The sequence below is a fragment of the Spongiactinospora sp. TRM90649 genome, from assembly GCF_029382225.1.
Taxonomy (GTDB): Bacteria; Actinomycetota; Actinomycetes; order Streptosporangiales; family Streptosporangiaceae; genus Spongiactinospora.
In genome coordinates this window covers 1-100,347 of sequence record NZ_JARLTC010000043.1, presented here as the reverse complement: position 1 = coordinate 100,347, position 100,347 = coordinate 1, and the positions used below count along the sequence as shown (strand labels likewise).

Genomic DNA, 100,347 nt, shown 5'->3' with positions numbered 1-100,347 from the left:
GAGCGGACGACGGGATTCGAACCCGCGACCCTCACCTTGGCAAGGTGATGCTCTACCAGCTGAGCCACGTCCGCGTGGGCTTCTCCCCGGCCATCGGCCGGGGCGGCGCCACGGGAAGAACTCTAGCGAATCATGGGCGAGTACCCAAACCGGCGGGGACACTTCGACGGCCGCCGAATGATACGTGGGTTACGTTCTGTCGCATGGACGCCGAACCTTTCGCGAAAGACGCCGACATCGCCACTGTCGCCGGACTGATGGCGGACCCCACGCGGGCGGCGATGCTGACCACGCTGCTGGACGGGCGGGCGCTGGCGGCCGGTGAGCTGGCCAGGGTGGCCGGGGTGAGCCCGCAGACGGCGAGCGCGCACCTGGGGCGGCTGCTGGACGGCGGGCTGGTGGCGGTGGTGAGCCAGGGCAGGCACCGCTACTACCGGCTGGCCGGGCCGCCGGTGGCCGAGGCGCTGGAGGTGCTGGCGAGGATCAGCCCGCGGCCCGCCGTCCGGTCGCTGAAGGCGGCCCGACAGGCGCGGCTGCTGCGCGAGGCGCGCACGTGTTACGACCACCTGGCCGGGCAGGCGGGGGTGGAACTGCTGGACCGGCTGATCGCCGCGGGCTGCCTGGCGGCGGGCGACGACGGGTACGAGGTGCCTGAGAAGGGGGAGGCGGTCCTGCGCGGGCTGGGGGTGGAGGTCGGCGAGGTGCGGCGGACGCGCCGCCGGTTCGCGCCCGAGTGCCTGGACTGGACCGAACGGCGCCCGCATCTCGGCGGCGCGCTCGGAGCGGCGCTGACCGGCCGGCTGATCGAGTGCGGCTGGTTCGAGCGCGGGCGAATGCGCAGGGCGCTGCGGGTGACGGAGGAGGGACGGCTGGGCTTGAAGGCGCTGATGTAAAGCGGCCTGTAAGGGGCTAACATGCCATACGCAAGTTACATGGCATTCCATTGCGAGAGAGTGACGTTCACATGAACGAGGTCGTGAACGGCGAGGCCGTCGCCGTCGGTCCCGGACCGCTGGGGATCGCGGACGTCGTCCGGGTGGCGAGGCACGGCGTGGCCGTGCGGCTCACCGACGACGCCGTGGCGGCGATGGCCGCCTCCAGGTCCAGGGTGGAGGAACTGGCCGAGAGCCCCACCCCCGCCTACGGCGTCTCCACCGGCTTCGGCGCGCTGGCCACCCGGCACATCGCCCCCGAGATGCGGGCCAGGCTGCAGCGCTCGCTGATCCGCTCCCACGCCGCGGGCTCGGGCCCGCAGGTGGAGATCGAGGTCGTGCGCGCCATGATGCTGCTGCGGCTGAGCACGCTCGCCACCGGCCACACCGGTGTGCGCCCGGGCACGGCCGCGACGCTCGCGGGCATGCTCAACGCGAAGATCACCCCGGTCGTGCACGAGTACGGCAGCCTGGGCTGCTCGGGCGACCTGGCGCCGCTGTCCCACGTCGCGCTGGCGATGATGGGCGAGGGGACGGTGACCGACGCCGCCGGCCGTACGACGCCCGCCGCCGAGGCGCTCAAGCAGGCCGGGATCGAGCCGGTCGAGCCGGTCGCCAAGGAGGGCCTGGCCCTGATCAACGGCACCGACGGCATGCTCGGCATGCTGTCGCTCGCCATCGAGGACCTCTCGCTGCTGCTCACCACCGCCGACCTCGCCGCCGCGATGAGCGTGGAGGGGCTGCTCGGCACCGACTACGTCTTCGCCGCCGACCTGCAGGAACTGCGCCCCCATCCGGGGCAGGCGGTGGCCGCCGCCAACATGCGGGCGCTGCTCGCCGGTTCCGGGATCATGGCGGGGCACCGCGACGGCTCGTGCACGCGCGTCCAGGACGCCTACTCGCTGCGCTGCGCGCCGCAGGTCGCCGGGGCGGCCAGGGACACTCTGACGCACGCCGTCATGGTCGCCTCCCGCGAACTGGCCTCCGCGATCGACAATCCGGTGGTGCTCGCAGACGGCAGGGTCGAGTCCAACGGCAACTTCCACGGCGCGCCGCTCGGCTACGTGCTGGACTTCCTGGCCATCCCGGTGGCGGACGTCGCCTCGATGTCCGAGCGCCGCACCGACCGCTTCCTGGACGTCGCCCGCAGCCACGGCCTGCCCGCCTTCCTGGCGGGCGACCCGGGCGTCGACTCCGGCCACATGATCGCCCAGTACACGCAGGCGGCGGTCGTGTCCGAGCTGAAGCGGCTGGCCGTGCCCGCGAGCGTGGACTCCATCCCCAGCTCGGCCATGCAGGAGGACCACGTCTCCATGGGCTGGTCGGCGGCGCGCAAGCTGCGCCGCGCGGTGGACGGCCTGACCCGTGTGCTGGCGGTGGAGATCCTCACCGCCGCGCGCGGGCTCGACCTGCGCCGCCCCGCCGAGCCCGCCCCCGCGACCGGCGCGGTCCTGGCGGCGCTGCGTCAGGAGGTTCCCGGCCCCGGCCCTGACAGGTTCATGGCGCCGGAGATCGAGGCCGTGGTCCGGATGATCGGCGACCGTACTCTGCTCACCGCCGCCGAGTCCGTCACGGGGCCGCTCGGGTAGCCGTCGCCGGGGCGCCCGGCCCGCCGTTCCGGGGATCGCCGCCACGACGTCCACCTCGACCAGCAGCCCGGGCTGGAAGAGGCGGGTCACCTCCACGGTCGTGCTGGCCGGGGGCCGCCCGGTGATGTCCCGGGCGTAGCCGGGCAGCAGGTCCATGTCGGTGAGGTACGTGCGGATGTGCGTGATGTTCGACACGGACGCCCTCCGGCTGCTCGACGCCGTCGCCCGCACCGGCTCCTTCACCGCCGCCGCCGACCGCCTCGGCTACACATAGTCGGCGTGCGGCTCACCGCGGCGGGGGAGACGCTGCGCCGGCACGCGGTCGCCGCCCTGGAACGGCTCGACCGCGCGGGCGAGGAACCGGCCGGGATCCACCGGGGCAGCGGCGGACGGCTGCGGGTGGGGGCGTTCGCCAGCTCCCACGCGGTCCTGCCGCGCCGGGCGGCGCTCCCGACCGCGACGGCGCTGCTGGGCCACCTCCGCGAGGCGGCGGCTTTGGCGGGACAATAGTGCTGTGCAACATGCTTTTGCCCATGTAGGTGGATATCTAGCGACACGACTGCGGGACGTCACCACCGACCTGGCCGCGCTCGACGGCGAGGGCTGGTGGGCGGTCGTGGTCACCTACGAGGGCAAGGTGACCTGTGCCCGCTTCGACGACGTACGCCCCGCCCCGCCGCTCGCCCGGATGGCCGCCGGGGCGGCGCCATGGCGCGGGCCGTCCCCCGCTTCCTGGACCGGTTCGCTCGATCAGGTGGCCTATGAGGCGGGCGTGGAGACCATCCGCTCGCACATCGAGCGCGGCGAGGTCTACCAGGCCAACCTGTGCCGGGTGCTGACCGCGCCGCTGCCCGGGCCGGAGCCCGACCCGCTGACGCTCGCCGTACGGCTGGCCGAGGGCAACCCCGCCGCCCACGCCGCCGCGATCGGCCTGCGCGGCCTCGGCGTCGTCTCGGCCTCCCCCGAGCTGTACCTGTCGAGGGACGGCGACGTCATCGAGTCGCGCCCGATCAAGGGAACCGGGCTCTCGGCGGAGGACCTGCTGGAGAAGGACTACGCCGAGAACGTGATGATCGTCGATCTGGTCCGGAACGACCTGGGGCGGGTGGCCGAGGTCGGTTCGGTGAGCGTTCCCGAGCTGTGCGCCGTGGAGGCGTACCCCGGCATGGTCCACCTGGTCTCGACCGTGCGCGCCCGGCTCGCCCCCGGCGCCGGATGGCCTGAACTCTTCGCTGCTACCTTTCCTCCTGGTTCGGTCACTGGTGCACCGAAATCCTCCGCACTGAGGATCATCAATGCGCTCGAACCGGAGCCACGGGGGCCGTACTGTGGTGCCGTGGGCTGGGTGGACGCCGACCGGCGCCGGGCGGCGCTGGCCGTGGGCATCCGCACCTTCTGGTTCGAGCACGACCTGATCCGTTTCGGCACCGGAGCGGGCATCACCTGGGGTTCCGACGCTCGGAGGGAATGGCGGGAGACCGAGCTCAAGGCGTCCAGGCTCATCACCCTGGCATCGCACACCCCAACAGGAGGACGCTCATGAAAACACCCGTCTGGGTCAACGGGGAGCTGCTCGACCCGGCGCAGGCGACGGTCTCGGTGTTCGACCACGGACTGATGGTCGGCGACGGTGTGTTCGAGACGATCAAGATCGTGCACGGCCGCTCGTTCGCGCTCACCAGGCACCTGGACCGGCTCGCGCTGTCCGCGCGGCGCGTCGATCTCCCCGAGCCCGACACCGAGGCCATCGCCGAGGGCGTGCGGGCGTGCCTGGCCGAGGCGCCGCAGTGGCCGCTCGGCCGGATCCGCGTCACCTACACCAGCGGCGCGGGCCCGCTCGGCTCCGACCGGGGCGACGAGGGCGTCACCACCGTGGTGATCGTCAGCGAGCAGAAGCCCTTCCCGGCCACCGCCGACGTCGCCGTCGTGCCCTGGCCGCGCAACGAGCGCGGCGCGCTGTCCGGCGTGAAGACCACCTCGTACGGCGACAACGTCAAGGCCCTGGCCCACGCCAAGGCCCGGGGCGGCGGCGAGGCGATCTTCGGCAACCTCGCAGGGAACCTGTGCGAGGGCACCGGCAGCAACGTCTTCGTCGTGACCGGCGGGCGCCTGATCACCCCCACCCTCGACTCGGGCTGCCTGGCGGGCGTGACGCGGGCCCTGGTGCTGGCCTGGTGCGGGGGAGACGAGGCCGACGTGCCGCTGTCCGCGCTGGGCGAGGCCGACGAGGCGTTCCTCACCTCCACCACCCGCGACGTGCAGCCGATCCGGCTCGTGGACGGCGTCGCGCTGCCCGCCGCCCCCGGCCCCGTCACCACCAAGGCCATGCGGGTCTTCGCCGAGCGCTCCGCCGCCGACCTCGACCCGTGATCAATTCCCGTAGGCCCGCTGCGTCTGCACGTTGAACTCCTCCATGGTCACCTGCTTGGCCGGGTCGGTGAGCGGATCCTCGATCGCGATCACGTCCAGCCCCTTGGTGATGTCGCTGGAGTAGATGTAGCCGTTGTAGTAGTAGGCCGACCAGGAGCCGCCGAGCGAGGCCTCGGGGTCGCCCAGCGGGCCTCGCTCGAAGAACCCGATCTCCCTGGGCGCGTCGGAGTCGGTGAAGTCCCAGATCGACACGCCGCCCTGGTACCACGCCTGCACCATGAGGTCCTTGCCCTTGACCGGGATCAGCGAGCCGTTGTGCGCCACGCAGTTCTCGGACTCGCCCTGCTCGCGGGGCATCTTGAAGTAGGAGCGGAGCGTGAGCCGGCCGTCCTTCAGGTCGTAGATCGCGTTCGCGCCCGACTTGGCGGGGGTCTTCCGGTCGCAGGTCGGGCTGCCGCCGCCGCCCAGCTCGTCGGTGAACACCACCTTGCCGGCGTCGTCGTTGAAGGTCGCCGAGTGCCAGATGGAGAAGTTCTCCTCGTCGCTGATCTGCTGGAGCACCTTGGGCCTGACCGGGTCGGAGATGTCGAGGAGCACGCCGTCGCCGAAGCAGGCCGCCGCCGCGAGCTTCTTCTCCGGGTAGGCGGTGATGTCGTGACATCCGCCGATGCCCATGTCGCCGTCGCTCTGCTTGCCATTCTCGAACACCGTCGGCTCGGCCACGACCTTGGCGTCGCCGGGCCGGTCCAGCGGCACCTCGACGATCGAGACCGTGTTGTGCGGGGGACGGCAGGTCTTGGAGTCCGGGATCGGCCCGGGGGAGGACGCGTAGAGGTAGAGCGACTCGCGGTCGTCGGACGGGATCATCGTGTGCGTGTGCGAGCCGCACGAGGTGGCGACCGACGAGACGTAGCGGGGCTTGGCCTTGTCGGTGATGTCGAAGATCCTGATGCCCTCCCAGCCGCCGGTGGTGGGGTCGTCGGCGGGCGTGCTCACGCAGGTCTCGTCCGAGCGGGGATCGTCGACCGACAGGAACAGCAGGTTCCCGCTCACGGAGATGTCGTTCTGCCCGCCGGGGCAGAGCACCCGGCTGATCGTGACCGGCTTCTTGGGGTCGCTGATGTCGTGGACGGTGAAGCCGTCGTAGTTCCCGACGAACGCGTAGTCGCCCTGGAACGCCAGGTCGGTTCCCCAGGACTCCTTGCCGTCGAACGGCTTCTCCAGCGGGACGTTCGTCACCAGCTTGACGTTGTCGCTGCTCCTGATCTCATCGCTGGTCGGCGACGGGCTCGGCGTGCCGTCGGACGGCACCGACAGCGGGGAGACGATCGGATCGCCCGCGGGGCCCGGATCGCCCGCGCAGGCCGTCGCCAGTATCAGGGTGGTCAACGCCGCAGCCGTCCAGCCGATCGATCGCCTGATCACTGTCTCCCCATCCGAAGTGCTGGTGATGAATGTGCCCCAGTATGGAAGCTATGTCGGGGAGATGGGGAACGTGGAGGCTCTGGGGCACGGTTGTGCTGGCAACGGCAGTCGCCGGTGGCATGGCCGGGTGCTCTGGTGACATCGGCGGCTCCGGCACCCAGGGGCCGGCCGCGCTCACGGCGGGGTCCGGGGCTCCGGTGATCGTTCCCGGTGAGCCCGGGGGCGCGGGCCGTACGGCGGCGCCCGGCGAACGCCTTGGCGAGCCCGAATCGCGGACCTCCGCCGCCGATGTCTCCTTCGCCGAGTCGATGATCCCGCACCACCGGCAGGCCCTGGAGATGGCCGCGCTCGTTCCGGAACGCTCCGCGGGCGGCCGGATTCCGGCCCTCGCCGAACGGATCACCGCCGCCCAGGGGCCGGAGATGGCGGCGATGTCCGAATGGCTGACGAGCAAGGGACGCCCCGTGCCGGGCGGTCACGATCACGTCGAGGGCGCGTACGGCATGGCCACGCTCGACCAGATGAACCGGCTGCGGGCCGCCAGGGGCGCGGAGTTCGATCGGCTCTTCCTGCGTTTGATGATCGCCCATCACCAGGGCGCACTGACGATGGCGCACGACGAAGTGCGCCGCGGCACCGACCGGCGCATGCGGCTGGTCGCCCGCGACGTCGTCTCCGGCCAGAGCATCGAGATCGGCCGGATGCGCGGCCTGCTCACCGCGCTCGACTCCTGACAGGGGGGCGGCCGGTCAGGAGCTCCACAGCATGTTGCTCAGCTCCGAGTCGAGATCCATGAAGTCCGTCTCACGACCGGCGGGGACCAGCTCGTAGGTACGGTGCAGGAACTCGGTAAGCGGCGCCAGCGGCACCTCGAAGAGAGCCTGACCGAAAGGGGAGGTCAGGCTGATGTGCAGGGTGCGCTCGCCGTCCGAGCGCGCGGGCCAGACTTGGACGTCGCCGTCACCGACGCGCCGTACGATGCCCACGGTCAGCAACTCGCGGGCGAAGATCCACTCGACCGGTTCGTCGTTCCCCACATGGAAGGCCATCCGGATCGCATACGGGTCTTCGGCCGTGTAGCTGAGTCCAGCGAGCAGGGGGACGGTGGTACGGTCGGGGACCACAAGCCGAAGGCCCAGCTCGGCGGAGACGGTGGTGCTGTTCATCGTCAGCCAAACCTTTACGTCGTCGGGTCCCCTCATCGGGGCTTTCACTGCTCTGACGGGCTTCGTCGCGAGCTATGACGCGGAACGAAGAAACCTGTAGAAAAGATTCCGCCTCCAGGCCCTTCTGTAACGCACATCACAGCCCGACATTTGGGCGCCTACCTGGTCAAACATCGACATCAGGCCCATGTTTACAAGGGTTTTGCGTGTCGCTGCGGTCCAGTGGCCCCGCCTAGCGGGACCTCTCCGACGAAAGCCCCTGCTCCGTTCGTATCGTGTCACTGTAGGTCAGCCTGATGCTATGCCACCGACCCCTCCTCACGCGCCCGATCCGGGACCATTCCCCCAACCCACCTCAGCCCCTGATCACCTCCACGATCTCGCCGCCCCCCTCCAGTAGGGGACGCCCGCGCCCGATCCGGCCTGGGCACCGCCGTCGCGGCGGGCAGGATCCGGTGTGCCGTCTGCGAATGAAATCTTGTGGGCACACATGATCTGTGTCACCCTTCCGCATGTGACCACGCAGAATTCGGCGCCGAACTCCGCCGCCCACACCCCCCTCCGCCGGTTCCGCGTCCCGGACGGCCTCTGGGAGGCCTACGGAAGCGTCTGCGCCCGGCTCGACACCGACCGCTCCGCCGACCTCCTCGCCCACATCGCGGCCGTCATCCAGGCGTACGGCGACGACGGCGAACTCGCCGCGCTGGAGCGGGCGCGGGCCGAACTCGCCGAACGCCGCTCCCGCCGGGGAGGCCGCCCCCGCAAGACCCCAGGGCCCGAGTAGCCGCGTCGGGTCACCTGCCCTTCGCGCGGCGCTTCAGCGTCCGGTCGTAGTCCTGGAACCGGGCCTTGGAGATCACGCTCCGGTCCGGGGCGCGCAGCACGATCCCCTCGTTCAGCCCGGGCTCGCCCGAGGTGGCCACCCGCGTGCCCCGATAGGTCTCCATGAAGGCGCGCATGCCCTCGATGTCGGAGGGCAGGTCGCCGCCGTCGATCTCGAACAGGCGCGGGGTGAGCGCCGGCCCGCCGCGGGCCGCCAGATCGCCGAGCACCGGCTCGGCGGCGAACTCCTGCCCGCCGTCGTGCCTCCACGAGGCGATGCGCTCGATCTCCCACGACAGCATCTCCTCCGGGATCGACGCCACGTCGAACAGCCGGACCGCCGCCTCGCCTGAGCCGTACTGCTTCCAGGCCGGAAGCTGCCTGGAGCCGTACACCTCCAGATACAGCACCAGGATCTCCCCGGATCCCTCCGCCCGCGTCGCCGACACCTTCTCCGCGACCTCGCGAAGCGGGTCCACGATGCCGAGCGCCGGATTGTGCACCAGTCACCCCGCGCGGTGAGCAGGTCCTCGCGGGACCCGATCAGCCACATGCCGTCCGGCGGCAGGATGACCCTGCCGTTGGTGCCGTCGACCTTCTCGGTCCCCAGGACCGTCCCCGCGTAGACGGTGGGCTCTTCGAGCAGACCGCCGTCATGCAGGACGCCCTCGACCTCTACGCCGAGTCGCCGCACGTCACCCACCCGTTCCACCCGCTCTCCCCGCCCCCGCTGCGATCCCGCGAAGAAGAACTCCGCACCCACTTCGGAATCGGCACCCCGCCGCAGGCCCGCAAGGGCGACGAGCTCGACTTCGAGTCGAGGACTGTCTGCGACTCCAGCAAGGGGCACGGATTCACGATGGACGCGAACGTGGTCGGCGGCGCCCACCACGTCTGGATCGATCTGTACGCCGACGATCTCTGGCAGGGCGGGCGTTACCGCACCCGGACATGGTGCGGCTAGCCCGGGTGCCGCTCCGGCGTCCATGAGGACCAAGCGTGGGCGGCTCGAAATGATCATGAACCCGTAGTGCACGGGCCTGGGGAAAGCAGAAAGCCCCGGAAGTTGATCTCTTCCGGGGCTCTTGATCAGGGTGGGCGATACTGGGATCGAACCAGTGGCCTCTTCGGTGTGAACGAAGCGCTCTCCCCCTGAGCTAATCGCCCGGTGGTGTGGCTCCCTCTCGGGGCCGACGGGAAAACCATACCGCAATCGCGGGGTGGTCGCGAAGCGACGTCCTGCCGCCGGCGGGTGGGGTGGCCGGGTTCTCGGCCGCTTGGCGGGGCGATCGGTGGGTGGGTTCGGGGGGAGACGCCGTCCGTCGGGGCGCGCGCGGTGAGGCTGAGAGTGGCCAAGCGGGTGCCTCCGGGGGCGTCAGGTGGGGGTGGGGGCGGCCGGGAGAAGTGTGGGTCGTAGGTCGCTTGGGGCGTGTGGGCGCGTTTTCGGGGTGGCGGATTACTGGGTGAGGCCATGGGGGGCTTTGTCGGTTTTGTTTGCCCCGGGGAGGCGAAGTCGCTTTTTCGTGACTCCGAAGGGGTGCGTCGGTTCGCTCGGCTGTGGGGTGTGGGCCGGCGCCGTTGGTGCAGGTCATCGGTGGTGTGGGCGGGTGGACTGGCCGGAATTCGGCGGAGTGGGAAATAGCTCCCACTCGGAAACGTCCGTTCGACCATCCGAAAAGCTGACAGATCATCAATTCCGGTTGATCTTTTTGGTGTTTCGGCAGTTGACAGACCCTTGTGACGAGTGTGTCCAGATCGTGTCCGAAGTTTGTCCAGAGCGGTTGTAACGCTCTTTCCGTCGGTCCGGCAGCACCGGCCGGAGCCGGCATAACCCCTCGAACACCTGGAGGATTCCATGAGGATGAAGAACAAGATCCTCGGGGCCGTCGCGGCGCTGCCGCTCGCCGGAGTGGCGCTGTTCGGCGCCGCCGCGTCGGCGTCCGCCGAGAGTGCTCCGCCCTGTCCCGTCGGATACGTCTGCGTGGAGCTGTCCACGTCGGCCATCGACTACATTCCGCAGGGTGCGACCAGGACCTACAGCCCGAGCGTGGTCATGCTGTCGGCGATCAACGCCACCAACCTCGACTACTGCGTGACCGGTAACCCCAGCTTCGCGCTGCAGTCCTTCTGGTCGCGTACCGCTACGCAGACCATCAGCTCCGTGGCGCCGGGCTCCGTCTGCGCCTCGTGATTCTCTGAACATATCTTCCCGTAGCGATCGGTCTTTCGCCGGGAAACGACGGCCCGCCTCCCCGATGGGAGGCGGGCCGTCTTCTCATGTCGACAAGTCGCGGTCAGCAGGTGGAGAGCATGCCGGACAGGGCGGCCTTCTCCGCGCTGTCGGTGCTCAGCCCCCAGTACCACTTGACCTGGATCCAGGCGCGGGCGTAGCGGCAGCGCTCGGCCGTCCTGGGCGGCTGCCAGGTGCTCGGGTCCTGGTCGGACTTGGCCTGGTTGACGTTGTCCGTCACCGCCCAGAGCTGCGGCCCGCCGAGGTCGTTGGCGAAGCTCTGACGCCGGGAGGTGGACCAGGACCAGGCGCCTGAGGACCAGGCCTCGGCCAGCGGCACCATGTGGTCGATGTCGACGTCACTGGCGGCGGTCCAGGTGGCTCCGTCGTAGGGCGAGTACCAACTGCCGGAGACCGCGGCGCAGGAGGAGTTGACCACGACGCCCGTGCCGTCCCGCTTCAGCACCTGCTCCCTGGTGTTGCAGGCTCCCGAGACGGTCGTCCAGTGCGGGAAGAGGTCGCGGTCGTAGGTGCTGTGGTGGGACTCCGCGGCCACCGTCAGGGCGGCCAGCCGGTCGGCCGCGGTGGCGGCCGACGGGATGTTCGGCGGGATCGCCGCCGCGGGCGCGGCGGTCAGGGTGATGGTGGCGATCGCTGCGGCTGCGGCGGTGACGGCGGAGGCGAGTCGGCGCACGACGTGCCCTTCCGACCGTGTCCTCGGTCAGAACCGGTGTCCTGATCGGGGGAGCGAGGACGAGCGGTCATAAAGGACAGTTGCACTCCAGTCCGGATTTTGCATGAAGCGACGGTTAATCCAGGTGGTAGTCGTGGAGATGCCGGCTCGGAGCCATATCGGATGCGAACGTATTAGGCCATTGGTCTTGCCGGATCGCATTTCCCGACATAACGTCCTAAAGACGCCCCGGCGAGGAGCGCCTCCGCACTGAACGCAGGGCGGGGGCGTGGCGTCGCCTCGGTACCCACTCGTTGCCCACTCCTTGCCCGCTCCTCGTGGACTCTTCGGACGCGATCCACGCCGTGCCGATCTGGCCGGGATTCGATCGGCTCCCCGATTTCGGGGGTTCCCAAGGCGGCCGTTGACACGCGTGGCCGAGCATCAACAGGCCGGGGGCGTTCCGCCCCCAGGAGGTGTCCTTCGACCTGGCCGCTCACCGCGCTTACCCGGATGTCGGCCCGCGCCGGAAGCCCCAGGCCGGACGTTCACCCCCGACTCCGCATGCGTGCAGGTCGTACCGGCGCCGGCGTTCAGGAGGGCGGTTCGGTCCGGCCGAGGGCGTCGCGGACGGCCTGCTCGGTGCGGCCGACCACGGCCGAGCCGTCGTCCGCCGTGATGATCGGCCGCTGGATCAGGACGGGGTGGGCGGCCAGCGCCTCGATCCAGCGGACCCGGTCCTCGGTGTCGCGCGGCCAGTCGGCCATGCCCAGTTCGGCGGCGACGGCCTCGCCCGTCCTGGTGATGTCCCACGGTTCGAGACCGAGCCTGGCCAGGAGGTCGCCGATCTCCGCCGCCGACGGCGGATCGTCCAGGTAACGGCGCACGGTGTAGCCCGCGCCCTCCGCGTCGAGGACGGATAGCGCCGAACGGCACTTGGAACAGCTCGGGTTGATCCAGATCTCCATCCCCCGATGGTCCCAGACCGGCCTTCAGAACCCGGTGAAGCCGGTCTACCGTGGGGAGTCCAGAATTGTCATGACCGCTGTGACTTTGTGCCCTTCTGGAGGCCATTCGTGGGTAGCGCTGCGTGGGACCGGGCGGTCGGCGATGACAAGTTCCGTGGCACCCTTCGCAGGCACGCCGCCGGGGTCGTGGTGGTCACCGCGGAGGCGGAGGGATCGCGCGCCGGGATCACAGTGACCTCGTTCACCTCGGCCAGCCTGCGCCCGCCCCTGGTGTCCTTCTATCTCGACCGGGAGTCGGGCAGCGCGCCCTGGCTCGGCGCGGCCGGGCACTTCGCGGTCAACATCCTGTCCGGCGACCAGCGGGAGCTGGCGGACCGGTTCGCCCGCAAGGGCGTCGACCGGTTCGCCGAGCCGACCCGCTGGCACCACGGGCCGTTCGGCGTCCCGGTGCTCGACGGCGTGTGCGCGAACCTCGTCTGCTCCGCCCACACGGTGGCGGCGATCGGGGACCACCTGCTGGTGGTCGGCCTGGTGGTGGAGGTGCTGCTCGGCCCGGGGAGACGTCCGCTGCTGTACCACTCGGGGCGTTTCGGGGGCTTCGACCCGCAGGCGGCGGCGGACGCCCGCCTCTAGTCGTCCGCGCGGCCGTGCCCCAGACCGTGCCCCAGACCGTGCCCCAGACCGTGCCTCAGACCAGGCCCTAGACCAGGTCGCGCACCGCGCTGGAGGGTGACGAGCGCGGGGACCGCGCGCAGCACCGCCTCGCGCTGCTCGGGCGGCAGGCCGGACAGCGCCTGCCGCGTCAGGCTGCCCGGGACTCGTCGATGAGTCGGGCGTTGCGGACCGCCCGCGGCGTGGGCAGGGCGCGGGTGGCGCGCCGGTCGGAGGGGTCGGATTCGCGGACTACCAGGTCGGCGGCGGCCAGATGCCGCAGCGCGGTGCTGACATTGCTCGGCTTGACCTTCAGCTCGGCGGCGAGCCCCCCGGGCTCAGCCCCGGCCGGGCGACGACGAGCCGGATGATGTCGGCCTCGGTCTCCGGCAGGGGATCGACGCCGGAGATCCGCCTGCTCGCGCGCACGAGGTCGCGGTTGAGGTCACGCAGGGCGGACCCGAGCTGCATCAATGCGGTATTTGTGTCCACATATTACCTGGGCCAGGCGCTGGCCCGTGGCGTTCGCCTTCGGCGGCCTGATGGCCTACATCTCCGCCTCGCCCTTCGTGCTGCAGGACGTGCTCGGCCTGTCCACCACCGCCTACACCGTCGTGTTCGCGGTCAACTCGCTCGGCATGATCTCGGTCGGCCTGCTCAGTGCGCGCCTGGTCGGCCGCCTGCGGCCGCGGACGCCGATGACGATCGGGCAGTGCGCGGCGCTGGGGATGTCCGCGGTGCTGCTGGTGGTGGTCGCGCTCGGCGCGCCCGCCGTCGTCGCGCTGCCCGTGCTCTTCCAGTGGGGAGACGGCCGCGCCGAGCGCGAACTGCAACGCGCCCATCCCGGCCGCCGCCGTGCCCGAGGCCCAGGGCACGCGCCCGATGGCCGGCGCCGAGCCGTTGCCCATGACGAGAGGCGTCGCGCCGACCGCCAGGACGCCCGCCTGACCGCCATCACCTCGTGGCCGATCCCGGATCTTCCCATGACCGGAATCGGGACATCCCCTATCCCGAGGGGATGCGAGATGACCGACACGCCGCGCACGACGGTGGGGGCGCCGGCCGGTGCCGGTACGCGGGCGCCGATGTCCGTGCTGGTCCTGGCCGTGGGCACGTTCGCGGTGGGCACGGGGGTGTTCGCCGTCGCGGGGTTCCTGCCCGCGATGGCCGCCTCGCTCGGGGTGAGCGAGGCGGCGGCCGGGCAGTCGGTGACCGTGTTCGCGCTGGCGTACGCGGCGCTGGCCCCGGTGCTCGCGACGATGACGGCCCGGATGCCGCGCCGGGCGCTGCTGGTCGGCGGGCTGTGCGTGCTCGCCGTGGCCGACCTGGGATCGGCCCTCGCCCCCGGCCTTCCCGCGCTGACCGCCACCCGGGTGCTCGCCGCGGCCGGGGCCGCCGCCTTCATCCCCACGGCGGGGGCGGCGGGGGCTGAGCTGGCCGGTCCGGAGTTCCGGGGCCGGGCGCTGGCGTTCGTGGTCGGCGGGCTGACCGCCGCGGCCGCCCTGGGGGTGCCGCTGGGCGCCTTGATCGGCCACCTGGCGAACTGGCGGGCCGTGCTCGCCGCCGTCGCGGGGCTGTGCCTGGCCGTCGCGGGAGGCGTCAGGGTGAGCCTGCCCCCGTTGCCGGGCGCCGGACGGGTGCCGCTGCGCGAGCGGATGGGCGTCCTGCGCCGCCCCGGCGTGCTCACCGTGCTGCCGCTCACCGTGCTCGGCATGACCGCGGCCTACACCGCGTACGCCTACAGCGTGCCCGCGCTGGCCGCGATGGGCGTGACCGGCACGGCCGCGGTGTGGATGCTCGCGGTCTACGGCGTGGGCGCGGTGCTGGGCATCCTGGGCTCCGGCCACGGCACGGACCGCCGGGGGCCGGTGAGCGTCCTGGGCGTGGTCTACCCGGCCATGGCGCTGGCGTTCGCGCTCTCCCACCTGCTGGCGGCCGGCGGCGGCGCGCCCGCCCCGGCCGTGGCCGCGCTCGTCTTCCTGTGGGGCGCCGCCTCGTGGGCGCAGACGCCTCCGCAGCAGCACCGGCTCATCGGCGCGGCGCCGGACGAGGTGCCCCTGGTCGTCTCGGTGAACTCCTCGGCGATCTACGTGGGCATCGCGCTGGGCACGGCCCTGGGCGGCGCGGCCCTCACCGCGAGCGCGGCCGCGATGTACGGCGCGGGGACGGTGACCGCCCTGCTCGCGTGGATCTACCTGATCGTGACCACGAGACGGCGCCGCGCTTCCGGCAATATGGATATGTGACTCAGACGATAGACCTGGGTGCCGCGTTCGAATCGCTCGTCGATCTCGTCGCGGACGGCGGGGTGGTGGTCCTCAGCGGAGCCGGGCTTTCCACGGAATCCGGCATTCCCGACTATCGAGGCGAGACAGGCCGCCGACGGCGGACCGAGCCGATGACCTACCAGGCGTTCCTGGGCAGCGCCGCCGCCCGCCGTCGCTACTGGGCGCGCAGCCACCTGGGCTGGCGGCACATCGCCCGCGCCGCCCCCAACGCGGGCCACCGCGCGGTGGCCGAACTCCAGCGACTCGGCCTGCTGGGCGGCGTCATCACGCAGAACGTGGACGGCCTGCACCAGGCCGCCGGCGCGCGCGGCGTGGTGGAACTGCACGGCGCCCTCGACCGGGTGCGCTGCCTGGGCTGCGGGCTGCGCAGCCCCCGGACCCTGCTGCACGAGCGGCTCAGCGCCGCCAACCCCGGCTGGGGCGCCGCGGTGGACCAGATCAACCCCGACGGCGACGCCGTGATCGCCGACGCCGTGATCGAGGCGTTCACCGTCGTGGACTGCCACGGCTGCGGCGGCGTGCTCAAGCCCGACGTGGTGTTCTTCGGCGAGAACGTGCCCAGGCCCCGCGTAGAGGAGTGCTTCACGATGACCGAGCGCGCCGGGTCGCTGATCGTCCTGGGATCGTCCCTGACCGTGATGTCCGGCTACCGCTTCGTGCGCCGCGCCAGGGAGCACGGCATACCGGTGGCGATCGTCAACCAGGGCCCCACCCGGGCCGACGCCGAGGCCATGGTGGTCCTGGACGCCCCGCTCGGCGCCACCCTGACCGCGCTCGTCGCCGGGGTCGGCACGGCGTTCTGACGCTACGCAGCCGATCGTTATCGGAGCGTATCCATCCCAGGGTGTATCAACCCTCGCGGCCGGTCCTCTGTCCAGTCGAACCGGTTCCGTGAGGAAGGAAGCCCGAGATGGAATCGATCGACGTCCAGGCCGCCGCGCGCGCACTGCTCGCCCGCAGCCTCGGCACCGATGGCGTGCGCGTGGTCGCAGAGGAGAGCGACCGGGTGGCGGGCGGGGCCGTCCACCGCTACTGGGGGGCCGCGGAGGGGCGGCCGAACGAGGTCCACCAGGTCGTCGTCGGGGACGACGGCGAGGAGGCGGCGCTCGCGGAGCTGGAGGGGGCGGCCGGTCGGGCGCTCTTCACACCCGAGGTCACCGCCGCCGCACGCGTCGCCTTGGAACGCTCCAGCCCCGTCATCGTCGACCCGGCGTCCAATGACCTCGTGCTGCGCGAGTGCGCCCGCCTCGACGAGCGCGTGACCGTGACGATCCCGGTGTCCGGCGTGAAGCCGAAGGCCGACGTCTACCTGCTGGCCGACACCACCGGCAGCATGAGCCCGGCGCTCACCGCGGTGCAGGCGGGGATCGACTCGATTCTCACGGCACTCGACCCCACCGTCTTCGACGTCGCGTTCGGCGTGGGCAACTACCGCGACTTCCCCGTGGAGGGCTCGGGGGGCTACGCCTTCCAGCACCAGCTCGCCCCCGGCACCGACACGGTGAGCGTGCGCAACGCCGTGCTCACCTGGTCGGCGGTGGGCGGCGGCGACGGATCCGAGGCGCAGCTCTTCGCCCTGGAGAACATCGCCAAGGATCCGGCGACCGGCTGGCGGCCCGACGCCCGGCGGATCATCGCCTGGTTCGGCGACGCCCCCGGCCACGACCCGGTGTGCGCGGCGATCTCCGGCGCGGGCGCCGACGTGACCGAGGGCACCGCCACCGACGCGCTGCGGGCGGCGGGCGTCACCGTCGTCGCGGTCAGCACGATCACCGGGTTCTACCCGGCGGGCCTCGACGACGACCCGGTGCGCGACGCCGGCGATTACACGGTGTGCACGATCGGCGGCACCTCCGGTCAGGCCACCCGCATCACCGGCGCGACCGGGGGCACCCACGTCATCGGCGCCGCCGCCGACATCCTCGCGACCCTGATCGCCCTGATCAAGGACGCGGTGACGGTGACCGGCAACGTGCGGCTCGTGCCCAGCGCGTCCATCGCCGGGTTCGTCGCCGGGATCGCGCCCGCCGGGGGCTACGGCCCGCTGCGCGGCGACACCGAGCACCACCTCGCCTTCGACGTCTCCTGGACCGGCACCGTGGAGTGCGCGGAGGACCCGCAGGTCTTCTCCGGCTCGCTCGACGTCGTCGCCGACGGGGCCGTGGTCGGCGGCAAGCCGGTGCGGATCACCGTGCCCGCCTGCGAGTACCACCACGTCGTCGAGGTCTTGTGCGGCACGCGCAAGCCGGTCGGCGAGCGGGAGTGCTCGACGGTCGCGGCCGGGCGCTACGCGACCGCGGTGACCATCTACAACCCGGGCCCGTGCCCGGTGCTGGTGGAGAAGCGGTTCGCGCCGGTCCTGCTGAACGGCAAGCCGGTCGGGCGGGAGCCCAAGACCGTCGAGGCCAAGCCGTTCGCGCGGATCCGGCTCCAGCCGGGCGAGGCCACCATGGACGACTGCTGCGCCCTCGGCGAGGCGGTCCGCCTGGACCACGCCACGCCCACGCTGGGAGTGCTCGACCTGGTGTCGGACCGCCCGCTCGTCGTGACCGGCGTCTACACCGCCGGCGGCGTCAAAGAGCAGACCGGCGTCCCCGCCGTCCACACCCGCGCGGTAGAACCCCGCAGGGCGTGACGGCACGGGCGCGGCGTCCCGTACGGCGGGGCGCCGCGCCCGGCGCGGATCACCCGGACGACGACGCCGGGGCGAAGGTCTGGTCGGCGCCGATGGCCAGGAACGCCACGGCGGTGGCCCACGCCGCGACGTGATCCGACATCGACCGCTGCGCGCAGGCCAGCGCGGTGGCCGCGGAGAGCCCCTGGATGAGCAGCCGGTGGAAGGCGGTCATCAGGGGGCCGGTCAGCGCGTCCTGGATGGCGATCACCGGGGCGACGACCTGGCGCGTGCCCTGCGCGAGCAGGGTCGCGCCCAGGCCGAGCACCTCGTCGCCCGGGCGGACGGCGGAGCGTCCCGCGTCGCAGGCCGCCAGCACCACGATCTGTGGCGCGGACGCCAGCCCCTGCAGGTCGAAGGCGGTCAGCGGCCCGTCGTGCAGGCGAATCGCGGAGAACAGCGGGTTGGTGGGGTGCACGCGGCCGTGCGCGGCCAGGTGCGCCAGGGCCGAGCCGTTCAGCGCCGACGTGACCGCCTCTGCCGTGGCCTCGGCCCCGACCAGCGGCGCCGTGTCGTGCAGCGCGGCCACGCTCCGCGCCTCGCGCAGCGCCTCCGGCAGGCCCGGCCCGGCGGCGGCGAGGACGTGGCCGGGCGAGCGGGGCGACACCAGCCCGGCGTGCCACAGGGCCAGAGAGGGCGCGACGGTCACCGGACGCCCCGCGCACGACGGCAGCACCGCCCACGGCAGGAACTGCAGCGCGCCGGTCGGCGCCAGCACCAGCGGCCGGTCGCGGATCTCCGCGCGCACCGGCCCGAAGAGGAAGTCGTCGATGCGGGCGGCGATGTCACGGAGCATGGCCAGCCCCGCCTCCCGGCTCGGGGCGGGGGTCTCGGGGCGGGCCAGGCGGCGCAGCGTGAACGGGATGTGGGCCAGCAGGTTCGGCAGCGGCGCGGAGGGCCCGAGCGTGGTCAGCCGCAGGCGGCCCTCGACCAGGGTGAGCACGTGCAGCGTGCCGTCCAGATGCACGAACTCCAGCAGCGCGGCGGGGCCCTGCGCCTTCGCCAGCTCCTCCACCCCCACCTGGGGGATCATCAGCACGTCACGGCCCGGCGGGTGGGCGCGGCAGTAGTCGCGGATCTCCCGCTCCAGGGCGACCTGGCGGTGCAACAGGCGGGCGGGCGCGGACCGCTCCCCGGCGGACTCCTCGATCTCGGCCACGGTGACGCGCAGCCGGGCCAGCATCGCCGCGAGCCTCGGATCGGACGGCGGGCGCACCGGCCGCGCCAGCAGGCTCGTCGCCCGGCCCTGCTCGGCCCACGACAGCACCTGGGCGGGACGCCCCCGCTCCATCGCCAGCCGCAGTCCCAGCTCGGCCAGATCCACCCGGTGCGCCGCCGCGTGCGCGCGCAGGTCGGTCGCCCCCCAGGTGGACTGGTGCTCGATCAGGATCCGCATCGCGTGCCCCGCCGCCGCGAGCGCCCCGCGCCCGCCGGGACGCGAGCGCCTGATCAGCGCCTCGGCGTGCCAGCCCATCGCGCGCAGGTTGACGGGCCCGCGCCGCCGCGCCACACTGACCAGGCTCAACTGCTCGCAGGCCCGCTGCACCCGCCCGTGCCGCAGGGCCAGATCGGCCGCCGCCAGCCGCGCCTCCAGCGCCTCCGCGGGCCACCCCGCCCGGCACAACTCGTCGGCGGCCTGCTCCAGCCGCCGCCCATCGGCCCGGTCGCGCCGGACGTCCCGGTTCTCGTCCAGGCGGGAGCGCAGGGCCACGTATCTGGCCAGGGCCGCCCACTCGGGACGCTGCTGGCGGGTGAACTCGCGCAGCGCCGTCCCGGCCTGCTCGTGGGCCCCGGCCGCGTCGCCGTCCAGAGCGCGGGCCCGCGCGAGCAGCAGCCGGGCCTCGGGCAGCCCGATCCCGCGCCGTTCCTCCTGGAAGGCCCGCACCGCCGCCTCGGCCGCCTCCCTTGCCTCGGCGATCAGATGGACCGAGAGCAGCAGCTCGCCCCGGTCCAGCAGTAGCCAGGCGACTTCGGAGCGCAGGTCGCGCAGCGTGGCCTCGGCCGCCTCGAAGCAGCGCAGCGCCGCCGGGACGTCGCCCCGCATCGCCCTGATCCACCCGAGGTTCTGCCGCACGAACGCCAGGGGCAGCCCCAGGTCGTGGCGCAGGCACAGCTCCTCGGCCGCGCGCAGGTCGCTCTGCGCCGCGCCGAACTCCTGCCTGCGCCCGTGCAGCACCGCCCGGTTGAGCAGCACCCGCTGCACCCACAGGTGGTCCTTCGCCCTGCGCAGGTGCGGCAGGGCGGTGCGGTAGCTGGACAGCGCCTCGTCGAGCCGGCCGAGCTGGTTGAGTATCGCCCCGCGCTGCGCGGTGGCCCGCGCCCAGGGCACCCCGCGCAGCTCGGCCAGCGCGGCGTCGATCTCCCGCAGGCCGTGGCGCGGGCGCCCGCGCACGTTGAGCACGAACGCCAGGGTCATCCGGGCCTCGGCGGCGATCTGCGGCGCCCGCGCCCGGTAGCCGGTGCGCACCGCCACCCGCAGGTGGCGCAGCGCGGTGTCGAGGTCCTGCAGGTGCAACGCGGCCAGCCCGAGGGCGCGCTCGGCCACGGCGGCCGAGACCAGGTCGCCCGCCGCCCTGGCGTCGGCGGCCACCCCGCTCGCCACGGTCACGGAGCGAGGCGGGTCGACCTCGGCCATGCGGAGCGCCGCACGGGCCCGATCGGATAACACGCCGGATTCCATGCAAGGAAGCATGAGCAAACACCGCGCCACCGGTCAACGGAATTTGCCGCACAGTAGGTGTATCAACCCATGACGAGCCTCCTCTGTGCCTAAGAGAAGGCCCGCCGACAGGGGAGTACGAACATGGGTCTGGCCAGAGGCAGAGTCGAGATCTACGAGAAAGACCAGCTCGTGGTGGTCCTGCCGCACCTCGGTGTGGTCCTCCGTCAATTAGACCGGATCGGTGCGGGCGTCACGGATCTCGATATCGAGCGCAATAGCCTGCTGCGGCTCGCGCGAATTACCATTCCCAATCTTTCCGGTGCGGTCGCCGCGCTTCTCGAAGCCGATCCGAATCTGGAAAGGGATCTTATTGAACAGCGCGGCGAGGGCAACGTCCACGAGATCGACATCATCCTGCGCGGCCTTCGGCTGCGCTTCCGGCGGGAGTACGACGACTGGACCCCGGTGATGGGCAAGAACCGGGGGGTCGAGGAGGTCAGGGGCGAGCCGTACATCAGCGGCGGCCTGGAGGGCGACCCCGCGCCCGCCGTCGCCATCGAGTCGCTCGGCGCGGCGCACGAGGGCGAGGGGGAGGGCGTGCGGGTGGGCGTCCTCGACACCCGCGTGTACCCGCATCCGCTGTTCCAGGACAAGTACGTCACGGCGGTCGCGCGCGACATGCTGCCCGCCGCGCCGGGCACCGAGGGCTGGGCCTACACCGAGGGCCACGCGACCATGATCGTGGGCCGGATCCTGATGCGCGCCCCGGCGGCCGAGGTGTCGGTGCAGGCGGTCCTGGACGAGAACGCCCAGGGCGACGCCTGGAGCGTGGCCAAGGCGATGGCCTCGGTGGCGCGCGGCAGGCCGCACGTGCTCAACCTGTCCATCGGCGGGCAGCAGACCGACGACGGCCTCGAACCGCTGATCTTCCGCGCCGCCCTCGGCGTCGTCTCCGACGAGACCGTCGTCGTCGTGGCCGCGGGCAACCACGGCAACGTCAGCAAGGTCCGGGCCGACCACCCGGACATGGTGCCCGAGGGGCTGCACGACAACTCCGCGAGCTGGCCCGCCGCGATGCCGCAGGTCCTCGCGGTAGGCGCGTGCGCCGCCGGCGGGGAGATCGCGCCGTTCACCCCCAAGGTGCCCTGGATCGGCGTGCTGGCCCCCGGCGTCGACCTGGAGGGGCCCTATTTGCGCGGCGAGGTCGTCATCCGGCACCGCAACGGCAGGGGAGAGCAGGTCGGCACCCCGAGATATGTCGGCTTCGGCGGGTCCGTCCGCTGGTCGGGCACCTCGTTCGCCGCCGCCGTGGTCTCCGGCGAGATCGCCGCCCGCACGATCCCCGGCCGCATCTCGTCACGCGAGGCGCTGGAACTGGCACGCCAGGACCCCGCCTCCCTGATCACCGGCTACTCCGAATCCCAGGCGCTGTGACGGCACCACCGTCAGGGAAGGGGCATCGATGCGTGACGACACCTCCGTCGTCGATCTCGTCACCCGTGCCCGCGACGGCGACCAGGAGGCGTGGGACCAGCTCGTCGACCGCTACATCGCGCTGGTCTGGTCGATCGCCAGAGGGTACGGCCTGCGGCGTCCCGACATCGACGACGTCAGCCAGGAGGTCTGGCTCAGCCTGCTGCGGCACCTGCCGCTGCGCGAGCCCGCCGCCCTGCCCGGATGGCTGGCCACGACCACGCACCGCGAGTGCCGCCGGGTCGTGGAAAGGGCCAGGAAGCGCGAGGACCTGGAGCGGTCCGCGCCGCGGCAGCCCGCCGTGGACGAGGTCGCCCGGCTGGTGGACGAACTGCTGGCGGCCGAGCGCCGCATCGCGCTGCGCGCCGCCTTCGACCGGTTGCCCGAGCCCTGCCGGACCCTGCTCGCCCTGCTCGTCCAGGACCCGCCGATCAAGTACGCGGAGATCGCGCGGCTGACGGGAACCGCGGTCGGCAGCATCGGCCCGCACCGCGCAAGGTGCCTGGAACGGCTGCGCAGGCTGCTGGCGGCGGGCGGCTTCGGCATGGACGACCTCACGGGAAGGTGAACATCATGTCCAACCGGCGGTCGGCGGACGAGGAACTGCTCGCCGCGCTGAAGGAGGTCCTGACCGGACGGCTCCCCGCCCGTCAGGGAATCCTCGGCGCGCTGCGCGCCGCGCTGTCGCGCACCGCGCCCGTCCCGCCGGACGCGGCCGGGGCGGCCAAGGCGATCTACACGCTGCGCGACATCGACTCCGAGCTGGCCGATCTGACCTACGACTCCGCGGGCCGCCGCGTTCCCGCCGCCGCCGAGCGCGGCAGCGTGGCGGCCGTGCGGACGGTCACCCTGGAGTCGCCCACGACGATCATCGAACTGGGGTTCACCGGCAGGGTCGTCGTCGGGCAGATCGTGCCGGTCGATCCCGGCGCGGGGCCGCCGGGACCCAGCGACCTCGACGTGCAGACGATGGGGGGCGAGAGCGCGCGGGTGCCGTTCGACGAGCTGGGGCGGTTCGAGATCGAGCCGGTGCCGGCGGAGACCTTCCGGCTGCACTGCCGCGTCGCCCACGTCCCGGGGGTCGTAACGACCGTGTGGATCCCGCGCTGACGGACGCCACGCCGCCCGCATGTATCAGCGATCCAATCTTCGGGCTCTGTAGAGGTATGTATCCGTCACAGTGGAAGGAAGTGCCGGTCATGCCGTGCTCAGCCGATCTGCTCCGCGCCGCCAGGGCGAAGGCTTTGTTCGTCAGCCCGCTGTCGGCGACCGGATCGCCCAGCGCCGAGGAGGCGACCCACGCGATCAGGGCCGCGCTGCGCGTCCACGGCGGCAGCCGGGGATGCGAGGGCGAGGTCGCCGCCATCTATGGGGATTACCCGGACACCGCCGCGAGCCGCATGCGCTGGGCCCTGGCCACGGTGGAACGGCTCTACACGAAACGGGATGTCGCGCCCGGGCGGCGCCTGCGGGCCGTCGTCGCGGCATGACCGGGCCGGCATGACATTGACGATCCGTGGCAACCTGGTCTGGGGCCAGGTGTTCGGCGGGGCGGCGGTCTCGGGCATCGGCTTCACCGAGTCGCTGTTCATCACCGACCTCGCCTCCCTCGACCGCGCCGTCTCGGAGGTGCGCGCCGCCGTCCTCGCCGCCCAGAAGGGCTGACCGGCCCTGGGGGGAACGCCCCTCCGGATGTCCGTGGACGGCCGGAAACCCCGGTGTCATGGTGGCTGGAGACCCGCGTGGAGATCGGCGGACGGACGATCGCGGCGGGGGAGACCGTGACGATGTCGCTGTCCACGGCCAACCGCGACCCGCTGCGGTTCGAGCGGCCCGCCGACTTCGACGGCACGCGGGAGGCGACCGGGCATCTGGCGTTCGGCCACGGCGTCCACCAGCGCCTCGGGCAGCAACTGGGCAGGAACGAGCTGAGCGCCGCGCTCGCCCTGCTGGTGCGCCGCATGCCGGGGTGCGCCTGGCGGTCCCCGCCGAGGAGGTCCCGATGCGGCCGGACGCCGCCATCCGGGGCGTGCTACGGCTCCCGGTCACCTGACAGGGGCCACCCCTTGGCGAGTACGAGATCGGCGGCCTGGGCGACGGTGAGATGGCTGGTGTCCACCGCTATGTCGGCGTGCCCGGTATCCAGGGCGGACCGCTCCACGTGGCGCAGCAGGCTTGCGGCGGGGAGCCCGAGGAGGTCGTCGCCGGGGAGAGGCGGGCCCTCGCCACGGCCACGCCGCAGAAGCCGCTCGGCGAGCCGGTCGGGGGCCGCCCGCAGCCGGCACACGACCGGCTCGGCGCCGGGGACCGCGTCGATGTAGAGACGGACGATGCCGTGGCCGGGCGCGTCGCCGGAGAGGATCAGACGGCGCGCCCCCATCGCCGCGTACTCCGCCCAGACGACCCCGAGCGCCCGCGCCCGCAACCGATGACCACCGGGATCGTCCGCGGGCGCGGGCGTGACGAACCCGAGCTGCGCGAGATCGACATACGCGGCGGTGACGCCGTCACGCACCAGCCGCATGAAGATCTCCCACCCCACCGACGACTTGCCCACGGCCCGCGCCCCGCAGACCCACAACAGCGGCACGCCCCTGGAACGGACGGCGGTGCCGGGGGCGTGAGGCTGCGGCAGTGGAGCGCTCATCGCCCTGGTCCCGGCCGGTCGGCGGGGCGGTGGGGGCGGGGCCGCGGGGCGCTCATCGGCCTGCTCCCGGCCAGTCGCCGGTCTGTTGACGGACCTGCTGGGCGACCTCGGTGATGGAACGGCCGGTGGTGTCCACGCACGTTCCTGGGAAACCGGCGGCGTCGAGGGTGGCCGCCATTCGGACGGCCTCGTCCACGCGGTTCGTGAGCCGGCCTCTGCCGAGGAATCGCCGCCGCAGCGTGTCGCCGTCGGCGCGCAGGCGGCACAGGGTGAGTGTGGCATGGCGGAGCCGTTCGGCGTAGGTCCGGACGACGGCCGGGCTCTCCGCGACCCCGGACAGCACCACGCAGCGCACACCCCCGGAGCGGTACACCGGGAGCAGCGCACCGAGGTTGCGCGCCTTGAGCCGATGCCCGGCGGGGTCGCCCGCCGGGGCGGGCAGGCACAGGCCGAGCTGGTCGGCGTCGAGGTAGGCCACGGCCACCCCCTCGCCGCCGAGCCGCGTGTAGATCTCCCACCCCACCGACGTCTTACCGACCCCCGGAGGGCCGTGCAACCACAACAAGGGAAGCGGCTTAATGCTCACCGGCCGAGGCTAACCGCGAACCCCGGGCACCTGCCAACCATTTCCGGCCGACCCCTTCCTTCGGCCGGGTGGTTCCATTGGTCGCGGGTCGGCGGGAGCGGGAATTGTCGCGGGACACGGGTAGTGTCCGGCGGGGAGGGCGGCGCCGGGTGGGAGGTGGAGGCGGGCGTGGCTGCGGTGGTGGAGGCGACCGTCGAGCGGCTGGTCTATGTGGCCGATGACGAGTTCACGGTCGCGCGGATGAGCGACGAGCGGCGGGCCGGGTTCGTGGCCGCCGGGCGGGCGCTGGCCGGGGTGCAGCCGGGTGAGACGTTGCGGATCGCGGGGGAGTGGGAGGAGCATCCCCGGCACGGCCGCCGCCTGGGGGTCAGGGAGTGCGAGCGGGTCATGCCGTCCACGGTGCAGGCGATCACGCTCTACCTGGGGTCGGGCCTGATCCGGGGCATCGGCCCGCGCCTGGCGCACGCCATCGTCAGCCACTTCGGCGCGGAGACCCTGGAGATCATCGACGGCCGTCCCGAGCGGCTGCGCGAGGTCGTCAACATCGGCGCCACCCGGCAGGCGCAGATCGTTGCGGCGTGGGCCGAGCAGAAGGCGGTCGCCGCGCTGATGGTGGTGCTGCAGGGGCTCGGGATCAGCCCGCTGCTGGCCGCCAAGATCTACCAGGTGCACGGCGAGGAGTCGGTCAAGATCCTCACCGACGACCCGTACCGGCTCATCGGCCGGGTCAGGGGGATCGGCTTCCACACCGCCGACCGGATCGCGCTGCGCTCCGGGGTGCCCGAGCACAGCCCAGCGCGGCTGCGGGCCGCCGTCCTCGACCGGCTGGAGGCGGCCGGGGCCCGCGACGGGCACTGCTTCATGCCCAGGCAGGCGCTGGTCGCCGCGGCGGCCCGCCTGGTCGAGCAGGACGACGAGCCGGTCCGCCGGGCCCTCGACGCGCTGGTCGCCGAGCGGCGGGTGGTGGTCGAACCGTCGCCCGCCGTCCCCGGCCAGACCGTGGTGTACGCCAAGGAGCAGCATGCCCGCGAGGTGGCGCTGACCAGCCACCTCAGGCGGCTGCACCGGTCCCCGTCCACGCTGCCGATGCGCTCCTACGCCGAGGACGACTCCCTGAGCGACGACCAGAAGGCCGCCGTGAACGTGGCGCTCACCTGCACCGTGTCCGTGCTCACCGGCGGTCCCGGCTGCGGCAAGAGCCACACCGTGCGGGTCATCGCGGCGACCGTGCGCGCGATGGGCGGCACGGTGACGCTGACCGCGCCCACGGGCATGGCCGCCAAGCGCCTGTCCGAGGGCACCGGCCTGACCGCGATGACCGTGCACCGGATGCTGGCCAGGGAACCGGAGCCGGAGGAGGGCACGCTGTTCCAGCAGTCGCCGGTGAAGGCCGACCTGATCGTCGTGGACGAGGCGTCGATGCTCGACCTGCACCTGGCCACCCGGCTGGCGGCGGCCATCCCGGCGGGCAGTCACCTGCTGCTGGTCGGCGACGGCGACCAGTTGCCCAGCATCGGCCCCGGCAACGTGCTGGCCGACCTGCTGCGCGTGCCGGAGATCCCGCGCGTGCGGCTGACCGAGGTGTTCCGCCAGGCGAGCGACAGCGGCATCGTCCAGGCGGCCCACCGCATCCGCGCGGGGGAGCTGCCCGCGCTGCCGGGCCGTGGCGGGTTCTGGTTCGAGGAGGTGGACGACCCCGCGCTGGTCGCCCGCCGGGTGGTCCACCTGGCGACCGAGGCGATCCCGCGCAAGCAGGGCGTCGGGCCCGACCAGGTGCAGGTGCTGTGCCCGACCCGCGGGGGCCTGACGGGCAGCGTCGAACTGGGCCGGGAGCTGCAGACTAGGCTGAACCCGCCGGGCGACGACACGCCCGAGCACTGGGCGGGGCCGGTGGTGTTCCGGGTGGGCGACCGCGTCATGCCCATCCGCAACGACTACGACAAGGGCGTCTTCAACGGCGAGACCGCCACGGTGACGGCGGTGGACGCGCAGGACCGCCTGGTACGGATCCGCACCGACGACGGCGTCGAGGCCGCCTACGCCTTCACCGAGCTGGACGACCTGACCCACGCCTACGCCATCACCGTGCACCGCTCGCAGGGCGGCGAGTATCCGTTCGTGGTCGCCCCGGTCACGGCCGAGGCGGGCGGGGTGATGCTGCGCCGCAGGCTGCTCTACACGCTGGTCACCCGGGCCAGGGCGTGGGTCGTCCTGGTGGGCGGCCGGGAGGCGCTGGAGACCGCGGTCCGGCAGCTCGGACGGCGGCGCAACACCGGCCTGGCCGCTCGCCTGGCGATGGCCCTCGGCGGCTGAGCCCCCCGAGAGCGGGTCAGACGCCGAGCATGGCGTCTATGGCGGAGGGTGAGTACACGTGCTTGGCGACCATCAGGGTGAGCCCGAGGGTGCCGCTGTCGTCGCCGTTCCTGGCTGGGACCACGCGTAACCGCTGGGTGGCCCGCTCGACCGCGTCGGCTCTGACGCGGCGGCCGACCTCCTCGGCGACGATCGGCAACTGGCCGATGATGCCGCCCAGCACCAGCGTGTTGGGGTTGATGGTGGCGGCCAGCGTGGCCAGGACCCGGCCCAGCCGGCGCGCCCCCTCCTTCAGGGCGGCGAGGACGTCGGGGTGCCCGGCGTTGGCGCTCTGCACGATGTCCTCCAGGGTGTGGACCCCGTGGTCGGCGAGCTGGTCGAGCAGCGCCCGGCCGGAGGCCCAGGCCGCCAGGCAGCCGCGCCGTCCGCACCGGCAGCGCGGGCCGTCGTCGCTGATCCTGATGTGGCCGATGTCGCCCGCCGCGCCGTCGGCGCCGCCGATCACCCGGTCGTCCACCACGATCCCGGCGCCGATGCCGGTGGCGTACTTGACGGCCAGCAGCACCCCGCGCCCGCCCCCGGCCGACGCCTCGCCGAGGGCGAAGGCGCGGGCGTCGTTCTCGATCAGCAGCGGGACGTTCCAGCGGGCGCGGACGGTCTCCTCGATCGCGTAGCCCTCCCAGCCGGGCATGGTGGTGCTCGCGCCCAGGCGTCCGGTCTCGACGTCCACCGGGCCTGGGATGCCCATGCCGATGCCGACCACCTGGGCGGACTCGTCCACCCGCAGCAGCCGGTCGGCCCGGTCGAGCAGGCGGGGGAGCAGGTCGGCGGGCGGCCGGGAGATGTCCAGGTGGAGCGTCTCCATGCGCAGGGTGCGGCCGAACAGGTCGGCGATCGCGATCCGGCCGTGGGCCTGGCCGAGGTCGAGGACGAGGGCCACGCGGTCGCGGTCGTCGAAGCGCAGCCGCTGCGCGGGACGGCCGACCGAGGACCCCGTCGCCCCCGACTCGTAGACCAGACCCGCCCGGAAGAGCTGGTCGAGCCGCTCGAACAGGGTGGTCCTGGACATGCCGGTGGCGCTCAGCAGTTGCTGGCGGGTCCATCCGGGGCGGGTGCGGATGAGTTCAAGCAGGTGACCGGGGGACGCGGGTCCGCTTGAGCTGGGGCCTGGTGGTGCGGCCGGGAGGTCAGGGTGCCGAAAGACCGTCACGGACCCACATTCTCCTTCATGTGGTGCGGTCATGCTCTTGACCGGTCGGATCAACGTCATTATGTTCGACGACCATACAGAATTTTGGGAAGAAAAGGGAGAATTCTTGCCCGCCCCCGCCGTTACTTTTCCGTATCCAGGCCCCCATCCCACCGTCGGCAGACCATGACGGCACGCTTCGCGGACGCCGCAGCGGCCGTGCTGCGCCAGAACGACCTGGGGCATCTCACCGTCGCCTCACCGCGCCTCTACCCGCACCAATGGAGCTGGGACACCGCGTTCATCGCGGTCGGGATCTCCCGGCTCTCGGTGCCGCGCGCCGTGGCCGAGATGAGGTCCCTGCTCGCGGCGCAGTGGCCGAGCGGGATGATCCCGCACATCGTGTTCGACCGGCCGTCCGGCTACTTCCCCGGCCCGGAGCGCTGGCGGAGCGAGGTGGCCCTGGACCCGCCGGCATTGCGGACCTCGGGTATATGTCAGCCGCCCGTACATAGCGTGGCGCTGGCGTGCATCCTGCGGGAGGGCAGGCGGCGCGGCGGATCCGACCGCCGCGCGGCGGAGGAGTTCGTGGCGGACACCCTGCCCGCCTGGCTGGCCTGGCACCGGTGGCTGGCGGCGAGCCGCGACCCCGACGGCACCGGCCTGGTGGAGATCCACCACAGCTGGGAGTCCGGCATGGACAACTCGCCGCGCTGGGACCTTCCCTATTCGCGGATCAGCCCCGGCCCGATGGAGCCGTTCACCCGCACCGACACCCGCCACGTGGGCGACGCGGGGCAGCGCCCCACCGACGCCGAGTACCGCCGCTACATCTGGCTCGTGGACCAGATGGTGGCCGCCCGCTACGACGAGGAGTCGATCCGGAAGACGATCGACTTCAAGGTCGCCGACGTCTTCTTCTCCGCGCTGCTCGCGCTGGGCGCCGAGATCATCGGCGAGCTGGCCGAGGAGTTCGGCCGCCCGTCCGACGCCGCGGAGATGCGGTGCGTCGCCGCGCGGTTCCGCGCCGGGGTGGCCTCGACCGTCTCGCCGGAGACCGGCCTGGCCAGGGACCGCGACCTGCGCGGCGACGGGTGGCTGGCCACCGCCACGCTGTGCGGCTTCGCGCCGCTGATCAGCGGTGCGGACCCGGACGTCATGGCGCGCCAGCGCGAGCTGCTGCTCGGCCCCGACTGGTGCGGTCACGAGGGGCTGCGCCACGCGGTGCCGCCGAGCACCTCGCCCGCCGCCGAGCAGTTCGACGCCAGGCGGTACTGGCGCGGTCCGCAGTGGCCGGTGATGACGTGGCTGTTCAGCTGGGCCGCGCGCCGGCACGGTGACACCGAGCTGGCCGGAGGACTCCGGGAGGAGTCGCTCCGCCAGCTCGGCGACCTCACCTTCGCCGAGTACTACGACCCGATGACGGGACAGGCGCTGGGCAGCTCGGCTCAGTCCTGGACCGCCGCCGCCGCACTGGACTGGACGGCCTGGTCATGAGCGTTGACGACGTGCAGCGGCGGTTCGCCGCCGAGCACCCTGCGCAGGTTCTCGCCGACCATCGCGCGCACCCGGCCCCTGGCCTGCCAGGTCCCGGCCGCGATGTGCGGCGACAGGTAGACGTTGTCCAGGGCGCGCAGCGCGGAGTCGGCGGGCAGCGGCTCGGGCTCGAAGACGTCCAGCGCGGCGGCGGCTGGACGGCCGGCGCGCAGCCCCTCGGCCAGCGCGTCATGGTCCACGAGCCCGCCCCTGGCCGAGTTGACCAGCACCGCGCCCTCGCGCATGGCGGCCAGCTCGCGCGCCCCGATCAGGCCCCTGGTCTCGTCGTTGACCGGCAGGTGCAGGCTGACCACGTCCGCGCCGGTGAGCAGCTCGCCGAGTTCCACCTGGCGGGCCCCCTCCACGGTGCGCGGGGTGCGCGCGGTGAACAGCACCGGGGAGCCGAAGCCGCGCAGCCGGGCGGTCACGGCCCTGGCGACCGCGCCCATGCCGACCAGGCCGACGGTCCGCGAGCCCAGCTCGTCGCCGAGCGGCGGGGCGGCCCAGCCGCGCTCGCGCAGCGCGGTGTCGGCGGTGACGCCGCCGCGCAGCACGACCAGCATGGCCATGATCACCCAGTCGGCCACGGCGTCGGCGTTGTAGCCGGGGGTGTTGGCCACCGGGATGCCGCGCAGGGCGGCGCGGTCGACGTCCACGGTGTCGTAGCCGACCGCGGGCTGCTGGATGAACCGGCAGCGGGTCATGGCGTCGATCGCGGCGGCGTCGAGCACGTAGCGGCGGGCCGCGTCGGCGATCACGATGTCCGCGTCCGCGACGAGCGCGGTCAGCTCGGCGCGGTCGCCGGACCCGGAGGCGATCCGGACCTCGATCTCGTCGGTGCCGGCCAGGCGGCGCACCAGTTCCTCGTCGTAGGCGGACAGGCAGGTGATGATCATGTCTCTCCCCGGTCAGAGCGGGCGGGCGTCGAGGACGCGGTCGTCGGCCAGGCGCATGCCCAGCCCGGTCGTGGCGGGAGCGGTGACGCGCCCCGCCGCGGGCACGATCGGATCGGCCAGGAAGTGCTGGTAGAGCGGCCCGAGCCGGAGCAGGTACTCCATCTCGGGGATCAGTCCGGGGCTCGCGGCGAAGGTGAGCGCGGCGTTGCACTGCAGGGACTGGCCGTGCGGGATGAACTGCCGGCCGGCCGCCGAGACCAGCGCGGAGATCTTGACCATCTCGCTGATGCCGCCGCCCCAGTGCGGGTCGGCCTGGTAGACGTCGAGCAGGTCCTCGCGCAGCAGCCGGCCGACGCCCCAGCGGGTGTACTCGTGCTCGCCGCCGCTGATCTGCACCAGGCCGCCCAGCCTGCGGCGCAGCGCGGCGTATCCGGCGGTGTCGTCGGCGGGCAGCGGCTCCTCGATCCAGCGCAGCCGCAGCGGCGCGCACTCGCGGGCGACGTCCACGGTGAACTGGATGTCCCAGGAGCTCCAGGCGTCCAGCATGATGTCGAGGTCCTCGCCGCCGGCCTGCCGCACGGTGGCGACGAGCTCGACCACCCGGTCCACGCCCCGGTGCCCGTCGCCGGGGCCCCAGCGCGGGAACCACTTGACGCCGCCGAAGCCCTCGGCGACCAGTTCGCGGGTGCGGCGCGAGGCGTCGCCGACGGCGAGCGAGTCGCCCAGCGTGGAGGCGTAGGCGGGCACATCGTCGCGGGTGGGGCCGCCGAGCAGCACGTACGCGGGCACTCCGAAGTACTGTCCGCGCACGTCCCACAGGGCGCAGTCCACGGCGGACAGCGCGAGCATGCCGGTGCCCGCCCTGCCGTGGATCATGGAGCGGTAGCCGAGGTCCCAGATCCGTTCGGCGGCCAGCGGGTCGGCGCCGAGCAGGCCGGGCCGCAACAGGGTGAGCGCCGTGTGGGCCTGCTGCTCGGACAGGACGGCGGTGCTCCCGGTGATGCCCTCGTCGGTGTCCACGTGCAGGAAGATGGCGCGGACCTCGTGCCCGCCGTCCTCACGGAGGGGCGGCTGGGCGGGTCCTTCGGCGGCGCGCTCGGGGTAGACGTCGGTGGGTCGCCGCAGCCGGTCCTCCCACAGCGGCCCGGGGAGGGACATCGAGCCGGTGTACTCGACGCAGCGGACATCGGTGATTCTCATCGTGCATTCCCGCAGATTTGTCAGATAGATGGACGTAACTCCGATGAGGGTGCACCGTATCGTGTGCGAGGCGGCGTCCATAACCTGGACCGCGCCCACGTAGGCCGATCGGTGCCGTCCGACCAGGCCCGCGAGATCGTCACCGGAGCCCTGGAATACGTCACCGACCTGCGGTTTCCCGGGATGCTGCATGGAGCGGTGACCCGCTCGCGAATTCCGCACGGACGGATCGTGTCCATCGACACCGACGCGGCCGTGGCCATGCACGGCGTGCGCGCCGTCCTCACCGGAGCGGACGTGCCGTTCAACCAGCTCGGCCCGGCCGGGCCGGACGGCCCGGTGCTCGCCACTGACCGGATACGGCAGGTCGGCGACGCCGTCGCGCTCATCGCCGCCGTGGACGAGGGCACCGCCCGCCGCGCGGCCGAGGCCGTCGTGGTCACCGTCGAACCGCTGGAGGTCGTCTCCGACCCGCGCGCCGCGCTGTCGCCCGGCGCCCCCGCGCTGCACGAGGACGGCAACCTCGCCGCCCGGATCGGCTTCGCCTCCGGCGACGTCGAGACCGCCCTGGCCGCCGCCGACCTGGTCGTGGAGCGGCGGGTCGTCACCGGCGCGCAGGAGCACGTGGCGATCGAGCCGCCCGGCGGCGTCGCGCTGTGGGAGGCCGGTCAGGTCACCATCTGGTGCGGCTCGCAGAACCCCGGCCTGCACAGGCGCAAGGTGGCCAGGGCCCTGGCCGTGGACCTCGACGACGTCAGGCTCGTCTCCGGGCCGGTCGGCGGCGCCTTCGGCGCGCGCAACGACGACCCGATGCCGGTCTTCCTGGCCCTGCTGGCCAAGGCCGCCGGCGCGCCGGTCCACCTGCGGATGACCCGCGAGGAGGTGATGGACGCCGGGGCCAAGCGGCACCCGTTCCACACCTCGGTCCGGGTCGGGTTCCACGCCGACGGCACCCTCGCCGCCTCCGACATGACCGCGCTCGCCGACACCGGGCCGTACGTCACCTCCGGGCCCAACGTGCTGAAGACCTCGGCGGAGATGTCGGTCGGCCCCTATCGGACCCCGGTGGCCCGGTTCGACGGCCAGGTCGTCTACACCAACAACGCCAACGCCGGGGCGTTCCGCGGCTACGGCGTGCCCCAGGTGGCGTTCGCGCTGGAGACCGCCATCGACGAGGCCGCCGCCCGGCTCGGGCAGGACCCCGTCGAACTGCGGCGGCGCAACCTGCTGCGCGGCGGCGACCGGCACGGCCTGTACGGCCACACCGTCACCGAGGGCCTGCGCGCCGCCGAGACGCTGGCCGCCGCCGCGGCCGACGACTGGTGGACCTCGCGCGAGGAGTGGCGGCGCGGAGGCGTCCGCCCGTGGCGGCGCGGCACCGGCATCGCACTGGCGATCAAGGGCGTCGGGATGGGCAGCGGGCGCGGCGACGCCGCCCGCGCCCGGCTGATCGCCGACATCAACGGCCATGTCAGGATCTGGGCAGGACCCAACCACACCGGGCAGGCGATCGACGTCGCGTACCGGCAGATCGCCGCCGACGTGCTCGGCCTGCCGCCGGGCCAGATCACCGTGGTCGTCGGCGACAGCCAGCTCGTGCCCGAGTCGGGCGCGACCGCCGCCTCCCGCAGCATGTACGCGGGCGGCTCGGCCGTCGTGGCGGTGTGCGAGCGCTACCAGGCGGCGCTGGCCGAGGCCGGCAGCCCCGAGCGGCTGGTCGAGCAGGGCAGGGCGGAGTTCGAGGCCACCTTCCACCTGCCCGACGTCGCCGACCCCGGCATGATCGACCCCGAGCGGCTCGGCGCCTACGCCCCCCACCGGGTCTACGGCTGCTCGGCGCAGGTCGTCCGGCTGGAGGTCAACGAGCTCACCGGCGAGATCCGCGTGGCGGGCGTGGTATGCGCGGTGGACTGCGGCGTGGCGATCAACCCGGGCGCGGTCGTCGGCCAGGTCGAGGGCGGCGTCGCCCAGGGGCTCGGGCTGGCGCTGATGGAGGAGCACCGTCTCGTGGACGGCAGGCCCGTCACCCGGAGCCTTTCCACGTACCTCATCCCCACCGTCAGGGACGTCCCCGAGATCCGCACCCACCTGGTCCAGGGCGACGAGCCGACCGGCCCGATGGGCGCCAAGGGGATGGCCGAGGTCGTCGTGGTGCCCACCGGCCCCGCTGTCGCCGCCGCGGTCGCCGACGCCGTCGGCGTCCGCCCGGACCGCCTGCCCATCACCCCGGAACGGCTGCTGGAAGGACTGCGATGAAGGTCAACGGCGTCCCCGTCAACCCCCCGGACCCCGACGCCCGCCTGCTCGACTACCTGCGCGACGACCTTGGCCTCACCGGCGCCAAGGAGGGCTGCGGGATGGGGGAATGCGGAAGCTGCACCGTGCTGATGGACGGCGCCCCGGTCTGCTCGTGCCTGGTCCTGGTCTGCCAGGCCGAGGACGCCGAGGTGACCACCGTGGAGGGGCTGCCCCCCACCGGCGTGCAGGACGCCTTCGTCACCGGCCAGGCCGTGCAGTGCGGATACTGCATCGCCGGGATGGTGGTCTCGGCGTCCGCCCTGCTGGCCGCGAACCCCGACCCGGGCGACGAGGAGATCCGCGCCGCGCTGGAGGGCAACCTGTGCCGCTGCACCGGCTACGGCGCGATCGTGCGCGCGGTCCGCGAGGCGGCCCGATGAGCGGCCACCCGCGCACGATGGCCGAGGTGGACCGCCTCGATCCCGCCACGTCGCTGCTGGCCGGGGGCACGGACCTGCTGGTCCGGCGCCGCGCCGGACGCCACGACGGCCCGCTCGCCGACGTGACGTGCCTGCGCGACGCGCCCGCGCCGGTCACCGAGACCGGCGACGGCGGCCTGCGGCTGTCGGCGCTGGCCCCGCTGTCGGTGCTGGCCGGGGAACTGGGCGGACGGCTGCCCGGACTGCGGGAGGCCATCGGCTGCTTCGCCTCCGGCCAGATCCGCAACCGGGCCACGCTGGGCGGCAACATCGTCAACGCCTCACCGGGCGCCGACGGCGTGCCGCCGCTCGTCGCCGCCGAGGCCGTCGCGCTGCTGCGCGGCCCCGGCGGGGCCCGCCGGGTGCCGGTCGCCGAGGTGGCCACCGGCCCGGGCCGCACCGCGCTCGGTCCCGGCGAGTGGATCGAGGCCCTGGAGCTGCCGCCGCAGCCGGACCAGGCCGGATTCCGCAAGATCGCGGGCCGCCGGGCCCTGGCCATCTCCATCGTCAGCCTGGCCTGGACCTGGACGGCCGGCCCCGGCGGCGAGCTGACCCGGGTGCGTCTGGCCGCGGGCGCGGTCGCCCCCGTCGTGGTGCGCCTGCGCGCCGCGGAGGCCGCGCTCGAAGGCCGGGTCCCCGGCGAGGACGTGGTGGCCGCCGCGGCCGGCGCCGTCGCCGCCGACATCAGTCCGATCAGCGATCTGCGCGCGTCCGCCGACTACCGGCGGGCGGCGCTGAACGGAGCGCTCATCGAAGCGCTCACGAGGAGGAACACGTGAGAACCACAGCCACCGTACGGCTGGATCGCCCGATAACCGAGGCGGCCGAGCTGGCCCGCAGGGCCGAGGACCTCGGCTTCGACGGGGTCTGGGTGGCCGACCATTACTTCCACCGCGACGCCACCGCCGCCCTGGCCCTGATGGCCACGGCCACCGAGCGGGTCACCCTGGGCACGGCGGTCGTCAGCCCGCTGCTGCGCCACCCGGCGCTGCTGGCCAGCGCCGCCGCCACGATCAACGAGATCGCGGGCGGCCGGTTCGTCCTCGGCATCGGCGCGGGCGGCTACGAGTTCGCCGCCGAGCTGGCCCTGCCGCCGCGCCGTCCGCTCGGCCTGACCGCCGAGGCCGTCCGCATCGTGCGCGAGCTGTACGCGGGCCGCGCCGACGTGTCGGGGGAGACGTTCAGCACGCACGGCGCGCTGCGTTACGCGCCCGTCCCCGGGCCGGTGTACCTGGCCGGGCGTGGCCCGAAGATGCTCGCCCTGGCGGGCGAGATCGGCGACGGCGTCATCACGCACGGCCTGTCGGGCGGCCACATCGCCTACGTCAAGGAGCGCCTGGGCGGCCCCGGCACCGCCGTCGTGCTGATGCTGGACGTGGAGATCGACGAGGACCGCTCGCGTGCCCTGGCCGCGCTGCGCCCCCGGTGCATGGCGATGGCGGGCGGCTCCTACGCCGACGAGCTGATCGAGGTCTACGGCCTCGACCCCGAGGAGGTCGGCGCGCTGCGGGCCGCGCTGCGGTCCGGCGACCGGGCCGCCGCCGAGCGGCTGGTCACCGACCAGATGGTGGACGCCTTCGGCATCGCCGGGCCTCCCGGTCTCGTGCGGGACCGGCTGGCGGAGTTCGCCGCCGCCGGTGTCGACGAAGTGATCCTTTCCGTCGGCGGAGGCGATCTGGACGCCTCCACCGGCCACCTGACCGAGCTAGCGAAAGCAGTGTTGTCATGAGTCTTCCCGAATCCGTCGTCGTCCTGGGCTCCGGCGCGGGCGCGCTGTCCTGCTCGGTGGAGCTGTCCCTGGCCGGGCTCAAGGTCACCCTGGCCGACCTGCCGCGTTTCGCCGACGGCGTGCGCGCCGTCGGCGAGGCCGGGGCGATCCGGCTGAAGTGCCCCTGGCACGGTGAGACCACCGCGCCGGTCGCCGCGACCAGCACCGACCCGGCCGCCGCCATCGCCGATCAGGAGCTGATCGTCGTCTCGGTGCCCGCGTTCGGCCACCAGACCTTCGCCGACCTGCTGGCCGGCGAGCTGAAGGACGGCCAGCAGGTGCTGTGGGTGGGCGAGGGCGGCGGCGCCCTGACGCTCGCCGCCACGCTCCGCCGCGCCGGGCGGGAGACCGCCGTGCACATCGCGGAGACCAACAGCCTGCCGTACGGCGCCCGCGTGCGCGCCCCCGGCCTGATCACCGCCTCCCGCAAGTCGGGCGGCACGCTGGTCGCCGGGCTGCCCGCGGAGAACAACCCGCTGGTCGCCATCGCCTGCGAGGTGTGGCCGTGGATGAGCCCCGGCGAGAGCGTGTGGGAGACCACGCTGCTCAACTTCAACGCGATCGACCACGTTCCCCCGATCATCTGCAACCTCGGCGCGATCGAGGGCAGGACCGGCTCGTTCCTGCTGTGGGGCGAGGGGTCCAGCCCGGCCGTCTCGCGGATGATCGAGCGGATCGACGCGGAGCTGCTGGCGCTGCGCGGCGCGCTCGGCCTGTCCAACACCGACGGCTACGCCGACTACCTGGTCGCCCAGGGGTTCGCGCCGCGCCGGGAGCCGACCCTGCACGCCACCCTGCAGTCCTCCAGCTTCGCCGCCAGCACGTTCCCCTGCGGGCCCGACGCGCTGAAGAGCCGCTACCTGACCGAGGACGTGCCGTACGCGCTGGCGCTGATGGCCTCCATCGGCGACGAGCTGGACGTGCCGACGCCGACCATCGACAGCGTCATCCACCTGGCGTCCGTCGCCGCCGACACCGACTTCCTGGCGGGCGGCCGCACGCTGGCCGACCTGGACCTCGCGGGCGTCGGCCGGGACGGCCTGATCACCGCCGCGCGGGAGGGCCGGTGGTGACCGACCTGCTGATCTCCGGCGGCACGCCGGTCACCGGCTACGACGACCCGGCCCCCGGCGACCTGCTGGTCAGGGACGGGCACCTGGCCGAGGGCGCGCCGGGCCCCGGCGCGCGGACGCTGGACGCGAGCGGGCTGCTGGTGCTGCCCGGCCTGGTCAACACGCACGACCACCTGCGGTCGCTGCTGCCGATGACCCGCCGGGGCGACACCAGCGGGCTGGCCGAGATGATCCGCGCCGGGCAGCTCGCCGGCGCGGCGGCCACGCCAGAGGACTTCCGGGCGCTGACCGCGCTGGCCGCCGCCCGCATGGTCCTCTCAGGGGTGACCACGGCGGTGGACCACGTCTACCCGCTGCACAGCCCCGGCATGCTGGCCGCCGTCGCGGCCGGGCACGCCGAGGTCGGGCTGCGCGCCCACCTGGCGTACGGGCTGACCGAGGAGTACGACGAGCAGATCGAGCTGGCGGTCGCGGCGGCGGGCGACGAGGTCCCTGCCGACCGGCTCTACCTGGCGCCGGTCTCGCTGCGGCAGACCTCCGCCGACGGCTACCGGGCCGCGGCCCGCGCCGCCGAGCGGACCGGGCTGCGCCTGTACACCCACATCGCCGAGACGCGCGACGAAGTGGACAAGTGCCAGGCCGAGCACGGCCTGCGCCCGGTCGAGCTGCTGTACGAGGCGGGCTTCCTGCGGCCGGGAACGGTCCTGGTGCACTGCGTCCACCTGAACGAGCGCGAGATCGGGCTGCTGGCCGACAACGAGGTCGCCGTCGCCTACTGCCCGTCCAACCACTTGCGCCTGGCCAAGGGCTTCGCCCCGGTGGTGGCGCTGCGCGAGGCGGGCGTGCGGGTCGGGCTCGGCATCGACGGCATGGACGACCTGTTCACCGAGATGCGCCAGGCCGTCTACGCCCAGGGCCAGGCAGCCGGACGGCCCGGCGTGCTCGGATCGGACGCGGCGCTGCGGATGGCCACGGGCGAGGGGGCCGCCGCCGTCGGCGAGCGGCAGAGCGGGCGGCTGCGGGCCGGGGACCCCGCCGACCTGATCACCCTGCGCCCCGGGGCGTCCATGCGGCCGCTGGCCGACCCGGTGCAGTCGTGCGTTCACCGGGCGCACGGACAGCACGTCGCCGACGTGCTGGTCGACGGTGAGTTCGTGGTGAGGGACGGACGGCTCGTCAGAGCCGACGAGCGCGAGCTGGCGGACCGCGCGTGGCGGATCACGCGCGATCTGGCCAGGCGAACCGGCCGCGAGCACGCGGCCGACTGGCAGTGGGGCCCGGGCGCCCCACAGGAAATGCCTTAACAGGAAAGGCGACGGTCATGAGTCAGATGCGTGACATGCGGATGAGCCGCCGAGGGCTGCTCCGCGCCACCGGCGGCCTGGCCGCCACGGCCGTGCTGGCCGCGTGTGGCAGCGGTGAGTCCGGCGGCTCCGGGACCGGGGGCGGCGGTGGTGCCAAGGGCACCCTGACGCTCTGGGCCTCGACCGCGTTCGCCGGCGACGCCCAGGCGGCGCTGCGCAAGGCCGCCGAGGAGTACGGCGGCAAGCAGGGACTCACCATCAAGGTCGAGGGCTTCCCCGCCAACGACCTGGCCAAGAAGATCACCACGGCGCTGGCCGGAGGCGGAGGCCCCGACCTGGTCGTGGCCGACGTCTCGGCCATCCCGCAGTTCGCCGCCTCCAAGATGCTGGTCGACGTGACCAGCAGGATCAAGCCGGTGGCCGCGGACTTCTTCCCCGGCAACGTGGCCGCGGCCACGTTCCAGGGCGCGACGTACGCGGTGCCGTTCGACACCTCCAACGTCGCGCTGCTGTGGAACAAGAAGCTGTTCGAGAAGGCCGGCATCCAGCAGGCCCCCGGCACCTGGGACGACCTGGTGTCGTCGGCCAAGGAGCTGACCGGCGGCGGACAGCACGGCTACATGCTGGGCGCGCAGGGCTATGGATCGTTCCTGTTCTGGCCCTGGCTGTGGCAGAACGGCGGGCGGATCCTGGACGACGCCGGGACCAAGGCGCTGTTCAACGGCCCCGAGGGCCTTGAAGCGTGGAGCTTCTACGCGAACCTGCACCTCACCCACGGGGTGGTCCCGCCCACCTTCCTCGGCGTCACCCAGGCGTGGGACCAGTACATCCAGCCGTTCCTCACCGAGAAGGTGGCGATGCTCGCCATCGGCGACTGGGGGCTCGCCCCCATCGCCAAGGGCAACCCCGGCCTGGAGTACGGCGTAGCGCCGCTGCCCAAGGGCAAGGAGGGCGCCACCGTCCTCGGCGGCAACGCCGTCGCCATCACCAGCGCCTGCAAGAACGTGGACGCCGCCTGGGGATTCGTCTCCTGGCTGACCTCGGCCGAGCAGGAGAAGGTGCTCAGGGACGGCTACCAGCGCATCCCCGCCCGCACCGACGTCTCCAACGGCTCGATGAGCGGCCTGGACGAGGCCCACCAGGTCTTCATCCAGCAGGCGGCCACGGCCCGGGCGCGTCCCGCCGTGACGGCCTGGGGCGACATCGAGTGGCAGGTGATGGCCAACGCCTGGGACACCGTCATCCAGAAGAAGAAGTCACCGGAACAGGCGCTCAACGAAGCCGCGACCGCCGCCACCCAGGCGCTGTCGCGGGGATAGAGGCCCCACCCATGGCAACGACTCACGCCAAGGAGTCGAAGGCGGCCCCGGCCTCCCGAGTCCCGCCCACGCCCCTGCGGGCGCGGCGGGGCTGGAGGCCGTGGGCCTACCTGGCCCCGGCTCTGATCCTGCTCGGCGGCGTGCTCGGCTACCCCGTGCTGGACGGGCTGTGGACCAGTTTCAACCACAGCATCCTCACCCAGCCGGGCGCCGACCGTTTCACCGGCCTTTCCAACTACGCGGCGGTCCTGACCGACCCGATGCTGCTGACCGCGGCCTGGCACACCGTGGTCTGGGGCGTGGCCAACCTGGTGCTGCAGCTCGCGCTGGGCTTCGGCCTGGCCATGCTGATGCACCAGCGGATGGCCGGGCGGGCGTTCTTCCGCAGCGTGGTGATCATCCCGTGGATCGTCCCCTCGGTCGTGGTGGCGCTGGTCTGGCGGTTCCTGCTCGACCCGACCTCGGGACCGTTCAACCAGCTCCTGCTGAACCTCGGGCTGGTGGACCAGTCGCCGCAGTGGCTGGCCGACGAGTCCACCGCGATGCCGGTGCTCATCCTGCTGAGCACCTGGAAATGGACGCCGCTGGTGGCGGTGATCTTGCTGGCCGGGCTGCAGACCATCCCCAAGGAACTGCACGAGGCGGCGATGCTGGACGGCGCGGGCGCCCCGCAACGGCTGCGCTACGTCATCATCCCCGGCATCCGCACCTCGATCGCCCTGGCGAGCCTGCTGACCGTGGGCTACTCGGTCAACAACTTCAACGGGATCTGGATGTTCACCAGGGGCGGCCCCGCAGGCGCCACGGAGACGCTGACCACGCTGGCCTACCAGTACGCCTTCACCCAGTTCGACTTCGGCCGGGCGGCGTCGGTTGCGATGATCCTCTTCGCCTTCCTGTTCCTGCTGAGCACGGTCTACTTCTATCTCGTGGAGGGGCGGAAGCGATGAGGTTCCTGGGCAGGCCGCTGGTGTACGTGGGAGCCCTCGCCGCCGTGGTGTTGTTCGCCGGGCCGTTCCTGTTCATGGTCCTGTCGAGCTTCAAACAGCCGCAGGAGCTGAACGGGGTGGTGAACGGCTTCCTGCCGCAGTCGCTCTACACCGGCAACTACGAAAACCTGTTCGCCAGCGGCAACTTCGCGCTCTACTTCCTCAACAGCGCGGTGGTGGCGCTGCTGACCACGCTGCTCGCGCTGCTGGTGGCGATCCTGGCGGGCTACGCGCTGGCCAGGTTCCCGTTCACCGGACGGCGGCTGCTGCTGCTCGCCGTGGTGGCGATGCAGATGTTCCCCGCCGTGCTGATGGCGATCCCGCTCTACAAGATCCTCCGCAACCTCGGCATGCTCGACGCGCGCAGCGGGCTCATCCTGGTCTACGTCACATTCGCGCTGCCGTTCTGCATCTGGATGATGCGCAACTACTTCATCACGGTCCCCAAGGAGATCGAGGAGGCCGCGCTGATCGACGGCTGCGGGCACTTCCGGGCGCTGTGGCGGGTGCTGCTGCCGCCCGCGCTGCCAGGGGTGACCGCCGCGGGCGCGTTCAGCATCATCCTGGCCTGGGACGAGTTCCTGTACGCCAACACGTTCATCAACAGCGACGAGCTGCGGACGCTGTCGGTCGGCCTGGACTCGCTCGTCGGGCAGTACACCACCGACTGGGGCCAGCTCCTGGCCGGAGGCGTGCTGATGACCCTGCCGGTGGTGCTGATCTTCGCGTTCCTGCAGCGCTACCTCACCCAGATCGCCGGCGGCGGGGTGAAGGGGTGACGCTGCTGCGCGGCGCGCTGTTGCCGGACGGCACGACCGCGGACGTACGGCTGGCCGGCGGCCTCGTCACCGAGGTCGCCGGCGCTCTGCCGTCGCACGACGGCGAGCCGGTCACCGACCTGGACGGGCGGCTGCTGCTCGGCGCCTTCGCCGAGCCGCACGTCCACCTGGACAAGGCGTTCACCGCGAGCCGGGCGGCCAACGCGTCGGGCGACCTCGCGGGCGCGATGCGCGGCTACTCCGGGGTGGCCGCCGCGCCGGACCCCGCCGACATCCGGGGCCGGGCGCTGACCGCGCTGCGGTCGTTCCTGGCCTCGGGGGTGACCGCCGTCCGCTGCCAGACCGGATGCGGCCCGCTGTCCGGCGTGACCGCCGTCCGGGCGCTCGCCGCGCTGCGCGACGAGGTGGCGCATTCCGTGGACCTGCAGGTCGTGGCGCACGCCGCGGTGCCGGACGGCGACGCCGCCGCCCACCGGGCGCTGCTGCGCGAGGCGGTCGCGGCGGGCGCCGACCTGATCGGCGGCAACCCGTTCATGGAGGCCGACCCGCACACGGCCCTGCGGACCTGCTTCGAGGTCGCCGCCGAGCACGGCCTGGGCCTGGACCTGCACGTGGACGAGACCCTGGACACCTCCGCGCTGACCCTCCCGGACGTCGCCCGGCTGGCGGCGGAGCACCCCCTGCCGGTCACCGCCGGGCACTGCGTGGCCCTCGGGCGGCTGCCCAGGCGGGAGGCGCTCGACGTCGCCGCCCTGGTGTCGGCCGCCGGGGTCGGGGTCGTCACGCTGCCCGCCACCAACCTCTATCTGCAGGGGCGGGGGGATGACCGGCGCGGGCTGACCGCGATCGGCGCGCTGCGCGAGCGCGGGGTGACCGTCGCGGCCGGGGCCGACAACGTGCGGGACCCGTTCAACCCGACGGGCCGCTGCGATCCGCTGGAGACCGCCGCGCTGCTGGTCACCGCCGGGCACCAGGACGTGGCCGCCGCCGCCGAGATGGTGGGCGCGAACGCCCGGTCGCTGCTCGGCCTGCCGGTCGCGGGGCCGGTGCCCGGCGCGGTCGCCGACCTGGTCGCCCTGCGCGCCCTCTCGGTGGCCGACGCGGTGGCGGGCGCCCCCGCCGACCGGATCGTGTGGCGGCGGGGGCGCGAGGTGGCGCGGACGGAGGTGAGCACCGTGGCGGCGATCTGACCCTCTACGCTTCCGCGCGCGCGGCGCCGTCCTGCGTCTCGGTCTCCTCGCGGTAGCCGAACAGGTTCATCCCCACCTGCACGAGCGGGCCGATGGCGAGGGTGAACACGATCGTGCCGAGGCCGACGGAACCGCCGAGGAAAACGCCGAGCACGAGAATGGTCACCTCGATCAGAAATCGCGTCAGGCGAATGGAGATGCCGAATCTGCGATTGATTCCGGTCATCAGTCCTTCGCGTGCCCCGGCGCCGAGTTTGGGGGCCAGGTACATTCCCTGACCGAGCGCGAATATCACCACTCCGCCGATCATCAGGGTCGCACGAACCCACCATTCCTCGGCGGGCGTGGTGTACGCGAGAATCCAGTCGATGACGATTCCCGCGATGAAGACGTTGAGCACGGTGCCTATCCCCGGCCGCTCCTTCAGCGGCCACCAGGGGATCAGCGCGACGATGGTCACCAGGATGACCACCAGGCCGAAGCTGAGGCCGGTCAGCTCCGACAGGCCCTCGTGCAGGACGTCCCAGGCCCCCAGGCCGAGGCCGGCCTGAATGAGCATGGCGATTCCGACGCCGTTGAGCGCGAGCCCGACCACGACCATGGCCAGGCGCACGGCGATGTTTCTGCTTGCCGCATCCCGTACAGTCGAGCCATTCCACGAAACGCGGTTCACGCATACCCCTTACATCGTTCGATACTGCCTCGACAAAGTACCATAAAAGGGCATTTGCTGGCTCGTGGGGGTTATGTCGATTTTCGGGGGGAGAGGTTCCTCCGCGCCGACAAGAATGTAACCCGCCCCTCGCTTCGGGCCCCCTCGCTCGCCCGCCTGGAGCCCAAACCACCGTGCCGCCCGTGCCATACGGCACGGGCGGCACAGTGGAGCCGGCGATGGTCGTGGGGGTCAGTGCGCGCGGGCGGCAGGTGCGGCGGCCTCGTCCACGGGAGCGGGCGCGGGGATCAGCGCGCGGATGGCGGGCGCGCCGGTGAGGGCGACGACGGCCGCGAACGCCGTGGGGATCACCAGGGCGATGGGAAGGGACGAGGACTGGGCGACGAACCCGAGCACGGCCGGGCCCGCCAGCAGGCCCGTGTACCCGAAGGCGGTGACCATGGCGAGGGCCCGCCCGACCGCGCCGCCGGACGCGCCGACCGCGCTGAAGATGACGGGGATGACCGTGGCCAGGCCCACGCCCGCCAGCCCCCAGCCCGTCCACGCGCACACCACCGACAGTGACTCCGGCACCGCCCCGGCTCCGAGCACGAGCACGTAGCCGCAGGTCGCGATGATCCCCGCGAGGCGGATCGTGCGCACCGCGCCGAGCCGGGCGCGCAGCGGGTCGCCGAGCAGCCGCACGGCGGTCATCGCCACCGAGAAGATCGTGTACGCCAGCGGCGCGAGGGCGGGGTCGGCGCCGAGCACCCACCGGGCGTGCAGCGCGGCCCAGTCCATCGCCGCCCCCTCCGCCAGATGCGCGGCGAAGGCGGCCACGCCCAGCAGCGCGATGAGCCCCCACCGGATCGTCCCGGACAGGGCCGTCCGCCCGGAGGACGCGACGGGCGCGGCCGCGGCGGGCCCCAGCAGGCGCATGAACGGCGCGTACGCGAACGGCACCACGATCGCGGCGGCCACGAGCAGCGACTGCCCGCCCGTGCCCGCCTTCAGCCCGGCGGCGGTGAGCGCGCCGCCGACGGCGCCGCCCAGGCTCCACACGCCGTGGAAGGCCGAGATGATCGGCCGCCCGTAGCGCAGCTCGACCTCGACGGAGTGCGCGTTCATCGCGACCTCCACGACCCCGATGCCCAGGCCGAAGACCACGGCCAGCACGGCCAGCCACCAGAAGCCCGGGGCCACGGCGGGCCCGAGCAGCAGGACGGCCGACGCGGGCGCGGCGAACCAGCACACCTTCCTGCTGGTGAAACGGTCCACCAGCGGCCCGGCGAGCAGCATGGCGACGAGCCCGCCCGCCGCGACGAGCAGCAGGACGGTGCCCAGCCGGGCCGCGCCGAGGCCGAGCCGGTCGTTGAGCGAGGGCAGCCCGGCCGACCACATGCCGATGGTGATCCCGAGGAGCCAGAAGAGACCGAAGACGCCCACGCGGGCGCGGACGGCGGCCCGGTCAGGGTGGGGGATTTTGTACACGACTAGAGCATATTCCGGATGTGTCGCACAATGGACCCGTGAACGGAGCGAGAACCAGTGGAGAGTTACGCGCGCACAACCGGGTGCGGCTGCTGCGCGCGGTGCACGACTGCGGCGCGGCGCGCACCAGGTCACAGCTCACCCGCGACCTCGACCTGGCCAGGGGCACCGCCTCGGTGCTGATGGCCGGGCTGGGCGAGGACGAGCTGCTGGCCGAGGCGTCGCCGCCGCGTCACGTCAGGGGCCGCCCGACCGGTGTGCCGGGCCCGCACCCCGACGGCCCGCTGGTGCTGGCCGTCAACCTGCGCGAGGACACCTGGGACCTGGCCCGGTGCGAGCTGGGCGGCGGGGCCGAGGTGGTGGAGCACGCGTCGCACGACGGATCGCCAGAAGGGGCGCTCGGCCCGCTTGGCGCGGCCGTGCGCGCCCACGCCGGGCCGCGCGTCGCCGGGATCGGCCTGGCCGTCCCCGGGCCGGTCCGCGAGGGCCGGATCGTGGACATCGCCCACCTGCGCTGGAGCGGCGTCGATGTGGTGGACGCGCTGGGGCTCGGCCCGGCGCCGCTGCGCGTCGGCAACGACGCCACGCTCGCCGGGCTCGCCGAGGCCAGGCGGGGCAGGCTGGCCGGCGTGCGCGTCGGCCTGCACCTGCACGTGGACTTCGACCCGGGCGGCGCTCTGCTGGTGGACGGCAGGCCGCTCACCGGCGCCTCCGGCACGGCCGGCGAGTTCGGCCACATGCCGATCGCCGACCTCGCCGAACGGGCCTGCGCGTGCGGCGCACGCGGCTGCTGGAGCCTGCGCGTCGGCGGCAACGCGCTGCTGGCCCACGCGGGGATCACCCCGGGCGGCGGGCGCGGCAGACGCGCCGCCGACCGGATCCTCGCCGCCGCCGCGCGCGGTGAGCCCGGGCCGCGCGAGGCCGTCGACGCGAACGCCCGCGTGCTCGGCGCGGGCGTGGGCGCGCTGGTCAATGCCCTCGACCCCGAGCTGGTCACCCTCTCGGGAATGGGTGCCGACCTGCTCGTACTGGCCGGGATGAGGGTCCGCGCGGCCTACCGGGCGGCGCTGATGGGCTTCCGGCGCGCCGACCCGCCCGAGCTCGCGATCTCGTCGCTCGGCCGGAGGGGCCCGCTGGTCGGCGCGATGGAGTCGGCCTTCGACGACTTCCTGACGGTGCGCGGGATCGAGGACTGGCGCGAGACCCGCGAGCGGGCGCGCGCGGTCACCTGAGCCCACGCCCGCTGACACCGGCCCGGCTAGAAGTCGGGCCAGGCCCCCGCCAGGATGCGGGCCACGGCGGTGTTGAGCACCCGGATGCCGTGCGTGGATCCCGGATCCACGCCCGTCAGCTCTCGGGTGCGCTGCAGCCGGTAGTCCAGCGTGCGCGGGTGGATGTGCAGCACCCCCGCGGCGCGCTGGCGGTTCATGTCGCAGCGGTAGTAGGCGTCCAGGGTGGTGACCAGGTCGGGGCCGTCGGTGAGGCGGCGCGCGACGTCGCGTAGCCAGTGGTCCACCTCGGAGACCTGGGCCGTGCCCAGCTCCACGAAGACGTCGGCCAGCGTGCGCAGGCGGCTCGGGACCGGTTCGATGGGGGCCGCGCGGCTCACCTGGCGGGCCAGCTCGGCGGTCTTCTCCAGCGAGCCCGTCGGCCCGCTGGCGGTGCCCGCCGAGCAGGGCCGTCCGACCGCCTCGGCGAAGGCGTGCGCCAGGCACAGCGCGCGGTCCAGCGCGGCCTCCTCGGCGTCGGGGACGTCGGTGGCGACGGGGACGAGCGCCACGAACTCGCCCCCTGTGGGCCAGGCCACGGGCACCCGCTCGTTCTCCAGCAGGAACTCCACGACCTCGTCACGGAGCCGGTCCGTCGGCTCGAACGGCCTGCCCGCCAGGCGCACGACCGTCACCACGTACCGCTCGGGCAGCCCCATGTCGAGGGTCCTGGCCAGTTCGGGCGCGGTGGGGTCGTCGGCGAGCAGCAGCCTGGCCAGCGACTGCACGCGCGTCGCGAACGGCAGGTGGCGCTCCTTGCCCGCCATGTACCCCCGGGTGAAGGCGTCCTGCGCGGCCATGCCCTGCGGGGCCAGCCAGCCGATCGTGCGCATCAGCCGGTCGAGGTCGTCGGGGTCCGCCGCCTCCTGGATCTCCCGCAGGGTCAGCACCGCGTTCAGGGTCAGCACGTGCCGGTACGCGGTCAGTGAGATACCCCGCTCACCGCGCTCCCGGCCGGCCGCCTCCATGTATCCCAGCTCGGCGGCGCTGAACGGCTCCTCCCACTCGGCGCGGGCGATGGCGTCGCGCCGCAGGGTCACGGCCAGGTCCAGCAGGGCGGCGCGGGCCATGGAGTCGGCGGCGAGGGCGCGGTACTCGGGGACCTCGCGCGTGTAGATCTCGACCGCGCGGCGGGCATTGGCGTCCACCCGTTTCCGCAGCATGGCGAAGAAGTCGCCCATGGTGCCAGCTCCGTGAGTCGGGGTGCGTGCGGCCTGTGGTGAATTGTACGGGTGTGCCCTCTGATGCGAACGATCAACCCCCGGGCGGGAACCCTGCTTTCGGGTAGCGCCGACCTGGGTATGGGAAGCGATGGCCCCCGAACGGACAAATTGGCGTTCAGACTTCATGGGGGAGCCGTGGCCGGGGAAGCCGACGACAAGCAGCAGCAGCTTGAGCAGTACCGCGTGGACCCGCGCGACAAGCGGATGACGACCGACCAGGGCGTCCGGGTGGACGACACCGACAACTCGCTGCGCGTGGGGGAGCGGGGCCCGACCCTGCTGGAGGACTTCCACTTCCGCGAGAAGATCATGCGGTTCGACCACGAGCGGATCCCCGAGCGCGTGGTGCACGCGCGCGGTGCGGGGGCCTACGGCCAGTTCCGGGCCTACGACGACTCCCTCGCGGAGTTCACCGTCGCTGCGTTCCTGACCGACCCGTCGCTGGTGACCCCGACGTTCGTGCGCTTCTCCACCGTGGCTGGCTCGCGCGGCTCGGCGGACACCGTGCGCGACGTGCGCGGCTTCGCCACCAAGTTCTACACCCGGCTGGGCAACTACGACCTGGTCGGCAACAACATGCCGGTGTTCTTCATCCAGGACGCGATCAAGTTCCCCGACTTCGTGCACTCGGTCAAGCCGGAGCCGCACAACGAGATCCCGCAGGCGCAGTCGGCCCACGACACCTTCTGGGACTTCGTGCAGCTCCAGCCGGAGAGCCTGCACATGGTCATGTGGCTGATGTCGGACCGGGCCATCCCGCGCAGCTTCCGGATGATGCAGGGCTTCGGCGTCCACACCTTCCGGCTGGTCAACGCGCAGGGGCGCGGCACGTTCGTGAAGTTCCACTGGAAGCCGATGCTCGGCACGCACTCCCTGGTGTGGGACGAGGTGCTGCGCGTCCAGGGCAACGACCCCGACTTCAACCGCCGGGACCTGTGGGACGCGATCGCGGCCGGCGCGTTCCCCGAGTACGAGCTGGGCGTGCAGCTCGTGCCCGAGGCCGACGAGCACAAGTTCGACTTCGATCTGCTGGACGCCACCAAGATCATCCCGGAGGAGGAGGTCCCGGTCCGCTCCGTCGGCAAGATGGTGCTCAACCGCAACCCGAACAACTTCTTCGCCGAGACCGAGCAGATCGCGTTCTGCACCGCCAACGTGGTGCCGGGCATCGACTTCACCAACGACCCGTTGCTGCAGGGCCGCAACTTCTCCTACCTGGACACCCAGTTGATCCGGCTGGGCGGGCCGAACTTCCCGCAGATTCCGATCAACCGCCCGATCGTGTCGGTCTACAACGACCAGCGGGACGGCTACCACCAGCACATGATCTACACCAACGAGAGCAGCTACTCGCCCAACACCATCACCGGCGGCTGTCCGATGCCGGCGATCCGGAGCGGCGAATGGGACGGGGTGTTCAAGCACTACCAGGAACGCGTGGACGGCGAGAAGATCCGCAAGCGCAGCCCCAGCTTCGACGACCACTACAGCCAGGCCACGCTGTTCTGGAACAGCATGGCCGACTGGGAGAAGCGGCACATCGTGGCGGCGTTCCGATTCGAGCTGGGCCACGTGGAGCGGCACTACATCAAGGAGAAGGTCGTCGAGCACCTGGGCCGCATCGACGGCGACCTGGCCGCCGCGGTGGCCGCGGGACTCGGCATCCCCGCGCCCAAGCCCGGCGCGGCCAACCACGGCAGGAGCTCGCCCGCGCTGAGCCAGGCCAACACCACGCACGACTCGATCGCCACCCGCAAGATCGCCGTACTGGCCGCCGACGGGACCGACGCGAGCGCGCTGTCCCCGGTTCGCGAGGCGCTGGAGGGCCACGGGGCGATCTGCGAGGTGCTGGCCCCGCACGAGGGGACCGTCGGGCCGGTGACCGTGGACAAGCAGATCAGCGCGGCCTCCTCGGTGCTCTACGACGCCGTGCTGCTGGCCGACGGCGGTGAACTGGCGAACGACGGCCGCGCGGTCCACTTCGTCCGCGAGGCCTTCCGGCACGGCAAGGCCATCGGAGCCCTCCCCGGCGGACGCGCCCTACTGGAGGCCGCCGCACTCCCGGGCCCCCAGGGCGTCATCGGCCCGGACACCGTCGGCGACGCCTTCACCCAAGCCTTCACCGAAGCGATCGCCGCCCACCGCCACTACGACCGAGACATCGACTCCGTCCCAGCCTGACCCCCTGACGCCCACCGGTCCGTACACGGCCCCGACGGCCGCAAGGAGCCAACCGGTGGGAAGGTGCCGCCCGGTGGAGGGCCTGACGGCGGGAAGGGGCTGACGGCGGACCGCCCGCCCGTTGGACGCCGACTCGTCCACTGTCCGGCGTTGAGCCGCCCGCCGCCCGCGGCTTGATCCACTCGGGTGACGGCCTCGGGAATGCGGGTTACACGTCGCGGGGCGATACGCCGCCGGGGTGTAGCTCAGATGGTAGAGCGGCTGGCTTACTTGTTACCAGCAGGCCGGAGGTTCGAGCCCTTCCATCCCGACCGCCGGAACGACGGGGAGATTCGCGCAGGTGAGTTCCTGGGACGCCGCGGCCGACGAGTTCCAGAGGTTCCTGCGCGCGGTCGAGGACGCCTGCGAGGAGCTGAGATGCTCCTACCACCACGCCTGGTTCCGCGGCCACACCAGCGACGCGTTCACGCTGCTGCCCAGTCTGTTCCGGGGCACCCCGAAACGTGACGAGACCAGCCACCTGCGGGAGCGCGCCGAGGAACTGGACGAGCGGATCAGGCGGTTGCGCAAGGAGCGCAAGGAGCGGCGCGCCGCGCACGACCGGGAGTTCGCCGCGAGCCGTCCGGATGTCCCCAGGTCCAGGGCCGGGCTGGCGGCGATCGACGCCCGGATCAAGGACGCCAGGAACAGTCTGGACGAGTGCGAGGCCGAGCTCAGGGCGCGGGAACTGCTGTGGCCGGGCGAGCGCGACGCCTACCATCGTTACAGCATCCTGGCCAACGCCGAGCACCGGTCGTCCTGGGAGACCCTGGCCGAGATGCAGCACCACGGCATCCCGACCAGGCTGCTGGACTGGACCGAGGTCCTCGCCGTGGCGCTGTACTTCGCGCTACAGACCTACCGGGAGCGGCTCGCCGCGCACTGGGGCCCCCACCGGGGCAGGCCCTACGTCGAGCCGCCGGTCGCCGGGACACCCTCGGTGTGGGTCCTCAACCCCTACGCCGCCTCCCGCCTGGCCACCGACCGCGACCGGATCTGGGACCTCGGCCAGAGCGCCGAGTACGACTACTTCGAGCAGATGATCAGCCGCCGCCGATGGAGTTTCGACCAGGTCGTGCCCACCTACTCCCGCTGGCACCACCAGCGGCTGGCCGCGCAGCGCTGCATGTTCACCGTGTTCGGCCGCTCCCGCGAGCCGTTGGAGAGGCAACTGCCGGCCACGGTGCTGCGCCAGGTGACGATCTCCCCGGCCGCCGCCGTGTACGGCGTGAAGCACCTCATCCAGTTCGCCGGGATCGATCATTTCGTGCTGTTCCGCGACCAGGACACCCTGAGCCAGGAGATCAAGCGGGAGTTCCTGTCCCGCTAGCTACGATGAGCGGGTGGATCTGACCGCTAAGGGCGAGGCGTTCGCCGGGTTCTGGCAGGAGCGTCACCTGTGCACGCTCACCGTCGTACGGCCCGACGGCACCCCCCACGTGGTCCCCGTGGGCGTCACGCTCGACCCGGCCGGGGGCGTGGCCAGGGTCATCACGTCCGGCGCGTCCAAGAAGGCCCGCCTGATCGCGGCGTTCGGCCCGGACGGCCTGGCCGTCGCGGTCTGCCAGGTGGACGGTCGCCGCTGGTCGACCCTGGAGGGCCGTGCCGTGGTGCTGACCGGCGCGGAGCAGGTCGCCGACGCCGAGCGGCGCTACGCCGAGAGGTACAAGCCGCCGAGGGACAACCCGGCGCGCGTCGTGCTGCTGATCACGATCACCAGGGTGCTGGGCAACGTCTGACGGGCGGTGGGGGAGTCGTTGCCCGACACGTCGGCCACTTGCCGATGTATTGACGCATGGTATCCGTAAGAATACCTTCAGTGAGTAAGTTCACCTGCCGCGGGGGTTCACCATGTCCCACACCGCCGAACCGGTGGCCGGATCGACGGCGGTCTTCCCGCTGTCGGCCCTGACGGATCCCTACCCCTTCTATGAGGAGCTGCGGGCGCGGGGGCGCCTGCACCGGATCATCACCCCCCTCGGGCGTGAGGCGTGGTTCGTTCCCCATCACGCCGACGCGTGCTCCGTGCTCAGCGACCCGGGGTTCAGCAAGGCCAGGCATCACGCCGACACGGTGAGCGCCGACGGGCGCAAGGCCGAGAGCGCGCTCGCCGACAACATGGTGAGCACCGACCCGCCGGAGCACACCCGGCTGCGGCGGCTGGTCCAGGCGGCCTTCACCCGCCGCCAGATCGAGCGCCTGCGCCCCCGCATCCAGGAGATCGCCGACGACCTGCTCGACGACATCGGCCGCAAGCCCCGGGCGGAGCTGATCCGCGACTACGCGCTGCCGCTGCCGATGCTGGTGATCGCCGAACTGCTCGGCCTGCCCCGCGACGACCTCGGCGTCCTGATGGAGCATGCCGTCTTCCTGCGCGAGATCCAGCCGAGCGGCGACCTGGTGACGCGTTTTCGCGAGCAGCAGGCCGAGCTGGGCGACTACGCCCGCAGGGTGATCGAGCGCAAGCGCGTCGAACCGGGCGACGACCTCATCCAGGCGCTGATCGAGGCGCGCGACGGCGCGAACCGGCTGTCCGAGCGCGAGCTGGTCACCACCGTGATGCTGTTCATCTTCGCTGGCTTCCTCACCACGGCCAACCTGATCGGCAACGGCGCGCACGAACTGCTGGTGAATCCGGAGCAGCGCGACCTGCTGCGGGCGCGGCCCGAGCTGACCGGCACCGCGGTCGAGGAGTTCCTGCGCTTCCAGAGCTCGATCTCGGTGGTCGAGGGCCACGCGAAGGCCGACATCCCGGTGGCGGAGCAGGTCATCCCGGCGGGCTCGCTCATCTTCCTGCCGGTCCACTCCCTCAACCGCGACCCGGCGATCTTCGTGGATCCCGACCGGCTCGACATCACCCGCACGCCCAACCCGCACCTGGCCTTCAGCCACGGCGTGCACTACTGCCTGGGGGCGCACCTGGCCAGGGTCGAGGGCCAGGTGGCCCTCGACTCGCTGTTCCGCCGCTTTCCGGGCATGGTGCTGGACTGCGAGCCGGGCGAGGTGGGCTGGTGCCCGAGTTTCTTCATCCGCTCGATCAGGGAGCTGCCCGTCCGCCTGGCCGCTCAGACGTCGAGCGGGAGGTAACCGGGGTTCCAGCCGCCGCCCGGCGTCCACCAGGTGGTGTAGAGGCGGACGTCCTGCCCGATCCAGAACAGGTCCACCACGTCGGGACGGCGGCCACCAGCGCGGGCCCGGCGGCCAGGGAGGCGGGCGGCGCGGCGGGCCGCCCACCCGGACCGGTGCGGTCCATCCGGTCGCGGGGTTCCACGCCACGGCGTGCGGCCTCGCGTCCGTGCCGATGTACACGGTGTGCAGGTCGTCGGGGGTGCGGGCGACGGCGGCGCAGCCGCTGACCGGGTTGACCGGTCTCAGGGCACAGTCGGCGCGGCGGGGCGTCGCCCGCATGAGTGGTGCCCTACTCAGGCCCCCTCTGGATGGGGCGGGTGTCGGGGATGGCGTCCAGGAGGTCGGCGACGATCGCCGCGGCCTGCGGGCGGAAGCGTTCATACAGCGCGTGGCACACGGCCTGGGCCTTGCCGGCGGGCCAGTCGTCGGGCAGGTGCCGCACCGGAAGGCGGGGGTCCACCCGGATGATCTGCAGCCACTCGGTGAGCAGGACCAGCGAGCGGGCCAGGTCGTCGGGCGCGCGGGGCATGGGGTCGGCCTGGTCCCAGCGGGTGAGGAAGTCGGCGTACTTCCGGCCCAGGCCGTCGAGGTCGTAGGCGTCGGACACGAGCGCGCGCATGTCGGTGGGCGGCCGGGGCTCGGCGGCGAACACCTTCACGTTCGCCCCGAGGTCCTCCACCACGCCGGCGACGTCGACGTCGCCGGGGGCCAGCCACAGGCCGTTGCCGAGCGGGCCGAACCCGGCCCAGATCAGCCGGGAGCGCAGCTCGTGCCGCTCGCGCTGCCAGGACTCCGGCAGTGAGAAGCCGATGAGGGTCCAGTGCTCCCGTTGGTGCTCGTTGACGACGCCGGTGCGCCAGATCCGGCGCTCGCCGTCCTGGAGGACCTTGGCGATGGTGTCGGTGAGCCCGAAGTACATGTGCCGCCCGGCGCGCCTGCGGTGCAGCAGGCCGCGCCGGACCATGCGGGCCAGCGTGGACCGGGTGGCCATCTCGGAGATGCCCACCCGGGCGAACACGTCGATGAAGCTCCCCGCGGATACCAGGACACGCCGACCGGACACGTGGTCACCGAGGAAGGTCAGCATGACCGACTGCGGGCGCAGCATGCACGGCATCATAGCCGCGGGGGGATCGGCCGCCGGGCGGCCGCCGCCGTTCCTACCCGGCCTGACCTGGGCGGATCACGCCGCCGTCAAGCCGGGAGGGGCGTTCAGGTCATGGACAGCCGGAAGGAGTTCTCCACCAGCTCGATCTCGATGCCCTCGCCCGCGGTGAGCCGCTTGAGCACCTGCCCGTCGAGGATCGCGTGGACGGCCAGCCCGTCGGAGAGGGCGACCAGCTCGACGGCGAGCGCGGCGGGGTCGAGGTGCGCGGGCAGTTGCCCGGCCTCCTGGGCCTCGGTGATCACGCGTTCGAGCACCCGCCGCCAGTTGTGCAGGTAGTCGGCGACCTCCTCCCTGGCCTCGGGGCTGGCCGCCGCCTCGGCGTAGAAGACCAGGAAGATGCGGGTCATCGCGACCCGGCGGGCGTCGAGCGGCAGCACGCTCTCGACGAGCTGGCGCAGCCGCTGCATGGGGTCGGTGGAGAGGTCGTTGCGCAGTTGCCGGAACATCCTGCCCTGGATCTCGGCGGCCCTGCGCAGCGCGCCGACCAGCAGGTCATTGTGCGACTTGAAGTAGTGGTTGAGCACTCCCGTCGACCATCCGGCGGCCTCGGCGACGGTGCGCAGGGTCACCGCCCTGATGCCGTCGCGGGCGATCACGTCGAGGGCGGCGTCGGCGAGCTCCGCCCTTCGCTGGTCATGGTCGACGATCTTGGGCAACGTGTCCTCCTCGGGGCACTGATCATCTTAGAGCTTTTTTAACGTGATCGACATGTGAAAGTCCCTGTCCTCTCGAAATCGAGGTGACGTCGTCTCTCCGCAGGTCGGCCTTGTTTCGGTCGATCTATTTAGCAAGTTCTTGACAGGTCCGGATGCCCGTACCCTACGATCTTATATCGATCGTCCGAAATAAGAAGCGAGGGTTCATGGTAACTCCTGAGCGCACCGGCGCTCCGGTACGCGTGGGACTGAGATGGCGGGACCTGGACCACCAGGGCCACGTCTACCACGGGACCCTGCTCACCCTGCTCGACGAGGCCCGCACCGCCTGGCTCAGGGACGTGGTGGGAGTGCGCTCCGCCGACTCCTACGTGGTCGCCAGGATCGAGGTCGACTACCTGGCCGAGATCCTCGTGGAGCACGCGGCGATCGACGTGTCCTTCGAGGTCGCCCGGATCGGGCGGCGCAGCATCACCACCGGCGAGACGGTGCGCACGCCCGGCGGCCTCCACGTCGCCCAGGCATCGGTCGTGCTGGTGATGTGGGACCGGCAGGGCCGCAGCTCGCGTGAACTCACCCCGGGCGAGCGCGAGCGGGCCAGGGAACGACTGGCCGCGCCCGAGGAGGTGGCCGCCGATGCCTGAGGCCGTCATCGTCTCCACCGCGCGGACGCCGATCGGCCGGGCGTTCAAGGGCTCGCTGGCCGCGGAACGGCCCGACGACATGGTCGCCCAGGTGGTCTCCCAGGCCCTGGCGAAGATCCCCCAGCTCGACCCGGCCACCATCGACGACCTGCTGCTCGGCTGCGGCTCCCCGGGCGGGGAGCAGGGCTTCAACATGGCGCGCGTGGTCGCGGTGCTGCTCGGCCTGGACACCGTCCCCGGCGCCACGGTCACCCGCTACTGCGCCTCCAGCCTGCAGACCACGCGGATGGCGGCGCACGCCGTACGGGCGGGGGAGGGAGACGTCTTCGTCTCGGCGGGAGTGGAGTCCTGCAGCTCCTACACCAAGGGGGAGTCCGACTCCATCCCCGGGACCATGAACCCCGTCTTCGACGAGGCCCGCGAGCGGACGCTCGCCGCGTCCGGGGGCGCCGCCGGCTGGACCGACCCGCGCCTCACCGGCGAGCTTCCCGACGTCTACGTCGAGATGGGGCAGACCGCCGAGAACGTGGCCCTGGCCCACGGCGTCACCCGCGCGGAGATGGACGAGTACGCGCTGCTGTCCCAGCGGCGCACGGCCGACGCCCGCGGCTTCTGGGAGTCCGACATCACCCCGTACCGCCGCGCGGACGGGACCATCGTGAGCGCCGACGACTCCCCGCGCCCGCGGACGACGGCGGAGGCGCTCGCCGGGCTGCGGCCCGCCTTCCGACCGGATGGCCGCGTAACGGCGGGCAACTGCTGCCCGCTCAGCGACGGCGCCGCCGCGCTGGTCGTGATGAGCGACACCCGGGCCCGCGAACTCGGGATCACGCCGCTCGCCCGGGTGGTGTCCACCGCGGTCACCGGGCTGTCCCCGGAGATCATGGGCATGGGCCCCGTCGCGGCCACCCGCAGGGCCCTCGGCATCGCGGGCCTGTCCATCGGCGGCATCGACCTGTTCGAGCTGAACGAGGCGTTCGCCGCCCAGGTCATCCCCAGCGCGCGAGAGCTCGGCATCCCGCCGGAGCGGCTCAACGTCAACGGCGGCGCGATCGCCGTCGGGCACCCGTTCGGATCGACCGGGGCGCGCATCACGTCAACCCTCATCAACGCCCTCTCCTCCCGCGACGCGGAGATCGGCGTGGCGACCATGTGCGTCGGCGGCGGACAGGGGATGGCCATGGTCGTCCAGCGGCTCGCCTGACCGGCACCTCGACAAAGAGGCGAATGAAGAAAGGGGTAGGGATCATGGATCTCTGCAACAAGCGCGCCGGACTTCTCGGGGCGCTCATCGCGACCGCCTCCCTGGTGCTCAGCGGATGCGGCGGGGGCGCGGGCGCGTCCGGCACGGAGGGCGGGCCGAAGGAGATCCGCATCCTGGTGTCGGCGCCGCTGACCGGTGACTCCGCGGAGACCGGCAAGGATCTCGTGGACGGCGCCAAACTCGCCGCGGACCACCTGAACGAGCAGGGCGGCGTGCGGACCGGCGCGCTCAAGGGCGCCAAGTTCGTCATCGAGTCGGCCGACGACCAGATGAAGACCGAGGCCGCCACCACCATCGCGGCCAGGTTCGCCGCCGAGGACGACATCTTCGCGCTGACCGGCTTCCTCACCAGCGGCCAGGCGCAGGCGGCGGGCGTGGTGCTCGCCAAGTACAAGCTGCCCGCGGTGGTCTCCTTCGCCTCCGCCGACTTCCTCACCACCGACGCCGACAACCTCGTGGTGGTCTCGGCCAGCGTGGCCAACTTCGCCCGCGTGGCCGGCGCGTTCGTCGGCGACAAGCTGAACGCCAAGACCGTGGGCACCATCGCCGGCGACTACTCCTTCCTCGACTCCTACTACAAGGGCCTCACCGACTCGCTGACCAAGGGCGGCACGACGATCGCGTCCAAGCAGTCGTACCCGGACGGCACGGCTGACTTCTCCACCATGATCACCAGCCTGGCCAAGGCGAACCCGGACGTCGTGATGAGCGGCGCCTTCCAGGCCGACGCGGGCAAGATCGCCGCCCAGGCCGGTCGCGCCGGGCTGAAGAAGCCGTTCGTGGACTTCCTCGGCGAGGGCTGGGGCAAGACCTTCGCCGACTCCGCCGGGTCGGTGCTGGAGGACGGCGAGTACTACCAGATGGACCCGGCGAAGGTCTTCCCGCAGCCGGGCTCGCTGCTGGACACCCTGGACAAGCGCTTCCTCAAGGAGTACGGCAAGAACATCCCCACCGCCGCCATGCACAGCTTCGACAGCGTGCTGTCGGTCGCCGCGGCCATCGAGGCGGGCGCCACCGAAAAGACCGACCTGCTCACCTACATGACCAAGGCCAAGGGCGAGGGCCTGCTCGGCCCGATCTCCTTCACCCAGGACCTCACCCCGAACGAGCGGTTCGGCACCATGTCCAAGGTCACCGGCCCCGGCCCCCGCGACCGCGAGCAGGCGGCCTCGTATCTCATGCACGCCGACGGAACGGTCGAGCCGGCCAAATGAGCCGCACCGACGCCACCATGGCCGCGCAGGGCGCCGCGGCCGGAGGACCCGGGGGCGCGCCGCTCCCCGGGCGCCTCGCGGGCGGCGTGTCCAGGATCGCCGGCTGGGCGGTCCCGGCCGCGATCGCACTGGCCTTCGTCATCCCCCTGGTCATCGACTCGCCGTTCCAGCTCCAGATGTACACGCTGGCCGCGCTCAACGCGGCCGTGGTCGCCCCGCTGGTGCTGTCGCTCGGCTACACCGGGCTGCTCAACCTGTCCCACGGGACGTTCTACGGGCTCGGCGCGTACACGACCGCGATCCTGGTGACCGACCACGGCTGGCCGTTCGAGGCGGCGATGCTCGCCGCGGCGGTCGTCGCCGGGCTCGGCGGCGGGCTGCTGTCGCTGGCCAGCGCCCGCGTTCGTGGCGACTACTTCGTGCTGGTCTCGCTGGGCGTCACGATCGCCGTGGCGCAGGCGCTGGCCAACCTGCCGGACCTGACCAGGGGCCGGGAGGGGTTCTTCGGCATCCCCGCCCTGGACCTGTTCGGGCTGTCCTTCTCCGAGCCGGTGACGGCCTTCTACCTGTGCCTGTCGCTGCTGGCGGTGATGTACCTGTTCCTGCACCGGGTCACCGGCGGCTTCCTCGGCCGGGCCATGCTCGTGGTGCGGCACGACGACGTCGCCGCGCGGGGCATGGGGATCCGGCCGCTGGCCGTCCGGGTCACCGCGATGGTCATCGGGTCGGCGCTGGTGGGCGCGGCGGGCTCGTTCCTGGTCGCCACCGTGCAGTTCATCAGCCCGGCGGACTTCGGGTTCGACGCCTCGTTCATGCTCAGCCTCTACGTGATCATCGGCGGGATGGCGAGCCTGCCGGGCGCGGTCGTGGTGGCCGTCGTCTTCACCCTCCTCAACGAGCAGTTCCGCGGCATCAGCGACTACCGGCTCGGCCTGGTCGGCCTGGCCGTGCTGGTCGCGGTGCTGCTGCGCGGCGGCGTGCTGCGCGACCTGCTGGCACCGGTGCTGGCCCGATCGGGAAGGCGGGACGGCGATGCTCGACGTTGACTCCGCGCACATGTCCTTCGGCGGCGTCGCCGCGCTGACCGACGTCTCCTTCTCGGTCGGAGCCGGCGAGGTGGTCGGGGTGATCGGCCCGAACGGCTCGGGCAAGTCCACCCTGATCAACGTGATGTCCGGCTTCTACCGGCCGACCAAGGGCACGATCAGCCTCGGCGGGACCGTGATCTCCGGACGGTCGCCGGAGGCCATCCGGCGCGCGGGCCTGGCCCGCACCTTCCAGAACCTGCGGCTCGTCGCCGAGATGACGGTCCTGGACAACGCGCTGGCCGGGACGTTCCTCGGCCTCACCGACGGCGGCCCGCTGACCCCGCGCTGGATCGCGGACGTCCTCGGCAGCCCGGGGGCCCGCCGCCGGTCCGCCCGGATGCGCGAGCACGCCGAGGCCGCGCTGGCCAAGGTCGGCCTCGGCGGCAGGCTCGGGCTGCGGGCCGGCGTGCTGTCCTACGCCGACCAGAAGCGGCTGGAGCTGGCGCGGGCCATCGCGCTGCGGCCACGCGTGCTGGTCCTGGACGAGCCCACGGCCGGCATGTCCGTCGAGGACGCCGACGAGATGGTGCGCATGGTCACGGGCCTGGCCCGCGACGGCGAGGAGCCGCTCAGCCTCTTCCTCGTCGAACACCGGCTGGAACTGGTGCTAGAGGTCTCCGACCGCGTGGTCGTCATGGACGGCGGGCGGCTCGTCGCCGACGGCGACCCCGCCACCGTCGCCGCCGACCCGCACGTCCGCAGCATCTACGTTGGGGGTGAGTGACGTGCTCGAAGTGCGCCACCTGAGCGCCGGGTACGGCGTCACGGAGATCCTCCACGACATCTCGTTCGAGGTGCGGCCCGGCGAGGTCCTCGCCGTGTGCGGCCCGAACGGGGCGGGGAAGTCCACGCTGCTGCGGGTGCTCGCCAGGCAGGTCCGCACCAGCGCGGGCTCGATCTCCTACCGGGGCAGGTCGCTGCTCGGCGACTCGCCGTCCAGGGTGGTCACCCGGGGGGTCGCGCTGTGCCCGGAGAACCGCCGGGTCTTCCCGCGCATGTCCACCGAGGCCAACCTGCGCCTCGGGGCCTACACCAGGAGCGACCGCTCGGCGATCACCGCCGACGTGGAACGCTACCTCGCCGCCTGGCCCGTCATCGAACGGCGCAGGCACTCGCCCGCCGGGCTGCTCAGCGGCGGCGAGCAGCAGATCCTCGCGATCGGCCGGGCCATGATGTCCCGTCCCTCGCTGCTGCTGCTCGACGAACCCTCGCTCGGCCTCGCCCCGGTGCTGATCGACCAGGTGTACGAGGGCCTCAAGGACCTCGTGGCCGGCAACGACATGAGCGTGCTGCTCGTCGAGCAGAACGTCACCAAGGCCCTGGAACTCTGCGACCGGATCACCGTCCTGACCGAGGGCAGGATCGTCTTCGCCGCGGACGCGGGCGCGACCGGGCCCGACGAGGTCGGCTCCCACTACTTCGCGCGTTCCGGGGGGACGCCCGCATGACCTACTTCCTGCAGCAGTTCGTCAACGGGCTGAGCATCGGCGCGCAGTACTCGCTGTGGTGCGTCGGGTACGGGCTCGTCTACCAGGTCCTCGGCCTGATGCACTTCGCGCACGGCGACACACTGATCTTCTCCGCCTTCTTCGCGGCCACCCTGATGGTGCTCGGCGTGCCGTTCTGGCTGGTCGTGGTGGCGGCGATGGCACTGGCCGCGGTCCTCGCGATCTGCATCGAGCGCGCGATCTACCGCCCGCTGATGTCGCGCAACCAGCTCTTCATGGCGTTCATCGCGGCCATGGCCGCGGGCTTCATCCTGCGCAACCTGGTCCAGCGCTTCTGGGGGGTGCAGCCCAGGGTCTTCCCCGAGGGGCTGCTGCCCAGCGGATCGATCATGATCGGTGAGATCCGGATCGGGCACCTGGCGCTGATGAACCTCGCCGTGGCCATCGTGATCGTGGTGGCGTTCCAGCTCTTCCTCAACCGCAGCCGCCACGGCCAGGCCATCCTCGCGGTGTCGCAGGACAGGTCCACCGCCGAGCTGATGGGCATCAAGGTCAACCGGATCGTCGCGCTGGTCTACGGGCTCAGCGGCGCGATCGGCATGGTCGGCGTGTTCATGTACATCACCAGCTTCCGGACGATCACCATCGGGCTGGGCTTCCTGATCACCCTCAAGGCGTTCATCGCGGCCATCATCGGCGGCATCGGCTCGATCAGGGGCGCGGTGCTCGGCGGGATGGTCCTCGGCGTGCTGGAGGCCATGGTCTCGGCTTACCTGTCCACCACCCTGCTCGAAGCCATCGTGGTGGTCTGCCTGGTCGCCTTCCTCATCGTGCGGCCCAACGGAATCGTCGGCATCAAGGAGAGTGTCAAACTGTGACCGGCTCAGCCGCGGCGGCGGGCCGCCGCCCGATCCCCGCCGTCCGCCACTTCGGCGACCTCACCGCAGGGGAGACCCACGTCTCGGCCGGGCGGACCGTGACGGAGGCGGACATCGTCTCCTTCGCCGGGCTCTCCGGCGACTTCAACCCGCTGCACACCGACGAGCAGTGGGCCGCCGCCAACACCCCCTACGGCGGGCGGATCGCCCACGGCCTGCTCGTCCTCTCGATCTCCAGCGGCCTGCGCACCCCCGGGATCGACGAGCTGAACGTGCTCGGCTACCTCAACGTCGAGCGCGCCATGGTCGCGCCGACCCGGGCGGGCGACACGATCCGCGCCACCCAGACCATCGCCGGGCTGCGGCCCAGCCGCTCGCGGCCCGGGTCGGGCGTGGTCACCGTCGAGGTGACCGTGGCCGACCAGGACGGAACCGTCGTGCAGCGCGGCACGGACGTGCTGCTGGTGGGAGGAGCCCGCGATGACCGGTGAGCCGACCGCGCACGAGGGACGCTCCTACCTGGTGACCGGCGGCGCGTCGGGCATCGGGCGGGCCACCGCCGAGGTGCTCGCCGCGCGGGGCGCGCGGGTGGCGATCGCCGACCTGGACGCCGGGGGCGCCCGCCGTACCGCCGCCGAACTGGGCGGGCACACCCTGCCGGTGACCCTCGACGTCGCCGACCGCGACTCCTGGCAGGCCGCGGTGGCCGCCGTCGAGACGGCCTTCGGCGGGCTCGACGGCCTGGTCAACAACGCCGGGATCACCAGGGACCGCACCCTGGCGCGGATGAGCGACCAGGAGTGGCGGCAGGTCGTGGACGTCCACCTGCGCGGGACCTGGCTCGGCTGCCAGGCCGCCCGCCGGCTCCTGTCGGCCTCCGACGCCGGATCGATCGTCAACATCTCCTCCTCCGGCCGGCACGGCTCCTTCGGCCAGACCAACTACGCCGCCGCCAAGGCCGGCGTCGTCGGGCTCACCAAGACCGTCGCCCTGGAACTGGCCCGCGCCGGAGTCCGCTGCAACGCGGTCGCGCCCGGCGCGGTGGACACCCCGATGATCCGGGACGTGCCCGAACCGGTGCGCGAGAACTGGCTGGCCACGATCACCCTGGGCCGCCTCGCCCGCCCCAGGGAGATCGCCGAGGTCGTCGCCTTCCTGCTCTCCCCGGCCGCGTCCTACATCACCGCGCAGGTCATCGATGTGAACGGAGGGGAACTTCACCTGTGAGAGGCCAGTTGCCCGAAGGGGTCCGCACGGGACGCCACGGCCCCGTCACCGACCTCATCGAGGCCGAGGCGGACCACCCGGACCGCGTGCTGCTCCGGCGGCCGGGCGCCGAGTGGACCGTCGGCGAGTTCGCCGGCGCCGCCCGGCGCTGTGCGGCCGAACTGCGGGCGCGCGGCGTCGGCCCGGGCGACCACGTCGCCATCGTCAGCGGGAACTCCGAATGGCGGCTCGCCTGGCAGTACGGCGCCTGGTGGATCGGCGCCGTCGAGGTGTCGGTGAACGCCGAGCTCAAGGGCCCGCTGATGGCGTTCGTGCTGAGCGACTGCGACCCCGTGCTGCTGGTCGCCGAACGGGAGCTGCTCGACCGGCTCGGCGACGACCCGCCCGCGCCGGTGCGCGTCATCGACGACGGCCCGCCCGAGCCGATCGGCGCGGCCGAACGCGCCGAACTCGACGAGGCCAACGCCGCCACGCGCGCGGGCGACCTGGGCACCATTCTCTACACCTCCGGCACCACCGGCAGGTCCAAGGGCGTGATGCTGCCCCGCGCCTACTTCTCCAACCTCGGCGCGGTCGTCTCGGGCGTGCTCGGCCTCGGGCCCGGCGACACCGGCTACTTCGTCCTGCCGTTCTTCCACGTGGACTTCCACATCGTGTTCCCCGCCGTGGTCCAGTCCGGCTCGGCCGTCGCCTTCGACCGCAGGTTCAGCGCGCAGCGGTTCTGGCCGCAGATCGCCGGGTTCGAGTGCACCTGGGCCTTCGTGATCGGCGCGGTCCTATCGGTCGTGATGACCCTCGGACGGGAGGCCGCGTCCGGCACGCCGCTGCGCCGCTTCCTGGGCGCGCCGATCCCCGCCGAGGCGTACCCGTTCTTCGAGGACGACCTGGGCGTCCGGATCCAGAGCATGTTCGGGCAGACCGAGGCCGACGGGCCCACGTTCGAGACCCCCGCCCGCCGCAGGCGGGGCAGCGCGGGCTGGCCGTGCGCCGGGTTCGACGTCGAGATCCACGACGAGGAGGGCCGGCCCCTGCCGCCCGGGACGGCAGGCGAGATCGTCTACCGCCCGCAGCACCCCGACATGATCACGCTCGGCTACTGGCGGCGCGACGACGCCACCGTCGAGGCGTGGCGCGGCCTGTGGTTCCACTCCGGCGATCTCGGCCGGATGGACGAGGACGGCTTCCTCTACTTCGTCGGCCGCCTCACCGACAGCATGCGGCGGCGCGGGGAGAACGTCTCGGCCTACGAGCTGGAGTCGGTGATCCGCACCGCCCCCGGCGTCGGCGAGTGCGCGGCCATCGGCGTGACCGACGAGATGGGCGGCGAGGACGAGATCAAGGTCTTCGTCGTCCCCGACGGCCCGGCCGACTTCGACGTGCTCGCCTTCTTCCGGTTCTGCGAGGACAACCTGCCCAGGTACGCGCTGCCGCGCTACGTCGAGCTCACCACGTCCGGCGCCTTCGTCCGCAGCGTCGGCACCGGCGTGGTGCAGAAACGCCTGCTGTCCACGGCCACCACCGGGCCCACCGTCCACGAACGCGCCAACGACCGCCCACGCGGCGGTGACAGAGAGGAGGGCCGATGACCTTCACCTGGAAGGAGGCACTGGCCGAGATCGACCGCCGCCGGGAGCAGGCCCGCGCCCTTGGCGGGCAGCGGCGGGTGGACCGCGCCCACGCGCAGGGCCGGTACACCGTCCGCGAGCGGATCGACCGGGCCGCGAGCCGGTTCTACGAGGTCGGCGAGTTCGCCGCCTACGAGGACGTGGACGCCACCGGAGTGACGCAGGGCAAGCTCCCCGCCAGCTACGTCTGCGGGCTCGGCGAGTTCGCCGGGCGTCCCGTCGCCATCGGCGGCGAGGACTTCACCGTGCGCGGCGGCGCCCCACAGACCTACCTGGACCGCATGAAGGGCGGCCTCGGCGGGTTCGTGGAGGACCTGGCGCACGAGTACCGCATCCCGCTGGTCATGTTCATGGAGGGCATCGGCGGCGATGTCGCCGCCCAGGCCGAGAAGGGCCACTCCTACCTGGTCAGCTCGCTGAGCTGGGAGCGGTCGTACGAACTGCTCTCCGAGGTGCCGGTGCTGGCCATGGTCAGCGGCGCGGCGGCCGGAGGCACCGCCGGGCGCACCGTGCTCAGCCACTTCTCCGTCATGACCAAGGACTCCGTGCTGTTCGCCGGAGGCCCGCCGCTGGTCAAGCGCGCCCTCGGGCTGGACGTGGACAAGTACGAGCTGGGCGGCGCGAAGATCCACACCGGGGTGTCCGGGGCCATCGACAACCTGGCCGAGGACGAGGACGACGCCATCGAGCAGATGCGGACCGTGCTCGGCTACCTGCCGCAGAACGTGTGGGAGCTGCCGGCGCGCGGGCCCCGCGAGGACCCGGTGGACCGGCGCGTGGACGAGGTCCTGAACATCGTGCCGGAGAACCGGCGCCGGCCGTACAAGGCGTCCAAGCTGGTCAAGGCGATCGTGGACCGCGACTCGTTCTTCGAGGTCGGACCCGGCTGGGGCCGGGCCGTGTGCACCGGCTTCGCCCGCATGGACGGCATCCCGGTGGGCGTCGTGGCCAGCAACCCGAGCCACCTCGGCGGGGCGCTCGACGCGGCCGGTGCCGAGAAGCAGGTCCGCTTCGTGGACCTGTGCAGCACCTTCCACCTGCCCATCGTCTACTTCGTGGACGTGCCGGGCTTCATGGTCGGCCCCAACGCCGAGCGCGGCAACGTGGTGCGCTGGGGCATGCGGGCGATCCAGTCGCTCATCCAGGCCGAGGTGCCGGTCGTCACCGTGCACGTCCGCAAGGCGTACGGCATGGCCGTGTCCGCCACCTCGCGCCCCGACGGCCTGAGCCTGCGCATCGCCTGGCCCACCGCCGAATGGGGCGACCTGCCCGTCGAGGGCGGCGTCGAGGCCGGGTTCCGCCGCGAGATCGAGGCCGCCGAGAACCCGGAGGAGTACCGCCGGGCGGTCGAGGAGCGGATGCTCGCCCTGGCCGACCCCTGGAAGACCGTGGAGGCGTTCGGCGTGGAGAACATGATCGACCCGCGCGACACCCGCGAGGTCGTCTGCGCCTTCCTCAACGCCTCCCTGCATCGGCTCGGCTCCACCGTCGGCCCGCAGCGCCGCCAGTGGAGCCTGCGCCCCTGACATCCCACCAGCAAGAGTCGATTGGAGAACCACCCCATGGCCGAGATCGAGTCGGATACGTCCGCCGTCGTGTGGAAGGTGCTCGTCCGCGCGGGTGACGTCGTGGAGGAGGGCGACGCCGTCGTCATCCTGGAGTCGATGAAGATGGAGATCCCCGTGGAGAGCGAGGAGTCCGGCACAGTGACCGCCGTCCACGTCGGGGAGGGCGACGCGGTCGAAGAAGGCGCGCTCCTCGTCACGCTGGGCTGAGGCGCCGTGTTCTCCCGAGTGCTCGTCGCCAACCGCGGTGAGATCGCCGTGCGCGTCACGCGGACCCTGCACCGCATGGGCATCGAAGCGGTCGCCGTCCATTCCGAGCCGGAGGCCGATGCGGTCCACGTCCGGGCCGCCGACGCCTCGGTGTGCCTGGGCGGCGGGCCCGTCGCCGACAGCTACCTGCGCGCCGACCGGGTGATCGAGGCGGCCCTGAGCAGCGGCGCGCAGGCCGTGCATCCCGGGTACGGCCTGCTCGCCGAGAACCCGGCCTTCGCCGAGGCGTGCGCCGAGGCCGGGCTGGTGTTCATCGGCCCGCCCGCCGACGCCATCCGGGCGATGGGCTCGAAGATCGCGGCCCGCGAGCGCATGGCCGCCGCCGGCGTCCCCGTCGTGCCCGGCTCCCTGGAACCGGTGCGCGACCTGGACCAGGCCCTGGCCGACGCGGCGGAGATCGGCTACCCGATCGCGGTCAAGGCGTCCGGGGCGGGCGGCGGAAAGGGCTTCCGGGTCGCCCGCGCGCCGGGCGAGCTCCAGGACGCCATCACCGGCGCGAGCGGCGAGGGCGAACGCTTCTTCGGCGACCCCACGGTCTACCTGGAGCGTTACCTCGACGACCCGCGCCATGTCGAGGTCCAGATCCTCGCCGACGGCCACGGCGAGGTGGTCCACCTGTTCGAGCGGGACTGCTCCATCCAGCGCCGCCACCAGAAGCTGGTGGAGGAGTCGCCCGCCCCCCACGTCGGCGCCGAGACCCGCGAGCGGATCGGCGAGATCGCCGTCGCCGCCGCCAAGGCCGCGGGCTACCGGTCCGCGGGCACGGTGGAGGGCCTGCTCGTCGCGGACGAGTTCTACTTCCTGGAGATGAACACCCGCATCCAGGTCGAGCACCGCGTCACCGAGATGATCACCGGCATCGACATCGTCGAGCAGCAGGTGCGGATCGCCGCCGGGGAGCCGCTGCCGTTCACCCAGGACGACCTGGAGATCGACGGGCACGCGATCGAGTGCCGGATCAACGCCGAGAACGCCGCCAAGCGGTTCCTGCCCGCGCCCGGCACGATCGGCGAGTACGCCGAGCCGCGCGGCGAGCACGTCCGGGTGGACTCCGGCGTGGAGGCCGGTTCGGCGGTCCTGCCGTACTACGACCCCATGCTGGCCAAGCTCGTCGTCTGGGGACCCGATCGGGAGGCGGCCACCGCCCGGATGCTCGACGCGCTCGCCGGGTTCCGGATCGAGGGCGTCACCACGCTGCTGCCGTTCCACCGGGCGCTGCTGGGCACCGAGCAGTGGCGGCGCGCGGAGACCTGCCGCGACCTCATCGGCGACCGCGACTGGCTGAGGAGCACCGCCGCCGATGGGTGAGCCGGGCGTCGAGTTCGACCACACCTCCATCGCGGTGCGCGACGCGCCCCGTTGGCTGGGCGAGCTGCGCCGCGGGCTCGGGGCGACGCCGCTGGTGGGGGAGGTGCTGCCGGAGTTCCGGTACGTCCTGTGCCACCTCGGCGACGCCACCGGCGGCACCCGGCTGGAGCTCATGGACGCGGCGCCGGGCGGCGGGTCGGGGTTCCTGCGGCGGTTCCTCGACCGGCACGGCGAGAGCGCGCACCACCTGACGTTCACCGTCCCGGACGTCGAGCACACCATCGCCGAGGTGGGACGGCTGGGCCTGTCCGTGGTCAAGACCGACCTGGCCCACCTCCCGTGGCGGGAGACGTTCATCCCGCCCGACGCCGTGCACGGCGTGGTCATCCAGCTCGCCGACTCCTCGGTCGGCTTCCCGCCCACGGCGGAACTGCTGGCCACGCGCGAACGCGACCCCGCCAGGCTCCCCGGCAACCGGGAGGGCCGCGACCCCGGGTGGTGGGACTTCGCCTGGGAGGTGCCCCCCGGCCCGGTCGCCACCCTGCGCTCGACCACCCTGCGCACCACCGAGACCGGACTGTCGCACCGGCTGTTCGCCGGAGTCCTCGGCGCGGCGGCCCGCCGGGCGGACGGCGGCACCGAGTACCGCTGGCCGCGCGGCACGCTGCTGGTACGGCCCGCCGCCGCCGGAGGGGTGGAACACCTGACGATCACCGGACCCGCCGGGGCCGCCTTCCCCGTCGGCCGGATCCCGCTCATCCAGGAGGACATATGACCGGCCCCGCGCCCACCGTGCGGACGGAGACGCCCGCCCCCGGCATCCTCACCGTCGTCGTCGACCGGCCGGACGCGCGCAACGCCATCGACGACGCCACGGCCGCGCTGCTGGCCACGGCCATGGAACGGCTGGACGACGACGACTCCCTGCGGGTGGGCGTGCTGACCGGGGCGGGGGGCGGATTCAGCGCCGGGCTCGACCTCAAGGCGTTCCTGCGCGGCGAGACCGGCGAGACGCCCGGCAGGGGGTTCGCGGGACTCGCCCGCCGTCCGCCCCGCAAGCCGCTCATCGCGGCGATCGAGGGTTTCGCTCTCGCGGGCGGCCTGGAGATCGCGCTCGCCTGCGACCTGATCGTGGCGGCGGAGGATGCCAGGATCGGCATCCCCGAGGTCCGCCGGGGGCTGGTGGCCGACGGCGGGGCGCTGCTCCGCCTGCCCGGGCGGCTGCCCCGCAACATCGCGATGGAGATGGCGCTCACCGGCGCGGAGGTCCCCGTCGCCCGGCTGGCCGAACTCGGCCTGGTGAACATCGTGACCCGCCCGGGCGGCAGCCTCGCCGCCGCCGTGGACCTGGCCGCCACCATCGCGGCCAACGGCCCCCTGGGCGTCGTGGCGGGCAAGGACGTCCTGACCCAGGCCCCGTCCTGGCCGGAGGAAGAGAAGTGGGAACGTCAGGCCGCCCTGGTGGAGCACGTCTGGACCTCCGCCGACGCCCGCGAGGGCGCCCGGGCCTTCGCCGCCCGCCGCCCGCCCACCTTCACCGGCACCTGACCCGCCCCCGGTCGTGGCGTCGCCCAGGTGGGGAGAGCCCCCGGCCAGTACGATTGACCGGTGACCGAAATGACCGAAACAGTGCCCGGCTGGCTCGCTCCGGAGGAGCTTGAGGCCGCCCGCGCCCGGATGCCGATCCTGTATGTGGACGCCGTGCCCGTCCGGGTTGACGACAGCGGCGTGGTGACGCGCGTGGGACTGCTGTTGCGCATCGGATCGGATGGGACGGTCTCCCGTGCCCTGGTCTCCGGGCGGGTGCTCCTGCACGAGCGGGTCCGCGACGCGCTCATGCGCCACCTGGAGAAGGACCTCGGGCCCGTGGCCCTGCCCCAGGTGCCCCCTTCGCCCCAGCCGTTCACCGTGGCCGAGTACTTCCCGACGGCGGGCGTCTCGCCGTACCACGACCCCCGCCAGCACGCGGTGTCACTCGCCTACATCGTGCCCGTCGCGGGCGACTGCCGTCCCCGGCAGGACGCGCTGGACCTGATCTGGTTCACGCCTGAGGAGGCCGCGTCGCCCGCCGTGCAGCAGGAGATGTCGGGCGGGCAGGGCATTCTGCTCAAGCAGGCGCTCGCCCAGGTCGGACGCCTGACCTGATCCCCGGGCGAAGGGGTCCGGATCGGGCAAGCCCCGTGTCCTGTTGAGGAAAGACACGGAGGGTCGCGGCAGGATTCACTCTCGGGCATCCAAGGGTGAAAGGAACCGTTAACATGCCCGAAAACGCCTCGTCGGAGTTCTGGAAGGATCTCAAGCCGATCCAGAACTCGCAGAAGCCCGACGCCCTGCCCGAGGTCTACCTCTCCCAGGTGGCCACCGACGACGACCGGTATTACGTGCCGTTCACCGAGACCGTCGGCTCGCGGCCGCTGTGGATCAACGTCAAGGACAACAGCTGGGCCGACATCCTGCGCGCCAAGGAAGCCGGGCTGGTCAACCGTCACTACCACCCGCATGAGGTGTTCGCCTACACCATCTCCGGCAAGTGGGGATACCTGGAGCGCCCCTGGACCGCCACCGCGGGCGACTTCATCTACGAGGCCCCCGGCGAGGGGCACACCCTGGTCGCCTACGACAGCGGCGAGCCGATGAAGACGTTCTTCATCGTCAAGGGCCCGCTCATCTGGCTGGACGAGGAAGGCAACCCGCAGGGCCACTTCGACGTGCACGACTACATCGCGATGTGCCGTGAGCACTACGAGAAGGTCGGCATCGGGGCCGAGTACGTCAACTCCCTCTTCCGCTGATCTCGCCATGAACGACAACACCGACCGGCAGGCCGCCCGGTATGAGAACCGGCTGCTCCTCATCCTGTTCCTGGCATTCGGCTTCGTCTTCTTCGACCGCCAGGCGCTCGCCTTCCTCGCCCCCTACATCGACGCCGACATCGGCCTGACCAACGCACAGCTCGGCACGCTGTCCGGCGTGCTCGCGCTGACCTGGGCCGTTGCCGGAATGGTCGCCGGTCGGTTGTCGGACCGCATCGGCCGCCGCAAGCCCATTCTGATCGTGGCGGTCGTGCTCTTCTCGCTGTTCTCCTCGGTCTCCGGCCTGATGGCCGGCTTCGCCGGGCTGCTCGCCGCCCGCGCCCTGATGGGCGCGTCGGAGGGCGCGGTGCTGCCGATGGCGCAGTCGCTGATGGCCGAGGCGTCGCGGGAGAACCGCAGGGGCCTGAACATGGGCCTCGTCCAGGGCTCCTCCGCGGGCCTGCTCGGCGGCATCCTGGCGCCGATCGTCGTGGTCTGGCTGGCCGAGTCGTACGGCTGGCGCACGGCGTTCTACGTCACGATCATCCCCGGCCTGCTGATCGCGGCGTGGATCGCCAAGTCCGTCAAGGAACGCCCTCCGGTGCGGAGGCAGGAGACGGCCGGCGAGCCCGCGCCGCCCAAGACGCCGCTGAGCGAAGTGATCAAGCTGCGCAACGTCGTGCTGTGCATGCTGATCGCCTGCTGCTACCTGACCTGGTTCATCATCCTGATCACGTTCACGCCGAGCTACCTGACCCAGGTCAAGGGGTTCGAGCCGGGCGCGATGAGCGGTGTGATGACCTGTCTCGGCGTGGCCTGGGTGCTGTGGGGCTTCCTCACGCCCGGCATCTCCGACCGGATCGGGCGCAAGCCCGCGCTGATCGGGTTCAGCTGCCTGGCCGTGCTGTGCCCGTTCGCGCTCGTCTTCGTGGACAACCCGGTGCTGCTGGGCGCCCTGATGGTGCTCACCTACACCGGTCTGGGCTGCTTCACGCTCTTCATGGCGACCATCCCGGCCGAGACGGTGCCGCGCGGCGCGCTCGCCACCGCGCTCGGCCTGATCATGGGCGTGGGCGAGCTGGCCGGCGGCTTCCTGGCCCCGGTGATCGCGGGCTGGGCCTCCGACCAGTGGGGCCTGTCCACCGCGATGTTCATCGCTGCGGGCGGTGCGGTGCTGGTGGTCGCGCTGTCGTTCGGGCTGCGTGAGACGGCTCCCGCCGTACTGCGCCGCCGGTCACTCGGCGTCCAGGCGACGGTGGAGGCGTGATGCGTGCGGCCGTCTGGCATGGAGCGAGGGACGTGCGGATCACCGACGTGGAGGTGCGCGCCCCCGGTCCGGGGGAGGCGACCATCGCGGTGGCCTACTGCGGGATCTGCGGCAGTGATCTGCACGAGTACGCCGACGGGCCGCACGCCATCCCGGTCGGCGAACCGCACCCGGAGTCGGGGGTCGCCGCCCCGCTGATCCTCGGGCACGAGTTCTGCGGGGTGGTCACCGCCGTCGGGCGGGCCGTCCCCGGGCTCTCGCCGGGGGACCGGGTCGCGGTCGAGCCGCACTATCGGTGCGGGATGTGCCCGAGGTGCGCCGAGGGCGAGTACAACCTGTGCCGGCACTTCGGGTTCGCCGGGCTGATGGGGCACGGCGGGCTGGCCGAGTGGGCCACCCTGCCCGCCTACATGCTGCACCGGCTGCCCGAGTCCGTGTCACTGGAGCAGGCGGCCGTGTTCGAGCCCGCCGCGGTGGCGCTGCACGCCTTGCGGCGTGCCGCGATCCGGCCGGGCGAGACCGTCACGGTGCTCGGGCTCGGCCCGATCGGCCTGCTCATCGTCATGCTGGCGGCCAAGTACGGCGTGGCCCGCCGGATCGTGGCCGCCGACATCCGCCCGTCCAGGCTCAAGCTCGCGCGCGAGCTGGGCGCCACCGAGGTCGTCGACGTGCGCGAGGCGGAGTCCGCCGCGGACGCGCTGCGGGTGGCGGCCGGGCCGGGCGGCGAGGGCGCCGACGTGACCTTCGAGGTCGTGGGGTCGGAGGCGACGTTGCGCACCTGCCTGGGCGCGACGAGGCGCGGCGGGCGGGTGATGCTCGTGGGGCTCGCCCAGACCGTGAGCCTGGACGCCTTCGCCCTGGTGAACAACGAGCAGTCGATCATCACCACCGTCGGCTACCGCGACGTCTACCCCGAGCTGATCCGCCTGGTGGCGGAGGAGGGCGTGGACCTCGCCGCGGTCGTCACCTCGACGATTCCGCTGGCCGACGTGGTGGAACGCGGCTTCGAGGCGCTCCTCGACGGCCGCGGCGACGAGATCAAGGTCCTGGTGCGGCCGGGAAGAGGAGCACGATGACCGGGACGTCCACGGCGGGCGCCTTCCGCCCGGACCTGCTGGCCGGCCGGAGCGCGGTGGTCACCGGAGGCACCTCCGGCATCGGGGCGGCGACCGCGACCCTGCTGGCCGAGCTGGGGGCCCGGGTCCTCGCGCTCGGCCTGACGCCCCGCGACCCGGGCGAGTTGCCGGCGCACGAGGCCGTCACGGTCGCCGAGCAGGACGTCACCGACCGGGCGGCGCTGACCCGGCTCGTCGCGGACCACGCGGCAGGGCCGGGCATCGACCTCCTGGTCAACTGCGCGGGCGTCAGCCTGGACCGCGACGAGTACGACCTGTCCTCCTGGGCGCGGGTCATCGAGGTCAACCTGACCGCCGTGATGGTCGCCTGCCAGGCGGCGCGCGGCGGGCTGGCCGAACGCGGCGGGTCGATCGTGAACGTCTCCTCGATGTTCGCATTCGCCGGCAGCCGGGACCGTCCCGCCTACAGCGCGAGCAAGGGCGGTGTGTCGCAACTCACTCGTTCGCTGGCCGCCGAGTACGCGGCCGACGGCATCCGGGTCAACGCCGTCGCGCCGGGGTTCGTGGTCACGCCGCTGGCCAGGGGCCTGCTGGACGATCCGGTGGCGTCGGCGGCGGTGCGCGCCCGCATCCCGGTGGACCGCTACGGCGAGCCCAGGGAGGTGGCCTCGGTAATCGCGTTCCTGTGCTCGCCGGGAGCTTCATATGTTAATGGCGCAGTTATACCGGTAGATGGTGGATATCTGGCTGTTTAAGGGTTATGTTGCGCTGTCACCTGCCATGCCCTGTAACGAGGGAGGATGTCGAGATGGCGGTCGCCGTGATCTCTCGGGCCACCACCGAGACCGTCGAGCCCACCGAGCGCATCGGGTTCTGGGAGGACTACAACCGCAAGGCCCTCGTCGGCCTGTCGTGCACGTCGTACTCCGACCGGGGCCTGCTCGCCAGGCAGACCAACTTCCAGGTGGACGGCGTCCGGCTCGCCGAGATCGCCGGCAACGCCCACGTGGTGGAGCGCACCCCGCAGAAGGCCAGATCCGCGCCCAAGGACTCGGTGTTCGCCACCCTGCTGCTCAAGGGGGAGGCGGTGTTCCTGCACGAGCACGGGTGTCTGGCGGTCAACCCGGGGGACCTGGTGGTGTACGACACACGCCGGCCGTACCTGTTCGGGTTCTCCTCCGACATGCGGCAGATCCTGGTGGACATCCCGCGTGAGGTGTTCGCCAGGACCTGCCTGGCCGGGAACATGCCCGCGCCGATGCACTTCGGCCGCGGCGCGGCCCACGAGGGCACACTCCTGTCGGCGCTGCGCGCGCTGCTGGGCGGCGTGCTCACCCCGCACGGCGCCGCCTCCCCGCCGGTACCGCTGCCGGGGGCGGGCGGCCTGCGCCCGGGCGGCGCGGACGCGATCCTGGACCTGATCCGCCTGCTCGCCCTCGACCGTGCGGGCGACGGCGCGATCGCCACCGGCCTGCTCAGCCAGTTGATCATCGCCGAGGACTACATCGAGCGCCACCTGCACGACCCCTGCCTGACGGCCGGGCGAGTCGCGTCGGTCATGGGCATCTCGGCCCGCCACCTCAGCCGGGTCTTCGAGCCCTCGGGCACCACGCCCTCGCGGTTCATCCTGCAGCGCCGCCTGGAACGGGCCCGCCACCAGCTCGCCGACTCCGCCGCCCGCGAGCTGACCATCGCCGACATCGCCTACCGCTTGGGCTTCTCCAGCCAGGCCCACTTCGCCAGGGTCTTTCGCGCCCAGTTCGGGCGGACACCCAGTGAGGAGCGCTCGGCGGGAGCCGGCGCGTGACCGGCGTGGACCGGGCGCGCGCCGCCGCCGAACGGGCCGCCGACCACCCCGCCCTGGATCGCGCCGCCCGCGCCGGGCTGGCCTGCCGGGGCGTCCTCTACGCGCTGATCGGCGTCCTGGCGCTGCGCATCGCCTTCGGCGACGGGGAACAGGAGGCCGACAAGGGAGGCGCGATCTCCGCCGTGGCGGGGCTGCCGCTGGGCTCGGTGCTGCTGTGGGCCATGGTCGCCGGATTCGCGGGCCTCGGCGTGTGGCAGGCGTCGGAGGCGCTGGTGGGGCGGGGGGAGACCACCGAACGGGTCAAGTCCGCCGGGCGGGTCGTCATCTACGTCTTCGTCGTCACCACACTGCTGAGCATGCTCCTGGCCGGGAAGACGACCTCAGAGGACCAGAAGTCCCGTGACCTGGCGGGGTTCCTCCTCGACCTGCCGGGTGGCCCGTTCATCGTCGGCGCCGTGGGCGTCGGCGTCATCGCCATGGGTGTGTACTGGCTTCACGCCGGCCTCACCCGGCGGTTCCACCGCGAGCTGGAGCGCGGCAGGATGTCCGGCCGCGCCCGCTCCATCATGGAGAAGCTCGGCATCGCCGGGCACGTCGCGCGCGGCATGATCGCCGGCGCCGCCGGGTACTTCGTCGTGCGGGCCGCGTTCGAGCACGATCCTGGCGACGCCAAGGGCATCGACGCCACCCTGCGCTCTTTCGCCGACACACCGGCGGGCCCCTGGCTGCTCGCCGTCGTCGCCTCCGGCCTGGTGCTGTTCGCGCTCTACTGCCTCGGAGAGGTCCGCTGGCGCCGCACCTGAGCGCGCGAACGTAAAATCGAGACATGCGCAGGCCCGTGTTCGCAGGGGAATACGTTAACCGGGCCTGACGGAGACTTGCCTGGTCAGAGGCGGTCGCCTACCGTTGTTGACGTAATCGGAAACGCGGGACCAACTCCGTTCCGCGCGGCCCCCAGGGCCGGGGATTCCCTTCATCAGGTGAACCAAGAGCCACGCCGTCGTGGCCCGCCGGGCGCTCTCTCCGCCCGCCGCCCCGCCCTCGTCCGAGTCCACCGCGGGCATCCCGCGCGCGGGCCTGTCGCGTGGCCCCGGCCTATCCCCTCTGGCCGGGGCCCCCAGGCTCCAGCGTGAGAAAGTCACAGCCGGTTGCCGGTGCCCCATGTTCCCCTGGAGTAGCAGCATGCCCCGTAACATCACCGCACGTCTCGGTACGACCCTGCGCACCACCACCGTGGCCGGCCTGCTGGCCGCCGTCACCGCCACCACGGGCGCCGCCCTCGCGGCGGGCCAGGCGCACGCGGCCACCGGCCCGGACAAGGCCAGGACCGCCCCCGCCGCCGCCCAGGTCCAGCCCGCGGCGCTCACCTACGGCCAGGACGTCTCGGCCTACCAGGCCGAGCACGACTGGAACGCGAGCCCCGCCGGGTTCGGCATCGTCAAGGCCACCGAGGGCCTGACCTTCAAGGACGGCTCGTTCGCCCGCCACTGGGGCGAGCTGAACAAGAAGGGCATCGTGCGCGGCGCCTACCACTACGGTCACCCCGGCAACGCCCCCGTCGCCGAGGCCGAGCACTTCCTGTCCGTGGTGAACGGACAGCCGGGCAAGGCCGGCGACCTGATGGTTCTGGACCTTGAGACGACGGACGGCAAGTCCGCGGCCGAGGTCAACGCCTGGGCCAAGAGCTGGCTGTCGCACGTGAAGACCAAGACCGGTGTCGCCCCGATGTTCTACAGCGGCTGGGACTTCGCCGACACCCACGGCGCGGGCCTCTCCGAGTACCCCCTGTGGGTGGCCCACTACGGCAAGGCCCAGGGCGCCGTGAAGCCCCCGGCCGACTGGAAGACCTGGACCATCCACCAGTACTCCGACAAGCCGATCGACCAGAACGTCTCCAACCTGACCCCCGACCGGCTCCGTTCCCTCGGCCGCCCGGCCGCCTGACGAACGGTCAGGCGAACACGACGCCCGCCCGCGCGCCCTCGCGCGGGCGGGCGTTCGCGTGTTCCGGCAAATCCGCCAACTCATCGGTGAAGCTCTCATATCCGTATCTGCCCAGGGCTTTGGGCATTGCCATGCCTTCGCGGCTCGGCACGGCGCAAAGTTTGCCGGTCCTTGGTGTGCCGATCCCGCGTGACCGCCCACGGCATCACCACCATGAGATCCGTCCCACAGCACTTCGGTGAGGAGAATTCTCATGATCAAACGCGTGATGCTGGTGCTCGCGGCCCCGGTGATGTTCGGCGCCGCCCTGGTCACCGCGACCCCGGCGGCGGCCACCGTGCCCGACGCCCCGATCGAGTGCCGACTGGAGCCGGTGCGCAACGGCCGCGCCTCGCTCGTCCAGTGCCGCGAGCACGGGGCCTACGTGCACTGGGTGCAGTGCAAGCAGTACGGCAGCAGGGCCACCGAGGACATCGTCAGGGAGTTCGTCGGCACCCGCAGCGTGATCTCCTGCGAGCCGGGCAGCCGCGTGGTGTCCCACTCCATCGGCGGCTGAGGCCCCTGAGGCGTGCAGGCGCCGCCTCCCGCACGGCCATTGCGGGAGGCGGCGCCTTCGTGTGTCAGGGAGGCGAGCCCGCCGGCCGCCACATCGGCCAGAACGGCGTGCCGTCCGGCAGGTGGAACGGCGCGCGGGGCAGATAGCCATGGCGGCAGTAAAGGCTCCTGCTGCGCAGGCCGCTGGCCTCCAGGTAGGCGGGCACGCGCGGATCGAGCCGCGCGTGGTGATGCCGCAGCAGCGTGCTGCCCAGCCCCCGGTTCTGCCAAGAGGGGTGGACGGCCAGGAACGCCAGATGGTGGTAGGGCTCGGCGGGATGATGCTTCTCGAACAGGGTGTCCAGGACGCGGAAGCGTTCGGTCCACTCGCCGCACGCGGCAACCAGGCGGCGGTCGTAGTCAGGCGGCTCCGGGAGGGGCACCGTGTGCGGGAACCACACGGCGGTCGCGGCGATGCCGGGGCCGTCCCTGATGACGTCGATCTCCCCGTGGTGCAGCGCGTGGTCCACGAAGATCCGGAAGTTGGCCGTCATGACGTCGTGGCGGGCCGTGGGCGGCGGCACCAGGAAGGCCGTCGCCGCCAGCGGCGCGAACGCGGTGGCGATCAGGTCCGCGACGTGCCCGGCCTCCGTCTCGGCGGCCCCCCGGACGGCGGGCGTCATCGCCGGCCGCCATGGGCCGAGGGCGTCGCGGTGACGGCCCTGGCGCCCATGCCGATCCGCTCGTAGACCGCCGGCCGCCCGCTGCGCAGGACCAGCGCCCAGAGCAGCCCGAGGACCACGGCCACCGCGTATATCGAGGGCAGGATCCACCGCAGCGGCGACTCGGGCGGCACGCCCAGCAGCGTCGAGAAGTTGGCCAGCGCCAGGATCACCATCGTGGCGAGCGCGAACGTGGCGATCACCGGGGCGACCACGCGCCGCCAGCGGCTCTCCGCGCCGGGATCGCGGGCGAAGTACGCGATGACCGAGACGGACGTGGCCGTGATCAGCAGCAGGATGCCGAAGCCGCCGAAGGTGCCGCCGTAGAAGAACAGGTTGACCAGCGGGTCCAGGCCCAGCGAGGCGAAGATCACGATCACGATGACGCCGAGCGCGCTCTGCGTGAGCGAGCCGACTTTCGGCGCCCCGGTGCGCGGCCCGGTGCGCCCGAACGCGCCCGGCAGCACCCGCTCGCGCCCGAGCGCGAAGAAGTACCGCGCGGTGGTGTTGTGGAAGGAGATCATCGCGGCGAGCAGGCTGGTCACGAACAGCACCCGGGCGATCTCCACCACCGTGCCGCCCAGGTGCCCCTCGGCCAGAATGAAGATCGTCTCGGCCTGGCCTTCGCGGGCGAGCCGCACCACGTCGCCCGGCCCGGCGGCCACGGTGAGCGCCCAGGACGACAGCGCGTACAGCACGGCGATGATGCCCACGGACGCGTACGTCGCGGCCGGGACGGTACGCCGGGGGTCGCGGCTCTCCTCGGAGAACACCACGGAGGACTCGAAGCCCACGAAGCCGGTGGTGGCGATGACCAGCAGCGCGCCCGCGCCGGGGGCGAGCAGCTCGCCCGGCGACAGCGCCGCCATGGAGATCGCGCCGCCCGCGGGGTTGAGCAGGTCGGCGGCGTCGAACAGCAGGATGACCGCGACCTCGGCGGTGAGCAGCACAGCGAGCAGCCGGCCGTTCACGTCCACCCGCATCAGCCCGAGTACGGCCACCAGCAGCCAGGACACCAGGGCGAGCACCCACCAGGGCACGGACAGCCCGGCCCACTGCTGCACCAGCGGGACCGTCGCCGCCCCGAACGCGCCGTACAGGCCGACCTGGAGGGCGTTGTAGGCGATCAGCGCGATCCAGGCCGCCGCGATGCCCGACGGACGTCCCAGCCCGCGCGTCACATACGCGTAGAAGGCCCCGGCGTTGGCGATGCGCCGTCCCATCGCCACATAACCGACGGAGAACAGCGCCAGGACGGCGCCGACCGCGAGGAACGCGATGGGCAGGCCGGTGATGCCGGTCACGGCGTACGCCGTGGTGACCACACCGGCCACGACGGTGAGCGGCGCGGCCGCGGACAGTACGAAGTAGACGACCGAGGGCGCGCCGAGGCGGTCGGCGGCGAGGGCTCCCTCGATCGCGTCCGGCCCCGAGCCGGATTGCTGGGTGAGCATCGCGTTCCCTTCTGGGCGTGTCCCCGGGAGGGCGGAGACTGCCGGATATGTGATCTCAGCCGCGGTACGCGAGTACCGCGTCGCCGACCGCCGCGTGCACGTGCCGGGTCAGGTCGGTGAGCTGGGGGGGAGTGGCGGCCAGCACCGCCGTCAGGTAGCGGCGCGCGGTGGACCGCTCGGCCGGATCGGGCACCACGGTCTCCAGCAGGCCGCAGGCGTCCACCAGCGCCGCCATGGCCATGTCCGACGGCGTCATCCGCCGCCCCTTGACCAGCGCCGACTGCAACCGGATGGTGGGCCAGGTGGCCTTCCCGAAGTCGCGCGAGTAGTACCGGCCGCGCCTGCGCCACGGCGCCCTGGGCGGCTCGTGTTCCACCAGGCCGCTCCTGATCAGGCGCTCGGCGACGCTGGGCACGGCGTCGCGGGCCAGGTAGGCCAGCCAGGTGCGCACGTCGGTGTGCTGCGGGGCCTCCCTGATCTCGGCGAGGACCCCGTCGGAGAGGCGGTCGGCCACGTGGTGGCGCGCCGTGGGCGCCAGGGTCGGGCCGTGCACCGTGAGCCGGTTCTGCAGGACCAGTTCGCCGATCAGCCCGCCCGCCAGCCCGAGACCGATGGCCTGGGCGCTCAGCCGGGGTTTGCCTGACCGGGTGGTGTCCCACGCGATCAGGAAGAATTCGTCAGCGAGCATACGCGTCACCTCGGGGGAGAGCCCGCAAGAGGTTCAGTGCAGTCACTATTCGCCCTTAACGGAGAACCGGTTTGCGGAGGTTTACCGCGGCGGATTTGTTCGGCGGCGCGGAATGACTTGTATCAAAGATCTCGGTCGCCGGGCTAGCCCTTGAGTTCGATGAATTCCAGGAAATGACGATATTTACAGCTAAACGCAGGTTCTCTGTCTGATGTGGTGAGACGGGTCCTGGTGTGGTGACCAGGCCGTTCGGGTGGCCGGGCTGGACGCGGGGCGTGATTCCGGGGCGCGCGGCGGGCTCATCCGGGAGGCCCGGGCGCACCGGGCGTAGTGGTTTCGACACAATGGGCCGTCAACGCACCGGTGGCGCGATGTTATGCAATGGCGTTATGGGAAATCGGGTATTAACGCGAGCATGATCGCGGTATAGCGTCGGGGGCTCAGGATCCCCTTCTAGGAGGCGCATACCGTGCGAATCCGGTTCCTGGCCGCGTTGACATCACTGGTCGCCGCGGCCTCCCTCACCCTCCATGTTGCGCGACCGGCCGTAGGCGACGACCTGCTGGAACGCCTCAAGGCCATTCCGGGGCTGACGGTGGTGTCGGAGACCCAGCCGCCGGGATACCGGTTCTTCGTGCTCAGCTACACCCAGCCCGCCGACCACAGGCGTCCCAAGGGCGCGACCTTCCAGCAGCGGCTCACCCTGCTGCACCGGTCGGTGGACGCGCCGGTCGTCCTCTACACCGGCGGCTACGGCCTGGCGGCGAACCCGGTGCCCAGCCGTACCGAGCCGACCGCTCTGACCGGCGGCAACCAGGTCTCCGTCGAGCACCGGTTCTTCCGCTCCTCTCGGCCCGCGCCCGCCGACTGGCGCGACCTGCGGATCTGGCAGGAGGCCACCGACGAGCACCGGATCGTCCAGGCGCTCAAGACGATCTACGACGGCAACTGGATCCAGACCGGCGCGAGCAAGGGCGGCATGACGTCGGTGTACCACCGGCGCTTCTACCCGGGCGACGTGGACGGCGTGGTCGCCTACGTGGCGCCGAACGACCGGGTCAACCCGCGGGACCGCGCCTACGACCGGTTCTTCGCCACGGTCGGCGACCAGGCGTGCCGTACCGCCCTAGAGGACGTGCAGCGGGAGGCGCTCAAGCGGCGCGCCCGCCTGGTGCCCATGCTGGAGGCCGCCGCCGCGCGCGACGGCAGCACGTTCACCGCCACCCTCGGCACCGCCGACCGGTCGTTCGAGATGACCGTCCTGGACACGGCCTGGGCGTTCTGGCAGTTCATGTCGGCGGCGGACTGCCCGTCGGTGCCCAAGAAGACCGCCACGGACGAGGAGCTGTACGCCTGGATCGACGCCGTCGCGTCCTTCGCCTTCTACACGGACCAGGGCCTGGAGTACTACACGCCGTACTACTACCAGGCGGCCACCCAGCTCGGCTGGCCCGACCTCGCCTTCGAGCACCTGCGCGGCCTCACCAGGTACCGGGGCCTCTACCAGCCCAACTCGGTGATCCCCGCGGAGCTGCGCTCCCGGCACGACCCGGCGCCGATGCTGGACGTCGACCACTGGGTCCGCACCGGGTCCGAGCGGATGCTGTTCATCTACGGGGAGAACGACCCGTGGGGCGCCGAGCGCTTCGCCCCCAGCCGCAGGGACTCCGCGCTGTACGTCGCCCCCGGCTCCAACCACGGGGCGAACATCTCGCGGCTGGCCGAGGCCGACCGGGCGCGGGCGACGGCCACCCTGCTGCGCTGGGCGGGCGTTCCCGACACCAGGGGCATCGAGCGGTCGCCCGGCCTGCCCGACGACGACATGCTGCCGGACCGCCGGACCCGCTGAGGCGGGTCACCCGGCGGCGTGGAAGGTCAGCTCCGGCGAGAGCAGCGCCGTGCCGCCGGGACCGTCGCCCAGGTGGAAGCGCGCCGTGATGGTCCGCGCGGCCACGTCGTGGACGGTGCGCCACAGCGTGCGCGAGGGCTCGTCGGCGAAGGCCGGTACGGCGACGGCGTCCAGCGCCCCGCTCAGGTCGCCTGGCGACATCGGCAGCCGTGCGGTTCGCCGGGCGAGCCTGCGGAAGCGGGCGAACGTGCCGGCTGTCTCGGGTGTGCCGGGAGGCAGATCCGACGCGCGCGGATACCGGTGCAGCGGATGGTTGGTGAGGCGGAGCGGTTCGCCGGGCGCCTGGACGAGGTGCTCGGCGCCGTCCGCCCCGCGTTCCCAGACGAACGCCTGCCCCGAGGCGTCGGCGACCAGGTAGTGGCACGGCACGCCGTGGTCGTACTGCTTGGCGCCGAGCAGCGCCTGTGTGGCCTGCTCGACGTTCTCGCAGGTGTCGAGCAGGAAGCGGGGCACCTGCGTGACGCTGAGCCCGGCCTGCGGGCGGCGCGGCGCGGGGGAGGGCGCGCCCCGGGTCACGTCGCCGGGCAGCAGGATCACGGCCAGGCCCCGCTCGTTGACGCCCTCGGTGCAGCCGTCCAGCTCGGACATCGTGATCACGGCGCTGGCCAGGCCGTCGTCGGGGACGGTCGTGATGACGTACGGCTGGACCGCGGTCCCGCCCGGGACGGCGCGGTCGTGGTTGCCCGCGAGCCTGCCCCGCCCGTCGGTGCTCCGCCCCGGCGGGCACCAGACCGCCGAGCAGCCGGGGTCCACCGGCAGGGCGCGGATGCCGTCCAGCGCGGCGGTGTCGTCGTCGGGGGCGAGCCCGAAGGCGGCGGCCACCCCCGACATCCGGGCGTGCTGTTGCGGCCAGTTGCGCTCGAACCAGGTCCACCGCGCCCGGTTGACCACGGGATCCACCATGGCGGGCACCCAGTCGGCCGCCATCCGGGCCTCGTCGGCGAGCGCCCGGCCGATCGCGATGTCGTCGCCCCGCACGACGAGGTGGCGGACCGTCATGAACGAATGGCGGCCACCGGCCACGATGGAGATCCGATTCATGCCGCCGAGCCTCGCCCGCCCCGCTGACCGCCCGCGCACCGCCCGCTGACGGCCCCGGCGCGTCGTGCCGGGCCGCGCCGGCCGCGCTCGGGTCTAATCGGCGGAGGGGGATTCCATGACGAGACGGACGATCGACGACGTGCTGGCCGCCGCCAGAGCACGGCTGTCCAGGCTGACGCCGGAAGAGGCGGCGGCGGCGATGACGCGGGGCGGCCTGCTGGTCGACACCCGCCCGGCCGGGCAGCGCGAGGAGGGCGGCGAGGTGCCGGGCGCGGTGGTCATCGACCGCAACGTCCTGGAATGGCGTCTCGACCCCGCCTCGCCCCATCGGCTGCCCGTGGCCCGCGACCACGCCCTGCGGATCATCGTGATGTGCCGCCAGGGCTACAGCTCCAGCCTGGCCGCCGCGTCGCTGCAGGACCTCGGCCTGCGCCACGCCACGGACATGACGGGCGGTTTCGACGCCTGGGCTGCGGCGGGCCTGCCGGTGCGTCGCCCGCGCTGAGCCCGAGGGCTCAGTCGAAGGTGCGGCGGAGGCGCTTGAGGTCGGAGTGGCGCTTCTTGGCGGCGATCCGGCGTTCGACGGAGGCGCGGCCGGGCTTGGTGGCGCGGCGGGCCTTGGGCGGTGGCGCGGTCGCGTCGAGGAGCATCCGGGCCAGGCGGTCGCGCGCGGCCTCGCGGTTGCGCAGCTGGGAGCGGTACTCGGAGGCGGCGATCGTCACGACCCCGTCGCACAGGCGCGGGCCGAGGCGTTCCAGGGCGCGGGACTTCATCGCGTGCGGGATGGCGCGCGTGGCCGCGAGGTCGAAGGTGAGCTCGACACGGCTGTCCGTGGTGTTGACGCCCTGTCCTCCCGGGCCTGAGGAGCGCGAGAAGCGCCAGCGCAGCTCGGCCTCCGGGATGACGACCGAGGCGCGTACGGCGAGCGGGCCGGACATGATCCGCGGCTCCTTCCATGGACGGTGTGGGTTCGGGCCGATAAGCAGCTTACCCATGACCCCTGATGGGTGATCAAATGGTTAAGTTCGCTCACTTGTGGTCGCGGCCGGAGTCCGGCATCGTATCGGCTGGCTTGCTAACCGTATAATTCTTGACTTTTGTGGCCGAAGATTTCACGGCCCAGGATTTCACGGGAGGAAGCGTCGTGGCCGTGATCGTCGGAGTGCACGGAATCGGGAAGTACCACTACTACGCGGACGCCGGAAACTCCGCGGCCAAGGCCGCGGAGGCGATTCGCGGCAAATGGAACGGATATCTGCACTCCGGTCTGACCGGAGGCGGGAGGCACTCCGGCCAGAGCTACATAACCGAGATGGCCTACTACGCCCATCACCTCGCCCCGCCGCCGGGGCGCGAGCCCGTCTCGCGGCGGGCGCGCGCGGCCCAGGTCATGGACGCCGAGGCCCAGCGGGTCTTCTTCGACTGGGCGACCCAGCTCGAAGGGGTCAGGGAGGCGGCGGGAGAGTCGCTGACGGGCGCGCTGAAACGGGCCACCGAGTGGCTGCTCGGCCGCCTGGAGGAACGCGCCGTGTCCTTCGCCACCATGTTCTGCCCGGAGGTGGCGGTCTACCTGGAGAGCGTGGCCAGCCCGGCCCGCGCGCGGGCCCGCGAGGCGGTGGCCGAGACCATCCGCCGCAACCGCCCCAAGGTGGTGATCGCCCACTCGCTGGGCAGCGTGGTCACCTACGAGACCCTGCACGCCTACCCCGACCTGCGGGTGGACCTGCTGATCACGCTCGGCAGCCCGCTGGGCATGCGAAACGTGGTCTTCGAGCGCCTGATGCCCGCTCCGGCGGGCGGCTGGGGCGTGCGTCCGAAGGGCGTGCGGCGCTGGGTGAACATCGCCGACAAGGACGACATCGCCGCCATCCCGCCCGCGTTACGCGGCTGCTTCACCGGGGTCGATCACGACGGTCTCGTCAACCTCGACTGGATCGACTTTCACACGGTCCGGAAGTACCTCGGCTGCGGGGCGCTGAACCCCTTCCTGGGGCCGTACCTGTAAACCGATCCGACAGCGTCGGTCCGGGCCGCTAGGGTGATTCCCCATCGTCGTTGAACGAGGGGAATCGGGTGGAAAGCGCCTTTCAAGTAGACCTGCGGGGAGTTGTAGACCTGCTGAGCAGGCACCTTTACTCCAGCCCCCGGGTCTACGTCCGCGAGCTGCTGCAGAACGCCGTCGACGCGATCACCGCGCGCCAGGCCGCGGACCCCGGGGCCCCGGCCCGAATCGACCTGGAAATCGCCCCAGGCGGGCCGCTGCGCGTCCACGACACCGGCATCGGGCTCACCGAGCAGGAGGTCCACACCCTGCTCGCCACGATCGGCCGTTCCTCCAAGCGCGACGAGCTGGGCTTCGCCCGGCACGAGTTCCTCGGCCAGTTCGGCATCGGCCTGCTGTCCGGCTTCCTGGTCGCCGACGCGATCGAGGTGGTGACCCGCTCGGCCACCGGAGGCCCCACCGTCCGCTGGACCGGCTTCGCCGACGGCCGCTACCGCGTCGAGCAGGCCTCCGAGGAGCGGGCCGAGCCCGGCACCACCGTGACCCTGAGCCCGCGCGCCGACGCCGGGGAATGGGTCGGCGAGCGCACGGTCACCGAACTGGCCACCCTGTACGGCTCGCTGCTGCCCGTCGAGGTCCACGTCGCCGGACGGCGGATCAGCGGCGACGGCCCGCCCTGGACCGCCCGCCACGCCACCCCCGACGCGCGCCGCGCCGCGCTGACCGCCTACGGCGCGGAGGCCTTCGGCTTCTCCGCCTTCGACGTGGTCGATCTGAACGTGCCGGAGGCCGGGCTCACGGGCGTCGCGTTCATCCTGCCCACCCCCGCCAACCCGGCCGTGCGCTCCTCCCACCGGGTCTACCTCAAGCGGATGCTGCTCGCCGAGGGCACCGAGGGCCTGCTGCCCGAATGGGCCTTCTTCGCCCGCTGCGTCGTGGACGCCGGCGAACTGCGCCCGACCGCCAGCCGCGAGGCGCTCTACGACGACGACCTCCTTGAGCACACGCGCGACGCCCTCGGCACCAGCCTGCGCGCCTGGCTGGTCACCCTGGCCGAGACCGACCCGGCCCGGCTGCGCGCCTTCCTGCGCCTGCACCACCTCGGGGTCAAGGCGCTGGCCCTGCACGACGACGACATGCTCCGCCTGGTGGACCGCTGGCTGGAGTTCGAGACCAGCGACGGGCCGATGACCCTGGCCCAGTTCCGCGTGCGCCACCCGCAGGGCCGCTACACCTCGGGGGTCGACGAGTTCCGCCAGCTCTCCGGCGTCGCGGGCGCCCAGGGCGTCGGCCTGGTCAACGCCGGATACGTCTACGACAGCGAGATCCTGTCGCGCCTGCCCAGGCTCGACCCGGAGATCCGGCTGCGCCCGCTCGACCCCGCCGAGCTGGCCACCCGGCTCGCCCCCGTCGACCCGCACACCGAGCTGTCCGCCCGCCCCTTCCTGGTGGCCGCCGCCGGTGCGCTGGACGCGCTCGGCTGCGAGGTCGTGCTGCGCGAGTTCGACCCCGCCTCGCTGCCCGCGCTCTACCTGACCAGCAGGGCCGCCCAGCACCAGGCCGAGCTGCGCGAGGCCCGTGAGGACAGCGACGGACTGTGGGCCGACGTGCTCGGCGCGATCGAGAACGTGGTCGCCGCCGACCGCCCCCGGCTGGTCCTGAACCACCGCAACCCGCTGGTGCGGCGGATCGTCACGCTCCCCGACGCCTCACTCGCCGCCACCGCGGTCGAGGCGTTGTACGGCATGGCGCTGCTGCACGGCCGTCATCCGCTCAGGGCGGCGGACACGGCCTCGCTCAACCGATCGTTCCTGGGCCTGCTCGACTGGGCCGTCCTCGGCAAGGAGTAGAAGGGAGCAGGCGTGGCCGTCGAAGACAGCGAGGTGCTCGCGCTGATCAAGCGCGCGACCGACATGCCGTACGGGCAGGCCAAGACGGTGCTGCTGGAGCGGGCGCTGGCGCTGGCCGAGGGGGCCCGTGCGCGTGACGTCGTCTTCCAGGTGCGGCTGAGCCTCACCGAGGCGTACCAGTACGGCGCGGAACCGGCCAAGAGCTTCACCACCTTCAGCCGCTGCCTGGCCGAGTACGACGCCGAGCCCGGCAGGTTCGGCGAGTGGGAGACCTACAACCTGCTCTGGCAGTTCAAGTGGATCATCAGCGACATGACCCGCTTCCCCGAGATCCCGCTGCGCCGCGCCCAGGACGCCCTGGCCGAGATGGAGCGCCGCTACCAGGAGTCGGGGTTCGGCCTGCACGCCGTGTACGCCCAGCGGTGCTACCTGGCCCAGCACATCGGCGACCAGGCGGCGGCCGACGAGTGGTTCCACCGGTGGGTGACCACGCCCCGCGACGCGCTGTCGGACTGTGAGGGCTGCGACCCCAGCGGCAAGGTGTGGCACCTGGCGTGGATGGGACGCGACGAGGAGGCCGTCGAACTGGCCGCGCCCGTCGTCGCGGGCGACCTGACCTGCCACGTCCAGCCGCAGGGCATCCTGACCAGGCTGCTGCTGCCGTACCTGCGCACCGAGCGTTTCGCGGAGGCGGTGGGCGCGCACCGCCGGGCCTACCGCATCGTCACCGGCGACGCCAACTACGTGGACGACTTCGGCGACCACATCGAGTTCTGCGCGCTGACCGGCAACGAGGCGCGCGGCCTGGAGATCCTGCAGCGGGAGTCGCCGCTGCTGGACCGCGCGGCGAGCCCGCGCGCCGCGATGCGCTTCGCCTCGGCGGCCGGGCTGCTGATGCGCAGGCTGGAGGAGATCGGCCACGGCGACGCCGTGGTGCGGCGGCCGGACGGCGACCTCACCGTGCACGAGCTGCGTCCTCGGATGGAGGCCACCGCACGCGACCTGGCGGCCAGGTTCGACGCCCGCAACGGCACGGCCGAGCAGTCGCGGCGGGTGGAGGAGACGCTCACCGCCGCGCCGATGATCGACCATCTGCCGCTCACCCCGCACGCGCGCCGCGTCACGGTGCCGCCGCCCGCGCCGCCGGCCGTCGCCGTACCGGAGCGGGCGACCCCCGGCGAACTGCTCGACCTCGCCGAACGGGCCTGGGACGAAGCCGACTTCGGCGCGGCGCTGGCCGCCTGGGGCCGCTTCGACGAGCTGTACGAGCAGGCCGGGCCCGAAGGCGTCACGGAGGTCGAGCGCGCCCGCCGCGCCGACGGCCGCGGCCTGGCGATGGTGCACGACGACCCGGCCGGTGCCGCAGCCGAGTGGGAGCGGGCCGCGCTCGCCTACGAGGCCGCAGGCGACGAGGTCCGGCGTCAGGTGGCCCTGGGCCGCCTGGCCCTGCTGCGCCTCACCCAGGACGAGGACGGCCACTGGATCGCCGTGGCCGAGGCGTCCGCCGCCCACCTGTCCGGCCACGGCACGCCCGCCCAGGCCACGGCGGCGGCCGGACGGCTCGCACAGGCCTACCGCCAGGCGGGCCGGGTGGACGACGCGATCAGCCTGCTCGAACGGCACACCGAGACCGCCCCCGACCCGGGCTGGCCCCTGCTGCGCCTGGCCGAGATCCTCGCCGAGGACCCGGCCAAGTGGACCATCGCCACCGCCACGGCCGCCCGCGCCCGCGAGGCCCTCCGCCCCTCCGGCGGTATCCGCCTGGCCACAGCCTGCCTCCTCCACGCCCGACTCCTCCGAGAGGGCGCCTACCACCCCACCGACCCCCCCAACGAGGAGCCCACCCCCACCATCGATCCCCGCCCCTTCGGCGCCCCCGGTGTTCTCGGCGATTCTGGCGATTCCCACAGCCCCGGTGAAGTCGCGGGTGAGGCCGATGGGGAGGGTGGGGCCTTCGCCAGGTCGGTCTTCGGGGAGCGGTTGGCGTCTGCCGTCTCCGCGTATGGGGAGGCGTTGGCGACCGCGCCTCGGGCCGATGTCGCGTTGCGGGCGTTCGCGCATGCGGGGCGGGGGGAGGCGTTGCTCGGTGTCGATCGTTCCGTTGAGGCGGCCGACGACTTGATCGAGGCCGTGGCCGCGCTGACCTCGATCGGGGCGACCGAGCAGGCCGCCGCCGTCCGCGTGGACCTCTGCCGGGCCTACCTGGCGATCGGCCGTCCCCTCGACGCCGCGGAGGCGGCCGAGGAGGCCCTGGCCATGCTGCCCGAGGGGCAGACCGACGAACGCCTCACCGCCCGGTGGGTGCGCGCCGACGCCCAGCGCGACCTCGCGGACGCGGGCGAGATGGGCGACCGCGAGGCGGCGCTGGCCGACTACGCCGCCGTGGAGGCGGAACTGCTGGCCAGGGGGCGGCGGATCGAGGCGGCCGGGGTGACCGAGGCGATCGGCCACGTGCTGATGGGGCTGAACCGGCACGAAGAGGCTGCCGAGGCCTATGCCAAGGCCGCTGCCGCCCACGAAGACGACCCGCTGAACGCCGCGCGCCTGCTGCGCCGCAAGGGCATGGCCGTCTACCAGATCGACGGCGCCGAGGAACGCGCGCTGGAGATCTTCGCCACGGCCCGCGCCGCGCTGGCCGGCCTGCCCACCGCGTATCCGGCCGTGGTGTGGGAGACGTGCCGGATCGGCTTCGAGGAGGCCAGGGCGCTGGACTGGCTGGGCAGGTGGGAGTCCGCGCTGCGGCGGTGCGCGGAGATCGCCGAGGGTTTCACCGCCATCGGCGCGGAGGACGCGGCCCGCGAGGCCGGTGAGCTGGCCGACCACATCCGGCTCCGGATGGCGGAGGAGCAAGAGGACGACGGCGAGTTCGACGAGTTCGATCAGCCGGACACGGAGGATTCCGGCGATTCCGGCGGCACGAACCGCACCTTCGCCTGACCGTGGCCGGATCGTCGTCCCTCGTTGGAGGTGGGTTCAGCGACGGCGGGTAATCCGATTGCCTGTGCAACCGCTGTTCACTTCACCTTGAAGCGCAGGTCACGGCCGGGCTATCCCGATCTTCTGCACTTGGGGTGTGGAGCGGAAACCGTCACGCAGAGTGTTCATGTCCGCGGCCGCCGCCGGAGCGGGCGGCCTGATCCTGCCCGTCGCGACCGGCGCTCCCGCCGCCGCGCGGTCCCGCGCCCTGGCGCGGGACCCGTTCACCCTCGGAGTCGCCTCGGGCGACCCGGCCCCCGACGGATTCGTGCTGTGGACCCGGCTGGCCCTCGACCCGCTCGGCGGGGACGGCCGGGGCGGCATGCCGTCTCGCGACGTGGAGGTCCGCTGGCAGGTGGCCGAGGACGAGCGGTTCGCCAAGGTGGTCCGCTCCGGCACCGAGACCGCGTCGCCCCGCGACGCGCACAGCGTGCACGTGGAACCGGTGGGGCTGCGGCCGGGCCGTGAGTACTTCTACCGGTTCCGGGTGGACGGGCACGTGTCGCGGACCGGCCGCACCCGGACGGCCCCCGCCGGGGAGTCCCCGCTCACCTTCGTGGTGGCCGCCTGCGCCCACTACGAGCACGGCTACTACACCGCCTATCGCAGGCTCGCCGAGCAGGACCCCGACCTGGTCGTTCACCTGGGCGACTACATGTACGAGTACGGCCCCGACGGTTACAAGGCCATCGAGGGCCGGGTGCGGCGGCACACCGAGGGCACCTGCCGGACCATCGCCGACTACCGGATGCGGCACGCGCAGTACAAGAGCGACGCCGATCTGCAGGAGGCGCACGCGGTCGCGCCGTGGCTGGTCGCCTTCGACGACCACGAGGTGGAGAACAACTGGGCGGGCAAGGTGTCGAGCACCGCCGATGCCGGGTTCGCCCGCCGCAAGGCCGACGCCTTCCGCGCCTACTACGAGAACATGCCGCTGCGCCGGACCAGCGTCACCGGGGGCGCGTCGATCCGCGTCCACCGCAGGGTGGAGTGGGGCCGCGCGGCCCGTTTCCACCTGCTCGACACCCGCCAGTTCCGCGACGACCAGGCCTGCGCCGACGGCCTGCGCTCCGGCTGCGACGAGCGCCTCGCCGGGGGCCGCACCCTGCTCGGCGACGACCAGCGCGCCTGGCTCCTGGACGGCCTGCGCCGCTCGCCCGCCCGCTGGAACCTGATCGGCCAGCAGGTCCTGATGGCCCAGCGGGACTGGAAGCCCGGCCCCGGCAAGGAACTGAGCATGGACTCCTGGGACGGCTACGCAGCCGACCGCACCCGCCTGCTCAACGGCCTGCTCACCTCGGGAGCCGCCAACCCGGTGGTGCTCACCGGAGACGCCCACATGCACCACGCGGCCGACCTGCGCCCCGACTTCGACGACCCGGACTCGCCCAAGGCCGCCGTGGAACTGGTGACCTCCAGCGTCGCCAGCGACGGCGACGGCTACCGCGACCAGGCACGCGTGGACGAGATCGTGGCGGAGAACCCGCACATCTCCTACCTCGACCAGCGGCGGGGCTACATCGTCTGCCGCCTGTCGGCGCGGGAACTGCGGGCCGATTTCCGCACCCTGGACTACATCTCGCGGCGCGGCGCGCCCGCGAAGACCTCGTTCAGTCTCACCGTGCCCGCGGACGACGACCGGGCCTGACCCGGCGCCGCGTCAGGCGGACAGCCAGCCGATGAGCACGCTCAGACCACTCGTCGCGACCAGTGCGAGGATCAGCACCAGCACCACGATGCGCTGCTTGGAACCCGACATCATGGCTTCAGACTACCCAGCCCCGGAGCGTCCCGCCGCCAGCGCGTAGCCGTACAGGTCGCGGGACGCCCCCTCGGGCAGGGGCCGCAGCCCTCCGGCGCGCACTCCGGTGGACGCGTCCTCGCCGCGCCGGCCGCGCCCGCCCGGCACCAGGGTCAGCCGCCCGGTGCCGGGGGAGGCCACCACGAGGTCGAACCGAGCGCCCTTACCGCCTTTGCTGCCTTTACCGTCTTTACCTGCTTTGCCGTTCTTGGCCGCCTCGCGCGCCGGGACCATCGCCAGGGCCGACCCGAAACCGCCGCCCCCGCCCTTGATCAGCACGTCGCCGGCCTTGGTCAGGCCGCCCGAGCGGGTCCCCGCGATCACCTGGACCGCGTTCTCGCCGGGCACGCCGATCGCCAGCTCGGCGTCGCCGTCTCCGTCGAGGTCGGCCGCGGCCAGCGCGGCGCCGAAGCGGTCGAAGTAGCGCGGCTTGCCGTCCAGGGTGTTCTGCGACCAGGACTCGGTCGTGGCGGGGCGCAGCCCGCCCGCCGAGCCGTAGATCGTGTGCACGGTGCCGTCGCCGTAGTCCATGGCCCGCTGGTTGCCGGTCAGGCCCTCGCCGGGCACGCCGATCGCCAGGTCGTCGCGGCCGTCGGCGTTGAAGTCGGCGGCGGCCAGCGCGGCTCCGAAGCCGTCCCACTTCTCCGCCGCGCCGGTTATCCCCGGCGTGCTCTGGGTGAGCGTGGTGGCCCGGCGACGCCGGGGATCGACGATCGTGACCGAGCCCTGCCCGTCCTTGAGCACGGTGTCGCCCGGCGCGCCGACCGCGACCTCCGCCCGGCCGTCGCCGTCGAAGTCGCCCGCGGCGACGGCCGCGCCGAACTGGTCGGTGGGCAGCGCCCGCTGGCCCACCCACCGGGTGCGCTGGGTGAACAGGTACGGTTCGCGGCCTTTCATCCCGTAGATGCCGACCGCGCCTCCCACGCCCTGGCCGGGGGCGCCGATGACCAGTTCGTCGTCGCCGTCTCCGTCGAGGTCCGCGGCGGCCAGGGCGGCGCCGAACCGGCCCGCGCCGCGCGTTCCGCCGAAGTCGGTGACGTCGATCTCCGCGCCGGGCCGCAGGCCGTCCGGCGAGCCGTGGTAGATCCGGACCACGCCCTCGCCGTCGGCGCCGGGCACGCGCTTGCCCGCGAACTCCTCCGACGCGCCGACCGCGAGGTCGGCGCACGAGTCGCCGTCGAAGTCGCCGGTGGCGAGGGCCGAGCCGAACGCGTCGCCCAGTTCGGCCTCGCCGGGAGGCTGGGTCAGGTCCTCGGCGGCGCGCTCGCCGTACAGGACGCGAACCGAGCCGGCCCGCGCCCGGCCGTGCGCCGACGCGTACGGCGCGGCCACCGCCAGCTCGGCGCGCCCGTCGCCGTCGAAGTCGGAAGGAGAGGACGGCCGTCCCTCAGGACAGGCCGCGTTTGTGTGCGGCTGTGCCCCGGCGGGGACGGCGGCGGCCACCGGCCGGGCCCGGGGACCCGGGGCGTCCGGCGTGACGGGAACGGCGGTGGTCAGGCACGCGGCCGTCGCCGCGGCCAGCAGGGCGGCGCCCGCACGGGCCTTGGGGAGGCTCATACCGACGATGGTTTCCGGGAAACCGGACACCTGGCCCACAACAACATGAAATCCCCGTTACGGTCCGGGGTCACCTCGGACCGCTGTACCGACGTGTCAGGATAAGACGGTGACAACAGCGGTTGCCCCCTCCACCGACCTGGCCGACCTGTCCTTCTGGCGCATGCCGCCCGCCGCCCGCCATGAGGCCTTCGCCCGGCTGCGGCAGCGGGAACACCCCGTGTTCTTCGCCGAACGCCGGGTGCCCCTCCTCCGATCGGGGGGCGGCTTCTACGCCCTGGTCCGGCACGCCGACGTCGTCGAGGCCAGCCGCAACGCCAAGGTGTTCTCCAGCGAACCGGCCGTGACCAACCCCGAGCCGCCGGGCTGGGTCAAGCACGTCTTCGGCGAGTCCATGGTCAACATGGACGACCCCCGCCACGCCCGGCTGCGCCGCATCGTCTCGCGGGCCTTCAGTCCCAAGATGCTCTCCGGCCTGCAGGGCGACATCGAGCGCGCGGCCACGGGAATCGTGGACGACGTGCTCGCCGAGGGGCCGCGTGACTTCGTCTCCCAGGTGGCCGCCCGCCTGCCGATCCACGTCATCTGCGACATGATGGGCATCCCCGGCGACATGCGGGCGAAGGTCCACGATCACGTGGACGTCTCCACCGCCTACACCGGGGTGCGTCCCAGCCTGGTCCGCTCGATGCGGATGGCGGGCCGAAACATGGCCGCCCTGCTCGCGCTGCAACGGCTGGTGATCAAGCTGGGCCGGGAACGCGCCGACGCCCCGCAGGGCGACCTGGTCTCCGCGCTGGTCACCGCCAACGTGGACGGCGAGCGGCTGACCTGGCGGGAGCTGGGCTCGTTCTTCGCGCTGCTGCTGGTCGCCGGCAACGAGACCGCCCGCAACACCATGGCGCACGGCGTCAAGCTGCTCACCGACCACCCCGAGCAGCGCGAGCTGCTGGTGAGCGACTTCGACGCCCACATCGGCGGCGCGATCGAGGAGATGGTCCGCTACGTCTCGCCGATCATGCAGTTCCGCCGCACCGTGACGCAGGACTACGACCTGCGCGGGCTGCACTTGAAGCCGGGCGACAAGGTCGTGCTGTTCTACGGCTCGGCCAACCGCGACGAGACCGTGTTCCCCGACGCGGGCCGGTTCGACATCACCCGCAAGCCCAACCCGCACGTCGGCTTCGGCGGGCCCGGCCCGCACTTCTGCCTGGGCGCCAACCTGGCCAGGCAGGAGATCCGCACGATGTTCCGCGAGCTGCTGACCCGCCTGCCCGGCCTGCGGGCCACCGGGGAGCCCGAGCTGCTGCTGTCCAACTTCGACAACAGCGTGCGCTCCCAGGGCTTCAGCTTCTAGCCGGCGACCGCTTCTCGCAGTCCTCCTCGATCGGCGGCGCGTCCACCGGGCAGTAGGTGCGCCGCTCCGGCTCGTGCCGTTCGGGGTCGGCCAGCACGTTGCCCCGGATGAACAGGAAGGTGATCAGGCTCGCCGCGGCCATCAGGGCGGCGCAGCTGAGCATGCTGGCGTGGAATCCGGCGGTGAAGTCGCTTGGATCGGTGTAGGACGCGCCGGTGAGCCCCACCAGCGGCGGGATCGCGGCCACGGCCAGCAGGCCGCCGGTCCGCGCCACCGCGTTGTTGACGCCGCTCGCCACGCCCGCGTACCGCTCCTCTGCCGAGGCGAGCACGGTCGCGGTGAGCGGGGCGACGGTCGCCGCCAGCCCCAGCCCGAAGAGGGCCACGGCGGGCAGCACGTCCACCCAGTACGACGCGCCGGCCCCCACCCGGCTGAGCAGCAGCAGCGCCCCGGCGCAGACGAGCGTGCCCAGCGTCATCGGCGTGCGCGGACCGATCCGCTTGGCCAGTTCGCCCGCCGGGGCCGAAAGCAGCAGCATCAGCACCGTCAGCGGCAGCATCGACGTGCCCGCCTCGATCGGGCTGAACCCGGAGGACACCTGGAGCTGCACCACGAGGATGAACGTCAGCACGCCCATCGCCGCGTACATCACCAGAGTGACGACGTTGACCGAGGTGAACACCCGGGAGGCGAAGATCCCCACGGGCACCAGCGCGCGCGGCGAGCGGTGGATCTCCAGCCAGACGAAGGCCGCGCCGAGCGCGATGCCCGCGATCAGGGCCACCTTCCCGGTGCCGGGCTCGATCAGCCCGTAGGTCACCCCGGCCAGCGCCAGCGCGGCCAGGGCCGCCCCCAGCACGTCGAAATGGCCGCCCGCGCCGGGGTCGCGGGTCTCCGGCACGTGTCTGACCGCGACCAGCACCACGACCACCGCCACCGGCAGGTTGATCAGGAACACCCACCGCCAGCCCACCGACTCCACCAGCCAGCCGCCGAGCAGCGGCCCCACGGCCGCCGCCACGCCGCCCAGGCCGGACCACGCGCCCACGGCCTTCGGCCGGTCGCTCCTGGCGAAGGACGCCTGGATGATCGCGAGTGAGCCCGGGGTGAGCAGCGCGCCGCCGACGCCCTGCAGGGCGCGGGCGCCGATCAGCACCTCGATGTTCGGCGCCAGTCCGCAGGCCGCCGAGGCGGCGGCGAACCAGACCACGCCGATGAGGAAGATCTTCCGCCTGCCGTACCGGTCGCCGAGCGAGCCGCCGAGCAGGATCAGCCCGGCCAGGGTGAGGGTGTAGGCGTTCACCGTCCACTGCAGCCCGGCCATGTCGGCGTGCAGTCCTCTGCCGAGCGTCGGCAGCGCGACGTTCACCACCGTGCTGTCCAGCAGCGCCATGCCGGAGGCGAGGACCGTGGTGAACAGCACCCATCGGCCCGCGGACGTGCCCAGACTGATGTGGCGGTCTCCGGTGTCGCGCGTGGGAGGACTCTCGGGCCGGCCCGCGCGTTCGTCGCGCCGCTCGTTCATAGGGCCATCATCGCCGTTCGGGTCGCCCGTTACTCCTCGACGGGAAACCGCAAACCGGTTGTGTCGCGATAAACCGGAATGTGCGAAGAATCTTCGGCAGAAGGCGGGAACCGTCCCCGGTCGGCGAGGAGAGCGACGACGCCGCCCTCCTCGCGGCGGTGGCCGAGGGGAACGTGACGGCGCTGCGCGTGCTGCACGACCGGCACGCGCCGTGGCTGCGGATCCGGCTGGCCCGGCGCTGCGCCGACCCCGACGTGGTGGCCGACGCCCTGCAGGACACGTTCGTGGCCGTCTGGCGCGGCGCGGCCGGGCGGTTCCGCGCGCCACCCGGCGGCGGGGACGCGGCGGCATGGCTCTGGACGATCGCCGTGCGGCGGCTGATCTCCACGCTGCGCGGGCGCGGCCACCGATGGATCGGCGACGGCGCGGAACCGGGGGAGCGGCACGCGATCACCGAGTCGGCGGAGGACGTCGTGCTGCTCGGGGTCGAGCACGGCGACCTCGGCGCGGCGATCGCCCGGCTTTCGCCGGAGCTGCGCGCCGCCGTCCAGGCGACCGTGCTCGACGGGCTGACCACGCGGGAGGCCGCGCGGCTGCTCGGCGTGCCCGAAGGCACCGTCAAGACCCGCGTACGGCGGGCGAAGGCCCGGCTGAGGGAGGAGCTGTCATGAGCTGGCATGTGCCGCCGGAACTGATGGAGCGCTACGCCACGGGCGGGCTCGCCCCGGCGCAGGTGATGTCGGTGGAGGCTCACGTGGCCGGATGCGCGCGCTGCCGGGCGGCTGCGCCCCGCCCTCCGGAGTGGATGGCCCGGAGCTGGGAACGGCTGCGCGAGGAGGTGGACCGGCCCAGGACCCGCCTGGCCGAGCGGCTCCTGCAACGCCTGGGCGTACCCGGCCACCTGGCCAGGCTGCTCACCGCCACCCCGGCGCTGAGCCGTGCGTGGCTGTCGGCCGTGACCTTCGTGCTGGCGCTCGCCGCGGTGGCCGGGCGGTTCCAGCCGATCGACGCCCAGGCCCTGCTGGGGTTCCTGGTCGCCGCCCCGGTGCTCCCCGTCGCCGGTATCGCGCTGGCCTACGGCAGGCACGTGGACCCCGCCCACGAGCTGCAGGCGGCCACCCCGATGGCGGGCCCCAGGCTGCTCCTGCTGCGCGCGGGCGCGGTGCTCGTCACCGCGATCGCGATGACCGGGGCCGCCACGCCGCTGCTCCCCGGCAGCACGGGGGCCGCCGTCGCCTGGCTGCTGCCCGCGCTGGCGCTCAGCCTGACCACGCTGGTCCTGTCGGCCCGGCTGCCCATCGCGACGGCCGCGGGCTTTCCCGGCGCGGTGTGGCTCGCGGTGGTGATCCCGATCGTGGTGGCCGGCGAGGACCGCTTCCTGCCCTTCGCCCCGGCGGCGCAGCTCGGCTACGGCACGGCCGCCGCCTTCCTCGCCCTGTTCGTATACCTGCGGCGCGGCCGCCTGAGCCATGGAGAGACGCGTTGGACGCGACAGTGAGCGTGCACGGCCTCGGCAAGGACTACGGAAGGACCCGCGTGCTCGACGGCGTGGACTTCACCATCGGGCCGGGGGTCACCGGCCTGCTCGGCCCGAACGGCGCGGGCAAGACCACCCTGCTCCGCTGCCTGGCGACCACCCTGGCCCCGGACGCGGGCGCCGTCCGGGTGCTCGGCCGCGACCCGGCCGACCGGGCGCAGCGGATCGAGATCCGGCGGCGGCTCGGCTACCTCCCGCAGGATCCCGGGCACTACCCGCACTTCACCGCGTTCGAGCTGGTGGACTACGTGGCGATCCTGAAGGAGATCACCGACCGGCGGACCCGCCACCGTGAGGTCAGGCGAGTGCTGGCCGAGGTGGACCTGTCCGACCGCTCGCAGGTCAAGGTCCGCAAGCTGTCCGGCGGGATGCGGCAGCGGCTGGCCTTCGCGCAGGCCCTGCTCGGCGAGCCCGAGGTGCTGATCCTCGACGAGCCCACGGTGGGGCTCGACCCCGAGCAGCGGATGCGGTTCCGCGCGCTGGTGTCCCGGCTGGGCGAGGGCCGGACCGTGCTGCTGTCCACACACCAGACGGAGGACGTCGCGGCGCTGTGCGAGCGGGTCGTGGTGATGCACCGCGGCCGGGTGCTCTTCGAGGGCGCGCCGAAGGACATCGCCTCGGCGGCCGAAGGGCAGGTGTGGCTGTCGGCCGACCCGCCGACCGGCGACGCCCGGCTGTTCTGGCGGACCGCCGACGGCCGTTATCGGACGCTCGGCGAGCCGCCGCCCGGCGCGTCGGCGGCCGAGCCGTCCGTGGAGGACGGCTACCTGCTGCTGCTCGGGGAGCGCGCGGAGGTGACGGCGTGACGACGCTCACCTCGTCACCGCCCGCGGCGGCGGTCCCGACCCGCCCGGCACGCGTATGGGCGGCGCTGTTCGTCTTCGAGGTCGGCCGGATGCTGCGCAACCCGGCGCTGTGGACGGCGGCCCTCGCCGTACTCGCCCTGCGGACCTACCTGACCTGGGGCTACCTGACGGACCTTGAGGTGGAGCCGATCGTCACCGGCGGTACGGCGCTGCTGATCTCCGCCACGGCACTGATCCTGGGCGACCTGGCGGGGACCCGCGACCGGCGCGGCGGCCTGCCGGAGACCCTCGGCGCGGTTCCCGGATCACCGGCGGCGCGCACACTCGCGGCCGCCCTGGCCGCCGGCGCCGCCGGGACGCTGGTGACCGGGCTCGTCGTCGGCGTGCACCTACTGGCCAGGACGCTGTCGGCCACGCCGGTGGCGGGACGCCTGGACCCCTTCGAGGTGCTCGGCGCGATGGCCGTGACGGCGCTTTTCGGGGTGCTGGGCGTCGCGCTGGGGCGCTGGATCCCCTCGCTGGTCGCCGGTCCGCTCGCGCTGGCGGTCCTGGGATATCTGTCGCTGTTCGGCGTCTCGCTCGGATTCGCCGCATGGCTGGCGCCTGTGATGGCCTACCACAGCCCCGAGTGGGGGGAGCGCCCGTCGGGGGCGCACTTCGCCTACGTCGTGGCGCTCGCCGTGCTCGCCGGGGTGCTGGCCCTGCTGCGGCACGGGCTCCGGCCGCTTCCGGTGGTCGCGGGGGTGGCGGCGCTGGCCGTCGCCGTACCGGCCGGGGCGGTGTCCGTGCGCGACAGCCCGAAGGCCCCTTGGACGGGAGCCGATGGGGCGGGGCGGAGAAACAGCGCGCCCGGGTACGCGTACGCGGACCAAGTGTGCGAGAAGCCGGGCCTGGTGGACGTGTGCGCCTTTTCCGACTACCGGGCCTGGATCCCGGAATGGGCGGGCGCGGTGGAGCCGGTGGCCGCCGCCGTGCCGCACGGGGCCAGGCAGGCCGTACCGGTCGTCCGGCAGGAGACGCTGAGCGAGCCGTACGGGGGTGATGACCCGAGGGCGAGTGTGCGGGTCTACATGACCTTGTCCGCGGCCGGTGCCGCCCAGCCGCATCGGGCCTATCTCGCCGGGATCACCGCCGCCACGATCGTCGGGCTGCGCGACGGACGGCCGGGGCGTCGCTGGTCCGCGGAGGGGAACGGCTGTGACGCCAGGGGACAGGCCCGGACCGTGGTCGCGCTGTGGCTCGCCGGGAGATCGGCCCCGCTGCTGCCCACCGGCCCGGTGCAGGTATGGCTCGGCCAGGGCACCGCGCGGGCCTTCTCCCAGCTCGGCGGCTCCCGCTACGGCGACGCCGAGGCCGGGTACGCCCGCAGGCTGCTCGAACGCCCCGACGCGCGGGAACGGGTGTGGGCCAACTGGGACCGCTTGACCCGCCCGCAGACCACCCTCCGCGAGGCCCTGCCGCTCCTCGGCCTGCGCGAGGAGTTCCCCGCCGGACGACCGGAGGCACGGCCGTGCGCATGAGAGTCGTGGTCTCGCTGCTGTGGCCGCTGGCGCGGGCCGTCGACTGGCTTCCGGTGGCGCTGGCGGTCCCGGCGGGGCTGGCCCTGGTCTCGCTGGTGTCGCCGGGGAAGGACCTGGATCCGGTGAACGCCTCCCTGGTGCTGCGCGCCGTGGCGCTGCTGATGGCGTCGGCCGGAGGGTTCGCGCTGGTCGACGCGATGGGAAGGAGCACCGGGGCGCTCCCGGTGCCCCGCTGGGCGCGGCAGTGGGCGCGCACCGGCATGGTCCTCGCCGCGCTGGCGGCGGGCTGGGGCGCGATGATCGCGGTGGCCGTCGCGCGGTCGCCGGACGGCGTGCGGCTGCCGGTCGGCGGGCTGAGCCTGGAGGCGGCGGTCTGCGCGCTCACCGGCCTCGCCGCCGCCGGGCTCGCGGTGCG

Annotated in this window: 97 protein-coding genes, 3 tRNA genes and 1 pseudogene; 74 read left to right on the top strand and 27 right to left on the bottom strand. The window is 72.7% G+C overall.

Annotated features, from left to right (window positions below; all coding sequences use genetic code 11):
• Position 1 precedes the first annotated feature (1 nt).
• Positions 2-74 (bottom strand) — tRNA-Gly (locus P3X83_RS37705).
• A 129-nt stretch (positions 75-203) separates the two neighbouring features.
• Between P3X83_RS37705 and P3X83_RS37700 the strand changes: the two genes are divergently transcribed.
• The 6 genes from P3X83_RS37700 to P3X83_RS37675 all read left to right on the top strand — a co-directional run bounded on the left by P3X83_RS37700 (position 204) and on the right by P3X83_RS37675 (position 4,891).
• Positions 204-893 carry a winged helix-turn-helix domain-containing protein gene (locus P3X83_RS37700; RefSeq protein WP_277310171.1) on the top strand — a complete coding sequence of 230 codons (690 nt, stop codon included), beginning with the start codon at positions 204-206 and terminating at the stop codon, positions 891-893.
• Between the two features lie 71 nt (positions 894-964).
• Entirely contained in the window at positions 965-2,521 is a 1,557-nt protein-coding gene (gene hutH, locus P3X83_RS37695; protein ID WP_277310170.1) for a histidine ammonia-lyase, read from the top strand.
• A gap of 154 nt (positions 2,522-2,675) precedes the next feature.
• The gene (locus tag P3X83_RS37690; protein WP_277310169.1) at positions 2,676-2,795 is read left to right on the top strand and encodes a LysR family transcriptional regulator; all 120 of its coding nucleotides are present in this window, start codon (positions 2,676-2,678) and stop codon (positions 2,793-2,795) included.
• Positions 2,796-2,800: 5 nt separating this feature from the next.
• Positions 2,801-3,031 carry a hypothetical protein gene (locus P3X83_RS37685; RefSeq protein WP_277310168.1) on the top strand — a complete coding sequence of 77 codons (231 nt, stop codon included), beginning with the start codon at positions 2,801-2,803 and terminating at the stop codon, positions 3,029-3,031.
• A 4-nt stretch (positions 3,032-3,035) separates the two neighbouring features.
• Positions 3,036-4,064, top strand: a complete 1,029-nt coding sequence (locus P3X83_RS37680) for a chorismate-binding protein (RefSeq protein ID WP_277310167.1) — start codon at positions 3,036-3,038, stop codon at positions 4,062-4,064.
• Positions 4,061-4,891 carry an aminotransferase class IV gene (locus tag P3X83_RS37675; protein WP_277310166.1) on the top strand — a complete coding sequence of 277 codons (831 nt, stop codon included), beginning with the start codon at positions 4,061-4,063 and terminating at the stop codon, positions 4,889-4,891. The genes P3X83_RS37680 and P3X83_RS37675 overlap by 4 nt, the downstream gene beginning before the upstream one ends.
• Here P3X83_RS37675 and P3X83_RS37670 read toward each other — a convergent pair whose 3' ends face one another.
• Positions 4,892-6,316, bottom strand: a complete 1,425-nt coding sequence (locus P3X83_RS37670; protein ID WP_277310165.1) for a hypothetical protein — start codon at positions 6,314-6,316, stop codon at positions 4,892-4,894.
• A gap of 92 nt (positions 6,317-6,408) precedes the next feature.
• Here P3X83_RS37670 and P3X83_RS37665 point away from each other — a divergent pair, with 92 nt between their 5' ends.
• Positions 6,409-7,050: a DUF305 domain-containing protein gene (locus P3X83_RS37665; protein WP_277310164.1), complete on the top strand. Its 642-nt coding sequence runs from the start codon at positions 6,409-6,411 to the stop codon at positions 7,048-7,050.
• Between the two features lie 15 nt (positions 7,051-7,065).
• On the opposite strand, the gene P3X83_RS37660 is transcribed toward P3X83_RS37665, so the two are convergent.
• Positions 7,066-7,482: an SsgA family sporulation/cell division regulator gene (locus P3X83_RS37660; protein WP_277310163.1), complete on the bottom strand. Its 417-nt coding sequence runs from the start codon at positions 7,480-7,482 to the stop codon at positions 7,066-7,068.
• Positions 7,483-7,996: 514 nt separating this feature from the next.
• On the opposite strand from P3X83_RS37660, the gene P3X83_RS37655 reads away from it, so the two are divergent.
• Positions 7,997-8,266: a hypothetical protein gene (locus tag P3X83_RS37655; RefSeq protein WP_277310162.1), complete on the top strand. Its 270-nt coding sequence runs from the start codon at positions 7,997-7,999 to the stop codon at positions 8,264-8,266.
• A gap of 10 nt (positions 8,267-8,276) precedes the next feature.
• Here P3X83_RS37655 and P3X83_RS37650 read toward each other — a convergent pair whose 3' ends face one another.
• Complete coding sequence (locus P3X83_RS37650; RefSeq protein WP_277310161.1) at positions 8,277-8,807, bottom strand: hypothetical protein; 531 nt, start codon at positions 8,805-8,807, stop codon at positions 8,277-8,279.
• A gap of 152 nt (positions 8,808-8,959) precedes the next feature.
• Between P3X83_RS37650 and P3X83_RS37645 the strand changes: the two genes are divergently transcribed.
• Entirely contained in the window at positions 8,960-9,268 is a 309-nt protein-coding gene (locus P3X83_RS37645; RefSeq protein ID WP_277310160.1) for a hypothetical protein, read from the top strand.
• 131 nt (positions 9,269-9,399) lie between these two features.
• Here P3X83_RS37645 and P3X83_RS37640 read toward each other — a convergent pair.
• A tRNA-Val gene (locus P3X83_RS37640) sits at positions 9,400-9,471 on the bottom strand.
• 688 nt (positions 9,472-10,159) lie between these two features.
• Between P3X83_RS37640 and P3X83_RS37635 the strand changes: the two genes are divergently transcribed.
• The gene (locus tag P3X83_RS37635; RefSeq protein ID WP_277310159.1) at positions 10,160-10,495 is read left to right on the top strand and encodes a hypothetical protein; all 336 of its coding nucleotides are present in this window, start codon (positions 10,160-10,162) and stop codon (positions 10,493-10,495) included.
• A gap of 103 nt (positions 10,496-10,598) precedes the next feature.
• On the opposite strand, the gene P3X83_RS37630 is transcribed toward P3X83_RS37635, so the two are convergent.
• Both P3X83_RS37630 and P3X83_RS37625 read right to left on the bottom strand, forming a co-directional pair.
• Positions 10,599-11,228 (bottom strand): HNH endonuclease family protein, encoded by a 630-nt coding sequence (locus tag P3X83_RS37630; protein ID WP_277310158.1) that lies wholly within the window; start codon positions 11,226-11,228, stop codon positions 10,599-10,601.
• A 572-nt stretch (positions 11,229-11,800) separates the two neighbouring features.
• Positions 11,801-12,175 (bottom strand): arsenate reductase family protein, encoded by a 375-nt coding sequence (locus P3X83_RS37625; RefSeq protein ID WP_277310157.1) that lies wholly within the window; start codon positions 12,173-12,175, stop codon positions 11,801-11,803.
• Positions 12,176-12,283: 108 nt separating this feature from the next.
• Between P3X83_RS37625 and P3X83_RS37620 the strand changes: the two genes are divergently transcribed.
• Positions 12,284-12,808 (top strand): flavin reductase family protein, encoded by a 525-nt coding sequence (locus tag P3X83_RS37620; protein ID WP_277310156.1) that lies wholly within the window; start codon positions 12,284-12,286, stop codon positions 12,806-12,808.
• Between the two features lie 330 nt (positions 12,809-13,138).
• On the opposite strand, the gene P3X83_RS37615 is transcribed toward P3X83_RS37620, so the two are convergent.
• Entirely contained in the window at positions 13,139-13,297 is a 159-nt protein-coding gene (locus P3X83_RS37615) for a hypothetical protein (protein ID WP_277310155.1), read from the bottom strand.
• 47 nt (positions 13,298-13,344) lie between these two features.
• Between P3X83_RS37615 and P3X83_RS37610 the strand changes: the two genes are divergently transcribed.
• The 3 genes from P3X83_RS37610 to P3X83_RS37600 all read left to right on the top strand — a co-directional run bounded on the left by P3X83_RS37610 (position 13,345) and on the right by P3X83_RS37600 (position 17,749).
• Positions 13,345-15,072, top strand: a complete 1,728-nt coding sequence (locus tag P3X83_RS37610) for an MFS transporter (protein WP_277310154.1) — start codon at positions 13,345-13,347, stop codon at positions 15,070-15,072.
• Positions 15,069-15,917, top strand: a complete 849-nt coding sequence (locus P3X83_RS37605) for an NAD-dependent protein deacetylase (protein WP_277310153.1) — start codon at positions 15,069-15,071, stop codon at positions 15,915-15,917. The genes P3X83_RS37610 and P3X83_RS37605 overlap by 4 nt, the downstream gene beginning before the upstream one ends.
• 107 nt (positions 15,918-16,024) lie before the next feature.
• Positions 16,025-17,749 carry a vWA domain-containing protein gene (locus tag P3X83_RS37600; RefSeq protein ID WP_277310152.1) on the top strand — a complete coding sequence of 575 codons (1,725 nt, stop codon included), beginning with the start codon at positions 16,025-16,027 and terminating at the stop codon, positions 17,747-17,749.
• A 49-nt stretch (positions 17,750-17,798) separates the two neighbouring features.
• On the opposite strand, the gene P3X83_RS37595 is transcribed toward P3X83_RS37600, so the two are convergent.
• Complete coding sequence (locus P3X83_RS37595; protein ID WP_277310151.1) at positions 17,799-20,468, bottom strand: CHAT domain-containing protein; 2,670 nt, start codon at positions 20,466-20,468, stop codon at positions 17,799-17,801.
• 123 nt (positions 20,469-20,591) lie between these two features.
• Between P3X83_RS37595 and P3X83_RS37590 the strand changes: the two genes are divergently transcribed.
• From P3X83_RS37590 to P3X83_RS43395, 6 genes and pseudogenes are all read left to right on the top strand, one after another.
• Positions 20,592-21,884 carry a S8/S53 family peptidase gene (locus tag P3X83_RS37590; RefSeq protein WP_277310150.1) on the top strand — a complete coding sequence of 431 codons (1,293 nt, stop codon included), beginning with the start codon at positions 20,592-20,594 and terminating at the stop codon, positions 21,882-21,884.
• 28 nt (positions 21,885-21,912) lie between these two features.
• The gene (locus P3X83_RS37585; RefSeq protein WP_277310149.1) at positions 21,913-22,491 is read left to right on the top strand and encodes a sigma-70 family RNA polymerase sigma factor; all 579 of its coding nucleotides are present in this window, start codon (positions 21,913-21,915) and stop codon (positions 22,489-22,491) included.
• A 5-nt stretch (positions 22,492-22,496) separates the two neighbouring features.
• On the top strand, positions 22,497-23,033 hold the full coding sequence (locus tag P3X83_RS37580; RefSeq protein WP_277310148.1) for a hypothetical protein: 537 nt from the start codon (positions 22,497-22,499) through the stop codon (positions 23,031-23,033).
• Positions 23,034-23,122: 89 nt separating this feature from the next.
• Positions 23,123-23,413 carry a hypothetical protein gene (locus tag P3X83_RS37575; RefSeq protein ID WP_277310147.1) on the top strand — a complete coding sequence of 97 codons (291 nt, stop codon included), beginning with the start codon at positions 23,123-23,125 and terminating at the stop codon, positions 23,411-23,413.
• A 10-nt stretch (positions 23,414-23,423) separates the two neighbouring features.
• Positions 23,424-23,588 (top strand): Na+/H+ antiporter NhaA, encoded by a 165-nt coding sequence (locus P3X83_RS37570; protein WP_277310146.1) that lies wholly within the window; start codon positions 23,424-23,426, stop codon positions 23,586-23,588.
• A 122-nt stretch (positions 23,589-23,710) separates the two neighbouring features.
• A pseudogene (locus P3X83_RS43395) lies at positions 23,711-23,824 on the top strand (hypothetical protein); the annotation flags it as partial.
• Between the two features lie 131 nt (positions 23,825-23,955).
• On the opposite strand, the gene P3X83_RS37560 reads toward P3X83_RS43395, so the two are convergent.
• On the bottom strand, positions 23,956-24,570 hold the full coding sequence (locus P3X83_RS37560; RefSeq protein ID WP_277310145.1) for a hypothetical protein: 615 nt from the start codon (positions 24,568-24,570) through the stop codon (positions 23,956-23,958).
• Positions 24,571-24,622: 52 nt separating this feature from the next.
• Positions 24,623-25,156, bottom strand: a complete 534-nt coding sequence (locus P3X83_RS37555) for a hypothetical protein (protein WP_277310144.1) — start codon at positions 25,154-25,156, stop codon at positions 24,623-24,625.
• Positions 25,157-25,324: 168 nt separating this feature from the next.
• On the opposite strand from P3X83_RS37555, the gene P3X83_RS37550 reads away from it, so the two are divergent.
• Complete coding sequence (locus P3X83_RS37550; protein ID WP_277310143.1) at positions 25,325-27,469, top strand: ATP-dependent RecD-like DNA helicase; 2,145 nt, start codon at positions 25,325-25,327, stop codon at positions 27,467-27,469.
• Between the two features lie 16 nt (positions 27,470-27,485).
• On the opposite strand, the gene P3X83_RS37545 is transcribed toward P3X83_RS37550, so the two are convergent.
• Complete coding sequence (locus tag P3X83_RS37545) at positions 27,486-28,679, bottom strand: ROK family protein (RefSeq protein WP_277310142.1); 1,194 nt, start codon at positions 28,677-28,679, stop codon at positions 27,486-27,488.
• 165 nt (positions 28,680-28,844) lie between these two features.
• On the opposite strand from P3X83_RS37545, the gene P3X83_RS37540 reads away from it, so the two are divergent.
• Positions 28,845-30,155: a glycoside hydrolase 100 family protein gene (locus tag P3X83_RS37540; protein WP_277310141.1), complete on the top strand. Its 1,311-nt coding sequence runs from the start codon at positions 28,845-28,847 to the stop codon at positions 30,153-30,155.
• Here the strand turns inward: P3X83_RS37540 and P3X83_RS37535 are convergent.
• On the bottom strand, positions 30,107-31,090 hold the full coding sequence (locus P3X83_RS37535; RefSeq protein WP_277310140.1) for a 2-hydroxyacid dehydrogenase: 984 nt from the start codon (positions 31,088-31,090) through the stop codon (positions 30,107-30,109). The genes P3X83_RS37540 and P3X83_RS37535 overlap by 49 nt on opposite strands.
• A gap of 12 nt (positions 31,091-31,102) precedes the next feature.
• Positions 31,103-32,290 carry an enolase C-terminal domain-like protein gene (locus P3X83_RS37530; protein WP_277310139.1) on the bottom strand — a complete coding sequence of 396 codons (1,188 nt, stop codon included), beginning with the start codon at positions 32,288-32,290 and terminating at the stop codon, positions 31,103-31,105.
• Between the two features lie 111 nt (positions 32,291-32,401).
• On the opposite strand from P3X83_RS37530, the gene P3X83_RS37525 reads away from it, so the two are divergent.
• Genes P3X83_RS37525 through P3X83_RS37480 form a run of 10 tightly spaced genes read left to right on the top strand, consistent with a single transcriptional unit; the run spans position 32,402 to position 43,429 of the window.
• Positions 32,402-34,546, top strand: a complete 2,145-nt coding sequence (locus P3X83_RS37525) for a xanthine dehydrogenase family protein molybdopterin-binding subunit (protein WP_277310138.1) — start codon at positions 32,402-32,404, stop codon at positions 34,544-34,546.
• Positions 34,543-34,968, top strand: coding sequence for a (2Fe-2S)-binding protein (locus P3X83_RS37520; protein ID WP_277310137.1), 426 nt, complete (start codon positions 34,543-34,545; stop codon positions 34,966-34,968). Before P3X83_RS37525 ends, P3X83_RS37520 begins: the two co-directional genes overlap by 4 nt.
• The gene (locus tag P3X83_RS37515; RefSeq protein WP_277310136.1) at positions 34,965-35,786 is read left to right on the top strand and encodes an FAD binding domain-containing protein; all 822 of its coding nucleotides are present in this window, start codon (positions 34,965-34,967) and stop codon (positions 35,784-35,786) included. Before P3X83_RS37520 ends, P3X83_RS37515 begins: the two co-directional genes overlap by 4 nt.
• Positions 35,783-36,736: an LLM class flavin-dependent oxidoreductase gene (locus tag P3X83_RS37510; protein ID WP_277310135.1), complete on the top strand. Its 954-nt coding sequence runs from the start codon at positions 35,783-35,785 to the stop codon at positions 36,734-36,736. The genes P3X83_RS37515 and P3X83_RS37510 overlap by 4 nt, the downstream gene beginning before the upstream one ends.
• Positions 36,733-37,848, top strand: coding sequence for an NAD/NADP octopine/nopaline dehydrogenase family protein (locus tag P3X83_RS37505; RefSeq protein ID WP_277310134.1), 1,116 nt, complete (start codon positions 36,733-36,735; stop codon positions 37,846-37,848). The genes P3X83_RS37510 and P3X83_RS37505 overlap by 4 nt, the downstream gene beginning before the upstream one ends.
• Positions 37,845-39,152, top strand: coding sequence for an amidohydrolase family protein (locus P3X83_RS37500; RefSeq protein ID WP_277310133.1), 1,308 nt, complete (start codon positions 37,845-37,847; stop codon positions 39,150-39,152). The genes P3X83_RS37505 and P3X83_RS37500 overlap by 4 nt, the downstream gene beginning before the upstream one ends.
• Before the next feature lie 17 nt (positions 39,153-39,169).
• On the top strand, positions 39,170-40,471 hold the full coding sequence (locus P3X83_RS37495) for a sugar ABC transporter substrate-binding protein (protein ID WP_277310132.1): 1,302 nt from the start codon (positions 39,170-39,172) through the stop codon (positions 40,469-40,471).
• A gap of 11 nt (positions 40,472-40,482) precedes the next feature.
• Positions 40,483-41,421: a sugar ABC transporter permease gene (locus P3X83_RS37490; RefSeq protein WP_277310131.1), complete on the top strand. Its 939-nt coding sequence runs from the start codon at positions 40,483-40,485 to the stop codon at positions 41,419-41,421.
• Positions 41,418-42,239 (top strand): carbohydrate ABC transporter permease, encoded by an 822-nt coding sequence (locus P3X83_RS37485; RefSeq protein ID WP_277310130.1) that lies wholly within the window; start codon positions 41,418-41,420, stop codon positions 42,237-42,239. Before P3X83_RS37490 ends, P3X83_RS37485 begins: the two co-directional genes overlap by 4 nt.
• Complete coding sequence (locus tag P3X83_RS37480; protein ID WP_277310129.1) at positions 42,236-43,429, top strand: amidohydrolase family protein; 1,194 nt, start codon at positions 42,236-42,238, stop codon at positions 43,427-43,429. Before P3X83_RS37485 ends, P3X83_RS37480 begins: the two co-directional genes overlap by 4 nt.
• A 4-nt stretch (positions 43,430-43,433) precedes the next feature.
• Here the strand turns inward: P3X83_RS37480 and P3X83_RS37475 are convergent, their stop codons facing one another.
• Together P3X83_RS37475 and P3X83_RS37470 are read right to left on the bottom strand one after the other, a co-directional pair.
• Positions 43,434-44,102, bottom strand: a complete 669-nt coding sequence (locus P3X83_RS37475; protein WP_277310128.1) for a YitT family protein — start codon at positions 44,100-44,102, stop codon at positions 43,434-43,436.
• A gap of 231 nt (positions 44,103-44,333) precedes the next feature.
• Positions 44,334-45,572, bottom strand: a complete 1,239-nt coding sequence (locus P3X83_RS37470) for an MFS transporter (RefSeq protein ID WP_277310127.1) — start codon at positions 45,570-45,572, stop codon at positions 44,334-44,336.
• 38 nt (positions 45,573-45,610) lie between these two features.
• On the opposite strand from P3X83_RS37470, the gene P3X83_RS37465 reads away from it, so the two are divergent.
• Positions 45,611-46,804: an ROK family protein gene (locus tag P3X83_RS37465; protein ID WP_277310126.1), complete on the top strand. Its 1,194-nt coding sequence runs from the start codon at positions 45,611-45,613 to the stop codon at positions 46,802-46,804.
• Positions 46,805-46,830: 26 nt separating this feature from the next.
• Here the strand turns inward: P3X83_RS37465 and P3X83_RS37460 are convergent, their stop codons facing one another.
• Positions 46,831-48,021, bottom strand: coding sequence for a helix-turn-helix domain-containing protein (locus P3X83_RS37460; RefSeq protein WP_277310125.1), 1,191 nt, complete (start codon positions 48,019-48,021; stop codon positions 46,831-46,833).
• 120 nt (positions 48,022-48,141) lie between these two features.
• On the opposite strand from P3X83_RS37460, the gene P3X83_RS37455 reads away from it, so the two are divergent.
• From P3X83_RS37455 to P3X83_RS37435, 5 genes are all read left to right on the top strand, one after another.
• The gene (locus P3X83_RS37455; RefSeq protein WP_277310124.1) at positions 48,142-50,244 is read left to right on the top strand and encodes a catalase; all 2,103 of its coding nucleotides are present in this window, start codon (positions 48,142-48,144) and stop codon (positions 50,242-50,244) included.
• A 234-nt stretch (positions 50,245-50,478) separates the two neighbouring features.
• A tRNA-OTHER gene (locus tag P3X83_RS37450) sits at positions 50,479-50,555 on the top strand.
• Positions 50,556-50,584: 29 nt separating this feature from the next.
• Positions 50,585-51,613, top strand: a complete 1,029-nt coding sequence (locus tag P3X83_RS37445) for an FRG domain-containing protein (protein ID WP_277310123.1) — start codon at positions 50,585-50,587, stop codon at positions 51,611-51,613.
• A 13-nt stretch (positions 51,614-51,626) separates the two neighbouring features.
• Positions 51,627-52,022 carry a pyridoxamine 5'-phosphate oxidase family protein gene (locus tag P3X83_RS37440; protein ID WP_277310122.1) on the top strand — a complete coding sequence of 132 codons (396 nt, stop codon included), beginning with the start codon at positions 51,627-51,629 and terminating at the stop codon, positions 52,020-52,022.
• Between the two features lie 112 nt (positions 52,023-52,134).
• On the top strand, positions 52,135-53,370 hold the full coding sequence (locus P3X83_RS37435) for a cytochrome P450 (protein WP_277310121.1): 1,236 nt from the start codon (positions 52,135-52,137) through the stop codon (positions 53,368-53,370).
• 331 nt (positions 53,371-53,701) lie between these two features.
• Here P3X83_RS37435 and P3X83_RS37430 read toward each other — a convergent pair whose 3' ends face one another.
• Entirely contained in the window at positions 53,702-54,520 is an 819-nt protein-coding gene (locus tag P3X83_RS37430; RefSeq protein ID WP_277310120.1) for a PaaX family transcriptional regulator C-terminal domain-containing protein, read from the bottom strand.
• Between the two features lie 104 nt (positions 54,521-54,624).
• A complete protein-coding gene (locus P3X83_RS37425) occupies positions 54,625-55,236 on the bottom strand; it encodes a TetR/AcrR family transcriptional regulator (protein ID WP_277310119.1) in 612 nt (203 codons plus the stop codon).
• 206 nt (positions 55,237-55,442) lie between these two features.
• Here P3X83_RS37425 and P3X83_RS37420 point away from each other — a divergent pair, with 206 nt between their 5' ends.
• From P3X83_RS37420 to P3X83_RS37310, 23 genes are all read left to right on the top strand, one after another.
• Entirely contained in the window at positions 55,443-55,880 is a 438-nt protein-coding gene (locus P3X83_RS37420; RefSeq protein ID WP_277310118.1) for a thioesterase family protein, read from the top strand.
• Positions 55,873-57,084: an acetyl-CoA C-acetyltransferase gene (locus P3X83_RS37415; RefSeq protein ID WP_277310117.1), complete on the top strand. Its 1,212-nt coding sequence runs from the start codon at positions 55,873-55,875 to the stop codon at positions 57,082-57,084. The genes P3X83_RS37420 and P3X83_RS37415 overlap by 8 nt, the downstream gene beginning before the upstream one ends.
• Positions 57,085-57,128: 44 nt before the next feature.
• A complete protein-coding gene (locus P3X83_RS37410) occupies positions 57,129-58,358 on the top strand; it encodes a branched-chain amino acid ABC transporter substrate-binding protein (protein ID WP_277310116.1) in 1,230 nt (409 codons plus the stop codon).
• A complete protein-coding gene (locus P3X83_RS37405) occupies positions 58,355-59,404 on the top strand; it encodes a branched-chain amino acid ABC transporter permease (protein WP_277310115.1) in 1,050 nt (349 codons plus the stop codon). The genes P3X83_RS37410 and P3X83_RS37405 overlap by 4 nt, the downstream gene beginning before the upstream one ends.
• Entirely contained in the window at positions 59,391-60,170 is a 780-nt protein-coding gene (locus P3X83_RS37400; protein ID WP_277310114.1) for an ABC transporter ATP-binding protein, read from the top strand. Before P3X83_RS37405 ends, P3X83_RS37400 begins: the two co-directional genes overlap by 14 nt.
• Position 60,171: 1 nt before the next feature.
• Complete coding sequence (locus P3X83_RS37395; RefSeq protein ID WP_277310113.1) at positions 60,172-60,894, top strand: ABC transporter ATP-binding protein; 723 nt, start codon at positions 60,172-60,174, stop codon at positions 60,892-60,894.
• A complete protein-coding gene (locus tag P3X83_RS37390) occupies positions 60,891-61,772 on the top strand; it encodes a branched-chain amino acid ABC transporter permease (RefSeq protein WP_277310112.1) in 882 nt (293 codons plus the stop codon). Before P3X83_RS37395 ends, P3X83_RS37390 begins: the two co-directional genes overlap by 4 nt.
• Positions 61,769-62,263 (top strand): MaoC/PaaZ C-terminal domain-containing protein, encoded by a 495-nt coding sequence (locus P3X83_RS37385; protein WP_277310111.1) that lies wholly within the window; start codon positions 61,769-61,771, stop codon positions 62,261-62,263. Before P3X83_RS37390 ends, P3X83_RS37385 begins: the two co-directional genes overlap by 4 nt.
• Positions 62,253-62,999 carry an SDR family NAD(P)-dependent oxidoreductase gene (locus tag P3X83_RS37380; RefSeq protein WP_277310110.1) on the top strand — a complete coding sequence of 249 codons (747 nt, stop codon included), beginning with the start codon at positions 62,253-62,255 and terminating at the stop codon, positions 62,997-62,999. The genes P3X83_RS37385 and P3X83_RS37380 overlap by 11 nt, the downstream gene beginning before the upstream one ends.
• Positions 62,996-64,585 carry an AMP-binding protein gene (locus tag P3X83_RS37375; protein ID WP_277310109.1) on the top strand — a complete coding sequence of 530 codons (1,590 nt, stop codon included), beginning with the start codon at positions 62,996-62,998 and terminating at the stop codon, positions 64,583-64,585. Before P3X83_RS37380 ends, P3X83_RS37375 begins: the two co-directional genes overlap by 4 nt.
• Positions 64,582-66,150 carry a carboxyl transferase domain-containing protein gene (locus tag P3X83_RS37370; RefSeq protein WP_277310108.1) on the top strand — a complete coding sequence of 523 codons (1,569 nt, stop codon included), beginning with the start codon at positions 64,582-64,584 and terminating at the stop codon, positions 66,148-66,150. Before P3X83_RS37375 ends, P3X83_RS37370 begins: the two co-directional genes overlap by 4 nt.
• A gap of 36 nt (positions 66,151-66,186) precedes the next feature.
• On the top strand, positions 66,187-66,399 hold the full coding sequence (locus P3X83_RS37365) for a biotin/lipoyl-binding carrier protein (RefSeq protein WP_277310107.1): 213 nt from the start codon (positions 66,187-66,189) through the stop codon (positions 66,397-66,399).
• A 6-nt stretch (positions 66,400-66,405) separates the two neighbouring features.
• Positions 66,406-67,767 (top strand): acetyl-CoA carboxylase biotin carboxylase subunit, encoded by a 1,362-nt coding sequence (locus P3X83_RS37360; protein ID WP_277310106.1) that lies wholly within the window; start codon positions 66,406-66,408, stop codon positions 67,765-67,767.
• Positions 67,760-68,542, top strand: a complete 783-nt coding sequence (locus P3X83_RS37355) for a VOC family protein (protein ID WP_277310105.1) — start codon at positions 67,760-67,762, stop codon at positions 68,540-68,542. Before P3X83_RS37360 ends, P3X83_RS37355 begins: the two co-directional genes overlap by 8 nt.
• Positions 68,539-69,315 (top strand): crotonase/enoyl-CoA hydratase family protein, encoded by a 777-nt coding sequence (locus P3X83_RS37350; protein ID WP_277310104.1) that lies wholly within the window; start codon positions 68,539-68,541, stop codon positions 69,313-69,315. Before P3X83_RS37355 ends, P3X83_RS37350 begins: the two co-directional genes overlap by 4 nt.
• 60 nt (positions 69,316-69,375) lie before the next feature.
• Positions 69,376-69,912, top strand: a complete 537-nt coding sequence (locus tag P3X83_RS37345; protein ID WP_277310103.1) for an NUDIX hydrolase family protein — start codon at positions 69,376-69,378, stop codon at positions 69,910-69,912.
• Positions 69,913-70,025: 113 nt separating this feature from the next.
• Positions 70,026-70,559, top strand: a complete 534-nt coding sequence (locus P3X83_RS37340) for a 2,4'-dihydroxyacetophenone dioxygenase family protein (RefSeq protein ID WP_277310102.1) — start codon at positions 70,026-70,028, stop codon at positions 70,557-70,559.
• Positions 70,560-70,566: 7 nt separating this feature from the next.
• Positions 70,567-71,826: an MFS transporter gene (locus P3X83_RS37335; protein WP_277310101.1), complete on the top strand. Its 1,260-nt coding sequence runs from the start codon at positions 70,567-70,569 to the stop codon at positions 71,824-71,826.
• A gap of 32 nt (positions 71,827-71,858) precedes the next feature.
• A complete protein-coding gene (locus P3X83_RS37330) occupies positions 71,859-72,902 on the top strand; it encodes a 2,3-butanediol dehydrogenase (RefSeq protein ID WP_277310100.1) in 1,044 nt (347 codons plus the stop codon).
• Positions 72,899-73,657 (top strand): SDR family NAD(P)-dependent oxidoreductase, encoded by a 759-nt coding sequence (locus P3X83_RS37325; protein WP_277310099.1) that lies wholly within the window; start codon positions 72,899-72,901, stop codon positions 73,655-73,657. Before P3X83_RS37330 ends, P3X83_RS37325 begins: the two co-directional genes overlap by 4 nt.
• A gap of 53 nt (positions 73,658-73,710) precedes the next feature.
• Positions 73,711-74,709: a helix-turn-helix domain-containing protein gene (locus P3X83_RS37320; protein ID WP_277310098.1), complete on the top strand. Its 999-nt coding sequence runs from the start codon at positions 73,711-73,713 to the stop codon at positions 74,707-74,709.
• Positions 74,706-75,512: a DUF1206 domain-containing protein gene (locus P3X83_RS37315; RefSeq protein ID WP_277310097.1), complete on the top strand. Its 807-nt coding sequence runs from the start codon at positions 74,706-74,708 to the stop codon at positions 75,510-75,512. The genes P3X83_RS37320 and P3X83_RS37315 overlap by 4 nt, the downstream gene beginning before the upstream one ends.
• Before the next feature lie 379 nt (positions 75,513-75,891).
• Entirely contained in the window at positions 75,892-76,653 is a 762-nt protein-coding gene (locus P3X83_RS37310) for a GH25 family lysozyme (RefSeq protein WP_277310096.1), read from the top strand.
• A 7-nt stretch (positions 76,654-76,660) separates the two neighbouring features.
• On the opposite strand, the gene P3X83_RS37305 is transcribed toward P3X83_RS37310, so the two are convergent.
• Positions 76,661-76,804: a hypothetical protein gene (locus P3X83_RS37305; RefSeq protein WP_277310095.1), complete on the bottom strand. Its 144-nt coding sequence runs from the start codon at positions 76,802-76,804 to the stop codon at positions 76,661-76,663.
• 102 nt (positions 76,805-76,906) lie between these two features.
• Between P3X83_RS37305 and P3X83_RS37300 the strand changes: the two genes are divergently transcribed.
• A complete protein-coding gene (locus tag P3X83_RS37300; RefSeq protein ID WP_277310094.1) occupies positions 76,907-77,209 on the top strand; it encodes a hypothetical protein in 303 nt (100 codons plus the stop codon).
• 64 nt (positions 77,210-77,273) lie between these two features.
• On the opposite strand, the gene P3X83_RS37295 is transcribed toward P3X83_RS37300, so the two are convergent.
• Genes P3X83_RS37295 through P3X83_RS37285 form a run of 3 tightly spaced genes read right to left on the bottom strand, consistent with a single transcriptional unit; the run spans position 77,274 to position 80,051 of the window.
• Entirely contained in the window at positions 77,274-77,870 is a 597-nt protein-coding gene (locus P3X83_RS37295) for a GNAT family N-acetyltransferase (protein WP_277310093.1), read from the bottom strand.
• Positions 77,867-79,363: an APC family permease gene (locus P3X83_RS37290; protein ID WP_277310092.1), complete on the bottom strand. Its 1,497-nt coding sequence runs from the start codon at positions 79,361-79,363 to the stop codon at positions 77,867-77,869. The genes P3X83_RS37295 and P3X83_RS37290 overlap by 4 nt, the downstream gene beginning before the upstream one ends.
• Positions 79,364-79,418: 55 nt before the next feature.
• The gene (locus P3X83_RS37285) at positions 79,419-80,051 is read right to left on the bottom strand and encodes a GPP34 family phosphoprotein (protein WP_277310091.1); all 633 of its coding nucleotides are present in this window, start codon (positions 80,049-80,051) and stop codon (positions 79,419-79,421) included.
• 469 nt (positions 80,052-80,520) lie between these two features.
• Here P3X83_RS37285 and P3X83_RS37280 point away from each other — a divergent pair, with 469 nt between their 5' ends.
• The gene (locus P3X83_RS37280) at positions 80,521-81,900 is read left to right on the top strand and encodes a S28 family serine protease (RefSeq protein WP_277310090.1); all 1,380 of its coding nucleotides are present in this window, start codon (positions 80,521-80,523) and stop codon (positions 81,898-81,900) included.
• A gap of 6 nt (positions 81,901-81,906) precedes the next feature.
• On the opposite strand, the gene P3X83_RS37275 is transcribed toward P3X83_RS37280, so the two are convergent.
• Positions 81,907-83,001, bottom strand: coding sequence for a C45 family autoproteolytic acyltransferase/hydolase (locus P3X83_RS37275; RefSeq protein WP_277310089.1), 1,095 nt, complete (start codon positions 82,999-83,001; stop codon positions 81,907-81,909).
• Positions 83,002-83,116: 115 nt separating this feature from the next.
• Here P3X83_RS37275 and P3X83_RS37270 point away from each other — a divergent pair, with 115 nt between their 5' ends.
• Positions 83,117-83,506: a rhodanese-like domain-containing protein gene (locus tag P3X83_RS37270; RefSeq protein WP_277310088.1), complete on the top strand. Its 390-nt coding sequence runs from the start codon at positions 83,117-83,119 to the stop codon at positions 83,504-83,506.
• 10 nt (positions 83,507-83,516) lie between these two features.
• Here P3X83_RS37270 and arfB read toward each other — a convergent pair whose 3' ends face one another.
• Positions 83,517-83,939 carry an alternative ribosome rescue aminoacyl-tRNA hydrolase ArfB gene (gene arfB / locus P3X83_RS37265; protein ID WP_277310087.1) on the bottom strand — a complete coding sequence of 141 codons (423 nt, stop codon included), beginning with the start codon at positions 83,937-83,939 and terminating at the stop codon, positions 83,517-83,519.
• A gap of 206 nt (positions 83,940-84,145) precedes the next feature.
• Between arfB and P3X83_RS37260 the strand changes: the two genes are divergently transcribed.
• From P3X83_RS37260 to P3X83_RS37245, 4 genes are all read left to right on the top strand, one after another.
• A complete protein-coding gene (locus P3X83_RS37260) occupies positions 84,146-85,006 on the top strand; it encodes a hypothetical protein (RefSeq protein ID WP_277310086.1) in 861 nt (286 codons plus the stop codon).
• Between the two features lie 68 nt (positions 85,007-85,074).
• On the top strand, positions 85,075-86,853 hold the full coding sequence (locus tag P3X83_RS37255; protein WP_277310085.1) for an HSP90 family protein: 1,779 nt from the start codon (positions 85,075-85,077) through the stop codon (positions 86,851-86,853).
• 12 nt (positions 86,854-86,865) lie between these two features.
• Positions 86,866-89,790: a tetratricopeptide repeat protein gene (locus P3X83_RS37250; protein ID WP_277310084.1), complete on the top strand. Its 2,925-nt coding sequence runs from the start codon at positions 86,866-86,868 to the stop codon at positions 89,788-89,790.
• A gap of 166 nt (positions 89,791-89,956) precedes the next feature.
• Positions 89,957-91,477 carry an alkaline phosphatase D family protein gene (locus P3X83_RS37245; protein WP_277310083.1) on the top strand — a complete coding sequence of 507 codons (1,521 nt, stop codon included), beginning with the start codon at positions 89,957-89,959 and terminating at the stop codon, positions 91,475-91,477.
• 123 nt (positions 91,478-91,600) lie between these two features.
• Here the strand turns inward: P3X83_RS37245 and P3X83_RS37240 are convergent, their stop codons facing one another.
• Positions 91,601-93,187 carry an FG-GAP and VCBS repeat-containing protein gene (locus P3X83_RS37240; protein ID WP_277310082.1) on the bottom strand — a complete coding sequence of 529 codons (1,587 nt, stop codon included), beginning with the start codon at positions 93,185-93,187 and terminating at the stop codon, positions 91,601-91,603.
• Between the two features lie 163 nt (positions 93,188-93,350).
• Between P3X83_RS37240 and P3X83_RS37235 the strand changes: the two genes are divergently transcribed.
• On the top strand, positions 93,351-94,544 hold the full coding sequence (locus P3X83_RS37235; RefSeq protein WP_277310174.1) for a cytochrome P450: 1,194 nt from the start codon (positions 93,351-93,353) through the stop codon (positions 94,542-94,544).
• Here the strand turns inward: P3X83_RS37235 and P3X83_RS37230 are convergent.
• Positions 94,534-96,069 (bottom strand): MFS transporter, encoded by a 1,536-nt coding sequence (locus P3X83_RS37230; RefSeq protein WP_277310081.1) that lies wholly within the window; start codon positions 96,067-96,069, stop codon positions 94,534-94,536. The two genes, P3X83_RS37235 and P3X83_RS37230, sit on opposite strands and share 11 nt — an antisense overlap.
• A gap of 80 nt (positions 96,070-96,149) precedes the next feature.
• On the opposite strand from P3X83_RS37230, the gene P3X83_RS37225 reads away from it, so the two are divergent.
• From P3X83_RS37225 to P3X83_RS37205, 5 genes are all read left to right on the top strand, one after another.
• Complete coding sequence (locus P3X83_RS37225; protein ID WP_277310080.1) at positions 96,150-96,740, top strand: RNA polymerase sigma factor; 591 nt, start codon at positions 96,150-96,152, stop codon at positions 96,738-96,740.
• Positions 96,737-97,567 carry a zf-HC2 domain-containing protein gene (locus P3X83_RS37220; RefSeq protein ID WP_277310079.1) on the top strand — a complete coding sequence of 277 codons (831 nt, stop codon included), beginning with the start codon at positions 96,737-96,739 and terminating at the stop codon, positions 97,565-97,567. The genes P3X83_RS37225 and P3X83_RS37220 overlap by 4 nt, the downstream gene beginning before the upstream one ends.
• On the top strand, positions 97,552-98,412 hold the full coding sequence (locus P3X83_RS37215; protein WP_277310078.1) for an ABC transporter ATP-binding protein: 861 nt from the start codon (positions 97,552-97,554) through the stop codon (positions 98,410-98,412). The genes P3X83_RS37220 and P3X83_RS37215 overlap by 16 nt, the downstream gene beginning before the upstream one ends.
• Positions 98,409-99,932: a hypothetical protein gene (locus tag P3X83_RS37210; RefSeq protein ID WP_277310077.1), complete on the top strand. Its 1,524-nt coding sequence runs from the start codon at positions 98,409-98,411 to the stop codon at positions 99,930-99,932. Before P3X83_RS37215 ends, P3X83_RS37210 begins: the two co-directional genes overlap by 4 nt.
• The coding region (locus tag P3X83_RS37205; RefSeq protein WP_277310076.1) for a hypothetical protein at positions 99,929-100,347 on the top strand (419 nt) is incomplete at its 3' end. The genes P3X83_RS37210 and P3X83_RS37205, both read left to right, overlap by 4 nt.

What these genes read in the sequence shown, in the direction of transcription:
- P3X83_RS37700 (WP_277310171.1), top strand. Translation starts at nt 204, where the DNA reads ATGGACGCCGAACCTTTCGCGAAAGACGCCGACATCGCCACTGTCGCC.
- hutH (WP_277310170.1), top strand. Translation starts at nt 965, where the DNA reads ATGAACGAGGTCGTGAACGGCGAGGCCGTCGCCGTCGGTCCCGGACCG.
- P3X83_RS37690 (WP_277310169.1), top strand. Translation starts at nt 2,676, where the DNA reads ATGTCGGTGAGGTACGTGCGGATGTGCGTGATGTTCGACACGGACGCC.
- P3X83_RS37675 (WP_277310166.1), top strand. Translation starts at nt 4,061, where the DNA reads ATGAAAACACCCGTCTGGGTCAACGGGGAGCTGCTCGACCCGGCGCAG.
- P3X83_RS37660 (WP_277310163.1), bottom strand. Translation starts at nt 7,482, where the DNA reads ATGAACAGCACCACCGTCTCCGCCGAGCTGGGCCTTCGGCTTGTGGTC.
- P3X83_RS37645 (WP_277310160.1), top strand. Translation starts at nt 8,960, where the DNA reads ATGCAGGACGCCCTCGACCTCTACGCCGAGTCGCCGCACGTCACCCAC.
- P3X83_RS37635 (WP_277310159.1), top strand. Translation starts at nt 10,160, where the DNA reads ATGAGGATGAAGAACAAGATCCTCGGGGCCGTCGCGGCGCTGCCGCTC.
- P3X83_RS37625 (WP_277310157.1), bottom strand. Translation starts at nt 12,175, where the DNA reads ATGGAGATCTGGATCAACCCGAGCTGTTCCAAGTGCCGTTCGGCGCTA.
- P3X83_RS37615 (WP_277310155.1), bottom strand. Translation starts at nt 13,297, where the DNA reads ATGCAGCTCGGGTCCGCCCTGCGTGACCTCAACCGCGACCTCGTGCGC.
- P3X83_RS37600 (WP_277310152.1), top strand. Translation starts at nt 16,025, where the DNA reads ATGGAATCGATCGACGTCCAGGCCGCCGCGCGCGCACTGCTCGCCCGC.
- P3X83_RS37595 (WP_277310151.1), bottom strand. Translation starts at nt 20,468, where the DNA reads ATGGAATCCGGCGTGTTATCCGATCGGGCCCGTGCGGCGCTCCGCATG.
- P3X83_RS37590 (WP_277310150.1), top strand. Translation starts at nt 20,592, where the DNA reads ATGGGTCTGGCCAGAGGCAGAGTCGAGATCTACGAGAAAGACCAGCTC.
- P3X83_RS37585 (WP_277310149.1), top strand. Translation starts at nt 21,913, where the DNA reads ATGCGTGACGACACCTCCGTCGTCGATCTCGTCACCCGTGCCCGCGAC.
- P3X83_RS37580 (WP_277310148.1), top strand. Translation starts at nt 22,497, where the DNA reads ATGTCCAACCGGCGGTCGGCGGACGAGGAACTGCTCGCCGCGCTGAAG.
- P3X83_RS37575 (WP_277310147.1), top strand. Translation starts at nt 23,123, where the DNA reads ATGCCGTGCTCAGCCGATCTGCTCCGCGCCGCCAGGGCGAAGGCTTTG.
- P3X83_RS37570 (WP_277310146.1), top strand. Translation starts at nt 23,424, where the DNA reads ATGACATTGACGATCCGTGGCAACCTGGTCTGGGGCCAGGTGTTCGGC.
- P3X83_RS37560 (WP_277310145.1), bottom strand. Translation starts at nt 24,570, where the DNA reads ATGAGCGCTCCACTGCCGCAGCCTCACGCCCCCGGCACCGCCGTCCGT.
- P3X83_RS37540 (WP_277310141.1), top strand. Translation starts at nt 28,845, where the DNA reads ATGACGGCACGCTTCGCGGACGCCGCAGCGGCCGTGCTGCGCCAGAAC.
- P3X83_RS37535 (WP_277310140.1), bottom strand. Translation starts at nt 31,090, where the DNA reads ATGATCATCACCTGCCTGTCCGCCTACGACGAGGAACTGGTGCGCCGC.
- P3X83_RS37530 (WP_277310139.1), bottom strand. Translation starts at nt 32,290, where the DNA reads ATGAGAATCACCGATGTCCGCTGCGTCGAGTACACCGGCTCGATGTCC.
- P3X83_RS37520 (WP_277310137.1), top strand. Translation starts at nt 34,543, where the DNA reads ATGAAGGTCAACGGCGTCCCCGTCAACCCCCCGGACCCCGACGCCCGC.
- P3X83_RS37515 (WP_277310136.1), top strand. Translation starts at nt 34,965, where the DNA reads ATGAGCGGCCACCCGCGCACGATGGCCGAGGTGGACCGCCTCGATCCC.
- P3X83_RS37505 (WP_277310134.1), top strand. Translation starts at nt 36,733, where the DNA reads ATGAGTCTTCCCGAATCCGTCGTCGTCCTGGGCTCCGGCGCGGGCGCG.
- P3X83_RS37495 (WP_277310132.1), top strand. Translation starts at nt 39,170, where the DNA reads ATGAGTCAGATGCGTGACATGCGGATGAGCCGCCGAGGGCTGCTCCGC.
- P3X83_RS37490 (WP_277310131.1), top strand. Translation starts at nt 40,483, where the DNA reads ATGGCAACGACTCACGCCAAGGAGTCGAAGGCGGCCCCGGCCTCCCGA.
- P3X83_RS37485 (WP_277310130.1), top strand. Translation starts at nt 41,418, where the DNA reads ATGAGGTTCCTGGGCAGGCCGCTGGTGTACGTGGGAGCCCTCGCCGCC.
- P3X83_RS37460 (WP_277310125.1), bottom strand. Translation starts at nt 48,021, where the DNA reads ATGGGCGACTTCTTCGCCATGCTGCGGAAACGGGTGGACGCCAATGCC.
- P3X83_RS37455 (WP_277310124.1), top strand. Translation starts at nt 48,142, where the DNA reads ATGGGAAGCGATGGCCCCCGAACGGACAAATTGGCGTTCAGACTTCAT.
- P3X83_RS37435 (WP_277310121.1), top strand. Translation starts at nt 52,135, where the DNA reads ATGTCCCACACCGCCGAACCGGTGGCCGGATCGACGGCGGTCTTCCCG.
- P3X83_RS37430 (WP_277310120.1), bottom strand. Translation starts at nt 54,520, where the DNA reads ATGCTGCGCCCGCAGTCGGTCATGCTGACCTTCCTCGGTGACCACGTG.
- P3X83_RS37420 (WP_277310118.1), top strand. Translation starts at nt 55,443, where the DNA reads ATGGTAACTCCTGAGCGCACCGGCGCTCCGGTACGCGTGGGACTGAGA.
- P3X83_RS37415 (WP_277310117.1), top strand. Translation starts at nt 55,873, where the DNA reads ATGCCTGAGGCCGTCATCGTCTCCACCGCGCGGACGCCGATCGGCCGG.
- P3X83_RS37410 (WP_277310116.1), top strand. Translation starts at nt 57,129, where the DNA reads ATGGATCTCTGCAACAAGCGCGCCGGACTTCTCGGGGCGCTCATCGCG.
- P3X83_RS37405 (WP_277310115.1), top strand. Translation starts at nt 58,355, where the DNA reads ATGAGCCGCACCGACGCCACCATGGCCGCGCAGGGCGCCGCGGCCGGA.
- P3X83_RS37400 (WP_277310114.1), top strand. Translation starts at nt 59,391, where the DNA reads ATGCTCGACGTTGACTCCGCGCACATGTCCTTCGGCGGCGTCGCCGCG.
- P3X83_RS37390 (WP_277310112.1), top strand. Translation starts at nt 60,891, where the DNA reads ATGACCTACTTCCTGCAGCAGTTCGTCAACGGGCTGAGCATCGGCGCG.
- P3X83_RS37380 (WP_277310110.1), top strand. Translation starts at nt 62,253, where the DNA reads ATGACCGGTGAGCCGACCGCGCACGAGGGACGCTCCTACCTGGTGACC.
- P3X83_RS37370 (WP_277310108.1), top strand. Translation starts at nt 64,582, where the DNA reads ATGACCTTCACCTGGAAGGAGGCACTGGCCGAGATCGACCGCCGCCGG.
- P3X83_RS37365 (WP_277310107.1), top strand. Translation starts at nt 66,187, where the DNA reads ATGGCCGAGATCGAGTCGGATACGTCCGCCGTCGTGTGGAAGGTGCTC.
- P3X83_RS37355 (WP_277310105.1), top strand. Translation starts at nt 67,760, where the DNA reads ATGGGTGAGCCGGGCGTCGAGTTCGACCACACCTCCATCGCGGTGCGC.
- P3X83_RS37350 (WP_277310104.1), top strand. Translation starts at nt 68,539, where the DNA reads ATGACCGGCCCCGCGCCCACCGTGCGGACGGAGACGCCCGCCCCCGGC.
- P3X83_RS37340 (WP_277310102.1), top strand. Translation starts at nt 70,026, where the DNA reads ATGCCCGAAAACGCCTCGTCGGAGTTCTGGAAGGATCTCAAGCCGATC.
- P3X83_RS37335 (WP_277310101.1), top strand. Translation starts at nt 70,567, where the DNA reads ATGAACGACAACACCGACCGGCAGGCCGCCCGGTATGAGAACCGGCTG.
- P3X83_RS37325 (WP_277310099.1), top strand. Translation starts at nt 72,899, where the DNA reads ATGACCGGGACGTCCACGGCGGGCGCCTTCCGCCCGGACCTGCTGGCC.
- P3X83_RS37320 (WP_277310098.1), top strand. Translation starts at nt 73,711, where the DNA reads ATGGCGGTCGCCGTGATCTCTCGGGCCACCACCGAGACCGTCGAGCCC.
- P3X83_RS37310 (WP_277310096.1), top strand. Translation starts at nt 75,892, where the DNA reads ATGCCCCGTAACATCACCGCACGTCTCGGTACGACCCTGCGCACCACC.
- P3X83_RS37300 (WP_277310094.1), top strand. Translation starts at nt 76,907, where the DNA reads ATGATCAAACGCGTGATGCTGGTGCTCGCGGCCCCGGTGATGTTCGGC.
- P3X83_RS37295 (WP_277310093.1), bottom strand. Translation starts at nt 77,870, where the DNA reads ATGACGCCCGCCGTCCGGGGGGCCGCCGAGACGGAGGCCGGGCACGTC.
- P3X83_RS37290 (WP_277310092.1), bottom strand. Translation starts at nt 79,363, where the DNA reads ATGCTCACCCAGCAATCCGGCTCGGGGCCGGACGCGATCGAGGGAGCC.
- P3X83_RS37285 (WP_277310091.1), bottom strand. Translation starts at nt 80,051, where the DNA reads ATGCTCGCTGACGAATTCTTCCTGATCGCGTGGGACACCACCCGGTCA.
- P3X83_RS37275 (WP_277310089.1), bottom strand. Translation starts at nt 83,001, where the DNA reads ATGAATCGGATCTCCATCGTGGCCGGTGGCCGCCATTCGTTCATGACG.
- P3X83_RS37270 (WP_277310088.1), top strand. Translation starts at nt 83,117, where the DNA reads ATGACGAGACGGACGATCGACGACGTGCTGGCCGCCGCCAGAGCACGG.
- arfB (WP_277310087.1), bottom strand. Translation starts at nt 83,939, where the DNA reads ATGTCCGGCCCGCTCGCCGTACGCGCCTCGGTCGTCATCCCGGAGGCC.
- P3X83_RS37245 (WP_277310083.1), top strand. Translation starts at nt 89,957, where the DNA reads ATGTCCGCGGCCGCCGCCGGAGCGGGCGGCCTGATCCTGCCCGTCGCG.
- P3X83_RS37240 (WP_277310082.1), bottom strand. Translation starts at nt 93,187, where the DNA reads ATGAGCCTCCCCAAGGCCCGTGCGGGCGCCGCCCTGCTGGCCGCGGCG.
- P3X83_RS37235 (WP_277310174.1), top strand. Translation starts at nt 93,351, where the DNA reads ATGCCGCCCGCCGCCCGCCATGAGGCCTTCGCCCGGCTGCGGCAGCGG.
- P3X83_RS37230 (WP_277310081.1), bottom strand. Translation starts at nt 96,069, where the DNA reads ATGAACGAGCGGCGCGACGAACGCGCGGGCCGGCCCGAGAGTCCTCCC.
- P3X83_RS37220 (WP_277310079.1), top strand. Translation starts at nt 96,737, where the DNA reads ATGAGCTGGCATGTGCCGCCGGAACTGATGGAGCGCTACGCCACGGGC.